Origin of the sequence: Hylemonella sp. W303a, from assembly GCF_046452315.1 — a bacterium.
Classification (GTDB): Bacteria; Pseudomonadota; Gammaproteobacteria; order Burkholderiales; family Burkholderiaceae_C; genus Hylemonella.
The window spans coordinates 169,851-282,769 of record NZ_JBKFDG010000006.1 but is presented as its reverse complement, the minus strand read 5'-3'; the positions used below and the strand labels follow the sequence as shown (position 1 = coordinate 282,769).

Annotated in this window: 105 protein-coding genes, 1 tRNA gene and 1 riboswitch (2 of these 107 cut by a window edge); of the genes, 61 read left to right on the top strand and 45 right to left on the bottom strand. The window is 65.4% G+C overall.

Annotation, left to right across the window (positions count from 1 at the left end; genetic code table 11):
- Positions 1-368 carry the end of a M20 family metallopeptidase gene (locus ACLBKS_RS13350; RefSeq protein ID WP_410193292.1) on the top strand. The gene continues 1,057 nt to the left of window position 1, outside the view, so the window shows 368 of its 1,425 coding nt (coding positions 1,058-1,425); its start codon lies beyond the left edge, outside the window; it ends in the stop codon at positions 366-368.
- Between the two features lie 22 nt (positions 369-390).
- Positions 391-1,389, top strand: a complete 999-nt coding sequence (locus ACLBKS_RS13345) for a Bug family tripartite tricarboxylate transporter substrate binding protein (RefSeq protein WP_410193291.1) — start codon at positions 391-393, stop codon at positions 1,387-1,389.
- A 79-nt stretch (positions 1,390-1,468) separates the two neighbouring features.
- On the opposite strand, the gene rho is transcribed toward ACLBKS_RS13345, so the two are convergent.
- Both rho and trxA read right to left on the bottom strand, forming a co-directional pair.
- Positions 1,469-2,734 carry a transcription termination factor Rho gene (rho, locus tag ACLBKS_RS13340; RefSeq protein ID WP_410193290.1) on the bottom strand — a complete coding sequence of 422 codons (1,266 nt, stop codon included), beginning with the start codon at positions 2,732-2,734 and terminating at the stop codon, positions 1,469-1,471.
- A gap of 268 nt (positions 2,735-3,002) precedes the next feature.
- The gene (gene trxA / locus ACLBKS_RS13335; RefSeq protein WP_410193289.1) at positions 3,003-3,338 is read right to left on the bottom strand and encodes a thioredoxin TrxA; all 336 of its coding nucleotides are present in this window, start codon (positions 3,336-3,338) and stop codon (positions 3,003-3,005) included.
- 130 nt (positions 3,339-3,468) lie between these two features.
- Between trxA and ACLBKS_RS13330 the strand changes: the two genes are divergently transcribed.
- From ACLBKS_RS13330 to ACLBKS_RS13305, 6 genes are all read left to right on the top strand, one after another.
- Positions 3,469-6,237, top strand: a complete 2,769-nt coding sequence (locus tag ACLBKS_RS13330) for a PD-(D/E)XK nuclease family protein (RefSeq protein ID WP_410193288.1) — start codon at positions 3,469-3,471, stop codon at positions 6,235-6,237.
- 9 nt (positions 6,238-6,246) lie between these two features.
- Positions 6,247-9,630 (top strand): UvrD-helicase domain-containing protein, encoded by a 3,384-nt coding sequence (locus tag ACLBKS_RS13325; protein WP_410193287.1) that lies wholly within the window; start codon positions 6,247-6,249, stop codon positions 9,628-9,630.
- A gap of 104 nt (positions 9,631-9,734) precedes the next feature.
- Positions 9,735-11,339, top strand: coding sequence for an alkaline phosphatase D family protein (locus ACLBKS_RS13320; RefSeq protein WP_410193286.1), 1,605 nt, complete (start codon positions 9,735-9,737; stop codon positions 11,337-11,339).
- 196 nt (positions 11,340-11,535) lie between these two features.
- The gene (locus tag ACLBKS_RS13315) at positions 11,536-12,705 is read left to right on the top strand and encodes a nucleotide sugar dehydrogenase (RefSeq protein WP_410193285.1); all 1,170 of its coding nucleotides are present in this window, start codon (positions 11,536-11,538) and stop codon (positions 12,703-12,705) included.
- A gap of 61 nt (positions 12,706-12,766) precedes the next feature.
- The gene (gene kdsA / locus ACLBKS_RS13310) at positions 12,767-13,612 is read left to right on the top strand and encodes a 3-deoxy-8-phosphooctulonate synthase (protein WP_410193284.1); all 846 of its coding nucleotides are present in this window, start codon (positions 12,767-12,769) and stop codon (positions 13,610-13,612) included.
- Between the two features lie 128 nt (positions 13,613-13,740).
- Positions 13,741-14,430, top strand: a complete 690-nt coding sequence (locus ACLBKS_RS13305) for a glutathione S-transferase family protein (protein ID WP_410193283.1) — start codon at positions 13,741-13,743, stop codon at positions 14,428-14,430.
- Positions 14,431-14,453: 23 nt separating this feature from the next.
- Here ACLBKS_RS13305 and ACLBKS_RS13300 read toward each other — a convergent pair whose 3' ends face one another.
- From ACLBKS_RS13300 to ACLBKS_RS13275, 6 genes are all read right to left on the bottom strand, one after another.
- A complete protein-coding gene (locus ACLBKS_RS13300; protein WP_410193282.1) occupies positions 14,454-14,828 on the bottom strand; it encodes a winged helix-turn-helix transcriptional regulator in 375 nt (124 codons plus the stop codon).
- A 159-nt stretch (positions 14,829-14,987) separates the two neighbouring features.
- Positions 14,988-15,533, bottom strand: a complete 546-nt coding sequence (locus ACLBKS_RS13295; RefSeq protein ID WP_410193281.1) for a MarR family winged helix-turn-helix transcriptional regulator — start codon at positions 15,531-15,533, stop codon at positions 14,988-14,990.
- 67 nt (positions 15,534-15,600) lie between these two features.
- Positions 15,601-16,587 (bottom strand): Bug family tripartite tricarboxylate transporter substrate binding protein, encoded by a 987-nt coding sequence (locus ACLBKS_RS13290; RefSeq protein ID WP_410193280.1) that lies wholly within the window; start codon positions 16,585-16,587, stop codon positions 15,601-15,603.
- A gap of 86 nt (positions 16,588-16,673) precedes the next feature.
- Positions 16,674-17,438 (bottom strand): SDR family NAD(P)-dependent oxidoreductase, encoded by a 765-nt coding sequence (locus ACLBKS_RS13285; protein ID WP_410193279.1) that lies wholly within the window; start codon positions 17,436-17,438, stop codon positions 16,674-16,676.
- 27 nt (positions 17,439-17,465) lie between these two features.
- Entirely contained in the window at positions 17,466-19,460 is a 1,995-nt protein-coding gene (locus ACLBKS_RS13280) for a feruloyl-CoA synthase (RefSeq protein ID WP_410193278.1), read from the bottom strand.
- Entirely contained in the window at positions 19,457-20,248 is a 792-nt protein-coding gene (locus ACLBKS_RS13275) for a crotonase/enoyl-CoA hydratase family protein (protein WP_410193277.1), read from the bottom strand. Before ACLBKS_RS13275 ends, ACLBKS_RS13280 begins: the two co-directional genes overlap by 4 nt.
- Positions 20,249-20,367: 119 nt before the next feature.
- Here ACLBKS_RS13275 and ACLBKS_RS13270 point away from each other — a divergent pair, with 119 nt between their 5' ends.
- From ACLBKS_RS13270 to ACLBKS_RS13235, 8 genes are all read left to right on the top strand, one after another.
- Positions 20,368-21,231 (top strand): amidohydrolase family protein, encoded by an 864-nt coding sequence (locus ACLBKS_RS13270; protein ID WP_410193276.1) that lies wholly within the window; start codon positions 20,368-20,370, stop codon positions 21,229-21,231.
- A 297-nt stretch (positions 21,232-21,528) separates the two neighbouring features.
- The gene (locus ACLBKS_RS13265) at positions 21,529-22,695 is read left to right on the top strand and encodes an ABC transporter substrate-binding protein (protein WP_410193275.1); all 1,167 of its coding nucleotides are present in this window, start codon (positions 21,529-21,531) and stop codon (positions 22,693-22,695) included.
- Positions 22,696-22,819: 124 nt separating this feature from the next.
- Positions 22,820-23,698 (top strand): branched-chain amino acid ABC transporter permease, encoded by an 879-nt coding sequence (locus ACLBKS_RS13260; protein WP_410193274.1) that lies wholly within the window; start codon positions 22,820-22,822, stop codon positions 23,696-23,698.
- Positions 23,695-24,660, top strand: coding sequence for a branched-chain amino acid ABC transporter permease (locus tag ACLBKS_RS13255; protein ID WP_410193273.1), 966 nt, complete (start codon positions 23,695-23,697; stop codon positions 24,658-24,660). Before ACLBKS_RS13260 ends, ACLBKS_RS13255 begins: the two co-directional genes overlap by 4 nt.
- Entirely contained in the window at positions 24,657-25,439 is a 783-nt protein-coding gene (locus tag ACLBKS_RS13250) for an ABC transporter ATP-binding protein (protein WP_410193272.1), read from the top strand. The genes ACLBKS_RS13255 and ACLBKS_RS13250 overlap by 4 nt, the downstream gene beginning before the upstream one ends.
- Complete coding sequence (locus tag ACLBKS_RS13245) at positions 25,436-26,140, top strand: ABC transporter ATP-binding protein (RefSeq protein WP_410193271.1); 705 nt, start codon at positions 25,436-25,438, stop codon at positions 26,138-26,140. The genes ACLBKS_RS13250 and ACLBKS_RS13245 overlap by 4 nt, the downstream gene beginning before the upstream one ends.
- A 57-nt stretch (positions 26,141-26,197) precedes the next feature.
- Positions 26,198-27,190, top strand: a complete 993-nt coding sequence (locus ACLBKS_RS13240) for a Bug family tripartite tricarboxylate transporter substrate binding protein (protein WP_410193270.1) — start codon at positions 26,198-26,200, stop codon at positions 27,188-27,190.
- A 188-nt stretch (positions 27,191-27,378) separates the two neighbouring features.
- On the top strand, positions 27,379-29,013 hold the full coding sequence (locus ACLBKS_RS13235; RefSeq protein ID WP_410193269.1) for a methyl-accepting chemotaxis protein: 1,635 nt from the start codon (positions 27,379-27,381) through the stop codon (positions 29,011-29,013).
- On the opposite strand, the gene ACLBKS_RS13230 is transcribed toward ACLBKS_RS13235, so the two are convergent.
- The 8 genes from ACLBKS_RS13230 to ACLBKS_RS13195 all read right to left on the bottom strand — a co-directional run bounded on the left by ACLBKS_RS13230 (position 29,000) and on the right by ACLBKS_RS13195 (position 37,573).
- On the bottom strand, positions 29,000-29,992 hold the full coding sequence (locus ACLBKS_RS13230; protein WP_410193268.1) for a Bug family tripartite tricarboxylate transporter substrate binding protein: 993 nt from the start codon (positions 29,990-29,992) through the stop codon (positions 29,000-29,002). The genes ACLBKS_RS13235 and ACLBKS_RS13230 overlap by 14 nt on opposite strands.
- Before the next feature lie 158 nt (positions 29,993-30,150).
- Positions 30,151-31,023, bottom strand: coding sequence for an ABC transporter permease (locus tag ACLBKS_RS13225; protein WP_410193267.1), 873 nt, complete (start codon positions 31,021-31,023; stop codon positions 30,151-30,153).
- 7 nt (positions 31,024-31,030) lie between these two features.
- The gene (locus tag ACLBKS_RS13220; RefSeq protein WP_410193266.1) at positions 31,031-31,900 is read right to left on the bottom strand and encodes an ABC transporter permease; all 870 of its coding nucleotides are present in this window, start codon (positions 31,898-31,900) and stop codon (positions 31,031-31,033) included.
- 21 nt (positions 31,901-31,921) lie between these two features.
- Positions 31,922-33,052 (bottom strand): ABC transporter ATP-binding protein, encoded by a 1,131-nt coding sequence (locus ACLBKS_RS13215; protein ID WP_410193265.1) that lies wholly within the window; start codon positions 33,050-33,052, stop codon positions 31,922-31,924.
- A 45-nt stretch (positions 33,053-33,097) separates the two neighbouring features.
- Positions 33,098-34,165: an extracellular solute-binding protein gene (locus ACLBKS_RS13210; protein ID WP_410193264.1), complete on the bottom strand. Its 1,068-nt coding sequence runs from the start codon at positions 34,163-34,165 to the stop codon at positions 33,098-33,100.
- A gap of 183 nt (positions 34,166-34,348) precedes the next feature.
- Complete coding sequence (locus tag ACLBKS_RS13205) at positions 34,349-35,539, bottom strand: PLP-dependent aminotransferase family protein (protein ID WP_410193263.1); 1,191 nt, start codon at positions 35,537-35,539, stop codon at positions 34,349-34,351.
- 44 nt (positions 35,540-35,583) lie between these two features.
- Positions 35,584-36,453 carry a shikimate dehydrogenase gene (locus ACLBKS_RS13200; RefSeq protein WP_410193262.1) on the bottom strand — a complete coding sequence of 290 codons (870 nt, stop codon included), beginning with the start codon at positions 36,451-36,453 and terminating at the stop codon, positions 35,584-35,586.
- A gap of 1 nt (position 36,454) precedes the next feature.
- Entirely contained in the window at positions 36,455-37,573 is a 1,119-nt protein-coding gene (locus ACLBKS_RS13195; protein WP_410193261.1) for a LysR substrate-binding domain-containing protein, read from the bottom strand.
- A gap of 176 nt (positions 37,574-37,749) precedes the next feature.
- Between ACLBKS_RS13195 and ACLBKS_RS13190 the strand changes: the two genes are divergently transcribed.
- The 8 genes from ACLBKS_RS13190 to ACLBKS_RS13155 all read left to right on the top strand — a co-directional run bounded on the left by ACLBKS_RS13190 (position 37,750) and on the right by ACLBKS_RS13155 (position 44,662).
- Positions 37,750-38,451: a substrate-binding domain-containing protein gene (locus ACLBKS_RS13190; RefSeq protein WP_410193260.1), complete on the top strand. Its 702-nt coding sequence runs from the start codon at positions 37,750-37,752 to the stop codon at positions 38,449-38,451.
- Between the two features lie 90 nt (positions 38,452-38,541).
- Positions 38,542-39,582, top strand: coding sequence for an amidohydrolase family protein (locus ACLBKS_RS13185; RefSeq protein WP_410193259.1), 1,041 nt, complete (start codon positions 38,542-38,544; stop codon positions 39,580-39,582).
- A 36-nt stretch (positions 39,583-39,618) separates the two neighbouring features.
- Positions 39,619-40,311 carry a 4-carboxy-4-hydroxy-2-oxoadipate aldolase/oxaloacetate decarboxylase gene (gene ligK, locus ACLBKS_RS13180; RefSeq protein WP_410193258.1) on the top strand — a complete coding sequence of 231 codons (693 nt, stop codon included), beginning with the start codon at positions 39,619-39,621 and terminating at the stop codon, positions 40,309-40,311.
- A 48-nt stretch (positions 40,312-40,359) separates the two neighbouring features.
- A complete protein-coding gene (locus tag ACLBKS_RS13175) occupies positions 40,360-41,268 on the top strand; it encodes an ABC transporter substrate-binding protein (RefSeq protein WP_410193257.1) in 909 nt (302 codons plus the stop codon).
- Between the two features lie 57 nt (positions 41,269-41,325).
- Positions 41,326-42,267: an amidohydrolase family protein gene (locus ACLBKS_RS13170; protein WP_410193256.1), complete on the top strand. Its 942-nt coding sequence runs from the start codon at positions 41,326-41,328 to the stop codon at positions 42,265-42,267.
- A gap of 67 nt (positions 42,268-42,334) precedes the next feature.
- The gene (gene ligA, locus ACLBKS_RS13165; protein WP_006298581.1) at positions 42,335-42,775 is read left to right on the top strand and encodes a protocatechuate 4,5-dioxygenase subunit alpha; all 441 of its coding nucleotides are present in this window, start codon (positions 42,335-42,337) and stop codon (positions 42,773-42,775) included.
- A 58-nt stretch (positions 42,776-42,833) separates the two neighbouring features.
- Positions 42,834-43,700 (top strand): class III extradiol dioxygenase subunit beta, encoded by an 867-nt coding sequence (locus ACLBKS_RS13160; protein ID WP_410193255.1) that lies wholly within the window; start codon positions 42,834-42,836, stop codon positions 43,698-43,700.
- A gap of 11 nt (positions 43,701-43,711) precedes the next feature.
- Positions 43,712-44,662: a Gfo/Idh/MocA family oxidoreductase gene (locus ACLBKS_RS13155; RefSeq protein WP_410193254.1), complete on the top strand. Its 951-nt coding sequence runs from the start codon at positions 43,712-43,714 to the stop codon at positions 44,660-44,662.
- 90 nt (positions 44,663-44,752) lie between these two features.
- Here ACLBKS_RS13155 and ACLBKS_RS13150 read toward each other — a convergent pair whose 3' ends face one another.
- Positions 44,753-45,826 carry an alkene reductase gene (locus ACLBKS_RS13150; protein WP_410193253.1) on the bottom strand — a complete coding sequence of 358 codons (1,074 nt, stop codon included), beginning with the start codon at positions 45,824-45,826 and terminating at the stop codon, positions 44,753-44,755.
- A 95-nt stretch (positions 45,827-45,921) separates the two neighbouring features.
- On the bottom strand, positions 45,922-46,317 hold the full coding sequence (locus ACLBKS_RS13145; RefSeq protein WP_410193252.1) for a winged helix-turn-helix transcriptional regulator: 396 nt from the start codon (positions 46,315-46,317) through the stop codon (positions 45,922-45,924).
- Positions 46,318-46,474: 157 nt separating this feature from the next.
- Here ACLBKS_RS13145 and ACLBKS_RS13140 point away from each other — a divergent pair, with 157 nt between their 5' ends.
- The 5 genes from ACLBKS_RS13140 (at position 46,475) to ACLBKS_RS13120 (ending at position 53,917) form a co-directional block, all read left to right on the top strand.
- Positions 46,475-47,329 carry an SDR family oxidoreductase gene (locus tag ACLBKS_RS13140; RefSeq protein WP_410193251.1) on the top strand — a complete coding sequence of 285 codons (855 nt, stop codon included), beginning with the start codon at positions 46,475-46,477 and terminating at the stop codon, positions 47,327-47,329.
- Positions 47,330-47,483: 154 nt separating this feature from the next.
- Complete coding sequence (locus ACLBKS_RS13135) at positions 47,484-49,019, top strand: hypothetical protein (RefSeq protein WP_410193250.1); 1,536 nt, start codon at positions 47,484-47,486, stop codon at positions 49,017-49,019.
- The gene (locus ACLBKS_RS13130; RefSeq protein ID WP_410193249.1) at positions 49,016-49,735 is read left to right on the top strand and encodes a hypothetical protein; all 720 of its coding nucleotides are present in this window, start codon (positions 49,016-49,018) and stop codon (positions 49,733-49,735) included. Before ACLBKS_RS13135 ends, ACLBKS_RS13130 begins: the two co-directional genes overlap by 4 nt.
- Complete coding sequence (locus ACLBKS_RS13125; RefSeq protein ID WP_410193248.1) at positions 49,735-52,551, top strand: ATP-binding protein; 2,817 nt, start codon at positions 49,735-49,737, stop codon at positions 52,549-52,551. The genes ACLBKS_RS13130 and ACLBKS_RS13125 overlap by 1 nt, the downstream gene beginning before the upstream one ends.
- Positions 52,552-52,909: 358 nt before the next feature.
- Positions 52,910-53,917: an aldo/keto reductase gene (locus tag ACLBKS_RS13120; protein ID WP_410193324.1), complete on the top strand. Its 1,008-nt coding sequence runs from the start codon at positions 52,910-52,912 to the stop codon at positions 53,915-53,917.
- A 10-nt stretch (positions 53,918-53,927) separates the two neighbouring features.
- Here the strand turns inward: ACLBKS_RS13120 and ACLBKS_RS13115 are convergent, their stop codons facing one another.
- Together ACLBKS_RS13115 and ACLBKS_RS13110 are read right to left on the bottom strand one after the other, a co-directional pair.
- Entirely contained in the window at positions 53,928-54,572 is a 645-nt protein-coding gene (locus ACLBKS_RS13115; protein WP_410193247.1) for an NAD(P)H-binding protein, read from the bottom strand.
- Positions 54,573-54,793: 221 nt separating this feature from the next.
- Positions 54,794-55,897: an IS481 family transposase gene (locus tag ACLBKS_RS13110; protein ID WP_410193245.1), complete on the bottom strand. Its 1,104-nt coding sequence runs from the start codon at positions 55,895-55,897 to the stop codon at positions 54,794-54,796.
- A gap of 737 nt (positions 55,898-56,634) precedes the next feature.
- Here ACLBKS_RS13110 and ACLBKS_RS13105 point away from each other — a divergent pair.
- The 5 genes from ACLBKS_RS13105 (at position 56,635) to ACLBKS_RS13085 (ending at position 61,817) form a co-directional block, all read left to right on the top strand.
- Positions 56,635-57,237 carry a hypothetical protein gene (locus ACLBKS_RS13105; RefSeq protein ID WP_410193246.1) on the top strand — a complete coding sequence of 201 codons (603 nt, stop codon included), beginning with the start codon at positions 56,635-56,637 and terminating at the stop codon, positions 57,235-57,237.
- A gap of 387 nt (positions 57,238-57,624) precedes the next feature.
- The gene (locus ACLBKS_RS13100) at positions 57,625-58,728 is read left to right on the top strand and encodes an IS481 family transposase (RefSeq protein ID WP_410193245.1); all 1,104 of its coding nucleotides are present in this window, start codon (positions 57,625-57,627) and stop codon (positions 58,726-58,728) included.
- Positions 58,729-58,761: 33 nt separating this feature from the next.
- Entirely contained in the window at positions 58,762-59,232 is a 471-nt protein-coding gene (locus ACLBKS_RS13095) for a VOC family protein (RefSeq protein ID WP_410193323.1), read from the top strand.
- Positions 59,229-59,699, top strand: coding sequence for a DM13 domain-containing protein (locus tag ACLBKS_RS13090; protein WP_410193244.1), 471 nt, complete (start codon positions 59,229-59,231; stop codon positions 59,697-59,699). Before ACLBKS_RS13095 ends, ACLBKS_RS13090 begins: the two co-directional genes overlap by 4 nt.
- Positions 59,700-59,948: 249 nt before the next feature.
- Positions 59,949-61,817, top strand: coding sequence for a methyl-accepting chemotaxis protein (locus ACLBKS_RS13085; protein ID WP_410193243.1), 1,869 nt, complete (start codon positions 59,949-59,951; stop codon positions 61,815-61,817).
- Here the strand turns inward: ACLBKS_RS13085 and ACLBKS_RS13080 are convergent.
- The gene (locus tag ACLBKS_RS13080) at positions 61,814-62,887 is read right to left on the bottom strand and encodes a LacI family DNA-binding transcriptional regulator (RefSeq protein ID WP_410193242.1); all 1,074 of its coding nucleotides are present in this window, start codon (positions 62,885-62,887) and stop codon (positions 61,814-61,816) included. The genes ACLBKS_RS13085 and ACLBKS_RS13080 overlap by 4 nt on opposite strands.
- A 217-nt stretch (positions 62,888-63,104) precedes the next feature.
- Here ACLBKS_RS13080 and ACLBKS_RS13075 point away from each other — a divergent pair, with 217 nt between their 5' ends.
- The 6 genes from ACLBKS_RS13075 to ACLBKS_RS13050 all read left to right on the top strand — a co-directional run bounded on the left by ACLBKS_RS13075 (position 63,105) and on the right by ACLBKS_RS13050 (position 70,237).
- On the top strand, positions 63,105-64,073 hold the full coding sequence (locus ACLBKS_RS13075) for a TRAP transporter substrate-binding protein (RefSeq protein WP_410193241.1): 969 nt from the start codon (positions 63,105-63,107) through the stop codon (positions 64,071-64,073).
- A gap of 126 nt (positions 64,074-64,199) precedes the next feature.
- On the top strand, positions 64,200-64,727 hold the full coding sequence (locus ACLBKS_RS13070; protein ID WP_410193240.1) for a TRAP transporter small permease: 528 nt from the start codon (positions 64,200-64,202) through the stop codon (positions 64,725-64,727).
- Positions 64,728-64,742: 15 nt separating this feature from the next.
- On the top strand, positions 64,743-66,050 hold the full coding sequence (locus tag ACLBKS_RS13065) for a TRAP transporter large permease (RefSeq protein WP_410193239.1): 1,308 nt from the start codon (positions 64,743-64,745) through the stop codon (positions 66,048-66,050).
- Between the two features lie 124 nt (positions 66,051-66,174).
- A complete protein-coding gene (locus tag ACLBKS_RS13060) occupies positions 66,175-68,583 on the top strand; it encodes a TIM-barrel domain-containing protein (protein ID WP_410193238.1) in 2,409 nt (802 codons plus the stop codon).
- Positions 68,584-68,758: 175 nt separating this feature from the next.
- Entirely contained in the window at positions 68,759-69,481 is a 723-nt protein-coding gene (locus ACLBKS_RS13055) for an alpha/beta fold hydrolase (RefSeq protein ID WP_410193237.1), read from the top strand.
- A gap of 138 nt (positions 69,482-69,619) precedes the next feature.
- Entirely contained in the window at positions 69,620-70,237 is a 618-nt protein-coding gene (locus ACLBKS_RS13050) for a LysE family translocator (RefSeq protein ID WP_410193236.1), read from the top strand.
- A 7-nt stretch (positions 70,238-70,244) separates the two neighbouring features.
- On the opposite strand, the gene ACLBKS_RS13045 is transcribed toward ACLBKS_RS13050, so the two are convergent.
- The 13 genes from ACLBKS_RS13045 to ribD form a co-directional block, all read right to left on the bottom strand.
- Positions 70,245-71,120 carry an AraC family transcriptional regulator gene (locus tag ACLBKS_RS13045; RefSeq protein WP_410193235.1) on the bottom strand — a complete coding sequence of 292 codons (876 nt, stop codon included), beginning with the start codon at positions 71,118-71,120 and terminating at the stop codon, positions 70,245-70,247.
- A gap of 38 nt (positions 71,121-71,158) precedes the next feature.
- On the bottom strand, positions 71,159-72,064 hold the full coding sequence (tolA, locus tag ACLBKS_RS13040; protein WP_410193234.1) for a cell envelope integrity protein TolA: 906 nt from the start codon (positions 72,062-72,064) through the stop codon (positions 71,159-71,161).
- 53 nt (positions 72,065-72,117) lie between these two features.
- The gene (locus ACLBKS_RS13035; RefSeq protein ID WP_410193233.1) at positions 72,118-72,561 is read right to left on the bottom strand and encodes an ExbD/TolR family protein; all 444 of its coding nucleotides are present in this window, start codon (positions 72,559-72,561) and stop codon (positions 72,118-72,120) included.
- A gap of 21 nt (positions 72,562-72,582) precedes the next feature.
- Entirely contained in the window at positions 72,583-73,278 is a 696-nt protein-coding gene (gene tolQ, locus ACLBKS_RS13030; RefSeq protein ID WP_410193232.1) for a protein TolQ, read from the bottom strand.
- Positions 73,279-73,305: 27 nt separating this feature from the next.
- Entirely contained in the window at positions 73,306-73,731 is a 426-nt protein-coding gene (gene ybgC / locus ACLBKS_RS13025; RefSeq protein WP_410193231.1) for a tol-pal system-associated acyl-CoA thioesterase, read from the bottom strand.
- A complete protein-coding gene (locus ACLBKS_RS13020) occupies positions 73,728-74,957 on the bottom strand; it encodes a pyridoxal phosphate-dependent aminotransferase (RefSeq protein WP_410193230.1) in 1,230 nt (409 codons plus the stop codon). The genes ybgC and ACLBKS_RS13020 overlap by 4 nt, the downstream gene beginning before the upstream one ends.
- 61 nt (positions 74,958-75,018) lie before the next feature.
- The gene (gene nusB, locus ACLBKS_RS13015; RefSeq protein WP_410193229.1) at positions 75,019-75,582 is read right to left on the bottom strand and encodes a transcription antitermination factor NusB; all 564 of its coding nucleotides are present in this window, start codon (positions 75,580-75,582) and stop codon (positions 75,019-75,021) included.
- On the bottom strand, positions 75,582-76,055 hold the full coding sequence (ribH, locus tag ACLBKS_RS13010) for a 6,7-dimethyl-8-ribityllumazine synthase (RefSeq protein ID WP_410193228.1): 474 nt from the start codon (positions 76,053-76,055) through the stop codon (positions 75,582-75,584). The genes nusB and ribH overlap by 1 nt, the downstream gene beginning before the upstream one ends.
- Positions 76,056-76,110: 55 nt before the next feature.
- Positions 76,111-77,229: a bifunctional 3,4-dihydroxy-2-butanone-4-phosphate synthase/GTP cyclohydrolase II gene (gene ribBA, locus ACLBKS_RS13005; protein ID WP_410193227.1), complete on the bottom strand. Its 1,119-nt coding sequence runs from the start codon at positions 77,227-77,229 to the stop codon at positions 76,111-76,113.
- Positions 77,226-77,873, bottom strand: coding sequence for a riboflavin synthase (locus ACLBKS_RS13000; protein ID WP_410193226.1), 648 nt, complete (start codon positions 77,871-77,873; stop codon positions 77,226-77,228). The genes ribBA and ACLBKS_RS13000 overlap by 4 nt, the downstream gene beginning before the upstream one ends.
- Before the next feature lie 85 nt (positions 77,874-77,958).
- The gene (locus tag ACLBKS_RS12995; protein ID WP_410193225.1) at positions 77,959-78,525 is read right to left on the bottom strand and encodes a DUF4256 domain-containing protein; all 567 of its coding nucleotides are present in this window, start codon (positions 78,523-78,525) and stop codon (positions 77,959-77,961) included.
- Positions 78,526-78,629: 104 nt separating this feature from the next.
- A complete protein-coding gene (gene mgrA / locus ACLBKS_RS12990) occupies positions 78,630-79,670 on the bottom strand; it encodes an L-glyceraldehyde 3-phosphate reductase (RefSeq protein WP_410193224.1) in 1,041 nt (346 codons plus the stop codon).
- A gap of 186 nt (positions 79,671-79,856) precedes the next feature.
- Positions 79,857-80,990, bottom strand: coding sequence for a bifunctional diaminohydroxyphosphoribosylaminopyrimidine deaminase/5-amino-6-(5-phosphoribosylamino)uracil reductase RibD (gene ribD / locus ACLBKS_RS12985; RefSeq protein ID WP_410193223.1), 1,134 nt, complete (start codon positions 80,988-80,990; stop codon positions 79,857-79,859).
- 190 nt (positions 80,991-81,180) lie between these two features.
- Here ribD and ACLBKS_RS12980 point away from each other — a divergent pair, with 190 nt between their 5' ends.
- From ACLBKS_RS12980 to ACLBKS_RS12960, 5 genes are all read left to right on the top strand, one after another.
- Positions 81,181-81,699 (top strand): GspH/FimT family pseudopilin, encoded by a 519-nt coding sequence (locus tag ACLBKS_RS12980; RefSeq protein WP_410193222.1) that lies wholly within the window; start codon positions 81,181-81,183, stop codon positions 81,697-81,699.
- 122 nt (positions 81,700-81,821) lie between these two features.
- Positions 81,822-82,424, top strand: a complete 603-nt coding sequence (locus ACLBKS_RS12975; protein ID WP_410193221.1) for a prepilin-type N-terminal cleavage/methylation domain-containing protein — start codon at positions 81,822-81,824, stop codon at positions 82,422-82,424.
- A complete protein-coding gene (locus ACLBKS_RS12970; protein ID WP_410193220.1) occupies positions 82,397-83,452 on the top strand; it encodes a PilW family protein in 1,056 nt (351 codons plus the stop codon). Before ACLBKS_RS12975 ends, ACLBKS_RS12970 begins: the two co-directional genes overlap by 28 nt.
- A 152-nt stretch (positions 83,453-83,604) precedes the next feature.
- The gene (locus ACLBKS_RS12965; protein ID WP_410193219.1) at positions 83,605-84,240 is read left to right on the top strand and encodes a hypothetical protein; all 636 of its coding nucleotides are present in this window, start codon (positions 83,605-83,607) and stop codon (positions 84,238-84,240) included.
- 50 nt (positions 84,241-84,290) lie between these two features.
- Positions 84,291-84,755 (top strand): type IV pilin protein, encoded by a 465-nt coding sequence (locus ACLBKS_RS12960; RefSeq protein WP_410193218.1) that lies wholly within the window; start codon positions 84,291-84,293, stop codon positions 84,753-84,755.
- Positions 84,756-84,797: 42 nt separating this feature from the next.
- On the opposite strand, the gene nrdR is transcribed toward ACLBKS_RS12960, so the two are convergent.
- The 3 genes from nrdR to ACLBKS_RS12945 all read right to left on the bottom strand — a co-directional run bounded on the left by nrdR (position 84,798) and on the right by ACLBKS_RS12945 (position 87,886).
- A complete protein-coding gene (gene nrdR, locus ACLBKS_RS12955; RefSeq protein ID WP_410193217.1) occupies positions 84,798-85,247 on the bottom strand; it encodes a transcriptional regulator NrdR in 450 nt (149 codons plus the stop codon).
- Between the two features lie 209 nt (positions 85,248-85,456).
- Positions 85,457-86,701: a serine hydroxymethyltransferase gene (glyA, locus tag ACLBKS_RS12950; RefSeq protein ID WP_410193216.1), complete on the bottom strand. Its 1,245-nt coding sequence runs from the start codon at positions 86,699-86,701 to the stop codon at positions 85,457-85,459.
- Between the two features lie 84 nt (positions 86,702-86,785).
- A riboswitch (ZMP/ZTP riboswitch) is annotated at positions 86,786-86,954 on the bottom strand.
- Positions 86,955-87,010: 56 nt separating this feature from the next.
- Entirely contained in the window at positions 87,011-87,886 is an 876-nt protein-coding gene (locus ACLBKS_RS12945) for a transglycosylase SLT domain-containing protein (RefSeq protein WP_410193215.1), read from the bottom strand.
- A 724-nt stretch (positions 87,887-88,610) separates the two neighbouring features.
- Here ACLBKS_RS12945 and ACLBKS_RS12940 point away from each other — a divergent pair.
- Positions 88,611-91,001, top strand: a complete 2,391-nt coding sequence (locus ACLBKS_RS12940) for a DUF349 domain-containing protein (RefSeq protein WP_410193214.1) — start codon at positions 88,611-88,613, stop codon at positions 90,999-91,001.
- 122 nt (positions 91,002-91,123) lie between these two features.
- Here ACLBKS_RS12940 and ACLBKS_RS12935 read toward each other — a convergent pair whose 3' ends face one another.
- Positions 91,124-91,297: a hypothetical protein gene (locus tag ACLBKS_RS12935; RefSeq protein ID WP_410193213.1), complete on the bottom strand. Its 174-nt coding sequence runs from the start codon at positions 91,295-91,297 to the stop codon at positions 91,124-91,126.
- Here ACLBKS_RS12935 and ACLBKS_RS12930 point away from each other — a divergent pair.
- A complete protein-coding gene (locus tag ACLBKS_RS12930) occupies positions 91,296-93,029 on the top strand; it encodes a GspE/PulE family protein (protein WP_410193212.1) in 1,734 nt (577 codons plus the stop codon). The genes ACLBKS_RS12935 and ACLBKS_RS12930 overlap by 2 nt on opposite strands.
- Before the next feature lie 50 nt (positions 93,030-93,079).
- Here ACLBKS_RS12930 and ACLBKS_RS12925 read toward each other — a convergent pair whose 3' ends face one another.
- Complete coding sequence (locus ACLBKS_RS12925; protein WP_410193211.1) at positions 93,080-94,309, bottom strand: MFS transporter; 1,230 nt, start codon at positions 94,307-94,309, stop codon at positions 93,080-93,082.
- A 96-nt stretch (positions 94,310-94,405) separates the two neighbouring features.
- Here ACLBKS_RS12925 and ACLBKS_RS12920 point away from each other — a divergent pair, with 96 nt between their 5' ends.
- Positions 94,406-95,371: a LysR family transcriptional regulator gene (locus tag ACLBKS_RS12920; RefSeq protein WP_410193210.1), complete on the top strand. Its 966-nt coding sequence runs from the start codon at positions 94,406-94,408 to the stop codon at positions 95,369-95,371.
- Positions 95,372-95,447: 76 nt separating this feature from the next.
- Here the strand turns inward: ACLBKS_RS12920 and ACLBKS_RS12915 are convergent, their stop codons facing one another.
- The 6 genes from ACLBKS_RS12915 to ACLBKS_RS12890 form a co-directional block, all read right to left on the bottom strand.
- The gene (locus tag ACLBKS_RS12915) at positions 95,448-96,278 is read right to left on the bottom strand and encodes a zinc-dependent peptidase (RefSeq protein ID WP_410193209.1); all 831 of its coding nucleotides are present in this window, start codon (positions 96,276-96,278) and stop codon (positions 95,448-95,450) included.
- A 1-nt stretch (position 96,279) separates the two neighbouring features.
- On the bottom strand, positions 96,280-97,194 hold the full coding sequence (locus ACLBKS_RS12910) for a UDP-2,3-diacylglucosamine diphosphatase (RefSeq protein WP_410193208.1): 915 nt from the start codon (positions 97,192-97,194) through the stop codon (positions 96,280-96,282).
- An 11-nt stretch (positions 97,195-97,205) separates the two neighbouring features.
- A complete protein-coding gene (locus tag ACLBKS_RS12905; RefSeq protein WP_410193207.1) occupies positions 97,206-97,712 on the bottom strand; it encodes a peptidylprolyl isomerase in 507 nt (168 codons plus the stop codon).
- Between the two features lie 146 nt (positions 97,713-97,858).
- Positions 97,859-99,160 (bottom strand): murein L,D-transpeptidase family protein, encoded by a 1,302-nt coding sequence (locus ACLBKS_RS12900; RefSeq protein WP_410193206.1) that lies wholly within the window; start codon positions 99,158-99,160, stop codon positions 97,859-97,861.
- Positions 99,161-99,191: 31 nt separating this feature from the next.
- Positions 99,192-100,460 carry a tetratricopeptide repeat protein gene (locus ACLBKS_RS12895; RefSeq protein WP_410193205.1) on the bottom strand — a complete coding sequence of 423 codons (1,269 nt, stop codon included), beginning with the start codon at positions 100,458-100,460 and terminating at the stop codon, positions 99,192-99,194.
- Between the two features lie 62 nt (positions 100,461-100,522).
- A complete protein-coding gene (locus tag ACLBKS_RS12890; protein ID WP_410193204.1) occupies positions 100,523-101,050 on the bottom strand; it encodes a tetratricopeptide repeat protein in 528 nt (175 codons plus the stop codon).
- A 239-nt stretch (positions 101,051-101,289) separates the two neighbouring features.
- Between ACLBKS_RS12890 and cysS the strand changes: the two genes are divergently transcribed.
- From cysS to ACLBKS_RS12825, 13 genes are all read left to right on the top strand, one after another.
- Complete coding sequence (cysS, locus tag ACLBKS_RS12885) at positions 101,290-102,702, top strand: cysteine--tRNA ligase (RefSeq protein ID WP_410193203.1); 1,413 nt, start codon at positions 101,290-101,292, stop codon at positions 102,700-102,702.
- Positions 102,699-103,430, top strand: a complete 732-nt coding sequence (locus ACLBKS_RS12880) for a DNA-3-methyladenine glycosylase family protein (RefSeq protein WP_410193202.1) — start codon at positions 102,699-102,701, stop codon at positions 103,428-103,430. The genes cysS and ACLBKS_RS12880 overlap by 4 nt, the downstream gene beginning before the upstream one ends.
- A 130-nt stretch (positions 103,431-103,560) precedes the next feature.
- Positions 103,561-104,535 (top strand): acetyl-CoA carboxylase carboxyltransferase subunit alpha, encoded by a 975-nt coding sequence (locus ACLBKS_RS12875; protein WP_006297936.1) that lies wholly within the window; start codon positions 103,561-103,563, stop codon positions 104,533-104,535.
- The gene (gene tilS / locus ACLBKS_RS12870; protein ID WP_410193201.1) at positions 104,501-105,544 is read left to right on the top strand and encodes a tRNA lysidine(34) synthetase TilS; all 1,044 of its coding nucleotides are present in this window, start codon (positions 104,501-104,503) and stop codon (positions 105,542-105,544) included. Before ACLBKS_RS12875 ends, tilS begins: the two co-directional genes overlap by 35 nt.
- 121 nt (positions 105,545-105,665) lie before the next feature.
- Positions 105,666-106,934: an aspartate kinase gene (locus tag ACLBKS_RS12865; RefSeq protein WP_410193200.1), complete on the top strand. Its 1,269-nt coding sequence runs from the start codon at positions 105,666-105,668 to the stop codon at positions 106,932-106,934.
- A gap of 94 nt (positions 106,935-107,028) precedes the next feature.
- A tRNA-Ser gene (locus tag ACLBKS_RS12860) sits at positions 107,029-107,122 on the top strand.
- 85 nt (positions 107,123-107,207) lie between these two features.
- Positions 107,208-107,813: a type I restriction endonuclease gene (locus tag ACLBKS_RS12855; RefSeq protein ID WP_410193199.1), complete on the top strand. Its 606-nt coding sequence runs from the start codon at positions 107,208-107,210 to the stop codon at positions 107,811-107,813.
- The gene (locus tag ACLBKS_RS12850; protein WP_410193198.1) at positions 107,813-108,715 is read left to right on the top strand and encodes a hypothetical protein; all 903 of its coding nucleotides are present in this window, start codon (positions 107,813-107,815) and stop codon (positions 108,713-108,715) included. Before ACLBKS_RS12855 ends, ACLBKS_RS12850 begins: the two co-directional genes overlap by 1 nt.
- Positions 108,716-108,720: 5 nt before the next feature.
- Positions 108,721-109,173 carry a hypothetical protein gene (locus ACLBKS_RS12845; RefSeq protein ID WP_410193197.1) on the top strand — a complete coding sequence of 151 codons (453 nt, stop codon included), beginning with the start codon at positions 108,721-108,723 and terminating at the stop codon, positions 109,171-109,173.
- A 267-nt stretch (positions 109,174-109,440) separates the two neighbouring features.
- Complete coding sequence (locus ACLBKS_RS12840; RefSeq protein WP_410193196.1) at positions 109,441-110,460, top strand: type IV toxin-antitoxin system AbiEi family antitoxin; 1,020 nt, start codon at positions 109,441-109,443, stop codon at positions 110,458-110,460.
- Positions 110,429-111,277, top strand: a complete 849-nt coding sequence (locus ACLBKS_RS12835) for a nucleotidyl transferase AbiEii/AbiGii toxin family protein (protein WP_410193195.1) — start codon at positions 110,429-110,431, stop codon at positions 111,275-111,277. Before ACLBKS_RS12840 ends, ACLBKS_RS12835 begins: the two co-directional genes overlap by 32 nt.
- 107 nt (positions 111,278-111,384) lie before the next feature.
- Positions 111,385-112,197, top strand: a complete 813-nt coding sequence (locus ACLBKS_RS12830; RefSeq protein ID WP_410193194.1) for a hypothetical protein — start codon at positions 111,385-111,387, stop codon at positions 112,195-112,197.
- A gap of 109 nt (positions 112,198-112,306) precedes the next feature.
- Positions 112,307-112,919 carry the 5' portion of a hypothetical protein gene (locus ACLBKS_RS12825; protein WP_410193193.1) on the top strand. The gene runs 71 nt beyond the window's last position, so the window shows 613 of its 684 coding nt (coding positions 1-613); the start codon lies at positions 112,307-112,309; its stop codon lies beyond the right edge, outside the window.

Below are 112,919 nucleotides of genomic sequence, written 5' to 3'. Positions count from 1 at the left end.
AACAGGGTTTTGGCCAGGTGGAGGTGTCCGTGTCGATCTCCGGCGCCGCCACGCGGCTGGACCCGTCCAATCCGTGGGTCGAATGGGCGCAGCGCTCGATCGAGCGCAGCTGTGGTCAACGCGCCGACGTCTTGCCCAACCTCGCTGGCTCCTTGCCCAACGATGTGTTTGCCGACCTGCTGGGCATGCCCACTTTGTGGGTGCCTCATTCCTACCCGGCCTGCGCTCAGCACGCGCCGGACGAGCACTTGCTCGCTCCCGTGGTCCGCGAAGGGCTGGCCCTGATGGCCGGCCTGTATTGGGACTTGGGAGAGCCCGCCGCCCCGTGGCGCGAAGGTGCCTTGGCATCCTCGCGCGCCCTTCTTTGATGTCATCTCCAGGAGAACCTTGATGTCTAACACCTCCTCATCGCCCCGACTGTCGCGTCGGACATTCCAGTTCGCGGCGCTGCTCGCCGCCCTCGGTGCCAGTCAGGCCAGTTGGGCCCAGAACTATCCGGTCAAGCCCGTGCGCTTGGTGGTTCCCTTCCCGCCCGGTGGCGGCACGGACATGGTGGCGCGCGCATTGGGGCAAAAGTTGTCCGAGCGGCTTGGGCAGCCGGTGGTGGTCGACAACCGTCCCGGTGCGGCAACCATCATTGGGACCGAGGCGGTCGTGAAGTCGGCGCCGGATGGCTACAGCATGTTGTTGTCGGGCTCGACCAGCTTCACGGTCAATCCGGCCTTGCGCGCCAATTTGCCCTACGACCCCGTGAAGGATCTGGCGCCCTTGGCCATCGTGGCGCGGGCTCCGCTCGCTCTGGTGGTGGCAGCCTCTGCGCCTTGGCGCAGCACCCGCGAGCTGGTCGCCGCTGCCCGCGCCAAGCCGCGCGACCTGCGCTACGCCACCTTTGGCTCGGGCTCCGGGCCGCATCTGGCCGGTGAACTGTTCGCCTTGGCGGCTGGCGTCGAACTGCAGGATGTGCCTTACAAGGGCAGCAGCCAGGCCACGCTGGCGGTGATGGCGGGGGAAATTGAAATTGGCATTGACACGGTGGCGACCATCGCTCCCCATGTGAAGTCCGGCAAGTTGCGCGTTCTGGGCATCGTGGGGGCCACGCGCTCATCGCTGTTGCCGGACGTCGCGACCTTGAGCGAGCAAGGTTGGCCCGAGGCCACTTTCGATGCTTGGTACGGTTTCGCCGTCCCGGTTCAGGTGCCTGCGCCGATCCAGCAGCGCCTTGTCAGCGACCTCCAAGCCGTGGCCGCCGATCCCGCATTGCAAGCGCAATTGCGCGCGCAGGGCATGGAGCCGGTCCAGCTGGGCCAGCAGGCATTCGCGGCACTGATGCAGACCGAAATCGCCCGCTATCGGAACCTGGCGCAACGCGCGCGCATCGTCGCCGAGTGAACCTCCAAGCCGATTGCTTGACATGAAAACGGCCGCGTGAGGCGGCCGTGACTGCGTGTGCGCGAGGCAGGTTCGGGGGTCAGCCGCCGCGGCGCATCATGTCGAAGAACTCGTTGTTGGTCTTCGTGGCGCGCATCTGCTTGAGCACCATTTCCATGGCTTCGATCTCGTCCATGTTGTAGAGGAACTGACGCAGGATGCGGGTCTTTTGCAGGATCTCTGGCTGCAGCAGCAGTTCCTCGCGGCGCGTTCCGCTGCGCGACAGCTGGATCGAGGGGAACACGCGTTTTTCGTACAAGCGGCGGTCCAGGTGGATTTCGCTGTTGCCCGTGCCTTTGAATTCTTCAAAGATCACTTCGTCCATGCGGCTGCCGGTGTCGACCAGCGCCGTGGCGATGATGGTCAGGCTGCCGCCTTCTTCCACATTGCGTGCGGCACCCAGGAAACGCTTGGGGCGCTGCAGGGCATTGGCGTCCACGCCGCCGGTCAGCACCTTGCCGGAGGACGGCACCACGTTGTTGTAGGCGCGGGCCAGGCGGGTGATGGAGTCCAGCAGGATCACCACGTCCTTTTTCAATTCCACCAGGCGCTTGGCGCGTTCAATCACCATCTCGGCCACGTGCACGTGGCGCGCGGCGGGTTCGTCGAAGGTCGAGGCGATGACTTCGCCCTGCACCGTGCGCTGCATCTCGGTCACTTCTTCCGGGCGCTCGTCCACCAGCAGCACCATCATGTGGCTGTCGGGGTAGTTGGCGCTGATGGCGTGGGCGATGTGCTGCATCATCACCGTCTTGCCGCTCTTGGGCGGCGCGACCAGCAGGGCGCGCTGGCCTTTGCCGATGGGGGCGATGATGTCGATGATGCGGCCCGTGATGTTCTCATCGCTCTTGAGGCCGTCGCGTTCCAGGCGCATCTGCTCCTTGGGGAACAGCGGCGTCAGGTTCTCGAACATCACCTTGTGCTTGTTCTGCTCCGGCGCCCCGCCATTGACCTTGTCCAGCTTGTTCAAGGCGAAATAACGCTCGCCGTCCTTGGGCGTGCGCACGTCGCCTTCGATCAGGTCACCCGTGTGCAGGTTGAAGCGCCGCACCTGGCTGGGGCTGATGTAAATGTCGTCCGTGCTCGCGGTGTAGCTCGAGTCAGGGCTGCGCAGGAAGCCAAAGCCATCGGGCAGGATTTCCAGCACGCCGTCGGCGTAAACCGTTTCGCCGGCCTTGGCGCGCTTTTTGATGATGGCGAACATCAGCTCTTGCTTGCGCATGCGGCCGGTGTTCTCGATTTCCAGCGCTTCGGCCTGTTGCAGCAGTTCGGAAACGTGCAAGGCCTTGAGTTCGTTGATGTGCATGGGGTCCCTCGGTAGGGAGTCGGTGGAAACTGGGGGGAGGGTGAACGGGGAGTTCTGGGCAGAGTCTGACGCGGGTGGACAGTCTGCCGGATTCTGACCGGCGGCCGTGCGGGCCATCGATGAGCGGGACTGATTATGACAGGAAAAAATGCGAGGCCCACGCACTTCGCAGACGCATTCGCTGACGCAAAAAAAAGACCGCGCTCCAAGGGATGGCGGTCTTTGTCGCGGACTGTCGGCCCGGGGGCCGGTTCCGGGCGCGGCAGACTCAGGCAGCGAGCTGCTGGTCGATGAAGGCGGTCAATTGGGCCTTGCTCATGGCGCCCACCTTTGTGGCGGCCAACTGCCCGTCCTTGAAGAGCATCAGCGTGGGGATGCCGCGAATGCCGAACTTGGCCGGAATGTCGCGGTTTTCATCCACGTTGAGCTTGGCAATCTGCAGCTTGCCTTGGTACGTGCCAGCCACTTCGTCCAGCACGGGCGCGATCATCTTGCAGGGACCACACCATTCGGCCCAGTAGTCCACCAGCACGGGCTGGCTGGCGTTCAGAACGTCAGCTTCAAAGGAAGCGTCGGAAACATGCTTGATGAGGTCGCTGGCCATGGAAAGCTCCTTGATGTGCTGTGTATGGCGATGGATGTGAAGTACGGGTCTGGCCTAGATGGGTCGTGCTGCCTCGATATCAAGGCGAGCGGGCGATGCGGCTACAGTGCGCGGGATTGTGACAGAAAGCATGAACCATCGTTGGCGGCGCTGGCTTGAGACCGTCGCCGAATCCTTGCGTGAGCGGCAGGTCCACCCCGCCCGCGCGGTCGTGTTGCTGCCGTACGCGCAACTGATGCCCGTGGCAGCCCGATTCTGGGGGGAATTGCACCCCGCAGGTTTCGCGCCGCGCTTCGAAACCACCCAAAACTGGGCCCAGGCCCTCGCCGGCGCAGCCGAAGCCCATGGCGGGTTTCCAGGCCCGGAAGGCGTGGATTTGCGCTTCAAGCCCGCGCTGGACTTGCTGACGGCGCATGTGCTGCTGGAGCAGGCGGGGCTGGGCGCTCGGGCCGCGGTGGCGGCGCCGATGTTGCTCGAAGCCGCTCAGCAATTGGCGCCGCTGGCGGCGGCGCAGCCACCTTCCCAGCGGGCCGCCTGGGGGCATCGTGCCGGGCAGGCCGCGCGCACGGGCCTCGACGAGGGGCTGGAGGACGAGGTGCTGCGGCTGGAAGCGGCGGTGGCCCAGATCGCCGTGGCTTGGGTGGTGAATTCTTCCTATGGCAGCGATGTGTTCTTTTCATCGCAGGCGCGGGCTTCGACCGACTGCCTGCTCGTGGTGCCAGGGCTGCAGCCAGACCCGTTGGTGGAAGGGCTGCGCACGGCGTGGGGCAGCGCTCTCGTGGTGCTGGAAGCTCCAGCCAGCCCTTCCCAATCTGCTCCCGGGTCTGACTCGGATACCCCTGCCGGCATGCTTGCCGTCCATGCCGCGATCGATGCCGCCGACGAGGCGCAACGTGCGGCCGCATGCATCCTGCGTCATCTGCAAGCCGGTCGTGCGCCTGTGGCCGTCGCCGTGATCGACCGGGCGCTCACGCGCAGAGTGCGGGCCATGCTGGCCCGCCACGGCGTCCAAATGCGTGACGAGACCGGCTGGAAGCTGTCCACCACCCGCGCAGGTGCGCAGGTCATGGGCGCACTGCGCGCATGCGCTCGGGACGCTGGGAGCGATGCCGTGCTGGACTGGCTCAAGCACGCGCCGGCCTGTGACGAGACGGCGCTGAGCGCTCTGGAGGCCGCCTTGCGTCGCCAGCCCCGGCGCTTGTGGCGACATGCCTCGGCGGGGCTGGTCGATGCGTCGACAGCTCAGTTCGAGGAAAGTGGCCTGCAGGTCCTGCTGCGCGACCTTGAGGCCTGGCGTGTCGCCTTGATGGGGGGGCGCAGTGCGCGCACTCTGCACGAGTGGTTGGAGGCCCTGCACGCCTTGCTGGGTCAGTGTGGAATCTGGGACACGCTGATCCGGGACGAGGCCGGGCTGGAGGTGTCCCGAGCCTTGCACTATGTGCTGGACGAAAACGGTCATGCCGCGCCGCAACTTCCTCCGCAGGCGCTTTGGGCGCGGCGCCGGTGGTCCTTGAGTGAGTTCACGGGCTGGGTGGACCGGGCCCTGGAGTCCGCGATTTTCAAGCCAGCCTACCCCTTGCGTGAACAGGCCGTGCTGCTGCCCTTGGCGCAGATGCTGGGGCGTGACTTCGGCGCCATCGTGCTGCCGGGATGCGACGAGCGCAGCCTGCCCGCCGCGCCAGACCCCACCGGACCGTGGACCGCTGCCCAACGTGCCGCGCTCGGCTTGCCCACGCGCGAGGTTCTGAGGGCTGCGCAGCAGGCCGCCTGGGACGAAGCCGTGTCGCGTGCCTGTCCCATCGATGTTTTGTGGCGTGGCAGTGACTCGGATGGCGAACCGCTGTTGCCCAGTGCCCTGGTGCAGCAGTTGGCGTGGCGTGCGCGAGAGAGGCTGCAATCCGGCGCGCCGAATGGCGGGGGAGGGAACGCGGTCGGTGCGTCCGGGACCAGCGATGCCACCCCTGCGGAGGCATCGGCGGTGGTGGCGGGATCGGTGCCCGATCCGCGTGTTCGCCGCGCGGTGGTGCCCGCACCGACTCCCAAGCCATCGCCTCGCTTGGTGCCAACGTGGTCCGATGCGCTGCGGCCCATGCGGATTTCGGCCAGCGCCTACCAGGACTTGCGTCATTGCCCTTACCGCTTCCACGCCCTGCGTCTCCTGGGGCTGCGTGAAACCGAGGAAATGGAAGGGGAACTCGACAAGCGCGACTTCGGCCTCTGGTTGCATGCGGTGCTGCAAACCTTCCATGCCCAGGACACCCCCGATGGCGGCGGCAGGGCAGACCGCGCGGCGCGATTGGATGCGGCAGCGCAAGCGGTCGCCCGCGAACAGCGCTTGGCCGATGATGAGTTTTTGCCCTACCAAGCCGCCTGGCCCCGGGTGCGCGATGGCTACCTCGATTGGCTGGCCGAGCACGAGGCCGAAGGCTGGCGCTTCGCGCTCGGCGAACATCCGGCCGAACAGGCGCTGGAGCTCGTGACGATCTTCGGTCGACTCGACCGGGTGGACCGGGCCTCGGGTGCCCTGATGGTGATGGACTACAAGACCGAGGCTGAGCAGACCACCCGCAACCGGGTGAAGGAGCCACTGGAAGACACGCAGCTGGCGTTTTACGCGGCCTTGCTGTCCGGGTCGGGGCAACGCGGTGAGGTGGCCCTGTCCTCGCAGACTTCGCTGTCCGGCCCTTTGCGAGCGGCTTATGTCAATGTCGGTGAGGGCGAGACGCGGCGGCATGAGCAGCCGGAGATCGCGCAGGCTCGCGCGGCTTTGCTGGAAGGCTTGGAGCACGATCTGACGCGCATCGCCCAAGGCGCGCCCTTGCCGCCGCTCGGTGAGGGCCCGGTGTGCGACACCTGCGCTGCGCGCGGCCTGTGCCGCAAGGATTTCTGGAGTGAATAGTCCCGTCCGATGGAAAACATGTCCGTGAAGATGCAAGCGGCGTACGAACACAACGGCCGCCTGGTCAGCCGCGAGGCCTTTTACGCCATCGCTTGCGATCCGAGCCGGCATGTGGCCGTGGAGGCCTGCGCGGGCGCGGGCAAGACCTGGATGCTGGTCTCGCGCATCCTGCGCGCCTTGCTGGGCGAGCGGGGCGACGACGGCGCCCAGGCGCATGAAATCCTGGCCATCACCTTCACCAAGAAGGCCGCGGGGGAAATGCGCCAACGCCTGATGGAGTGGCTGGCTGAATTCGCGCAGGCCAACGACGACCGCTTGCGTGAGGAGTTGCGCGCGCGTGGTGTCGATGCGGCGCGCCTGGACGCGCTGGTGACGCCCTTGCGCGGCCTGCATCTGCGCCTGATGCAGCAGGCGCGGGGCGTGCAGATCCGTACCTTCCACAGCTGGTTCGCCGCCTTGCTGCGCAACGCCCCGCTGGCGGTGTTGGAGGAACTGGGTCTGCCCGCGGCCTATGAATTGCTGGAGAAAGACGACGAGGCGAAAGCCCAGGTCTGGCGCCCCTTTCATGCACGTCTGCTGCGCGAGCATGAGAAGGGCGGAGAGGCCCTGGCGGACTACCAAGCCGCCGTCGCCGCGCATGGTCGCAGCCAGACCGAGAAGGCGCTGGAAGCCGCGCTCGACAAGCGCGTGGAATTCGCGCTGGCCGACGCCCAGCGTGACGCGCAGGGCGCCAGCGTGCTGGAGACCTCGGTGCCTCGTTTCGAGGTCCTGTATCCGGAACTCGCTGCGGCCGACGGCGCGCCGCCGCTGGATGCGCTGCTCAGGCCTGGCACCTTGAGCGACGTTGTGTGGGAGGCGGCGCGCTTGCTGGGCCAGGCGACGCAGCCCAGCTTCCGGGACAAGGGCTTGGCGCTTGAACAAGCCCTGACGGCTGCCGATCCGCAGGCTGTGCTGGAAGCCATGTTCACCGAAGGCGGCCGGGGTGCGCCGCGCAAGTTCAGCGACAAGGTGGCGGGCATCGAACGCATACGCGACATTCAGCAGGAGGTGCTGCGCGTGCTGCAAGCCCAGCAGCAACACGAGGCCTGGATGCACCAGCAACGCATGACCCGGTTGGCGCGAATGCTGCTGGAGGAATACGCAGCCTTGAAGCGCGAGCGCGGTTGGGTCGACATGAGCGACGTCGAGCGCGCGGCACTGCACTTGCTGGAGCGCTCCGAGTTGAGCGCCTGGCTGCAGCAGCGCCTGGACGCGCGCACGCGCCACCTCCTGATCGACGAGTTCCAGGACACCAACCCGCTGCAATGGCAGGCCTTGCATGCGTGGCTGTCGGGCTACGCGGGGGTGGGGGGAGGTGTCAGCGGAGCGGGGGGGGCTCCGCGCCTGTTCATCGTGGGCGATCCCAAGCAAAGCATCTACCGCTTTCGCCGCGCGGAGCCGCAGATCTTTCGGGCCGCGCAAAGTTTCGTGCAAGCCTTGGGCGGTGATCTCTTGGCCTGTGATCACACGCGTCGCAACGCCCCCGCCGTGCTCGCGCGGGTCAACGCCGCATTGGGTCAGGCTCAGTCGCAGGGGGAGTACGAGGGTTTTCGCGCGCACACCACGGAATCCACGCAGGCCGGGGACGCCTGGATGTTGCCGTCGATCGAGCGCCAAGCCCGCGACAAAAAGGAGGCAGTCACGGTCTGGCGCGACAGCCTGCTCGCGCCGCGCCTCACCCCCGAGGACACCCTGCGCGTGCAGGAGTGCCGTCAGGCCGCGCACTGGGTCGCGCAGCGCATCCAGGCCGGGATGTCTCCCAAGGACGTCATGGTGCTGGCCCGCAAACGTGATCGATTGGTGGCCATGCAAACCGAGCTGCTGGCTCTGGGCGTGCCGGCCACTCAGCCAGAGCAGGCGGATCTCGGCGCCGCGCCCGAGGTGCAGGACTTGACCGCTTTGCTGGACGTGCTGGTGTCGCCCGGTCATGATTTGTCACTGGCGCGGGTGCTGCGCTCTCCCTTGATGGGCTCTCGCTCGGGTCTGGATGACGCAGCATTGATGGAGATCGCAGCGCGGCAGCGCGGCGGCAAGCAGTCCTGGCTCAATCTGTTGCAAACCACGCCCGCCGAAGCCTGGTCTCATCGGGACTTGCGCGAGGTGGGTCCGCGCTTGCAACGCTGGCAGCAGTGGGTGCGGACCTTGCCACCGCACGATGCGCTGGACGCCATCTACGCCGACGGCGACGTGGTGGCTCGTTACGTTGCGGCCGCGCCGGCGCATCTGCGCGCGCGCGTTCACACCCATTTGCAGGCGCTGCTGGAAGCGGCCCTGCAGTTCGACGGCGGACGCTACGCCACGCCCTATGCCTTGGTGCGGGCCTTGCGGTCGGGCCGTTTGCCCGCTCCCGCGCAGCCCATGCCCGAAGGAGGCGCGGTGCGCCTGCTCACCGTGCACGGTGCCAAGGGGCTGGAGGCAGAGACCGTGCTGATCCTCGATACCGACACGCCGCCCCAGCGCGCACAGACCATGAGTGTGCTGCTGGACTGGCCTGGTGAGGCGCCGACACCCCGAAGCTTCGTCTTCCTGGCCAGCGAGAAAGAGGAGCGCCTGCCGCCCAGCGCGCGGGACGCTCACGCCCGAGAGCAATTTGCGCGCAGCCGCGAAGAGTTGAACATGCTCTACGTCGCGCTCACGCGCGCGCGCAGGCAATTGCTCATCTCCTCTGTCCGGCCCCATCAGCAGAACACCGAGGGCAAAAGCTGGTGGCAGCGCTTGTCGCCCGAGTGCCAGCCATGGGGGTCGCCCATCCTTCAGTCGCATGCCGAGGGCGACTCCCCTCGGCATGCGCCGGCCCTCCCCGCTGCGGCCTCGTCGTCTGACATCGTGCTGCAAGTGTTGCCCGACATCCGTTATGGCCCCGTGCCGACGCCTGAGCCGCCTTCGGAGAAAGAGGCCTTGGCCGCGCGCATCGGGTCGGCCATGCACCGCCTGTTGGAGTGGACCGATCTGGACGCGGAGGATTTCAGCGCGGCTCAGCTCGAGCGTGTCGGCGCCGAGCAGGGGCTGACGTCCAGGCAGGCCAGCCAGGCCGCTGACATGGCGCGTCGCATCTTGCACGGCGAAGCAGCGTGGGTCTGGCGCAGCACCGACGTCGCGTGGTGCGCCAACGAAGTGCCGGTGGTGATTGACGGACAGGCAAGACGCATCGACCGGCTGGTGCGCCATCGGGATGCCGCTTGGTGGGTGCTGGACTACAAGTCCGCGAGCTATGCCCTGGCCGAGGCGGTCACGCGGGCGCAGATGCTCGCGCAGTTGCGTGCTTATCGTGACGCCGTGCGCCTTGCCTGCGCTGGCGAAGCGGTGCATATCGCCTTGCTGGACGCGCAAGGCCGCTGGGAAACGCTGACGTGATGCCAGCCAGCACAAACACGCCCACACTGAACGAAACCTGGGCCTCGAAACCTTGGCCTGTACACACAAATTTCTCAAATGCGAACGCACCCTAGGACACCCGCATGACCACGCAGGCAATCGCATCACCCCAGCGTCGTGACCTCATCAAGGCCTTGGCCGGCTTGTCCGGCCTGGCCTTGCTTGCCCCGCAGGCCACGGCAAGGGCCCCCGTGGCTCGTATCCGGTTTCGCGAGGATCCCTTTGCAGCCGGCATCGCGAGCGGGTCGCCCTCGCCGGATGGTTTCGTGTTGTGGACCCGCTTGTTCGGCGACGAACTGGTCGAGGCGGGGCCAGTGCCCGTGCGCTGGGAAGTGTTCGAAGAGGGTGGCGAGCGTCGAATGATCGCCCGTGGCGAGGCCTGGGCCGAACCCGAGCTGGGCCATGCCGTGCACGTCGAGGTGGCTGGGTTGACTCCCGACCGCTGGTACGGCTACCGCTTCATGGTCGGAGGTACGGTCAGCGCTTCGGGGCGAGCGCGCACCTCGCCCGCGCCAGGTGCCGCGGTGGACCGCTTGCGCCTGGCCTTGGCCTCCTGCCAACGCTGGGAGTCCGGTCACTACGCGGCCTACCGGCACATGCACGCGGATTCTCCCGACCTGGTGGTCTTTGTCGGCGACTACATCTACGAGCGGGCCGGTGCATCGGCCGGTCCCGACGAGCCGCGTCACCATGACCTGCCTGAGGCCCGCACCCTGGCGAGTTACCGCGCGCGTTACGCCCTCTACAAGAGCGATCCCACCTTGCAGGCCATGCATGCCGCCTGTCCCTGGCTGGTGACCTGGGACGATCATGAGCTGGAGAACAACAATGGCGGCAGCTGGTCTGTCACAGACACGCACGACTTCGCCGCGCGCAGAGCGGCATCCTACCAAGCGTATTACGAGCACATGCCCTTGCGTGCCGACGTCATGCTCAAGGGTGTGCGCGGGCTGCTCGCTGGCGTGGGGGGCTTGCACATCCATCGTTATCACGATCATGGACGCCTAGCGCGGCTCTATCTGCTGGACAACCGGCAGTACCGCGACCGCCCTTTGTGCGGCAGGGAGCCCACGGCGGCCGAAGCCAAAGTGTGCCTGCGGGAGGAGCCCGCGTCGCGTCGTTCCATGCTGGGACGCGAGCAGGAGCAATGGTTGGAGGGCGCGCTGAGGGAGTCGCGTGGCGCAGGCACGGCCTGGAACCTGATCGCGCAGCAAACCCGTTTCACCCCCGTCAACTATGCCCAAGGCTTGGGCGTGGCCGCGGGCACCGATGGCTGGGATGGTTACCCGGGCGCGCGTCAAACGCTGATCGATGCCCTGTTGGCAAGCGAGGCGCGCAACCCCGTCATCCTTGGCGGGGACATTCACAGGAACTGGGTGGAACAAGTGCACAAGGATCCCTATGCCATCGATTCTCCGGTGGTGGCCGCAGAGTACTGTGGCACCAGCATCACCTCCACGGTGCGGGGTGCATCCCAAGAGGCGGACGCGAAGGCGCGCCGTGCGAACCCCCATTGTTTGTTGGTCAACTCGCTCAAGCGGGGCTATGGCCTGATGGATCTGTCACCTCAGAAGCTGGTGATGTCCCTGCGTGTCGTGGACGACGCTGCTCAAGTCAATTCCGGCGTCGACACCTTGGCCACCTTCGTCACCGAGGCGGGGCGCCCGGGCGTTCGGCCACTGGTTTGACGCTCAGACCATGGCTTGCGCCGCGTCCCCCGTGGGCAAGATCGTGCCATCAAGTCACAACATTTGCTGTCTAGAATGTTCCGCCAGGCACGCCATGCCGTGCATCGGCATGCTCCGCGCCGCCGAGCCGCCCGCCGTCATTCATCCGGCCGCGTTCAAACGCGGCCATCCACGCGACCATTGATTGGGATACATCTTGAAAATTGCCATCGCCGGGACAGGCTACGTCGGCCTGTCCAATGCCGTATTGCTGGCGCAGCAACATGAAGTCATTGCCTTGGACATCGATCCGGCCAAGGTTGACCAGATCAACCAACGCCGCTCGCCCATCGAAGACCGGGAGATCGAGGACTACCTGGCGAGCAAGCCCTTGAAGCTGCGCGCCACACTGGACAAACAAGCGGCTTACGGGCAGGCGGAGTACGTCGTCATCGCCACGCCCACGGACTACGACCCGGACACCAATTACTTCAACACCCGATCGGTCGAGGCGGTGGCGCGTGACGTGATGGCGATCAATCCGCGCGCCGTGATGGTCATCAAGTCCACCGTTCCCGTCGGCTACACCGAACAGCTCAAGCGCACGCTGGGGTCCGACAACATCATTTTTTCCCCCGAGTTCCTGCGCGAGGGCAAGGCGCTCTATGACAACCTGCACCCGAGCCGCATCGTGGTGGGTGAGCGTTCGACGCGCGGGCAGGTTTTCGCGGATTTGCTGCGCCAGTGCTCGCTCAAACCCGATGCCGCTGTGCTGCTCACCGAGAACACCGAGGCCGAGGCGATCAAGCTGTTCGCCAACACCTTTCTGGCGATGCGCGTGGCCTTCTTCAACGAGCTGGACACCTATGCGGCCGTGCACGGCCTCGACACCCGCCAGATCATCCAGGGTGTGGGCCTGGACCCGCGCATCGGTAACCACTACAACAACCCCAGCTTTGGTTACGGTGGCTATTGCTTGCCCAAGGACACCAAGCAGCTGTTGGCCAATTACCAGGATGTGCCGCAGAACCTGATCCGCGCCATCGTGGACGCCAACACCACGCGCAAGGACTTTGTGGCCGAAGAGATCCTGCGGCGCCAGCCGAAGGTGGTGGGCATCCACCGCCTGATCATGAAGGCCGGTAGTGACAACTTCCGCGCCAGCAGCATCCAGGGTGTGATGAAGCGACTCAAGGCCAAGGGCGTCGCGGTGGTGGTTTACGAGCCCGTGCTCAAGGAAGACAGTTTTTTCGGCTCGCGCGTCATCCGCGACCTGGCCGAATTCAAGCGGACTGCCGATGTGATCGTCGCCAACCGCCGCGTGTCCGAATTGGACGATGTGCCAGACAAGGTCTACACCCGCGATCTCTTTGGCGGTGATGCCTGAGATCCTGGTGGGTCCGTGGAACGTAAAATCCAGGGTTCCTGTTCACTCCTGAGACTCCTCCATGTCCGTGATCTCCATCCGCAACCTTTCTGTCGGCAACGCGCAACCCTTTGTCCTCTTCGGGGGCATCAACGTGCTGGAGTCGCGCGACCTGGCGTTGCGCGCGTGCGAGGAGTACGTGCGCGTCACGAGCAAGCTGGGCATTCCCTATGTCTTCAAGGCCAGTTTCGACAAGGCCAATCGCTCGTCGATCCATTCCTACCGCGGCCCCGGCTTGGACGAGGGTCTGCGCATCTTCGAAGACGTGAAAAAGAGCTTTGGCGTGCCCCTGATCACGGACGTGCATGAACCGCATCAGGCGCAGGCCGTCGCCCAGGTCGTGGACGTGCTGCAGTTGCCCGCGTTCCTGGCCCGTCAGACCGATTTGGTCGTGGCCCTCGCCAAGACGGGGCGGGTCATCAACATCAAGAAGCCGCAGTTCCTGAGCCCCTCACAGGTCGGCAACATCGTCGAGAAGTTCAAGGAAGCGGGCAACGACCAGCTCATCCTGTGCGATCGCGGCACCTGCTTCGGGTACGACAACCTGGTGGTGGACATGCTGGGTTTCGGCGTGATGAAGCAGGTCAGCGGTAACCTGCCCGTGATCTTCGATGCCACGCATGCGCTGCAGCAGCGCGCCCCAGGGGCGGCGGCCTCGGGTGGACGCCGCGAGCAACTGGTGGATCTGGCCCGCGCCGGCATGGCGGTGGGCCTGGCGGGTCTGTTTCTGGAGGCTCACCCCAATCCGGACAAGGCCCTGTGCGACGGCCCCAGCGCCTTGCCGCTGGACAAGCTGGAGTCCTTCCTGACCCAGATCAAGGCCTTGGATGATCTGGTGAAGTCCTTCGTGCCCCTGGACATTCGCTGACCACGTCGTGCGTGACGGCGGGGCACTCCCGCCGCCGCGTCCACCACGGCTTGGGCGCGCGGGTCGACCCCAAGCCGGGCGCACGATCCATCGATGGTCCAAGGTCTGATTTTTGAACGAGGTACGACATGCTCAAGCTTTACATCGGCAACAAGAACTACTCGTCCTGGTCCATGCGGCCTTGGGTGCTGCTGCGCCAGGCGGGCATCCCCTTCGAGGAAGTCAAGGTTCGTTTCGACTCCTTCGAGGCGGATTCCGAGTTCAAACGGACCATCGCGCGAGTGAATCCGGTGGGCAAGGTCCCGGTGCTCACGGATGGCGAACTGGTCATTTGGGATACGCTGGCCATTGTCGAGTACCTGGCGGAGACCTTTCCAGACAAACATCTGTGGCCACAAGACCGCGCGCGTCGCGCGCGCGCGCGCAGTGTCTGCGCCGAGATGCATGCCGGGTTCACGGCCTTGCGCACCCACTGCAGCATGAACATCGAGGCCGACCTGTCCGAGGCGGGCGCCCGCATCTGGCGCGAGCAACCCGCGGTGCAGTCGGACGTGCTGCGCATCACGCAGATGTGGCGCGAGCTATTGCGTGAGAGTGGTCGCGAGGAACTGCTTTTTGGCGATTTCTCGATTGCCGACGCCTACTTCGCGCCCGTGTGCACGCGCCTGAAGACTTACGCCTTGCCCGTGCCCGAGGACATCGCCGCCTACATCGCGCGAGTTCATGCCCTTGCGGGTGTACGGGCCTGGGTGGACGATGCCCTGGCCGAACGGGACTTCATCCCGTTCGATGAGCCTTATCGTCAAGCCCCCGCCTGAAGCTCGCCGGTATGGCGCGCTGATCAGCGCGGCTTGCCGCCGCGCCCCTGGCTTGCGGACCATTTCGGCGCATAGGCCGTCATTTCACCGAGTCGCCGTGCCAGCTCAATGCCGGTGGTGGTCAGCAGGTAGCCTTCGGTGTCGTGGTGCAGCAGTCCCGTCGCGCGCAGCTCCTTCAAGCGTGTGTTGAGCGTGTTGGGTGTGATGCCTCCCACGCTGTCTTGCAGCAACCGGAACGTCTGTGCGTGGCCGTCACGCAGGGCCCAGATCACCCGCATTGCGTAACGAGATTCCAGCAGCGCCAACAGCTGTCCGACGGCCGCGCTGTCCTTCGTGCCCATGTCCTTGGCACCGGACTTGCCGCCGGCACCGAGGGTGTTTTTCGCTGTGCCGGTCATGGGTAGAAATGCGCGGTGAAACAGGCAGGTGCCTGGGCGGTGCGGAGGGAGGCGCAATATAGCGCAGTTTTCCGCGTGCTACAACATTCATAGCTAAGGGAACACCGCAGGCGTGCGAAAAGCACGAAGCTGACCGAGTGGAACCACGCCGGGGTGGCGTCAGAGGTAGATTTTTTCCATCAGACGCAACAGCGTGCGGCGTTCGGCCGCGCTCAGCCGCGCGGTCACCTGGGCGTCGTTTTGACTGGCCGCTTGTTCGGCCTTGCGCGCGAGTTGGCGGCCCGCCGTTGTCAGGTGCAGGCCCAGGGCACGGCCATCACTCGGGTGGGGTCGGCGTTCGATGAGCCCACGTTTTTTCTCGTAGCGCTGCAGCATGCCAACCAGATTGGGGGGCTGGATGTTGAGCACACTGCAAAGCTGGCGCGACGTGATGCCGGGGTTGTGGTGGATCAGCGAGAGCACGGAGAACTCGACTGGGCGGAGTTCATAGGCGGCCATGCGCGGCAGGAAGCTGGCGATGGCCGCGAGCGAGACGCGCCGCGCGCTGTAGCCGACCAAGGTTTGCAGGAAGCCGGTGTCCACTTGATCCACCGCAGACGCTAGCTCCTTGGGCGTGACCATGCGCTTGCTGCGCGCATTCTCGCGAGTGGGGGCCCGCGTGGCGCGGCGGCTTGCGGTCGATGAAGCGCTGGAAGAGGACGACATCAGGACATCATGAATGAAGAACGCCCCGGCGGGCTGTGAAGCACGGCCGGGGCGCGAACCGACACGATCAGGATTCAGCGGTGAAGCCGACTTTCTTGACCAGGGGGCCCCAGCGCTTGAACTCCGATTCGAGCGAGGCACGCATGGCCTGCGGCGTGCTGCCCGCCGCGACCAAGCCGATGGCGGCCAGACCGTCGATCACGGCCTTGTCCTTCAGCGCGGCCTGGATGGCGGTGTTCGCGGCGTTGATCACGTTCGCGGGCGTCTTGGCCGGGGCAAAGAAGCCGAACCATTCCTCGGCCACGATCTCGGGATAACCCAGCTCGGCGAAGGTCGGTGCGTCGGGTTCAGCCACGCGCTTGGGTGCGGACACGGCCAGGATGCGCAGTCGGCCGCTCTTGGCGTGGGCCAGCGAATCACCGGTGGGCGTGACGCAAGCGGCGATTTGTCCACCGACCGTGTCGTTCACGGCTGGCAATGAGCCGCGGAAAGGCACGTGCTGGAAGGTGATGCCAGCATTGACACCGAACAGCGATCCGACGAAGTGCGGCATGGAGCCCGCGCCGGGAGATCCGAAGCTGGATTTCTCGGGGTTGGCCTTGGCCCAGGCGATGAAGTCGCTGAGCGTCTTGACGTTCTCGGGAACCATCGGGCCGATGGCCAGCGCGAAAACCATCTGAGCGCCGATGGAGATGGGCGCGAAATCCGCCATCGTGTAGTTCATCTTCGTGTACACGTGGGGGTAGATCGTGAGCGCCGAGGCTTGCGCCAGCGTCAGCACGGAGCCATCGGCGGGCGAGGTCTTGAGGGTTTCGAGCACGATACGCCCGCCCGCGCCGGGCTTGTTTTCCACCACCGGGTTGCTCTGCGCATAGGAGGTTCCGCCCAGTTTGTCGGCCACGCGACGCGCCAGGCTGTCGCCCGCGCTACCGGCCGGGAAGCCGTAATAGATCTTGGGCTGGGCCACCTGCGCGAACGCAGGCAGCCCTTGCAAGGCTGCCAAGGCGGCGCCGCCGCCCAGAGCCATATTGAAGTGACGTCGATTCAGGTTCATGGTTTGTCTCCTAATGTGAAGTTGTCGAGGGGCGGAAAAGGCTTCCGACGCCGGGCAGATGGTACTGCCCGTGCCCCGGGTCGGTTCTATCGTGGCGCCATCCGCAGCGCGCCGTCGAGACGGATGACTTCGCCGTTGAGGTGGCCGTTGGTCACGATGTGGCTGGCCAGCCGCGCGAACTCCTCGGGCTCGCCCAGGCGCTTGGGGAAGGGAATCGAGGCGGCAAGCGATTGCTGCACCTCCGCCGGCAGTTCCTTTACCAAGGGCGTGGCGAACAGGCCGGGCGCGATCGTGCAGACACGGATCGCATGTTGTGCCAAGTCCCGCGCCATGGGCAAGGTCATGCCCACGATGCCGCCCTTGGAGGCGCTGTAGGCTTGCTGGCCGATCTGGCCGTCGTAAGCGGCGATCGAGGCGGTGAACATCATCACGCCGCGTTCGCCGTCGTCGAGCAGGGGCAGCTTGGCGCAGGCGGCGGCAAAGAGGCGACTGACGTTGTAGCTGCCGATGAGGTTGATGTTCACCACGCGGGCGAACTCCTCCAGTGGCGCGGGGCTCCCGTCCTTGGCGACGATGCGCTTGGCCGTGCCGATGCCCGCGATGTTCATCAGGATGCGTGCCGGTCCGTGCGCGGCCTCGGCCTTGGCGATCGCCGCAGTCACGCTGTCTGGGCTGGTGATGTCGCAGACTTGGAAGAGGCCACCGATCTCGGCCGCCACCTTCGTTCCAGCGGTGGCGTTCACGTCAAGCACGGTCACCTTGGCGCCGAGCCGGGCCAGTTCGCGCGCGGTCGCTTCGCCGAGTCCCGAGGCACCGCCGGTCACGAGCGCGGCTTGTCCTTCAATCTTCATGGTTGTCTCCTGGGGTTGCGCGGATCGTCACTCGGGTTTGAGGATGCCGGGAGCCACGTCGTCGTGCAGGGCCTGCACCAGCGCGTCGCGGTGCTTGAGCACGGCGCGCTGGTTGATGGAACCCTTGTCGGTGACTTCCCCCTTGTCAATGGACGGCGGTTCGGCCAGCAGCAGCGCGCGCGCGATGCGGTTGGCGCTGCCGGTGGCGCCGCGCGCCAGTTCATTGATCACGGCCTGCATGCGCTGGCGCACGGGGGCGCTGGACAACACTTCGCTCATCGGCGCGTCCGGCCCCAGTCCACTGACCGTGCGGCACGCAGGCGAGGGGAAAATCAACGCGCCGACTTCCTTGCGATTCAGGCCGGTCAACACCACGTCCTGCACCAAGGGGGCGCCGGTCACGATGACCTTGGCCCGCAAGGGGCCCACGCTGACGAAGGTGCCCGTGGCGAGCTTGAAGTCTTCCGCGATGCGACCGTCGAACTTGAGGCCGCGGTGGATGTTGTTCTCGTCGATCCACAGCACGGCGTCACCGGTGCAAAGGTAACCTTCCTCGTCGAAGGCCTCGCGGGTGGCGGCTTCGGAGCGCCAGTAACCTGGCGTCACATTGGGTCCGCGGTAGCGCACTTCGATCTTGCCGTCCACTTCCACCAGCTTGAGCGTCATGCCGGGCACCGGCACGCCGATGTCACCGGCCTTCACGTCCGGGCTGTTGACGAACATCGCCGAGGGCGCGGATTCCGTCATGCCCAGGCCCGTGGCCATGACGATGCGCTCGCCGATCTCCGCCTCGGCCGTGGCATGCAGGCTGTCCCAGACCGGTTGGGCCAGGCCCGCGCCCGAGTAGAAGAACATCTTCACACGCGACAGCAGCGTCTTGCGCAGCGCGGCGTCTGTCTTCATGGCCTGGGCGATCATCTCGAAGCCTGTTGGCACGTTGAAGTACACGGTGGGCGCGATCTCGCGCAGGTTGCGCAAGGTCTCGGCAATGCCAGCCGCCGTGGGCTTGCCATCGTCGATGTACAGGGTGCCGCCATGCATCAGCGTCAGGCCCACGTTGTGGTTGCCGCCAAAGGTGTGGTTCCAGGGCAGCCAGTCCACGAAGATCGGCGCTTCCTCGGCCAGCGCGGGCAAGGAGAGGGTGATCTGCTGCAGGTTGGCGCACCACATGCGGTGCGTGTTGATCACCGGCTTGGGCATCTTGGTCGAGCCCGAGGTGAAGAGGAACTTGGCGATGGTGTCGGGGCGCACGGCGTGCATGGCCACGTCCACGGCGCCCTTGCCGCTGCTGCGCGGCACCGTGTCATGCAGAGATTGCAGCGTCTGGGTCTTGCGGCCTTCGATCCGACCTTGTGCCAGCACCACGGTGACGTTCTTGCCCACGGTGGCCTGGATGGCCTTGCCGTACCTAGCGCCGTCGGCGGCGAAGACCAGGCCCGGCGTCAGCGTGTCCATCACGTGGCGCAGCTTGTCGTAGTCTTGGCTCACCGTGGCGTAGGCGGGTGACACGGGGCAATACGGAATGCCTGCGTACAGACAGGCCAAGGACATCAGCGCGTGTTCCAGCGTGTTTTCGCTGAGGATGACCACGGGGCGCTCGGCGCTCAGGCCGAGGTCCAGCAGGGCCTGTCCGACGCGTCGAGCGCCGCCCAGGGCCTGGGCATAGCTGACGCGGATCCAATCCCCCGTCTTGCCATCGGGCAGCTGTTCGCGGCGCGCGAAGAAGGTGCGGTCGGGCGCGGCTTCGGCCCAATGCAACAGATGGTCGCTCAGGCGGCGGGCGTAGGGGCCCAGGGGCAGCTCGGCGTCGACATAACGCACGGCGCGGCCTTGCGCGTCCTGGCTTTCGCGCACTTTGACGCGGGTGACGCCAAAGCGCACGGGGCGGTATTTGGCCCCCACGCTCCCCGCTACGCGAGGTTCGCTGCCCCCGACCGCAGGCTTGCCCTGCGCTTCGCTCGGGGTGGGGCTTCGCTGGCCTTGGGACGGCTCGGCGGCGTTCAACTGGCTTGTGGTGCTCATGATTTTTTCACCTTCACGGCCTTGCCCTCGAGGAAGGCGCGTACGCGGGCCTTGGCCTCGGGCGCGCTCTGGGCGATGGCGGCCATCATGGCCTCGGTCAGGAAGCCTTGGTCCGCGGGCTGCTCAGCGATGCGGGGCAAGGCGTGGATCAGGGCGTAGTTGGTCAGCGGCGCGTTCTGCGCCACGCGAGCGGCCAGTTCCAGGGCTTTCTCGAAGGCTGTGCCTTGCGGAACCAAGTACTGGGCGAAACCCGCTTTCTCTCCATCGGCTGCGTTGTAGACGCGGCCGGTGAGCATCATGTCCGTCATGCGCGCCGCGCCGATCAGCCGCGGGATGCGCACCGCGCCGCCACCGCCGACGAAGATGCCGCGCGAGCCTTCGGGCAGCGCATAGAACGTGGTGTCGTCCGCCACGCGGATGTGGCAGGCAGAAGCCAACTCCAGGCCGCCTCCGACCACCGCGCCGTGCAGCGCGGCGATGACGGGCACGGGGCCGTACTGCACGCGCTCGAGCGCGGCGTGCCACATGCGCGAATGGTGCAGGCCTTCGCCCGCGTCGCGTTCCTTCAGTTCGGAGAGGTCCAGGCCCGCGCAGAAGTGCTCGCCTTCACCCGTGATGACGGCGGCGCGCACGCCGCCTTCGCCGGTGGGCAGGTTCTCAAAAAGGTCGCGCAAGGCGAGGATCAGGCCGTCATTGAGCGCGTTGCGCTTGACGGGTCGGGAAAGGCGGATCACGGCGATTTCGTCGTGATCGCCGCGTCGCTCAAGGTGCAGGTCAGGGTTCGTCATCTTGTGTTTCCAATGGGGATGAATTATTGTTATGAGAAATAACCAATTCAAGCTGCGGACCCCAAGCTTTCTTCGGTGTTTACCCGCGAATTTCCCCATTCCAAAACCAGGCTTTGCGCATGGACCACAAGAATCTGATCGCCATCGACATCCACACCCACGCTGAGGTGAGCTGCTGGAATCCTTTTGACAATTACGGCGAGGAGTACGACCGCGCCGCTGATAAGTACTTCCGCTCCAGTCGTAGGCCGACGATCGCGGAGACGGTCGCCTACTACCGAGAGAGAAAGATCGGCTTGGTGATGTTCACCGTGGACAGCGAGGCGCAGCTGGGCCGCCGTCGCATTCCCAACGAGGAGATCGCCGAGGCGGCCAAGGCCAACAGCGACATGATGATGTGCTTCGCCAGCATCGATCCGCACAAGGGCAAGATGGGCGCGCGTGAGGCCCGTCGCCTGATCGACGAACATGGCGTCAAGGGCTTCAAGTTCCATCCGACGGTGCAGGGCTACCACCCGTACGACAAGATGGCGTGGCCGATCTATGAAGTGATCGCCGAGTACAAGCTGCCGGCCATCTTCCATACCGGGCACAGCGGCATTGGCAGTGGCATGCGTTGCGGCGGCGGCCTGCGGCTGGAGTACAGCAATCCCATTCACCTCGACGACGTGGCGATTGACTTCCCCGACATGCAGATCGTGATGGCGCACCCTAGCTGGCCTTGGCAGGACGAGGCTTTGAGCGTCGCCATGCACAAGCCCAATGTTTGGATCGATCTCTCGGGCTGGAGCCCCAAGTACTTTCCAAAGCAGTTGGTCCAATACGCCAACACGCTGCTGAAAGACCGCATGCTGTTCGGCAGCGACTATCCGCTCATCACGCCCGAGCGCTGGATGAAGGATTTCGAGGAGGCGGGCTTCAAACCCGAGGTGATGCCTGGCATCCTGAAAGACAACGCGGTGCGCCTGCTGGGCCTCACTTGAGAGCAGGATGCACGCTGCCTAGGCGTGCCGGCTTCTGACGGTTGAATATCGGGTTTACCCTGAAATTTCCGCTCCCTCGCGCCCGCTCATGCGCGGGGTAAGATATTTCAAACCGTTATATCTAACAGTCTGTTTTTTGGCTTGCGGATGCAACGGTTTGCAGCGACAGTAGCGCACCTTTGCCCCGTTGTGCTCTTGCGTTTCCGCTGCCGGGACGTGTCCGCGCGGTCATGGTGAAGTGCCGCGCGCTTGCGCGATGGCGGCCATATTCAGACTTATTAAAAGGAGTCAACTCTCATGAAAAAACGATCCTTCCTGGGCGCTTCGGCCCTGGCCCTGGTGGCCGCGCTCGGCTCCACGGCCGTGCTCGCGCAGGACGTGTTCAAGGTCGGTCTGATCGTGCCCATGACTGGGCAGCAGGCCACCACCGGCAAGCAGATCGAAGCTGCCGTCAAGCTCTACATGGCGCAAAACGGCGACACCGTGGCGGGCAAGAAGATCCAGCTCATCGTCAAGGATGACACGAGCATTCCCGATGTGACCAAGCGCCTGGCCCAGGAACTCGTGGTCCAAGACAAGGTGGACGTGCTCGCGGGCATGGGCATCACGCCCTCGGCCTTCGCCACCGCGCCCATCGCCACGCAGAGCAAGACGCCGCTGGTCGTGATGGCCGCGGCCACTTCCAGCATCACGCTGTCCTCGCCCTTCATCGTGCGCACCAGCATGACCTTGCCGCAGACCTCGTCGCCGCTGGCTGACTGGGCCGCGAAGAATGGCATCAAGAAGGTCGTGACCCTGGTTTCGGACTATGGTCCTGGCATTGATGCCGAAAAGTTCTTCACCGCCCGCCTGACCGCTGCGGGTGGCACCGTGGTTGAGTCGATGCGCGCTCCCATGCGCAACCCCGACTTCGCGCCCTTCCTGCAAAAGGTGCGTGACCTCAAGCCCGATGCCCTGTTCGTTTTCGTGCCCTCGGGCGCGGGCGCCGCGGTCATGAAGCAGTTCCAAGAACGTGGCATGGACAAGGCGGGCATCAAGCTGATTGGCACGGGTGACCTCACGGACGACGACCAGCTCAACGGCATGGGCGACGTGGCCCTGGGCGTCGTGACGTCCATGCAGTACTCGGCCTACCATCCCTCTGCCAAGAACAAGGCCTTTGTTGCCGCGTTCAAGAAGGCCAATGGCTTCCGCCCGAACTTCTTCGCAGTCGGTGGGTATGACGGCATGCATGTGATCTACGAAGGTCTCAAGGCCACCAAGGGTCAGGGCGGTGAAGCCCTGGTCAATGCCATGAAGAACCTCAAGTGGGAAAGCCCGCGCGGCCCGGTGTCCCTGGACCCCGAAACGCGTGACATCGTTCAGAACATCTACCTGAGCAAGGTGGAGCGCAAGGACGGCGAGCTGTACAACGTGGAATTCGACGTCATCAAGGACGTGAAGGACCCGGGCAAGGCCAAGTAAGGCTGAGCACATGGGGCGCCCCTGCACAGGAAGGGGCGCCCATGTTTTTTCATTGGCATCTTTCTCCTCCTCCTGATTCCGGATTCGTGTTTCTCGGGTTCGCGCTTTTCGAGTCTGTGTCCCCATGCTGACCATACTTTTCGACGGCATTGCCTACGGCATGCTGCTCTTCATCCTGGCGGTCGGCCTGTCCGTCACCATGGGCTTGATGAATTTCATCAACTTGGCCCACGGCGCTTTCGCGATGGTCGGTGGTTACCTCACCGTCATCTTGATGCAGCGCCATGGCGTGCCCTTCCTGCTGTGCCTGCCGCTGGCCTTCCTTGGGTCCGCGCTGCTCGGTGCCGTGCTGGAGCGCACCCTGTACCGGCCGATGTACAGCAAGCCGCACCTGAATCAGGTGCTGTTCTCCATCGGTTTGACCTTCATGGCCGTCGCGGTCATGGACTACTTCTTCACATCCAGCCAACAGATCGTCCAATTGCCTGAGTGGCTCAAGGGGCGTACCGAGCTGGGTGATGGCACCGCATGGGCGCTTGGCATGGGGCATTACCGCCTTTTCATCATCGCGGCGTGCGTGGGCTTGACGATTGCGTTGCAGACCATCCTGAGTCGCACCCGTTTCGGCAGCCGCTTGCGTGCCTCGGTGGACGACCAGCGTGTCGCTGCGGGCCTGGGCATCAACGTCAACGCCGTCTTCCTGCTGACTTTTGCCGCGGGTTCCGGCCTGGCGGGATTGGGTGGTGCGCTCGGCGCCGAGATCCTGATCCTGGACCCGAGCTTCCCCCTGCGCTACATGGTTTATTTCTTGATCGTGGTCGCCGTGGGCGGCACCTCCTCGATCACCGGTCCGCTGCTCGCCGCCCTCTTGCTGGGCATCGCCGACGTGGCCGGTAAGTACTACATCCCGCGCTTTGGCGCGTTCATCGTGTATTTCCTGATGATCGTTATCTTGATCTGGCGCCCACAAGGCCTGTTCGTGCGCAAGGGGGGCAAAGCATGAACGCGACGTCTTCTCTCCATGAGCACGCGCGCTGGAAGCGCTGGGAGCCTGTCTTCTGGCTGCTGGCGCTGGCCTCACCCTGGTATCTGAGTGGTCATGCGCTGCTCATCAACGAAGTGGCCATCGTCGCCTTGTTCGCGGTGTCACTTGATCTGATCATGGGGTACGCCGGGGTCGTGTCGCTGGGCCACGCGGCCTTCTTCGGCATGGGCGCCTACGCTGCGGCCCTGTTCGCCAAGCACATCCATCCCGATCCCGTGCTGGGCCTCTTCTTTGGCATCGCCGCCTCCACGGTGCTTGGCGCGGTGGCTTCGTTGTCCATCATGCGTGGCACCAGCCTCACCTTGCTGATGGTGACCATGGGTGTTGCCTTGATCCTCATGGAGTTGGCCAACAAGCTCGACTGGCTGACCGGTGGCGCCGATGGCCTGCAAGGGGTGATCATGGGCCCCGTGCTGGGCCGCTTCGAATTCGATCTCTACGGTCAGGTGGCCGCTTGGTACTCCCTGACGGTGTTGTTCGTGTTCTTCTTGCTCTCGCGCCGTTTCGTGCATTCGCCCCTGGGCGGCACGCTGATGGCGCTGCGTGACAACCGGCTGCGCGCCATGGCGATCGGTGTTCCCGTGACGGCGCGCCTGGCCCTCATTTACACCATCGCCGCGGGCGTGGCGGGCGCAGCGGGGGCGCTGCTGGCGCAGACCACCAGCTTTGCCTCGGTCGAGGTTTTCGCGTTCGACCGCTCGGCCGACCTGGTGTTGCTGGTCGTGATCGGCGGCGCGGGCTGGCTGTATGGCGGCGTGATCGGCGCGGCCATCTTCAAGGTGTTGCAGGATTGGATTTCCTCGATCACCCCGCAGTACTGGACTTTCTGGATCGGCTTGTTCCTCGTCGTGCTGATGATGGTGGGTCGTGAGCGTGTGATCCGTCCTTGGACTTGGGTATCGCGGAGCAAGAAAAAATGAGTGCTTCCGACATCGTTCAAAAAGACGTCGTCCTGTCGGCCCAAGGCCTGGTCAAGCGCTTTGGCGGCATCACCGCGACGGGCAATGTGAGCCTGGACCTCCAGCGCGGCGCGCGCCATGCGCTGATCGGACCCAACGGGGCGGGCAAGACCACGCTGATCAACCTGCTGACCGGCGTGCTGGAGCCGACCGAGGGCCGCATTCTGTTGGAAGGTGAAGACATCACCCGTCTCGCGCCGCACCAGCGTGTGCGTCGCGGCATGGTGCGCACCTTCCAGATCAACCAGCTGTTCGACACGCTGACGCCCTTGCAGACCCTGGCGCTGACCGTCTCTCAGCACATGGGCTTGGGGGTGCGTTGGTGGCAGCCCCTGGGGCGCGACCCCAAGGTCGTCGAGCGTTGCGAAGTGCTGCTGGAGCAGTTCCGTCTGACCGAGGTGATGAACCAGCGCACGGATGTGCTGGCCTACGGCAAGCGCCGCTTGTTGGAGATCGCCATCGCGCTGGCCTGCGAGCCGCGCGTGCTGTTGTTGGACGAGCCCGTGGCGGGCGTGCCCGCAGGCGAGCGCGAGGAACTGTTGCAGACCGTCGCGGCCCTGCCCGCCGATGTGTCAGTTCTGCTGATCGAACACGATATGGACCTGGTTTTCAGTTTCGCCAAACGAATGACCGTTCTGGTCAACGGCACGGTGCTCACCGAGGGCAACCCGGATGAAATCGCCAACGACCCGCGCGTGAAAGAGGTTTACCTGGGTCATGCGGAAGGGAGTCACGCATGAGTGCGCTTCTCCAAGTCGAGAACCTCAGCGCCGGTTACGGCGAAGCCGTGGTGCTCAATGGCGTGTCCGTCACATTGGATCAGGGCAAGACGCTGGCGCTGTTGGGACGCAATGGCACCGGCAAGACCACGTTCATGAACACCCTGGCTGGCGCCACGCGCCAGCACGGCGGCAGCATCAACCTGGACGGCGTGGCCTTGCACAAGACGCCCTTGCACCTGCGCGCCGCCGCTGGCATCGGGTGGGTGCCGCAAGAGCGCAATATCTTCAAGTCGCTGACGGTCGATGAGAACCTGACGGCGGTGGCGCGGCACGGCGCCTGGACCCCGGCCCGCGTCTACGAACTCTTCCCCCGCTTGGCCGAACGCAAGACCAACCTGGGCTCCCAGCTCTCCGGCGGTGAGCAACAGATGCTGGCCGTGGGCCGGGCTCTGGTACTCAATCCCAAGCTCTTGCTGCTGGACGAGCCTTTGGAAGGCTTGGCGCCCATCATCGTGCAGGAACTGCTGCGCGCCATTGGCCGCATCACGCGCGAGGAGGGCCTGTCGGCCATCATCGTGGAGCAGCACCCGCAGGCCATCCTGGCCATTTCCGACCAAGCCGCCGTGCTGGACCGGGGCACGGTGGTGCATTCCGGCACCGCCCGCGCTTTGCTGGATCAGCCCGAACTGCTCGACAAATTGCTCGGCGTGGCGCGTTGAGGCGACCCCTTCGCCTCGCGGGCTTCAAAAATTCCAGTTTTCCCTAGGAGTCACAACATGAACCGATTGAACCGGAGATCCGCTCTCGCCCTGTTGGGCACCCCCTTGGTCGGCGGCCTGGCGACGCTGTCTTCGCCCCTGGCGCTGGCCCAGAGCTTTCCCAGCAAACCACTGCGCATCGTCGTGCCCTTTGGCGCGGGCGGCGTGGCCGATTTGACCGCGCGCATCGTGGCGCAGAAGCTCAATGAACTGCTGGGTCAGCCCGTGGTGATCGAGAACAAGCCAGGCGCGGGCGGCGTGGGTGCGTCCGACCAAGTGGCCAAGTCCGCGCCGGACGGTCACACACTGCTGCTGATGTCCAACGCGACCGCGGTCAGCGCCACGCTGTTCAAGAGCCTGCCCTATGACTCGGTGAAGGACTTCACCCCGGTCAGCACCTTGGGGCTGTTTGACATCGGCGTCGTTGTTGCCAGTGACTCCAAGTACAAAAACTTCGGGGAGCTGTTGGCGGACGCCAAGGCGAACCCGGGCAAGCTCAACATCGGCAGCATCAACATCGGCAGCACGCAAAACCTCTCTGCCGAGCTGTTCAAGTCGGTCGCGGGCATCGACGTGCAGATCGTGCCCTTCAACGGCACACCGGCCGTGGTCAACGCCTTGCGTGGCAAGCAGGTCGACGCGGCGGTCGAAATCCTCGCGCCTGTCATGGGGCAGATCAAAGGAGGCGCCCTGCGCGCCCTGGCCGTGACGAGCGAAAAGCGCTCCGCCGCATTGCCGGATGTGCAGACAACCAAGGAAGCCGGTTTGCCCGCCTACCTGTCCTCGTCGTGGAATGCGCTGGCGGTGCCTTCGGCCACGCCCAAGGCCGTGGTCACTCGTCTGCACAAGGAGATCCAAACCGCGCTCGCCGACCCCGAAGTCAGCAAGAAGCTGCGCGAACTCAATATCGAGCCGCGTGGCCAAACGCCCGAGCAAACCGCCGCCTTCCTCCAGTCTGAAATCAAGCGCTGGGGCGACGTGATCGTGAAGGCCAAGATCCCGCTGCAGTGAGTGCGCCCTCTGCGCGGTCTTCGTGTCCGCGCATGATGGATTGCAAGAAATAACAGCTGTTCGAGAGGACGGCTGTTTTTTTTATGCCTGCCACCAAAACGGTTTCTCGGTTGCCATGAGAATGCCGAGGCCAGCGGAACCCGAGCTGCTGTTTACGCGCAGCTCTACCTCACAACACAAGGAAAAACATGAACTGGTTTGAAAGGATGACGGTGCGTCAAAAATTGACGGCCGGCTTCGGCGCGATTCTCCTGATCCTGGTTTTCCTCACCATCGCAGGTCTGCGCGAGGTGGGTGTCATCAAGCAGGCCCTGGGAGAAAACTCCGAGAAAAATTCGTTGATCCAGCGTTACGCGATCAACTTCCGAGGCAGCGCACACGATCGCGCGATCGCCATACGCGACGTGGCAGCCTCCGTCAGCCCGGAGGAACTGCGGCGCGAGGTCGCTGAAATCGAACGCCTGACTGCGTTTTACGCCAAGTCGGCGGTGCCGCTGGATCAGATGCTCGCGCAGGACCGGTCCATCCACCCCGAGGTGCCCCGCCTGCTGTCGGCCATCAAGGCCACGGAGGCCCAGGTACTGCCCTTGATCACCAAGGTGATCCAGCTGCGCACCGAGGGGCGGCGTGAAGAGGCGCAGCAAATCGTGTGGCGCGATCTCAAACCATTGTTCGTTGAATGGCTGGCCCGCATCAACGCCTTGATCGATTTCGAGGAGAACTTGATCCAGCAGCGTTTGGCGCAGGCCGAAGGCACGGCGACCGGCTTTTCCACGCTCATGATCGCCTGGACGGTCGTGGCAGTGCTGCTGGGCGCGGCCGCGGCCGCGCTGATCTCGCGCGCGGTCACGCGTGCCCTGGGCGCCGAGCCCTGGCAGGTGAAGGCCGTGGCCGATGACATCCGCTCGGGCAATCTCGCCGCCGACATCGACACCCGCGGCGCGGACCAGGACAGCGTGATGGCCGCCATGAAATTCATGCGCGACGGTCTGTTGAAGGTGGTCTCCGGGGTGCGGGCCTCGGCGCAGCAGGTCGCGGTCGCCGCGGTTGAAATCGAGCGTGGCAACCAAGATCTGTCCGCGCGCACCGAAAGCCAAGCCAGCACCCTGGAGCAGACCGCCGCGTCAATGGAAGAGTTGGGCTCCACGGTGCGGCAAAACGCTGACAGCGCCCAGCAAGCCAACCAACTGGCCCAGAGCGCCAGCGCCGTGGCGATGCAGGGCGGCGAGGTGATGAACCAAGTGGTGGAGACCATGAAGGACATCAACCAAAGCGCGCGCAAGATCGCCGACATCATCAGCGTGATCGATGGCATTGCCTTCCAGACCAACATCCTGGCGCTGAACGCCGCCGTGGAAGCCGCGCGCGCGGGGGAACAAGGTCGTGGCTTCGCGGTGGTTGCGGGCGAAGTGCGCAGCTTGGCCGGACGCAGCGCCGAAGCGGCGCGTGAGATCAAGGCCTTGATCTCGGCCAGCGTGCAACGGGTAGAGCAAGGCGGCGCGCTGGTGGACCGCGCGGGCACGACCATGGACGAAGTCGTGGCCAGCATCCGTCGCGTGACCGACCTGATGGGGGAAATCAGCACCGCCAGCGCGGAGCAAAGCGCGGGCGTGTTGGAGGTCGGCGAAGCGATCAGCGGCATGGACCAGACCACGCAACAAAACGCCGCCTTGGTGGAGCAGATGACCTCGGCCGCCGTGGATCTGAAGAATCAGGCGCAGGGTCTGGTGCAAGCCGTCGCGGTCTTCAAGCTCTCACAAGACGGCTCGGGCACGCCCGCGCTGGGGCGTGCCGAACCGGCGGGGCGACTCAGCTTGGCTTGATGTCGGCGGCCTGAACCACCGGCTTCCAGCGCGCGAATTCCGCCCGGATGTGCGCGCCGAACTTCTCGGGCGTGGTGGGGGCCGCGATCGCGCCCTCTGTCTGAAGGCGTGTCTTGAGCTCGGGCGCGTTCAGCGCTTGGTTGACGTGGGTGTTGAGCTTGCGCACGATGTCCGCGGGCACACCGGTGGGCGCGACGATGCCATACCACTGGTCCGCCTCGAAGCCTGCGTAGCCGCTTTCCGCCACCGTCGGCACGTCCGGCAGGGCGTCCAGGCGCTGCCTGCTGGACACCGCGATCGCACGCAGCTGGCCGGACTTGAAGAAAGGGATCAGCGCGGGCGCGCCGGTGAAGATCACCTGGGTCTGACCGGCCACCAGGTCCTGCACGGCGGGTGCGGTGCCTTTGTAAGGCACATGGATCATGTCGGTCTTGGTCTGTAGCTTCAGGTATTCGGTCGTCAAGTGCGCCGCGCTGCCATTGCCGCCCGATCCGTAATTGATCTTGCCCGGGTTGGCCTGAACATAGGCGACCAGTTCCTTCAACGTCTTGGCGGGCACCGACGGATGCACCGCCAGCACGTTGACCACGTTCGCCACCCAGGCCACGGGGATGAAGTCCTTGAGCGGGTCGTAAGTCAGTTTGGGATAGATGTGCGGGTTGACCGCGAGCGTCCCGATGTGGCCCATGAACAGGTTGTAGCCGTCGGCCGTCGCGCGGGCGGCCTTGTCCGCGCCGAGCGAGCCGCCTGCTCCTCCGATGTTTTCAATGACCACCGATTGGCCCAAGGATTTCGTGAGTTCCTGCCCGATGGCACGGCCCAGGATGTCCGCGCTGCCCCCGGGCGTGAAGGGCACGATGAGGCGGATGGGTTTGTTGGGGTAGCTGGCCGCGCCTTGCGCTTGCGCGGCCGCGCTGCTTGCCAGCGCCAGGGTGCCAAGCACGGTCAGGGTGGCCTCGCGGCGATTCGGATGCTTCATGTCTTCTGTCTCCATTGTGGTTATGGTCTTCAGCCTGGGGCTGCGGTTGCGTGAGCCATCGAAGTGTAGAGGCGGCACGACGGTTGGGCAATCCGCGCGCACCGGTCAAGCGCTGGGCTGCGCCGCGTTCGCAGTCGGGGTCAGGGTTGTGGTCGGTTTCAGTGGCCGGAGGGGGCCTGCGCGCCCTTGCGCGCCAGCAACAGCAGGGCGAGCGCGGCCGAGGCCAGCATCAGCAGCAGGCTCACGGCGTTGAGCACCGGCGTGGCGCCCTCACGCATGCGGCCGTACATCAGCACCGTGAGCGGAGCGTCGGAGCCGACGAGCATCAAGGTGGTGTTGAAGTTCTCGAAAGACATCAGGAAGGCCATGGCTGCCGCGCCCGCCATGCTGGGCCACAGCCAGGGCAGGGTGATGGTGCGCAGCACCGTGAGGCGGCTCGCGCCCAGATCCAATGCAGCTTCCTCCAACGAGCGGTCGAAGCGGCGCAGGCGCGCAGCAATGGTCAAGGTGGCGATGGTCGCGATGTAGCAAAACTGCCCCAGGATGACCAGGGGCAGGCCGGGTCGCAGGAAGTCCAGCTCCACGCCCCAGACCGCGTCGGCGAAATTCGCCAAGCGGCTGGCGAAAGCCAGGATGGAGATACCCAGGATCACGCCCGGGATCACCAGCGGCGCCATGCTCAGCAGCGCGAGCGCGCGCTTGCCCGGAAAGTCAAAACGCTCCAGCAGGAAGGCATTGCAGGTGCCCACCCCCACCGACAGCAGCGTGACCCACAGCGCCACCCAGGCGCTGATGCCGATGCTGCCCAGCAGTTCCGCGTCGTGCAGCAAGCCGGTGCGACCCTCGCCCGCGCCATCCGACAGGAACCAATCCAGCGTGAAGCCCCGCCAAGGCGGCGTGGGGTAGTCGGCGTTGTTGAAAGCGAAGACCGCCACCACCGTCAGCGGCACGAAGAGAAAGAGGAAGAACACCGCCACAAAGGCCGCGAGTCCGTGGCGTTGCAGGGCAGGGCGGGGCAGGCTGGGGATCATGGGCGCTTCATGGCGTTTGCATCACGGCGCCCAGTCGTTGCCGCGTCAGGCGCAGTCCTGCCCACACCAGCAGGCTGGACAGCACCAGCAGCAGGAAACCGAAGGCCGCGCCCTGGTTCCAGTTGAAGCGCGTGATGAACTGGGTGTAAATCTGCTCGGTGAACCAGAGCGAGTTCTTGCCCCCCAGCAAGGTGGGCGTGAGGTAGTTGCCCAGGCAGAGCATGAACACCACGATGCAGCCCGAGGTCATGCCTGGTGCCGCGTGGGGGATCACGATGCGCCAGAGGATGCTGGCGTGGCTGCCGCCCAGGTCGTAGGCGGCCTCGATCAGGCTGTTGTCCAGGCTTTCCAGGCTGTTGACCAAGGGGATCACCATGAACAGCAGCGAAGCGTAGACCAGGCCCACGAGGATGGTGGCGTCGTGGTAGAGCAGCTCGACCGGCTGCGTGGCCAAGCCCGTGGCCTGCAGCAGGCTGGACACCACGCCGGTTTCACGCAGCAGCAGGAACCAACCCAGGGTGCGCACCATTTCGCTGACCCAGAAGGGGAGCAGGCACAGCACCAGCAAGGCCAACTTGGCGCGGCCTTGCGCGACCTTGGCGATGTGCCACGCGACGGGAAAGGCCAGCAGCAGGGTGAGCGCCGTCGCCATCAGGGAAATGACCGCCGTGCGCACGTAGGTGCGCCAATACAGCGGCTCATCGACGAAGGTGCGGTAGGGGTCCAGGCTGAAAGCGTATTCGCCCGGCCCCACCCGGGTCTGCAGGGACAAGAGCAGCAAATCAATGTGGGGCAGCACCACCAGAGCACCCAGCCACAGCAGCGCGGGTGTGAGCAGCAGGGCCAGCATCCAGCGGTGCGACGAGTTCGTTGCCATGACGCAGTCCGGGCGAAGTTGTCAGGCCGCGAAGCACCAGGCCTGCTCGGGCCGGTAGCTGAACAGCACGGCATCGCCCGCGCGCAGGTCTGCCAGGCGACCGGTGAGTGGCAGGGCGATGTTCAAGGTCTGGCCACTGGCGTCCTCGCGCACTTGCACCGTGGAATTGCCACCATCGAACAGCACGCTCTGCACCCGCGCCTGCCAGCGCAGGCCGTCGGGTGCGGACGTCAGTTCATGGGTGCTCCGGCCGATCTCGATCGCCTCGGGGCGCACGAAAATCTGGGCTGTGTGTTCCGCCGCCAGCTGAGCATCGCCCGCGCGACGCGCATGCAAGGCCATGCCCCCCGAGGTGCGCAAGGTGACCCGCTCACCCTCGATGCGCTCCACCCGGCCCTCGACGCGGTTATTGTGGCCGACGAAGCCCGCGACAAAGGCGCTGGCCGGTTCGTAATAGAGCTGCTGGGGGCGGCCCACTTGCTCGAAGCGGCCCTGGTTCATCACCGCCACCTGGTCCGACATCACCAAGGCTTCGGATTGGTCGTGCGTGATGTAGACGAACGTGGTGCCGACTTCGGCTTGCAAGTGCTTGAGCTCCACCTTCATGTGCTCGCGCAGCTTCATGTCCAGCGCGCCCAGGGGCTCGTCGAGCAAAAGCAGCGCGGGCTCCAGCACCAGGGCACGTGCAATCGCCACGCGCTGTTTTTGCCCACCGGAAAGTTGCTCGATGCGCTTGTCCTCGATACCGGGCAGGCCCACGCGCCGCAGCATGTCACGCACCTGGTCTCGCGCCACGGAACGTTGGACCTTGCGCGCGCCGCCCAGTTGGCTGAGACCGTAGGCGATGTTCTCGCCCACGCTCATCATCGGGAACAGCGCCAGGTGCTGGAACACCATGTTGACGGGCCGACGGTTCGGCGGCACGCCCACCATTGAGTGGCCCTTGATGCGGATGTCACCTGAATCGGGCGTGATGAAGCCCGCGACCATACGCAGCAGCGTCGTCTTGCCGCAACCCGAGGGGCCGAGGATCGAGAAGAAGGAGCCGCGCCGGACCGTCAGGCTCAAGTCCTCGACCGCCGTGTACGCGCCGTAGCGCTTGCCGACGGCGAGGAGTTCGAGATCGGATTCGCCGTCGTTCACCAAGCGCATATCCCTGAAAAGACTGTCATGCGGAACTTGCCAGCTGGCAGGGGCTTACTGCGCCGCTTTCACGCGGTCCAGCACGCGGCCTTCGATGTCCTCGATGCCCGCGGGAACGGCCGGGTACCACTTGATGTTTTTCAGCGCGGCCTCGGGGAAGCTCTCCGCGAACTGCTTCTTCAAGGTGTCGTTCATCCGCTGGTCCGCGCCCTTGCTGGCCGTGAAGTTGCCCGCAGAGCTGGCGACCTTGGCCGCGATCTCGGGGCGCAGGTTGAAATTGATCCAGGCATAGGCCGCCTCGTCATTGCGACCCTTGGCAGGAATCGCGTAGGTGTCCACCCAGCCCAGCGCACCGGACTTGGGCGCGATGAACTTGATCTCGGGCTGGGTCTTGTTCAGCCCCCAGCCGCCCGTGTCCCACATCATCGCGGTGGTCAACTCGCCCGAGCGCAGGCCGGCCAGCAGCTGGTCCTTGCCGTCCCAGTAGAACTTGACGTTCTTCTTGCAGTTGATCAGGGTCTGGCCCACTTCGTTCATCAGCGCCGCATAGGCCTTGGCATCGTTGTAGAGCGCGAAGGGGTTCTTGCCGCTGGCGAAGGCGAAGGCGATCAGCGTGGGGCGCTTGAGGCGCATGCTGACCTTGCCCGCGTTCTCGGGAGCGCAGAGGTCGGGGTAGTCGCTGGCCTTGGACAGCTTGGTGTTGACCACCAGGCCGTCCGTGCCCCAGATGTGCGGCAGGCCATAGACCTTGCCGTCGACCGTGGTGTTGGCCTGGGTGGCTTCCAGCATGGAAGGAATGAACAGTTCGCGCTTGATCTTGGACAGGTCCAGCGGCTTGTAGATGCGGAATTCGGTCTGTGGTCCAGCGATGCGGTCCTGGCTGGGTTGGGCCAGGTCAAAGCCCGCGCCCGCGGTGGCGCGCAACTTGGAAATCATCTCCTCGTTGTTGGAGAGCGTGATCTCGACCTTGATGCCGGTTTCCTTGGTGAACTGCTCCACCACGTCCTTGGGCGCGTAGTCGGCCCAGGTCAGCAGGCGCAGGGTTTTGTTCTGGGCGTGGGCCAGGCCGCTGGCGGTCAGGGCCAAGGCGGCCAGAGTGATGCAGGTGAGGGTGCGCTTCATGGCAGGCTCGCTTTCTCGCAAACAATCAAAAATGGCTGGGCGTGACAAATGCCGCGTTCGGGGCTGCCTCGCCCACGGGCGGGGCAGGCAAAACGGCGAGTCACATTACCACAGCATTTTTGATGCCCGTTGACGAAGCGCCTGAGCGCCGAACCCAGGCTGCCTGGGTTGACAGTGCCTTGTTCAGCCCAGGGCTTGACCGAAAACGCGGCCCAGCGCGGCGATGCCCTGCTCGATTTGCGCGGGCGGCACGGTCACGAAGCTCAGACGCAGGGTGTTGGCGTGGCGCGCGTCTGGCGTTGCGAAGAAGGGCGCGCCGGGTACATAGGCGACGCCGGCCTCGACCGCGCGGTCCAGCAGGGCGGTCGCGTCCAGCGCCGCGGGCAGTTCAACCCAGAAGAACATGCCCCCGACCGGTGCGTTCCAGCGGCAACCGATGCCTTGCAGGTGGCGCAGCAAGGCCGCTTGCATGGCGTCGCGCTGAGCTTTGTAGCGCGCGCGGATGGTGGGCACGTGCTCGGTCAGGAAGCCGTTCTTGATGACCTCGTGCACCACGCGCTGGTTGAAGCCGGGTGTGTGCAGGTCGGCCGCCTGCTTGGCTTGCAGCAGCTTGGGGTAGAGCGTCTTGGGCGCGACCACGTAACCCAGTCGCAGTCCGGGCGCCAGCACCTTCGAGAAGGAACCGAGGTAGATGGCACCGCCGTTCTCGCCAATGCCCAGTCGCGCGCTCAGCGGCGCGGGCGGCGGCGCGTCGAACCAGAGGTCGCCATAGGGGTTGTCCTCGACGATGGGCAGGCCGATCGCGGTCGCCTTCTCGGCGAGTTGCGCGCGGCGCTGCGCCGAAAGGCAACGTCCGCTCGGGTTCTGGAAGTTGGGCAGCAGGTACATGAAACGCGCGCCGCGCGCGGCCTCCAGCGCCTCGGGCAGCGGGCCTTCCTCATCGCCTTCGATGGCAGTGAAATCACACTCGAAGGGCGCGAAAGCCTGCAGCGCGCCGAGGTAGGTCGGCGATTCGACCGCCACCTTGCTGCCCGGGTCCACCAGCACCTTGCCCACCAAGTCCAACCCTTGCTGCGAACCGGTGGTGATCAGCACCTGCGCCGCGTCGACCGGCAGGCCCTGGGTGCCCAACTCGGCGGCCACCCACTCGCGCAGCGGGCCATAGCCCTCGCTGGCCGCGTACTGCAGCGCTTCACGCGGCGTGTCGCGCAGCACGCGGGCCGTGGCCTCGGCCATCGCGGCGACCGGGAAGGTTTCGGCCGCAGGCAGACCGCCCGCCAGCGAAATGATGCCCGGGCGTTCGGTGACTTTGAGGATTTCGCGGATGGTCGAGGGATTCAGTCGTGCGGCGCGGCGGGCCAGGGTCCAAGGCATCAGGTTCTCCGGGAGCGGTGGAAAGGAATCAACGGGTTGGTTGTTCAGAGTGTGGCCTCGACCGCGCGGCGCAGCGCGGGCGTGACCTCGGGCAACACACCAAACCAATGCTGGAAGGCGGCGCGGGCCTGGTACAGGAGCATACCGAGGCCGTTGACGGTGACATGCTGGCCGCCAGGCCGTGTTCTGGCGGCCGCGAGCAGCGGGGTTTCGAGCGGGGTGTAGATCACGTCGCACACCAGGGCGGTGCGGGGCAGGGCGTCGAGCCGGATCTCCAGCGCGTCCTGGCCCGTCATCCCCAGGCTGGTGGTGTTCACCAACTGCGTGCAACCGTCGAGCGCCGCATGGCGTTGCTCCCAGGGCCAGGCGTGCCAACGCGTGCGTGGGTAATGCGCGCCGAATTCCGCGGCCAGGGCCTGGGCTTTGTCCAGGCTGCGGTTGCAAATGCGAATCTCGGGCGCGCCTTGCTCGCCCAGCACCGCCAGCACCGCGCGAGCCGCGCCACCCGCGCCCAGCACGGCCACCGGGCCCGCGTGCGGGCCGCTGTCGGCGCGCCAACTCGGCTGCGCTTCGCGCAGGCTCTGCACATACCCCTCGGCGTCGGTGTTGTAGCCCAGCAGCTCGCCGTCCTTGACGACCAGGGTGTTGATGGCGCCGATGCGCGCGGCCAGCGGGTCGACGCGGTCCACCAGCGACAGCGCCGCCACCTTGTGCGGAATCGTCAGGTTGCAGCCCGCGAAGCCCAGGGCACGCAGGCCGCTCAGCGCCTCGGGCAGTTGGCCGGGTTGCACCGGCAGAAGGACGTAGTCGCCCTTGAGGCCATGCTCGCGGATCCAGTGGCCGTGGATGACCGGCGAGCGGGAGTGGCGCACAGGCCAGCCCATGACGCCAGCGAGGGTGTAGGTGGATTCCATGTCAAGCAGCAGGGGGGAGCAAAGAGGGCGCGGAGGCATGCGTTGAGAGGCCGGGCGCGGAGAGAGGGTCAGAGGAGAAGACCTCGGCCGTGATCTGTTGAATCAGCTCGATCATGGCCTGTTGGGTCAAGGTGGTGGTGCGACCCGTTGCCGTGGCGATCACCAAGCGGCTGAGCAAGGGGCTGGTTCGTTCCCGATTGTCCGAACGGCCTTGTCCCAAGCCGATCGGGCATGCGCGGTAGGCTTCAGGCCGGGTCGCGCTGGTCAGGGCGTGGCGCGGCAGCACGGCATACCCCATGCCGTCGGCCACCAGGTCGAGGATGGCGGCCACGCCGTCGATTTCCAGTGCGATGGTCGGCTTGCAGCCGATGTTGCCCATCTCGGCCTCGACCAGCATGCGCAGCGCGTTCGGGCGGCTGGGTATCACCAGGGGCAATGTGCTGACTTCTCGCAGGCTGATGGTCTCGCCGCGCAGTTCGAGCTTGCCGGATTGGAGTTTCTTCGCAGGGGCCGCGGCGCTGGCGCCTGTGGCAAGGCCCGCGCCAAAGCCTGTGCCCACCCCTGCACCTGCACCTGCGCCAGCATTGTGGGGTGTGGGACCGCCGGTGTTGGGCCCGATCAGCAGCAGCATGTCGTCCATCAGCGGCATGGCATCGAACTCCGGGCTGGGCGGCGGGTTGTAGAGCAAAGCCAGGTCCAGTCGCCCGGTCAGCAGGCCTTCCTGCATGGAGATGGTCAGTCCCTCGCTGATGGACAGCGCCGCCGCGGGCAGGCGCTTGCGGAAGGCGCGGGTCAGCGGCACGGTCAGCAGCCGCGCGATCGAGGGCGGCAGGCCCAAGGCCACGCGGCCCGCCAGCGCACCGTGGACCCGCCCCAGGTCTTCGCGTGCACGGTCCACCTGGTGCAGGATGCCTCGCCCATGGTCCAGCAACAACTTGCCCGCCTCGGTCAGCGTGACGCCGCGTCCATTGCGCAACAGCAGGTTCTGGCGCAGCTCGACTTCCAGCTGACGCACTTGGCGGCTCAGGGCCGGTTGGGCAATCCCCAGCACGCCCGAGGCGCGCGTGAAGCTGCCCAGCTCGGCCACACGCACGAAGTACTCAAGCTGCTTCAGGTCCATGCCGGGATGAAATTTTGCGGATAACGGACTGTCGATTATGCCGAACTGCGATACCTGCTAGTAACTGCTTTGCCTAGCCCAGGGCAGAGGGCAAGGCGACAATCCGCAGCATCCAATTTGGGCATACGGATTCACCTGGGGCCCGCGTGCGGGCACCATGAAGGTGCTGACAGACCATGAGTACAGAGATTCTGGGCATTTCCTCGATGGCGACGCGCCTGCTGCTGGCCGAGTTGACGACGGCCTACGAGTCCGCGTCTGGAACGCGCGTGCGCATCGAATCGGTGGGCGGCGTGGACGCCGCCAAGCGCGTCGCGGCGGGCGAGGCCTTTGACGTGGTCGTCCTGGCCAGCGACGCCATCGACAAGCTGATCGCCGCTGGCCATGCCCTGGCGGGCAGCCGCGTGGATTTGGTGCATTCCGGCGTGGCGATTGCCGTGCCCGTGGGAGCGGCCCAACCGGATGTGTCCAGCGAAGCGGCGGTGCGCGCGGCCGTGCTCGCCGCGAAAAGCATCAGTTACTCCACCGGCCCCAGCGGCGTGGCCTTGGCCAAGTTGTTCGAGCGCTGGGGCATTGCCGATGAGATTCAGAGCCGCATCGTCACGCCTGCGCCTGGCATCCCCGTGGGCAGCCTGGTGGCCAAGGGCGCTGACAACGGCGGCGTGGCGCTGGGCTTTCAGCAATTGAGCGAGCTGATCCACGTCGAGGGCATCCGCATCCTCGGTCCCTTGCCCGAGGCGATCCAGATCACCACCACTTTCAGCGGCGCGGTGTGCGCCACCAGCCGACAGCCCGAGGCCGTGCGCGAACTGCTGCGCTACCTGGCCGCGCCCCAGGCAGCTGACGCCAAACGGCGGCAGGGCATGGACCCGGCATGAACCGAAGGCAATCCGAATGACCGGGCCCTTCATTCCCTCGCCCTGGTCAGACGACACGCGAACGACACGAACAAGCACAACGGAGAACTTATGAAGCAACCCCTCATCATCGATTGCCACGGCCACTTCACCACCGCGCCCAAGGCGCTGGAGAACTGGCGCAACCAGCAGATCGCCAGCATCAAGGACCCGTCCCAGACCCCGAAGGTCGCGGACCTGAAGATCAGCGACGACGAGTTGCGCGAGGCCATCGAGACGAACCAGCTCAAGCTGATGAAGGAACGCGGCAGCGACCTGACCATCTTCAGCCCGCGCGCCAGCTTCATGGCGCACCACATCGGCGACTTCCAGGTCAGCAGCACCTGGGCGGCCATCTGCAACGAGTTGGTCTACCGCGTCACGCAGTTGTTCCCGCAGAACTTCATTGGCGCGGCCATGCTGCCGCAGTCGCCCGGCGTGGACCCCAAGACCTGCATCCCCGAACTGGAAAAGTGCGTCAAGCAATACGGCCAGGTCGGCATCAACCTCAACCCGGACCCGTCGGGTGGCCACTGGAACAGCCCGCCGCTGACCGATCGCCACTGGTACCCCATCTACGAAAAGATGGTGGAGTACGACATCCCGGCCATGATCCACGTCAGCACGAGCTGCAATGCCTGCTTCCACACCACGGGCGCGCATTACATCAACGCCGACACCACGGCCATCATGCAGCTGATCCAGGGTGACCTGTTCAAGGACTTCCCCACGCTGCGCTTCGTCATTCCGCATGGCGGCGGTGCCGCGCCCTACCATTGGGGCCGTTACCGTGGCCTGGCTCAGGAGATGAAGAAGCCCTTGCTGCAGGAGCATCTGCTCAAGAACATCTTCTTCGACACCTGCGTCTACCACCAGCCTGGCATCGACCTGCTCACCAAGGTGATTCCCGTCGACAACATCTTGTTCGCCAGCGAGATGATTGGCGCGGTGCGCGGCATCGACCCCGAGAGCGGCCACTATTACGACGACACCAAGCGCTACGTGCAAGCCACGCCCAACCTCAACGAGGAACAGCGCTTCAAGGTCTACGAAGGCAATGCGCGCCGTGTCTTTCCCCGCCTGGACAAGGCGCTGAAGCAGCAGGGCCGCTGACCCGACACGACGAACAAGACATACAAGGAGCACACCATGAGCGTCAACGCACCGCTGGGCATCGTCAAGCGCAACATCACGCGCGCCGATGCCGCCGCCACCGACCGACTGGCCCAATTCGGCGTGGCCACCGTTCACGAAGCCCAGGGCCGCATCGGCCTGATGCAGCCCTACATCCGCCCCATCTATCCGGGCGCGCAAATCTCGGGCACCGCCGTCACCGTGCTGCTGCATCCCGGTGACAACTGGATGCTGCACGTCGTGGCCGAGCAGATCAAGCCGGGCGACATCGTGGTCGCGGCCCTGTCCGCCCCCAACACCGACGGCTTTTTCGGCGACCTGTTGGCCACCAGCTTCAAGGCGCGCGGCGCCCGCGGCCTGATCATCGACGGCGGCTGCCGCGACATCAAGACGCTCAAGGAGATGGACTTCCCCGTCTGGAGCCGCGCCATCAGCGCCAAGGGCACCATCAAGGCGACCCTGGGTTCGGTGAACATCCCGGTGGTCTGCGCCGGCATGATCGTCAACCCCGGCGACGCCATCGTGGCCGATGACGACGGCGTGGTCGTCGTCAATGCCGCCGACGTGCCCAAGGTGGCCGACGCCGCCGCCGCGCGTGAATCCTTCGAGGGCGAGAAGCGCGCCAAGCTGGCCTCCGGTGTGCTCGGCCTGGACATGTACAAGTTCCGCGAGCCTCTGGAAAAGCTGGGCCTCAAGTACATCGACTGAAGCCTTCGCCTCCACCGCGCCGCCCACCGCATGCCAGGTCGTTTCGACATGTCCCTCGCATCACTGTGCTCGACAGCCTCGCCCTTGCGCGGGGGCTGGGCGCGCGTGCTGCCTTGCGGGCTGGCGTCGCTCGCGGCCGCGCTGCTGACGGCCTGCGCGCTGCCGCCTTCCCTGGTGTCAGCGCCGGAGCCTCCCGAGTCACTCGCCGCTGCCGCGCCCGCGGCACGCTCCGTGCTGGCCCCGACCGGCGTGTTGCGGGTGGGCGTGTACGCGGGCAGTCCGCTGTCGCTGCTGGAGCAGCCGGGCGATCCGGCTCGCAATGCCGGTCTCGCGCATGACCTGGGCCGCGTGATCGCCGGCTGGCTGGACGTGCCATTTGAACTGGTGCGCTTCGAACGCTTGGCCGACCTGATGATCGCCATGGGCCAGGGTGAGGTGGACTTCACCGTCACCTGGACCAGCGAGACCTACAGCCGCGAGGTGAACTACAGCTTGCCCTTGCTTGATCTGGAGCAGGGTTACCTCGCTGGCCCCGGCACGGCCTTGCGCACCGCGGCCGATCTGAACACCCTGGCCTCGCGCCAGGGCGGCGTCAAGTTGGGGGTGCTCAGTGGTTCGGGGGCGCAGGCGCCGTTGGCGCGCCGCCACCCGCAGATCGAAATCGTCTCGCTGGGCAGTTACACCGAGGCCTCGAACCGGCTCGCGGCCCGGCAGATCAACGCCTTCGCGGCGAGCAAGAGCGTGCTCTATCCCATGGCCGAGCGCCTGGGCGACGGCGCGCGGGTGCTCGATGGCCGCTGGGGACTGGAGACGGTGGCCATCGCCATCCCCAAGGGGCGGCAGGCGGGCATGTCCTACCTGAGCCGCTTCGTGCTGAGCGTTCGGCGCGAGGGCTATTTGCAAGCGGCGGTGCGCCGCGCCGACTTGCGCGGTGCCGTCGAGCCGGCCATCCGCTGAGTCCAGCGGCTGGCGGCAGTTATTCATCACATACACAGGACCAGGAAGAACAAGACCATGAGTGGATCACCGACAACAGGACCTTTCGAGAAAACCAAGGGCTGGCTGGATTGGCACTGCGGACCCAGCAAGCCGCGTTTCCAACTGCCGCCTGGCGCGGTGGACGCGCATTGCCACGTCTTCGGCCCCGGCGCGCAATTTCCCTACGCGCCCGAGCGCAAGTACACGCCTTGCGACGCGAGCAAGGATCAGCTGTTCGCGCTGCGTGACCACCTGGGTTTCGCGCGCAACGTGATCGTGCAGGCCACCTGCCATGGCGCCGACAACAGCGCCCTGGTGGACGCTTGCCTGGCCTCCAACGGCAAGGCCCGTGGCGTGGCCACGGTCAAGCGCAGCGTCACGGACGAGGAACTGCAGCGCCTGCATGCCGCAGGCGTGCGCGGCGTGCGCTTCAATTTCGTCAAGCGCCTGGTGGACTTCACGCCCAAGGACGAGCTGATGGAAATCGCCAGCCGCATCGCCAAGCTGGGCTGGCATGTGGTGATCTATTTCGAGGCCGTGGACCTGCCCGAGCTGTGGGACTTCTTCACGGCCTTGCCGACCACCGTGGTGGTGGACCACATGGGCCGCCCCGACGTGAGCAAGCCCGTCGACGGCCCGGAGTTCGCGCTCTTCCTGAAGTTCATGCGCGAGCACAAGAACGTCTGGAGCAAGGTCAGCTGCCCCGAGCGTCTCAGCGTCACCGGCCCCAGGGCGCTCCAAGGCGAATCGGGTCTGGAGAGTGGCGCCTACAAGGACGTGGTGCCCTTCGCCCGCCGCATCGTCGAGGAGTTTTCCGATCGCGTCCTCTGGGGCACCGACTGGCCGCATCCGAACCTCAAGGACCACATGCCCGACGACGGCCTGCTGGTGGACTTCATCCCCCAGATCGCGCGCACCGCGGAACTGCAGCGCAAGCTGCTGGTGGAGAACCCCATGCGCCTGTACTGGGCGGATTGAGGTTTGAGGCACATCAACACATCAGCCCGAGCGCGGACCTATCCTCGGGCACCACAGGAGAAGCACCATGCCACTCGATAAACCGTACCTGGACGTGCCGGGCACGACCATCTTCGACGCCGACCAGTCTCGCAAGGGCTACTGGCTCAACCAGTTCTGCATGTCGCTGATGAAGGCCGAGAACCGCGCGCGCTTCCTCGCCGACCAGCGCAAGTACGTCGATGAATGGCCGATGACTGAAGAGCAGAAACAGGCCGTGTTGGCCGCCGACCTGAACCGCGCTATCGCGCTCGGCGGCAACATCTATTTCCTCGCCAAGCTGGGCGCCACGCACGGCAAGAGCTTCCAGCAGATGGCGGGCAGCATGACCGGCATGACCGAGGAAGAGTACCGCGACATGATGATCAAGGGTGGCCGCTCCATCGAGGGCAACCGCTACGTGGGCGAAAACGGCAGCGCGCAGCCCCAGAACCAGCCGCAAGGGCACGGCACCGGGCGGCTGCTTTAAGCCGCCCGCTTCAGTTTTTCGCAAATTGCTCTGCGCCCCCGGCACAGGAGAAATCAACATGGCAAAGATCACCGCTTCCGTTTACACCTCGCACGTGCCCGCCATCGGCGCGGCGATGGACCTGGGCAAGACCCAGGAACCCTATTGGCAACCGCTGTTCGCGGGGTATGACTATTCCAAGCAATGGATGAAGGACAACACGCCGGATGTCGTGTTCCTGGTCTACAACGACCACGCCACGGCCTTCAGTCTGGAAATGATCCCGACCTTCGCCATCGGCACCGCCGCGCAGTACCAGCCGGCCGACGAGGGCTGGGGCGCGCGCCCCGTGCCGGTTGTGCAGGGCCACCCGGAACTGGCCTCGCACATCGCGCAGTCTGTGATCCAGCAGGACTTCGACCTCACCATCGTCAACAAGATGGACGTGGACCACGGCCTGACCGTGCCCCTGTCCCTCATGTGCGGCAACAAAGATCCCAAGACCGACAAGTGGCCCTTCAAGGTCATCCCCTTTGCGGTCAACGTGGTGCAGTACCCCGTGCCCTCGGGCCGCCGCTGCTTCCAGCTCGGCCAGGCCATCCGCAAGGCAGTCGAATCCTTCGACGAAAACCTGAATGTGCAGATCTGGGGCACGGGCGGCATGACTCACCAGTTGCAGGGTCCGCGCGCCGGCCTGATCAACAAGGACTGGGACAACGCCTGGCTGGACAAGCTGATTGACGACCCGGCGGCCACCGCCCAAGTGCCGCACATCGAGTACGTGCGCGAGGCGGGCAGCGAGGGCATCGAACTCGTGATGTGGCTGATCGCGCGTGGCGCCATGGCCGACGTGCACGGTGGTCCCAAGCCCAAGGTCAAGCACCGCTTCTACCACGTGCCTGCCTCCAACACGGCGGTGGGCCACATGATTCTTGAAAATAGCTAAAGGACCCTTTCATGACCATCAAAGTCGCGCTCGCCGGTGCCGGCGCTTTCGGCATCAAGCACCTGGACGGCATCAAGAACATCAAGGATGTCGAAGTCGTTTCCTTGATCAGCCGTGACCTGGACAAGACCAAGGAAGTGGCGGACAAGTACGGCATCAAGCACGTGACCACCGATCTGGCTGACAGCCTGAAGCTCAAGGAAGTCGACGCCGTCATCCTCTGCACACCCACGCAGATGCACGCCGCCCAGACCAAGGCCTGCCTGGAAGCCGGCAAGCACGTGCAGGTGGAAATTCCCCTGTGCGATGTGCTGAAGGAAGGCGAGGAAGTCGTCGCCCTGCAAAAGAAAAAGGGCCTGGTGGCCATGTGTGGCCACACGCGCCGCTTCAATCCCAGCCATCAGTTCGTGCACAAGAAGATCAAGGCGGGTGAATTCAACATCCAGCAGATGGATGTGCAGACCTATTTCTTCCGCCGCACCAACATGAACGCGCTGGGCCAGCCGCGCAGCTGGACCGACCACCTGCTGTGGCACCACGCCGCGCACACGGTCGATCTGTTCGCCTATCAAGCTGGCAGCCCCATCGTGAAGGCCAACGCCTTGCAGGGCCCGATCCATCCGACGCTGGGCATCGCCATGGACATGAGCATCCAGCTCAAGGCCGCCAACGGCGCGATCTGCACCTTGAGCCTGTCCTTCAACAACGACGGACCGCTGGGCACCTTTTTCCGCTACATCGGCGACACCGCGACCTACATCGCGCGCTACGACGACCTCTTCAACGGCAAGGACGAGAAGATCGACGTCAGCAAAGTGGATGTGTCGATGAACGGCATTGAGCTGCAGGACCGCGAATTCTTCGCCGCGATCCGCGAGGGCCGCGAGCCCAATGGCAGCGTGGCCCAGGTGCTGCCCTGCTACCAGGTGCTGCACCAGCTGGAGCGGCAGCTCCAGGCTTGAAGCTGAGCCGGCGGCTCGCGCCGCCGGTCAGTCCTTTGAGGGTGCGTGAGGTCGCTGAACCGGACCGGTCCATGAGACCGGTCCGCGCGCTCAAGCCAGCGCCGGATAGTCCGTGTAGCCCTTTGCGCCCGGCGTGTAGAAGGTGTTGGCGTCCGGCGCGTTGAGCGTGGCGCCTTGCTGGTAGCGCGCCACCAAGTCCGGGTTGGAGATGAAGGGGCGGCCATAGCCGATCAGGTCACCCGCGCCGTCTTTCAGCGCCTTTTCGCCCGTGGTCGCGTCAAAGCCCCCGGCGATGATGAAGGTGCCATCGAAGGCCGCGCGCAGCTTGGCCTTCAGGTCCGCAGGCACCTGGGGCGCGCCCATGGCCGAGTGGTCCAGCACGTGCAGGTAGGCGAGCTTGAGTGCCGAGAGTTCGCGCACCAGCGCGACGTATTGCGCATCCTGCTCCGGATAGTGGCCGGTGCCGTTGAACACGCCGTAGGGCGAGAGGCGGATGCCGACCTTGTCCGCGCCAATCGCGGCCACGCAGGCGCGCGCGATGTCCAGCGCGAAGCGGTTGCGCTTCTCGGCGCTGCCGCCGTAGGCGTCATTGCGCGTGTTGACGTTCGCGTTCAGGAACTGCTCGATCAGGTAACCGTTGGCGCCGTGCAATTCGATGCCATCAAAACCCGCCTCGACCGCAAGCTTGGCGGCGTTGACGTATTCAGCGATGGCGCGCTCGATGTCGGCTTGCGTCATGGCGCGCGGCTGGGTGTGCGGCTGCATGCCCTTGGCGTCGGTGTAGATCTCGCCCGGCAGCAGGGCGTCGGTCGGGCCCAGCACCTCGGCCCCGGCGGGCAGGTTCACCGCGGCGCCGACGCGGCCCGTGTGCATCAACTGCACGAAGATCTTGCCGCCCTTGGCGTGCACGGCACTGGTCACCTGCTTCCAGCCCGCCACCTGCGCGGCGTTGTACAGGCCGGGAATGCGCGTGTAGCCCAGTCCGTTGGGCGAGGGCGAGGTGCCCTCGGTGATGATCAAACCGGCGCTGGCACGCTGACCGTAGTACTCCGCCATCAGCGCATTGGGCGTGTTGCCCTCGCTGGCGCGGCTGCGGGTCATGGGCGACATGACCAAACGGTTCTTGAGCTTGAGGGCTCGGCCGGAATAGGTGTCAAACAGCATGGGGGTCTTTCTTCACGTGGGGGTGAGGCCAAGGGCTTAGGCGGGCGGAATGCCCGTCCACAAACCATGGTCAGCTGAGGGCGGGACTGGGGAATTCAAGCTGCGGCACGGTGGCCCAGGATGCGAGGCAGATTGCCCTCCACCCAATCGGTCAGATCGCGCACGTGCTGGCCGATCTCGTAACCCATGGGCGTGAGGCTGTAATCCACGCGAGGTGGCACCACCGGATGGGCATGGCGGCTGACGAAACCGTCCGATTCCAGGTCCTGCAGCGCTTGGGCCAGCATGCGCTCGCTCACGCCGCCGATGCGGCGGCGCAACTCGCTGAAACGCAGGGTGCCGTCCAGCAAGGCCACCAGCACCAGGCTGCCCCAGCGGCCCGTCACGTGGTTGAGGATTTGGCGCGAGGGACAGGCGGCGGCAAACACCTCGCCGCGCGGAATCTTGCCGTCCAATAGGGGCGGGAGGGTGGTGGGGGATTCATTGCTCATGGGTTTTCCTTCCAGGGCAGTTCGGGCTCGGAGCGGCCTTCGGGGTGCAAGGGGACCGGGGTCACGGTTCGACACTTACTTTTATGTGCGTACTTACTAAAAGTTCGTATTGTGCCTACTATCCAGGCCTTCCACCACCCCCACAAGGAGTTTGATCATGATCGCCGTCACTGGTGCTTCCGGCCAACTGGGCCGCCTCGTCGTTGAGGGCCTGCTGGCCACCCAGCCCGCCTCGTCCATCGTCGCCATCGTGCGCGACCCCTCCAAGGCCGCCGCCTGGGCCGCCCGCGGCGTCCAAGTCCGGCAAGCCGACTACACCCAACCCGCAGCCTTGCTCCAGGCCTTGAAGGGCGTGGACAAGCTGCTGTTGATTTCCTCCAGTGAAGTCGGCCAGCGCGTGGCCCAGCACCGCAACGTCATCGACGCCGCGCGCCAAGCAGGCGTCAAGCTGGTGGCCTACACAAGCATCCTGCGCGCGGACAGCTCGCCCCTGGGCCTGGCACGCGAGCATCGCGAGACGGAAGGGCTGCTGCGCTCCTCGGGCCTGCCGCACGTGTTGCTGCGCAATGGCTGGTACACCGAGAACTACACGGCCAGCGTCGCCGTTGCCGTGCAGCACGCCACGGTGCTGGGCAGCGCGGGCGCGGGCCGCTTCTCTCTCGCTTCGCGGGCCGACTACGCCGCCGCCGCCGTGGCCGTGCTGACCCAGGAAGGGCAAGCGGGCAGGGTGTACGAGCTGGCTGGCGACAACGCTTACAGCATGGCGGACTACGCCGCTGAAATCGCGCGTCAGTCCGGCAAGCCCGTCATCTACACCGATCTGCCCGAAGCCGCCTACGCCAAGGCGCTCGAGCAGGTTGGCCTGCCCGCGCCGGTCGCCGCCATGCTGGCCGAGTCCGACGTGGGCGCGTCCAAGGGCGCGCTGTTCGACGACGGTCGCGCGCTCAGCCGCCTGATTGGGCGCCCGACCACGCCGGTGGCCGAGAGCATCAAAGCCGCGCTGCGGGCCTGAGGGGGAGTGGGCGCAGGAAGGCCTGGCGGGCTTTCCTGCCCAGCTCTTGTCAGCGCCTGTGCCCTGTCTCCTCCAGTTCTCCATCCGCTCGGACAGTCCGGGTGGGACGCTGCCTCGGGAAGTGCCTCGCATCTATGGCCTAATCGCGGGCCAGATGCAAGCAGAAGACAGAATCCTCTCCGTTCCCGCGCCTCTGGTCCCGCCGTCCGCCGCCGTGCCGCACTCGCCTCAGCCCGAGGCCGATGACAGCGCGCCGGAATTGGAATCCTCCTTCGAATCCTTTTTCCGCGAGCCAGAGCTGGCGCAGCAGGCCCCTCTGGCTTGGGCCCTGACCCAGCGCCAGCCGCTGATCGACGCGGTGCGCGGCCTGCTGGGCGGGCCGCAGGCCGCCGCCCGTCTGCGCCTGTGGTGCTTCATGGAGCTGGCCAGCCAACCCCAAGGTCGCTTGCAGCGCGAGGACATCCAGCAGCTGTTCCACGTGCTCAAGCCCGAGGCGCTGGATGCGGCCCTGCGCCGCCTGCGCGAGCTGGGCCTGCTGGTCTGGGACACGGGCAGCCAGGACTACCGCCTCTCGTCGCTGGCGCAACAGGTGCAGGGTCTGCTCGCCCCGCTGACGCGCTCGGGCGACGCGGACGACGAGGAAATGGCCGCCTTGCTGGCCCAGGTGGCCGGTGCCCAGGCCTTGGGCCTGGCCGATGCCAGCCAGTTGCGCCACCTGCATGCGCAGCTCACCCGCTTGCACGATGAATTCGCCGAGGCCATCACCAGCGGCTCCGAAGCCCGCTTGCGTGCGGCTGCGCCGCGTTTTGAACGCGCCCTGGCCCTGGTGGCGCGCGCGGGCGAGGCGCTGACGGCCCTGATCCGTGGCGACGCACGCACGCCGGGCGTGACCGGCGAATCCGACGCAGCGACGCAGGACGTGGCCGACGCCCGCCTGGAGCGCGAGGCCCGCGCCTTGGGCCAGGCCCAGGCGCGCTTGCTGACCATGGCCAGCCAGTTCACGCGCGCCTTGCAGCAGGCCGACCGCCAGCGCGTCACCTTGGGCAGCACGGGCGTGACCAGCTCCGACGTGCGCGCTTGGCTGCAGGCGCAGTTGCAGCAGCATGGCCCGGCCTTCGGCCAGTTGCTCGAAGACGCGCTGGCCAGCACCGTGCGCCCCGTCTTCGTCAGCCCACACGACCTGCTGGACGTGACCGAAGCCGAATTCGAGCGTGACCGTCCCGACCCCGACCGGCCCCAGGGCTTGCCACCCGCCGTCGCCGCGCAGCCCGGCACCATGGAAACCTTGCGCATGCCCACCGAACTGGATGACTTCATCCAGAAGCTGGCCGCGTGGAACGAAACCGCCGCTCGCCCGCACGATCTGCAAGAAGCCGTGTTGGGCGACGCGAGCGCGGACGACCCGGGCGCGCAGGCAGGGGCGGGGGCGGGCAGTGCAGCCACCGGCCGTTACGCCCAGGCCGCCTACCGCATGCAACTGCTGCCGCTGCTGGGTGACGCGCAGGCGCGCACGCTCAAGGGCCAAACCGGCGACTTCGCGCGTTCGCCCTGGCGCGTGGCGCTCAGCCCGCAAACGCGCACCCTGTCCGCGCAGGAGGGCGGCCCGGTCGCCACCTTGAGCGAGGGACAGCTTTACCCCGAAAATACGCAGTTCCCCGAAACCGGCCCCGACGACACTCCCACCCCATGACCGTTCCCCTGGACGATGCCGCCGTGCTGGCGGCGCAGCTGCTGGCCCGGCGCTGGCTGCCGCGCCAGCATCCGCTGGTCAAGCGCGCCCTGATCGACGCCGAGCTGTGGCAGGCCGTGCAGGACCGCCTGGCCCAGGTGGGCTTGAGCCTGGTGGACAACCTGCACGCCGACCACGTGGCCGTGGCCCTGCGGCGCGAGGCGCAAAGCGCGGTCTTCGGCGAAGCGGGCCTGAACGCCAACAACAACGTGGACTTGCCGCGCGACGCCGTGTCCCTGCTGGTGGTGCTGTGGGCGCTGATCGTGTTGCCCAAGCGCGAGCGCCAGGCTGCCCGAGCGGGCAGCGAAGACGACGGCCAGAACGAGATGTTCCGCGCCGACAAGCCCCTGCCCACGGCCGCGCAAGTCAGCCCCGTGATTTCTTACAAGGCGCTGTTGGCCGACTTTGGCGAGCAGCTCGGCCGCAAGCTGCGCCTGGACACCAACCTCAAGCGCCTGGAAGCACAAGGCTTCATCACCCGCAAGGGCGACGACATCGCCGAAGGCCCGCTGCTGGACTTGCTGCTCGACTACGACACCCTGGCGCCGCGCGTGCTGGACGGCGTGGTGGGCGAAGTGCTGGCGCGCGCCAAGGCCAACACCCCCGACACGGCGGCATCGCCCACGTCCCCACCGACGTCTGCACAGGCCCCCGATCACCCGGAGGCCCAGGACTGATGTTTCACCTGCAAAGCCTCGAACTGCTGCACTGGGACTACTGCCAGCGCCTCACGCTGCCGCTGGACGGTGCCATCATCACCGTGGCCGGGCCCAATGGCTCGGGCAAGACCACGCTGCTCGACGCCATGCGCACCTTGCTGGGCCTGGAATGCTCGGGCGGGCGCAGCTACAAGACCTACGCGCGTCACGCCAAGGCCGATACCGCCTGGCTGCGCGCCACCGTGGACAACCAGCCGCGCAACCGCCAGGCCGCGAGTCGCCCCTTCGCGCGCAATCTGCTGTACACCGACCAGGTCACGCTGGTGTGCCGCATCGAACGCAACGGGGGTGACTGGCAGCGGCGTTACGCCATGGTCGAGGGCGACACGTCCATCGAAGAGCTGGCCCAGAAACCCGAGAAGGAATGGCTGGGCATCGAGCACTGGAAGAAGCGCCTCGAAGGCGCGGGCCTGTCGCGCGCCATCGCCCGCGTGCTGGCGCTGGAGCAAGGCCAGACCGACCGCCTCTGCGAGTACTCGCCCAAGGAGCTGCTGCGCCTGGTGTTCGACGTGTTCGGCGACCAGGAGGTGCTGGACCGCTACGAAGAAGCGCGCCAGCACCAGCGCCAACTGAGCGAGGAGGTCGAGGCCGCGCAGCGTGAACTCACGCACGGCCAGGCCCAGCTGGCTCAACTGGAGGCGCGCGCCAACCTGTACCGTCAGCACCAGGCCAAGCTGCGCGAGCGTGAACAGTTGGCCACCGAAATCATCCCCGTGCTGGCCTGGGCCGAGGAGCGCCAAGAACTCGCGGGCAAGCTGCGCGAGTTGCACCGCCAGCGCCTGCACCAGGCGGGCGAGGCGCGCCAGCGCGCGGATTACAAGCGCCGCTTGCTCGAAGCCTTGCAGGCGCAGCAGAGCGCCGAACAGCAGGTGGGCCTGCTCAAGACCCAGCGCGACGAAGCGCAAGCCACGCTGGACGAGGCCCGCGCCGCCGAGAAGCCGGTGGAGCAATTGCTCAAGCAAGCGACGGAGTTGCAAGAACTCGCCGCCGTCGAAGGCGATGCCGCGCAACTTGCGCAGCGCCTCGCGACACTCGAAGCCGACAAGGCCGCGCTGGCCGCCGACTGGCAGCAGGCCAAGGCCGACCGCGCCAAGGCCCAGGCCGCGTTGGACGCGCTGGAAGGCCAGCGCCTGGCCCCGCCCCCGCCCGAGGTGCAGCGCTTTCTGCGCGTGCTGCGCGGCGAAGGCATCGCCCACCATGTGCTGGCCGACGTGGTCGAAATCACCGACGAGCACTGGCGCGCCGCCGCCGAAGGCGTGCTGCGTGGCGCGCGTTGGGTGGTGGTGCTGGACCAGGCGCAAGACGAAGCCCGCGCCCTGGCCCTGGCCGAGCGCGAGCGTTACCGCCATTACCTCGTCGCGCAGGCCGAGGCCGCGCCGACGAAACCCGAGGCGCACAGCTTGTTGGCCGTGCTGCGCTTCTCCGCCCCCGTGCCCGCCTGGCTGATCAAGCAACTGGCGCAAATCCGTCGTGTGGACAGCACGGCCGAGGGGCTGAAGCTGGGCGCGGGCCCCGAATGGATCACGCCCGAAGCCTACTGGCGCGACGCGCGCGGCGGGCGCAGCGTCTGGGTGGACCCGTCGCAACACCAGTTCGGCGCGGCGGCGTTGACGGCGCGGCGCGCCTCCATCGAAGCGCGGCTGGCGCAGCTGGACGCCCAACTCACGCAGACCGCCCAGCGCCAGACCGACACCCAGCGCCAGCTGGACGCCGCCAAGGAAGCCAGCAAGGGCCACCGCGCCGCCGAGGAACTGGCGCGCCGTGGTGAAGAATTCACGCAAGCCCGCGAGCAACTGCCCGCGCTCAAGCAGGCGCGCGTGCAGGCCGCGCAGCGCTGGCAGACCCTGGACATGCAGCACGCCGCCGCCCTGCGCGAGCAGATGAACGCGCAAGGCCTGTACCGCGATACGCAGAACCGCTTGAGCGACAGCGAGCGCGCGGCAGAGAAATACGAGCGTGAATGGCGCGAGCGTCACGACGCGTTGCGCGAGCGCGCCGTGGCCTCACACGCCGCCCGCCGCCGCTTCCCCGCGCGCTGGATTGCCGCCGAATCGCTGGCCGATTTGCGACGGCGCTTCACCAACGCCACGCAGGCCCGCCTGCGCCGCGACGGCATCGAACGCGAGCTGGAACAAGGCCAGTGGGAAACCGACGCCACGGTGGAAGACAAGGTGGTGCTGATGCGCGCCACCGTCGCCGCCCAGCAGCATGAGCTGGACCAGCGCCGCGCCAGCAACGAAGCCGCCAGCGTGGCCGTGGGCAACGCGCGTGAACGCTACATCGACGTGTTGCGCGCCACCGTGCGCCGTTACCGCAAGAACATCGTGGACCTGGGCCAGCTCGCGGGCGTGGAAGTCAACGCCGATTTGCCGCACCTGGACAACGACGACATGGTGCTGCGCCAGGCCGAGCTGAAGGTCAGCTTCAACTTCGACGGCAAGGGCCAGATCGGCCTGAACGACGGCGAAGCCTCGGGCGGACAGCAGGTCATCAAGTCGCTCATCCTGCTGGTGGGCTTGCTGAAGGATGAGGAAAACAGCGCGGGCGGTTTCGTCTTCATCGACGAACCCTTCGCCCACCTGGACGTGCGCAACATCCAGCTGGTCGGCCACTTCCTCAAGTCCACCCGCGCCCAGTACGTGCTGACCACGCCCATCACGCACAACGTGGAAGTGTTCGAGCCGGCGGACATCACGTTGGTCACGTCGAAGAAGCCTGCGGGGGCGCGCTGGGCGCCGCCGATCGGGGTGTTGCAGCGCCGGGCGGCGGCTTAGTTTTTGGGCGTGATGTGGGCATGCCGGTATCTGGGCGATGCGGCGAGGCGGGGCACAGGGCCGTCCGCCTCATGAGATCGCTGCGCGATCAGAAATCGGCGGCGCGGCCCTGTGCCCCACCTCGCCGCGAGCGGCATCTTAGTTGCGCGGAACGAAAAATGCTTGCTCCGCACGTCCATCCGCACAGGCGGGCGGGGCGCTGGGGAGCCCGACGATTTCTGATCGCGCAGCGATCTCATGAGGAGGGTCCCCAGCGCCTCGCCCGCCTGGGAGCGCAAGCCTAAAAAGCCGAAGAAGACGCACTCGCCCAAGTACACCGTTAGATCTCAAGGAGCAGACCATGTCCTACCCCACCTCAATCCCGCAACGCCAACTCGGTCCCTTTCAAGTCTCCGCGCTCGCCTTCGGCTGCATGAACATCTGCCACGCCTACGGCGCCTCGCCCGCGCCCGAGGCGGCGGTGCGCTTGCTGCAGGAAGCGCTGGACGCGGGGTTCACGCATTTCGACACGGCGGCGCTCTACGGCTTTGGCGAGAGCGAGCGCCTGGTGGGCCGGGCGCTGAAATCGCGCCGCCATGAATTCGTGCTGGCCAGCAAGGGCGGCATGGCCGGGGTGACGGGCGAGGACGGCGTGACGCGCCGTGTGATCGACGGCCGCCCCGAAACCCTGCGCCGCAATTGCGAAGACAGCCTGCGCCGCCTCGGCATGGACGTGATCGACCTCTACTACCTGCACCGCTGGGACAAGAGCGTGCCCATCGAAGACAGCGTGGGCGAAATGTCCCGCCTGGTCGAACGTGGCCATGTGCGCAGCCTGGGCCTGTCGGAAGTGTCCGCGACCACGCTGCGCAAGGCCCACGCCGTGTTTCCCATCGCCGCGCTGCAGACCGAGTACTCGCTGTGGACGCGCAACCCCGAAATCGCCGTGCTCGACGCCTGCCGTGAACTGGGCACCACCTTCGTCGCCTTCAGCCCGCTGGGCCGGGGCTTCTTGGGCGGCAAGATCGCGGGCACGGACGTCGCGGCCTTCGACGCCAAGGACATCCGCCGCAGCATGCCGCGCTTCACGGCCGAGAACTACGCGGCCAACGAAAAGCTGCTGCCCGCTTACCAGTCCCTGGCGCGCGAAGCGGGTTGCACCCCCGCCCAACTCGCGCTGGCCTGGTTGCTACAGAAATCGGAGCACATCATCCCGCTCTTCGGCACCACGAGCCTGAGCCACACGCTGGAGAACCTGGGCGCCGCGCAGGTCAAGTTGAGCGCCGACCTCGTCGCACGGCTTGAAGCGCTGATCAACCAGAAAACCGTCGTGGGCAGCCGGTACAACGAGCAGAGCAACCGGGAAGTCGATACCGAGGTGTTCTGACAAGCCCAGCCTAGGGCTGCATCGCGCCCGACATCAACACTGTCTTGCCTTGCGCGGACGGCACGGCCTGCAGCAGTGCGCGGGCCACGGCTGCCGCTTCGATGGGCTGGTAGTTTGCCGGGATCAGCCAGCCCAGAACCTTCTGGACCCGAGTGGCCCACACCTCGCCCGACCGCACGCGCTGCCCCAGCGCCTGACGGTTGCCCAGCAGCATGGACGGGCGCGCGATCACCAAGACCTCGAAGGGCATGCGCGCCAGGGCGTCTTCCAACTCGCCCTTCACCCGGCTGTAGAAGATCCGGGAATTCGCATCCGCGCCCATGGCGCTGACCAGGCCCACCCGTTGGGCGCCCGCAGCCAAGGCCGCTTTCGCCACCGCCAGGTTGGCATCGAAATCCACCGCGCGAAAGGCCGCTTGACTGCCCGCGTCCTTGATCGTCGTGCCCAGTGCCAGGTACACCTCGTCCGCGCGCGGCAACGCAGGCAGCGCGGCGAAATCGACCACATGGCCCGTCAGCTTGGCGTGCTGCAGCGTGGGGGCTCGGCGGCCGAGGCTGTGCACGGCCGTGACGCTCGGGTCGGCCAGCAGGCCCGCGAGCAGTTCGCGGCCGACCAGACCGGTCGCGCCTGCGATGAGGATGGTTCGTTCATGCATGAGGCTTCATTTTTTGAGACTCGCTGTCAGATGCCCCCTATTCAGGGATAGGAGTCGAGCACAGAATTCTCTATATTCGTAAAAAAGATCGGTTCGACAAGCTTGGTAAGGAAAACCAGACCATGCTGGGGTGCACCGTCACGATGTCGCGCTTTCGGTAAGCGCGAATGCTGTTCTGGTTTAGTAATTCCCCGACACCGGGCCTCATGGACGAGGCGAGTTTAAGCGGTGGGGTTTGCGCTGCTGGAAGCCTCCTGTTCGGTGCTTGAGGGTTGTGGACTGGTTGTGCAGAAGTCCAGGCTCGGCAGCTTCTTTTTGCCGGTTGCGTCCTTGAGTGCCTGCGCCGGTGTCCTGCCCTGTACCCGGTAGCCCTGATGGGTACGCTGGGTGTTGTAGAACAGCATGAACGCATCCAGGTCGGCCTGTATCTCCTCGATGGCCGTGTACCACTTCTCCCGGCCCTTGACGCGGAAGTGCTCGTCCAGCAGCGTGCGGTTCATGCGCTCGACGAAGCCATTGGTGCGCGGGCTCCGGACCTTGGTGTTTCGGTGCTCGATGTCCTCCAGCGCCAGCAGCAGCTCGTAGGGGTGGCTCTCGGGCTTGCCGCAGAACTCGCGCCCGTTGTCCGTGAGGATGGCCTGCACCGGCACGCCCAAGGCGTCGTAGAAGGGCAGCACGCGCTCGTACAGCAGGTCACACGCCGTCACCGGCATCTTGGAGCTGTAGCACTTGGCGAACGCCAGGCTGCAGAACGTGTCGATCACCACCTGCACGTAGACCTTGCCCACGCCCTTGATCGTGCCCCAGTAGAAGGTGTCCTGGTTGAGCAGTTCGCCCGGGGCGCTGGACTCGACGTGGCGGGTACGGAACTCGGGGCTGTGGCGCTCCAGTAGCCGGATCTGGGCCTCGGTGAGGACGTAGGTGGTCTGCTCGCGCGCCGTCATCTCCAGGCGCATCAGGCGCTTGTAGCGCGTCTCCAGATCGGCGCGCAGCCACACGCCGCGCACGCCCGAGGGCGAGACGTTGACACCTTCGAGGCGCAGGTCGTTGGCGACGCGGGCGGCGCCATGGGTGGGGTACTTGAGGCAATGGTCCAGCACGGCCGCCTCGACCTCGGGGCTGACCCGGTTGGGGTGGGGGTTGCGGGTGCCGCGGCGCTGCTCCACCAGGGCGGCCACGCCACCGCTCTGGAAGGCCTTGCGCACCTCGTAGAAGGTGTCGCGGTGAAAGCCCATGATCTGGGCGGCCTTGGCGACGTTGCCGAGTTCCTCGGCCAGTTGCAGCAAGCTGAGCTTGCGTTTGATACTCTGTGTCTGAGCGGTCACGGATTCTTCTCCTGAATACGGAAAACTGTGGAAAGTTCATCGTACCCATGAGACCCGGGGCCGCTCACCCGCCTGTCAGCAGTCGGGTGAGCCAGTCACTCAATCTCGAGCAACTGTCGGAAAAATACTAAACACGTTCACGAATGCAGAGAAGAACCGTGGGTAGTCATATGTTGAAAGGAAAGAATATGCCAGGCTCACAGGATAAAAGGTCTAAACACGTGGAAGCGAACAAGGTAGTGCAAGGACTTAAGGGACGTTTACCCCAGCAGGGGGAGCAGCCGAGACCGGAACATGTTAGTGCCCTGAGAGCTACAGTGAATGCCAGACTTGTAGCGGATGCAACATCTTCAGCGGATCCTCGAATTCAGGCGAAACATAAACATTTCACTGGAACAATGGAGCATCGACTTCTTGAGGCAATGGCTGCACCTCCTGCACGTACCAGCCAACCCAAGACAAGTCCTCAGCCCGCGCAACAAGGACCTACTTGGGCAACTGCTCCAGTGCCTGGTCTTGGCCTTCAACCAAGTGAAGAGCAAAAGAGAGCAAGTCTTCAGAAGTTTCCTGAACTACCTTCATCACAGTGAGTACTATTCTGGCTTTGATGGTCATATTGAGGCGATATGGACAATATCATCCACGCCCTGCGAATAGGATCGAACATTCGATGTTCAACAGCTCTCGCTGAGATCGGCGAGAGGGTTAAAGCACAGTCTAGTTAGGACTCACAAGACATGACGCTTTCCCCAGACTCAGCATCCTGGATTACCACCCTAATACAGATAGGAATCCCATCGCTAGTTACGTTGGCATCGCTGTTTGTTACTTTCCGACTCGGAAGAGCATCGCACCAAAAAGATATAGCGATCGCGAATCTTGCTGCCGATTCGGAAAGACGGAAGATGACCAACGAGCGGAAGGCGAATCTGATTGCGGAAATTACTGCTGCACTTGCTGAGGTCGAGAACGCGCACAGCGCTTATTCCGGTCTATTTCGGAGATCCAAAATAAAAGACGTGTCGGCTCCCATTGAGCCGTCTCACGAGCTGCAAGCAGCATTTGGCTCGCTGTCTTCCGCAATAGATAAATGCTGTGGTGCGCGCACAGCTGTATACCTACTTGGCAATTCCAGCGTCAGCTCTTTGTTCGAACTTTATCTGCAAGACAACTTCGGATTTCAAGCGCAAGCAAATCCGATTCACAGCAACGCAAGTCCAATCGATTTAAACGACTCGTTTGTTGCGTTGAGTTCGCGCAGGATCAAGTTGCTTGGACTATTGAGCGATCTATACCTTGATAAAGCATCCACTGGACGCAATACCTATTCCTCTGTTTGAGGTGAGTTGCCCGTGTTTTGTAGACGCTTTAGCGTCTGATTTCTGACCTGCTTTTCATGAATTTCTTTCGCATGGTTTAACCGAGTAACACGCACGATCCTGTGCCGATCAATCGATGCTTTCATGTCAGCTAAAAAAACTTGCATACCCTTCTGATCCAAAGTTGCTCTGATCATTCAAGCCGAACAGACAGAGAACCACCATGCCCCCCATCCCCAAAAACACCCTCTGCCTCTGGTACGACCGCTGAACGTGTTTAGTATTTTTCCGACAGTTGCTCGAGATTGAGTGACTGGCTCACCCGACTGCTGACAGGCGGGTGAGCGGCCCCGGGTCTCATGGGTACGATGAACTTTCCACAGTTTTCCGTATTCAGGAGAAGAATCCGTGACCGCTCAGACACAGAGTATCAAACGCAAGCTCAGCTTGCTGCAACTGGCCGAGGAACTCGGCAACGTCGCCAAGGCCGCCCAGATCATGGGCTTTCACCGCGACACCTTCTACGAGGTGCGCAAGGCCTTCCAGAGCGGTGGCGTGGCCGCCCTGGTGGAGCAGCGCCGCGGCACCCGCAACCCCCACCCCAACCGGGTCAGCCCCGAGGTCGAGGCGGCCGTGCTGGACCATTGCCTCAAGTACCCCACCCATGGCGCCGCCCGCGTCGCCAACGACCTGCGCCTCGAAGGTGTCAACGTCTCGCCCTCGGGCGTGCGCGGCGTGTGGCTGCGCGCCGATCTGGAGACGCGCTACAAGCGCCTGATGCGCCTGGAGATGACGGCGCGCGAGCAGACCACCTACGTCCTCACCGAGGCCCAGATCCGGCTACTGGAGCGCCACAGCCCCGAGTTCCGTACCCGCCACGTCGAGTCCAGCGCCCCGGGCGAACTGCTCAACCAGGACACCTTCTACTGGGGCACGATCAAGGGCGTGGGCAAGGTCTACGTGCAGGTGGTGATCGACACGTTCTGCAGCCTGGCGTTCGCCAAGTGCTACAGCTCCAAGATGCCGGTGACGGCGTGTGACCTGCTGTACGAGCGCGTGCTGCCCTTCTACGACGCCTTGGGCGTGCCGGTGCAGGCCATCCTCACGGACAACGGGCGCGAGTTCTGCGGCAAGCCCGAGAGCCACCCCTACGAGCTGCTGCTGGCGCTGGAGGACATCGAGCACCGAAACACCAAGGTCCGGAGCCCGCGCACCAATGGCTTCGTCGAGCGCATGAACCGCACGCTGCTGGACGAGCACTTCCGCGTCAAGGGCCGGGAGAAGTGGTACACGGCCATCGAGGAGATACAGGCCGACCTGGATGCGTTCATGCTGTTCTACAACACCCAGCGTACCCATCAGGGCTACCGGGTACAGGGCAGGACACCGGCGCAGGCACTCAAGGACGCAACCGGCAAAAAGAAGCTGCCGAGCCTGGACTTCTGCACAACCAGTCCACAACCCTCAAGCACCGAACAGGAGGCTTCCAGCAGCGCAAACCCCACCGCTTAAACTCGCCTCGTCCATGAGGCCCGGTGTCGGGGAATTACTAAACCAGAACACGACCGCGATGCCGAGGCCGCAGCGCGTTTCTACGCCCAGACCTTCCCCAATTCTTCGGTCGGCGCGGTGCACCGCGCGCCAGGGGACTTTCCTTCGGGTCAGCAGGGGGACGTGCTGACGGTGGAGTTCACGGTGATGGGCATTCCCTGCCTGGGGCTGAATGGCGGGCCGGCGTTCCAGCCCAGCGAGGCGTTTTCTTTCCAGGTGGCCACGGAGGACCAGGCCGAGACGGACCGCTACTGGAACGCGATCGTGGGCAACGGCGGGCAGGAGAGTGAATGCGGCTGGTGCAAGGACCGTTGGGGCATTTCCTGGCAGATCACGCCGGTCGTGCTGACCCGGGCCTACACCAGCCCGGACCGTGCCGCCGCGCGTCGGGCCTTCAACGCCATGATGACGATGAAGAAGATCGACGTGGCCGCCATCGAGGCGGCGGTGCGGGGCGAGGCTTGAAGAAGTTCCTGCTGCTCCTGGCCTCGCACGGGCTGGTGCTCGCGCTCGGTTTTGCCCTGGGTATCTATGTGCTGCCCATTCTCGTGGCGCCCCCCGCGCCGACCAACGAGCAGGCGGCCTTGGCCGTGCAGCCCGCCGCTTTCCGCGGCCAGTTTCACCGTGACCTGAAGGACAGCGACCTGCTGCACTGGGGGGAAGGGGAGGTGGCTGTGGGGCGCGAGCGCATCGTGCTGCGGGGCCGGCTGGCGCCCGGGCCGGATTACAAGCTCTACCTCTCGCCCGAGTTCGTCGAGACCGAGGCGGAGTTCCTGCGCCTCAAGCCCCAGATGCAATACGTCGGGGACGTGCGTACCTTCGAGAACTTCGTGGTTCCCGTACCCGCGACGGTGGACGTGAGCCAGTACAAAGCCGTCATCGTCTGGTGCGAGACCTTCTCGCAGTTCATCACGGCGGCGAGCTACCAGTAGGCGAAGGCGATCGGTCGTTCGGTCTCGATCAACACAGGCAGTTGCTGCGGGGTGCTCACGGCTGCGGTCTGCTTGCTTCTGCCGATGAGCCAGCGCTTTCCCCTCTCGTCGGTGAGCGCCGTGCGCCCGTCTTTCCGATCATTTGAGCCACTTACGCAGGCCATATCGGGCCATCCAGCCTGCGAAGTTCATGGAAATCCCCTACAAGCTCTGGCACATTAATGGCAGACAAGCCACAAGGGGGTTTTCATGTTTCAAAAGTTGTCGATCAAGGCAGCGCTGCTGTTCGTGCTCGGGTTTTTCTTCGCGGCGTTGACGCTCTCCATTGCCTTTGGCTGGCAGGGTACGAACTCCGGTGCGCAGGCGGCCGAGAGCTTGGTCCGCTTCAGCAACACCATGCTGAAGATCAAGGACGCCCAAGCCCGCATGTGGGAAAACCGGGTGGCCCTGGCGGTGGCGCACCGCAATGTGTTGCGTGGCGACAAGCCGGAAAGCATCGCCTCGCAGTCCAAGCGGGGCGAAGCGGCTTTGGTGGACGCTGAAAAAATCTTGACGGCCGTGACCAACGAACTACCGCCCGAGTTGGCACAGAAGCGCGCCTTGGCCGAATCCATCTTGGCGAACCTGCGCAAGTTCAGCGCCATCGCCATCCGCAACGGCAACGAGTTGGCCAAGGGCAACGGCGACGATTACTCCGACCCGAAGGTGGTGGAGGAGCGCAATGGCTACGTCAGCGCCATGGACGCGCAAATTTCTGAGCTTTACAAGGAAACACAGAAGCAGAGCGAAGACTTGCAAGCCGCCATCACGGCCAAGCAGCAACTCGCGCCTTGGGTGGCGTTCGCCATGGTGCTGATCTCCGTGGTGTTGGTCATCGGCTGCTGGCTCTTCTTCAGCCGCAGCGTCTTGGACCCCTTGAACAAGACGGGCAGCTTGCTGGAGCAAGTCGCGCAAGGTGACTTGACGGTGCAGGCCGAGCTTGCCCGTGAGAACGAGATCGGCCGCTTGATGCAAGCCGTGTCGGCCATGCAGCGCGGCCTGGTGCGCATGGTGACCCAGGTGCGCCAAGGCGTGGAAGAGATCAACGTGGGCTCGCGTGAAATCGCCTTGGGCAACAACGATTTGAGCGGCCGCACGGAGCAGCAAGCCGCCTCGCTGGAGAAAACCGCGTCCAGCATGGAAGAGCTGTCGTCCACCGTGAAGCAAAACGCGGACAACGCGAGGCAGGCCAACCAGCTCGCGAGCAAAAGCATGGAAGTCGCGCAGCACGGCGGCAGCGTGGTGCAGCAGGTGGTGGAAACCATGCGCACGATTTCGGACAGCTCCAGCAAGATTTCGGAGATCGTGAATGTGATCGATGGCATCGCGTTCCAAACCAATATCCTGGCGCTGAACGCTGCGGTGGAAGCCGCGCGCGCGGGGGAGCAAGGGCGTGGCTTCGCTGTGGTGGCGGCGGAAGTGAGGGCCTTGGCCCAGCGCTCCGCCTCGGCGGCCAAGGAGATCAAGGAACTGATCACGGACTCCACCGGCAAGGTCAACGCCGGTTCAGAGCAGGTCGCCCGCGCAGGCGCGACCATGAAGGACATCGTGGAGTCGGTGCAGCGGGTCACCACCATCATGGCCGAGATATCGTTGGCATCGACCGAACAGGCCACCGGCATTGACGAGGTGAATCGCTCGATTGCCCAGATGGATCAGGCCACCCAGCAGAACGCGGCCTTGGTGGAGGAAGCCGCGGCAGCCGCGGCGTCGCTGGAACAGCAGGCGGGCAATTTGAACCAAGCGGTGGCGCAGTTCCGCTTGCCCCCGGGCGCCATGGATCACATGGCCACGGCCGCAACGAGAAAACCTGTGCCGCCCAAGACCGTGCCACCTGCGCCCCGTGCCGCTACCGCGCCCAGCGCACCGGCCACCGCTGCCCTCACGCACAAGAAATCCATCGCGTCCTCAGCCAGCGCTTCCTCGCCGAGCACGAGCAAAACGAGCGCGTCGAGCCCGAACCATGGCGCGAACCCCATCCCCAGCGTGATCGCGACCGCGAGCGCGGGCGCAACAGCGAGCAAGTCGATCCCGAAGCCCAGCACCTCGGGCAAGGAAGACGACTGGGAGACTTTCTAATACAGGCTGTTGCTGCGGGTGCTGACGGCGGCGGCCTGCTTGCGGCTGCCGATGCGTTTCAGTGATTCACGCAGCGCCAGCCGCCCGCTGAGCAGCACGTCGCGAAAGGGCAGGGCGGGCTTGCTGATGCGCAGTTGCAGCAGGCGCAGGGCTTCTTCCCCCAGTTCATCGCGCGGCACATGCACGGCGGCCAGCGGTACGTCGTGAAACTCCCCTGGGTTGAAGCCGTCCATGCTGAGCAGGGAGATGTCGCCCGGCACGTTCAGTCCCAGTTCGCGCAGCGCGGCGTGGGCGCCGGTGGCCAGGAAGTCACCCCCGACCAGGATGGCGCTGGGCAGCGCGTCGCTCGGCCGCTGGGCCAGCGCGGTGAGGATGGCCTCGTGCGCCTCGCTCGCCCCAAAGCCGGAGGTGGCCACCAGGCGCTGGCTTTGGTCAAAGTCGATGTGGTGGTGCGCGAAGGCCTCGCGTATGCCCGCCAGACGCCGCTCCATGGTCACGCGGCGCAGGCACATCAGCACCATGATGTCGCGGTGTCCATGCTCGATCAGCACGTTGGCGGAAAACTCACCGATCTGCTGGTGGTTCGGTGAAACACTGTCGAGCCGCATCTTGCGGTCGGCGCAGTTGATCAGCACGCAGGGCTTGCCGACGTCCGCCGCCACTTCGTGGATCAGTGGGTCGTCGATGCCGATGAGGACGGCGGCTTCACAGGCCGGGTCTCCGATGCGTTGGAGGAAGGCGGCGACATCGTTGTGTTCCTCTTCGAGGCTGCAGTAGCTGATGCGCACATCCTGCTGGCGCACGGCCTCGCGCAGCCCCTGGATCACCTTGTAATAAAAGATGTCGGTGCGCACATCGAAGGCGCGCGCCGGGGCGAACACAGTGAGCTGGTGAAACAGCGAGGGGCTGGAGGACAAACCCTCCAACACGCCTTGCTCGCGGGCGCAGGCCAGGACTTTGTGGCGGACTTCCGGGCTGGTGTTGGCCTTGCCCGCCAGCACGCGCGACACGGTGCTGACGGAGACGCCGGTCAACGAGGCGATTTCCCGGATCTTCAAACGAGCGGCCATCAGGAAAACCCTTAGTCACAGTTATGAAAATATTTTCACGAATGATAGTGACGGTTTTCTTGGAGCCGACTCGATGAACGGGGTTTTCTCTGAAATTTTTTGCAGAAAACTTCGTTGATGGTTCGTGCCGAAATTCGTATAACGAAATGGTCAACACGACAGGCGCCCCGGCAGTGATCGCTGGGGCGCCTTTTCTGCCATTCAAAGGAGACAAGGAATGAAAGCACGTTACGCAAGCCTCGTCGCGGGGCTGCTGCTGGCCCTCGGCCTCAACGCCCAAGCGGTCGAGAAAATGCGCCTGGGGCACAACCAGCCGGAAGACCATCCGGTGCACAAAGCGATGGTGCGGTTCGCTGAACTGACCAAGCAATACAGCAAGGGCGAAGTCGAGATCACGGTCTTCGCCAACGGCGTTCTCGGTTCCGAACGCGAGATGCTGGAGCAGGTGCAAAACGGCATCTTGCAAATCACCAAGGCCAGCGCCTCGCCGCTGGAGACCTTCTCGTCCGCCTACAAGGTGTTCAACCTCCCCTTCGTGTTCCGTGACAAGGACCACTTCTACAAGACCCTGGCCAGTCCCGTGGGTGAGGAACTTCTGGCGTCGTCGCGCAACCGCGGCTTCATCGGGCTGACGTATTACGACTCGGGTTCCCGCAGCTTCTACACCAAGCGCCCGATCAACACGCCCGACGATCTGCGTGGCCTGAAGATCCGCGTGCAGCAAAGCCCGACCACCATCGCCATGATCAAGGCGCTGGGCGCCACGCCCACCCCCATGGCCTACGGCGAGGTCTACACCGGGTTGCAAACCGGCGTGATCGACGGCGCGGAAAACAACGTCACCGCGCTGACCATCGGCCGCCACGGTGAAGTCACCAAGTTCTATTCGGAAACCGAACACCAGATGGTGCCCGACGTGCTGGTGATCTCCGCCATGAGCTGGGGCAAGCTGAGCCAGCCCTTGCAAGCCGCGATGAAGAAAGCGGCGCTCGAGTCCTTCGAGCTGCAAAAGCAGTTGTGGGGCGAGGCCGAGAAGGCTGAGCGTGTGAAGGCCGAGGCGCTGGGCGTGAAGTTCAGCCGTCCGTCCAAGGACGCCTTCGTGGCCAAGGTCAAACCCATGTTGGATACCGAGCGCCAGAACGCGGCAATCGCCAGCCTGCTCGACCGCATCGCGGCCGTGAAATAAACCTTTTCCGAGTGCGGCCGGTGCGCGGTGCGCGTCGGCCGCCTTTTCCTCGCGTGATGCAAGCCCGCCAGCTTGGGCTGGCGCCCCGATGCCACCGTCACGCCGAGCGTTTTTGACTGTATGACGATGAATCTGTTGTTTCGCATCAAGCGTGTGCTGGACCGCGGGCTGGAAGCCTTGCTGGTGCTGCTGTTCTTCATCCTGTCCGGCTGCGTGATCATCCAAGTGTTCACGCGCTACGTGATGGGTGACCCGGCCATCTTCACCGAGGAGGTCTCGCGCTACGCGATGATTTGGTTGAGCCTGCTGGGCGCGGCTTATGCGGCGGGCAAGATCGAACACATGGCCTACACCATGTTGCCCGACAGCCTGAGCGGCGCTCGTTTGCGTTGGCATGTGCGTTCGGTGGCCTTGATCGTGCTGGCGTTCGCGGCCTCGGTGATGTGCTATGGCGGCGGCTTGCTGGTGCTGCGCGCGCTGGAGTTCGAGCAACTCACCGCGACCTTGGAATGGCCCATGGGCTACATCTATCTCTGCATCCCGATCTCGGGGGCCCTCATCGTCTATTACCAAATCCTCATCTTGTTGGCGCCGGAGCACCTTCAGCCCCAGAACGCGGACGCCGCCGCGACCGCCGCGCACTTGGCGGATTGAATCTCCGAGCTTGTCATGACCGCAATCATCATCCTGACGATCGTCTTCACGATCCTGCTGCTCTGGGGCGTCCCCGTGAGCTTCGCGATCGGTGTGTCCACCCTGGTGGCGCTGTTCGCTTTTCTTCCCGATGCCACCCAAGCCCTGGTGGTGTCTGCCCAGCGCATGACCTCGAGCCTGGACAGTTTCACCCTGGTGGCGATTCCGCTCTTCATCCTTGCGGGCAACATCATGAACACCGGGGGCATCGCCCTGCGCCTGATCGACTTCGCGCGCGTGGTGGTGGGGCGCCTGCCGGGTTCCTTGGCCCACATCTCCTGCGTGGCCAATGCCTTGTTCGGTTCGATCTCCGGCTCGGCGGTGGCCAGCGCGGCGGCCGTGGGCTCCACGCTGACGCCGCAGCAGCGCGCCGCGGGCTACAACATGCCTTTCTGCGCGTCGGTCAACGCCATCAGCTCGCCGGCCGGTCTGCTGATTCCGCCTTCGGGCGCGCTGATCGTGTATTCGCTGATCTCGGGTGGCACGCCGGTCGATGTGCTGTTCGTGGCGGGCTACATCCCCGGCATCTTGATGGTGGCCATGGCCATGGTCTGGATCGCCGTGAAGGCCGCGAAGGGGGAGTTCCCGAAAGAGGTGTACCGCTACACCGCGAAGGAATCGCTCCAAATCTCCGTGCGGGCCATCCCGGCCCTGCTGCTGATCGTGATCGTGATGGGCGGCATCGTGGGCGGCATCTTCACCGCCACGGAAGCCGCGGGCATCGCGGCCCTCTACACCTTCATCCTCGGGCGCTTTTTCTACAAGACGCTGGACAACCGCGCTTTGATCAAGAGCACCCTGGACGCCGCCGTGGGCACGGCCATCGTGATGCTGATGGTGGGCGTATCGATGACCATGGCCTGGCTGCTGGCCTCCAGCGGTGCGGCCACGATGTTGTCCGAGGCGATCATCGGATTCTCCAGCAACCCCTACGTGCTGATGCTGTTGTTCAACGTGCTCTTGCTGCTGGTGGGCACCTTCCTCGACATCACGCCCGCGCTGCTGATCTTCACGCCGATCTTCCTGCCCGCGGCCATGGCGGTGGGCATCTCGCCCGTGCACTTCGGCATCATCATCGTCTACAACCTCTGCATTGGCATCACCACGCCGCCCGTGGGCAGCACCTTGTTCGTGTCCTCGCGCGTGGCCCAGGTGTCGCTGGCGCAAATGACGCGCCCCTTGATGCCCTTGTTCGCGCTGCAGGTCGTCGGCTTGTTGCTGGTGACCTTCATCCCCGCCTTGTCGACCTGGCTGCCCTCGGTGCTGCTCGGCAAGACAGGTTGACCCCGGGCGCCGCCGCCCAAGCCGATTCTGTTGTTTTCCCCCAGGGTTCCGTCGCGTGACGGGCCCAGGGCACACCGCGCCAGAGCCTGGCCCGGTGAGCCCGGTGTTGTCTGGAGTATGAGAAATGTCCGTGTCGAATCCCCCCGTTTTCGCGCTCAACCGCGTGGATGGCCATCACCTGCATCTGCAAAGCCAGGAGGGGCACCAGGCCCATGTCTTCGTGCTGGAAGACGACATCGTGCGCGTGATGGTGCTGCCGGCCGGCGCGCTGCGATTTCCCCGCACGTGGGCCATTGCACCGGGCGCCGATGACGTGCCGCGTGAGGGGCGGGATCGCTTTGACGTCTCGGGCTTCTCGCTGCCGAAGTACACGCTCCATCAGGACGAGCCTGGCGTGTTGTCGTTGACGACGGCGAGCATCCGTCTGCGCATTCGCTTGAGCGGTTTCCATTGCAATTGGGAGACCCGGGTCGAGGGCGTTTGGTGCCCCGTCGCGAGCGACCGTCCCACCCAGTCCTACAACTTTGGCTGGTGGGACGACAAGGTCTACCACTACCTCAAGCGCGAACCTGACGAAATGTATTTCGGACTGGGTGAGCGCGCGGGTGACGCCAACCGCATGGGGCAAAGTTACCGCATGTCCAATGTGGACCCCATGGGCTACAGCGCCCGCACGAGCGACCCGCTGTACAAGCACATCCCCTTCTACATCACCTGGAAGAAGAAGCCGGGCGTGGCCTTTGGTCTGTTCTACGACACGCTTTCTGAGTGCCGCTTCGACATGGGGCGGGAACTCGACAACTACCATGGCCACTACCGCTACTTCATGGCCGAGCATGGCGACCTGGATCTCTACTTCATCGCAGGCGCCGCGCCTGCCGACGTGACCCGGCGCTACACCTGGCTGACGGGCCGTCCGGTGTTCTCGCCCAAGTGGGGGCTGGGTTATTCGGGCTCCACCATGACGTACACCGACGCGCCCAATGCCCAGGAGCGCATGAACGAGTTCCTTGATGGCTGCCGCCAGCACGACATCCTGTGCGACTCCTTCCACCTTTCGTCTGGCTACACCTCGATCGGCGACAAGCGCTACGTCTTCAACTGGAACCGCGACAAATTTCCCGACCCGAAGGCGTTTGTTGAGCACTACCTCCAGCACGGTGTGAAACTCTGCGCCAACATCAAGCCCTGCCTGCTGCGCGACCACCCGCGCTACGCCGAGGCCGAGGCGGCTGGCTTGTTCGTGCGCGAGCCCGATGGTTCACCGGCTCAGGTTCAGTTTTGGGACGAAACCGGCGCTTACCTCGACTTCACCAACCCCGCGACCTACGCCTGGTGGCAAGCGCGCGTGACCGACGCCTTGCTGGACTACGGCATCGCCTCCACCTGGAACGACAACAACGAGTTCGAGATCTGGAGCGACAAGCCGCTGGCCCACGGCTTTGGCAACCCATGGCCCGCGACCCAGGCCCGCCCGCTGCAGACCCTGCTGATGATCAAGGCTTCGTTCGAGGCGCAGCGCGCGCATGCGCCTGGCCGACGGCCTTTCCTGATTTCACGCTCCGGGGCCGCGGGCATGCAGCGTTATGTGCAGACCTGGTCGGGTGACAACTACACCTCCTGGGAGACCCTGCGCTACAACATCCGCATGGCCATGGGCTTGGCGCTCAGTGGCGTGTCCAATACCGGCCATGACATCGGAGGTTTCGCGGGCCCCGCGCCGGAGCCGGAGCTTTTCCTGCGCTGGGTGCAGCACGGCATTTTCTTGCCCCGTTTTTCCATCCACTCCTGGAACGACGACAAGACCGTCAACGAGCCTTGGATGTACCCGCAGATCACGCCGCAGATCCGCGAGCTGATCCGTCTGCGTTATCGCTTGATGCCTTACCTCTATGACTTGTTGTGGCGCTCGCACCGCCACTACGAGCCCATGATCCGCCCCACGCTTCACGATTTTCCGCAGGACCCGCGCTGCTTCGAGGAGAACGACGACATGCTGCTCGGCGCTCAGCTGCTGGTGGCGTCCGTGGTCGAACCTGGCCAGCGTGAGCGCCAGGTCTATCTGCCCAAGGGAGCCTGCTGGGTGGACTACTGGAGCGGGGACCGCCACGAGGGGGGGCAAACCATCGTCTTGCCTGCGCCCTGGGACCGCCCGCCGCTGCTGGTGCGCGAGGGCAGCATTTTGCCGCTCAACCTGGCTGAACAGCATTTCGCGCAAGCCGCGGACCAGCGTGGCTTCGCGCTGTTTGTCGCCCCCGAGGGCGGGCAGCTGCGGTATGAGTGCTTTGAAGACGACGGAGAAAGCGCCGCCGTGCACGAAGGCCGTCATGGTGCGTGGCAAGTGGAAGTCAACGGTGATGGCCAGGCCTTGCGGGTCGAGGTGAGGGCAACAGGTTCCCGCCCACCCCAGGCAGACGACATCACGCTGCTTTTGCCAGCCCGGGATGTGCGCCGCCTGACAAGCCACACGGGCACGATCGTCGCTGACCAAGCAGGCGTGCAATGGCGTGAAGTGCGACTTCGCCTGAAGTGAGTTGCACCTTGGGTACAGCAGCTTGTTCAATGAGCGGCTGCACGACGCGTCGCATTTGAAGTTGGGTGGGCAAGCGACCTGGGTCCGAGCGGGTTGGCGTAGTTCCTGGGGCTAAACTTCATTCGGTACGCTGAGTCATCAGCGGGCTTACCCAACGCACCAACGAGAGACACGCATGACGGCTTCCTCCCTGCCCACCCTGATGCTCTTGCCCGGCCTGAACTGCGACGCCGCGGTCTGGGCACCGCAAGTGGCCGCACTCAAGAACCAAGCGAACTGCGTGGTGCCCGCCTGGGGCCTGCGTGACTCACTCACCGCCATGGCCGAGCAAGCCCTGGCCGAGGCGCCGACCGAGCGTTTCGCGCTGGCGGGGCACTCCATGGGCGGCCGGGTGGCGCTGGAGGTGATGCGCCTTGCGCCGCAGCGCGTGACCCACCTGGCCTTGCTGGACACGGGTACGCACCCGCTCGCAACGGGGGAGGCGGGCGAGAAGGAAAAGGCGGGTCGCATGGCCCTCTTGAAGATCGCGCGCGAGCAGGGCATGCGCACGATGGCGCGGGAATGGGCCAAGGGCATGGTGCACCCTGACCGCATCGGGTCGCCCTTGTTCGAGGAGGTGCTGGACATGTTCGACCGGGGCAGCGCGGCGCAGTACGCGGCGCAGATCAATGCGCTGCTCAACCGCCTCGACGCAACGCCCCTGCTGCCGAAGATCCAGTGCCCGACGCTGGTGCTCACGGGCCGTGAAGACAACTGGAGCGGCCCGGCCCAGCACGAAGCGATGGCGGCCGCCATCGCGGGTGCGACCTTGGTGATCGTTGAGCACAGCGGCCACATGACCACCATGGAACAGCCGCAAGCCGTGAACCGGGCTTTCGCGCACTGGTTGGCGGCCTGAGTCGTATCGCTCCCTTCCCGGTCGGGGGCTGGTCGCGCGACCCCCACCCCTGGTAAGCGCCGGGGCCGTGTCGGCTGGCCGCGCGAATCTGTATTTCGTGCAAGACCACAGCGCGGGTTGGGCGCTATCGTCGGCGGCATGAAGGAATTGAATGCACTCATGCTGCCCATGGCGGGTTTCGCGTTCGCCATGTCGGCCAGTCCCGGGCCGGTGAACATGGTGTCGGCCATGTCCGGTGCCCGTTTTGGCGCCTTGCGCAGTTTTCCCTACGTGCTGGGCGCGACCGTGGGTTTCGTTGGCATCCTCGCTGCGGTTGGCGCGGGCCTGGGTGTGTCGGTGGCGCGTTACCCGAACTTGGTTCGCCTCATGGCGCTCCTGGGCGCGGCCTACATGCTCTCCATGGCCTGGCGCATCGCGCGCGCCTCCATGCAGTCGGGCACACCCGCACACGACTTGGCCGCGCCGCCGACAGGATGGTCGGGCGCGGTAGCCCAGCTGATCAATCCCAAGGCCTGGATCGTTTCCGTCTCGGCGGTGTCCATTTTCGTCGCCACCCACACGGACTATGTGGCGGCCTTGTCGCTGTGCTGCGCGATCTTCTTCGTGATCTGCCTGCTGTCCTTGTGGTCCTGGAGCCTGATGGGTGCGTTGGTCGCCCGATGGGCGGGGGGCGTGCGGGTTTTCAACCTGGTCATGGCCGCGTTGCTGGCCCTTTCCATCGTCTACTTCCTGCTGGACCTGCTGCGCACGGGTTGAAGACGCGTCAATGGACGCGCAGCCGCCCGGGCGTGATGCCGGTGAATTTTTTGAAGGTTCGCGTGAAATGGGCCTGGTCATGGAAGCCCAATGCGTAACCGACGTCGGCGATGGCGAGCCCCTGGGCCAGCAGCCGCTTGGCCGCAGTGATGCGTCGCCCCATCCAGTACAGGTGCGGCGGCAGGCCCACGTGCCGCGTGAACACGTTGAGCAAGTAATTGGGCCGGAGGTTCACAAGCTGCCCCAGCGTGCGCAGGGTGACGTCGCCACCGCTGTCGTCGGCCATCCGGCCCTCACCCGCGCGCAGGGCCAGTTCGTCCAGGTAGTGCCGCACGCGACGCACCGCCTCGGGCTCGCGCCCTGCGGGGCGCACTGCGTTGCGGGCGTGGTGTTGCATCACCGTTTGCAGCATCTGTGTGAGCGCCGTGTCCACCGCCAGCTGCCAGCCCAGCGGGCGGGTGTGCTTGGGGTCACCGTGGAGCGCGGCGTGCACGATGCGCAGTGCCTGCCGCACCTGAAGACCATGGTCCCGCGCGGCGGAAAGATGGAACTTCTGCGGATGGGCCAGGCCCAGGATGTCTCGCATGGACGACTCGCCCACGTACAGCATCTTGTACTGGAGCGCGCCCTGCACGGCGTACCCGTCGTGCATTTCGTCCGGGTTGATGAGTGACAACATGCCGGCTGGCACCAGCTCCGTGCCGCCCCGGTACAAGTAACCGCCCACGCCCTGTTCGATGACGCCGATGGCGTAAGCATCATGCGCGTGCCGACCGAATGGGTGGCCTTGGAAGCTGGCGTCGAACAGCTCGACGTCCTGGTGCCAAGACAGCCGATGCAGGCGGTTGTCCGTGCTCAGTCTGGGGCTGTCGTCGTTCTGCATGGCGGCAAGATGGGCTCGACGCAAGCGCTTGCAGGCGCTCAGTCCCTGGGCCTGAAACTGATGATGAGTTCTGGCGGCACCTTGCCGTCGGTGTCCTTGGGCAGGATGGCCGTCTTGTCGATGGCGCGCAGCACGGCCTCGTCCCACAGGCGGTTACCGCTGCTCTTGGTGAGCGTGCGGCTCGTCACGGCACCGTCGGGCGAGGTCGTGACTTTCACTTCGGCGCTGATGTTGGTGTTGCTCAGGTTGTCCGGGAAGACGATGTTGGGCTTGATGCGCGCGCGAATGCGCCCGGCGTAAGTGGCCGAAGGCCCCGCCGTGCGCGTGGCCTGGCCCGCCGCGTTGGGTTGGGGCGTGGCCTCGGCCAAGCCCGCCATGCGGCGGATGTTTTCCTGACGCAGTTGCTCGCGCAGCTCGGCGGCCTCGCGCTCGCGGCGCTCGGCCTCTTCCTTGCGGCGTTTTTCCTCGGCCAGCTTGCGTTCGCGCTCCTTCTGCTCGCGCTGCTTTTGCTCGCGTTCCAAGCGGGCCTTGCGCTCCACCTCGGCCTTGCGCGCTTGCTCTTCGCGTTCGCGCTCCAGGTTGATCTCGGCTTCGCGCTGCGCCTGGGCCTGCGCGCTCGGCGGGGGCGGAGGCGGAGGCTCCACCGGTTCGGGCGTGGGCTCGGGTTTCGGTTCCGGTGGCGTGGGAGGCGGGGGTTCGGGCGGCGCGGGTTGAGCCACGGGCGCCATCTCCTGCGGCACGGCGGCCCATAGCTCGGCCTCCACGGCCAGCGAGGTGTCCCGTTTCCAACCCACGCCCCAGGTGAGCGCGGCCAACAGCAGCAGATGGACCAGCAGGGCGAGGCCCAGTGCCCGTTTGTCGATGCCATCGCGCGGCGCGCCGCCGTCGCCTCGACGAGGGGCGGGCTGCAGCGTGCTGGCTTGGAAGGCGGAGGGTTCGTTCACGCGGTCTCGGAGGAAGTCGTATGAAAAAGTCGCGGGAGATGGCGCGTCACGCCTCAGCGAGCCGTTTGCACCGACAGGCCCACGCGTTGCACACCCGCGCGTTGCAGGGTGTCCATGACCTGGACCACGGCCTCGTACTTCACGCTCTTGTCCGCGCTGATCACGACGGCACTGCCCCCGGCCGCACCGGTGTCCGCCCCAGGTGCCTCACGCTGGGCGTTCAGCACATTGGCGGCCAGCTCGTCCAGACGCACGGTGCGGGTGTCGTCGCGAATGCGCAGGCGCAAGGATTCGTCCTTGTTGACGATGACCTCGATCACCTGGGTGGGCGCGGGCGCGGCCCGGCTCACGCTGGGCAAGGCCACCACGCTGGGCGTGATGAGCGGGGCCGTCACCATGAAGATGATGAGCAGCACCAACATCACGTCGATGAAGGGCACCATGTTGATTTCATTGATGGTGCGCCGTCCGCGACCGCGGTGAGCTACGCCGGGCATGGTCGATGTCCTTCCTGGTGGTCAGCGCGCTTGCGCCGTGGCCTGCTGGCCGCTGATGTTGCGTTGCAGGATGTTGGAGAACTCCTCGATGAAGGTCTCCACCGCGTTGGCCACGCGGTCGATGTCGCGCGCGAAGCGGTTGTAAGCCACCACCGCCGGAATGGCGGCGAACAGGCCAATGGCCGTGGCCACCAGGGCCTCGGCGATGCCGGGCGCCACGGTGGCCAGCGTCACTTGCTGCATGGAGGCCAGGCCGGTGAAGGCGTGCATGATGCCCCAGACCGTGCCGAACAGGCCGATGTAGGGCGAGACAGAGCCCACCGTGGCGAGGAAGGACAGATTGCTTTCGACCGAGTCCATCTCGCGCTGCATGCTGGCGCGCATGGCGCGGCGCGCGCCGTCAAGCAGGGCGGAGTTGTCGGTCACGCGGCGCTCGCGCAGCTTCTGGTACTCACGCAGGCCAGCGACGAAGATGCGCTCCATCGGACCGCTGTCGCTTTTCTGCGCGGCCTGGGCGTACAGGGTGTTGAGGTTGGCGCCGGACCAGAAATCCTGCTCAAATTTCTCGTTGCTGGCGCGCACCTTCTTCAGGCCGAAGTGCTTGCTGAAGATGGCGGCCCAGCTGGCGATGGAACCGCACAGCAGGATCAGCATGACGACCTGCACGACCCAGCTGGCGTGCAGCACGAGTTGGATGATGGAGAAGTCTTGGCTCATGGTTTCAGGGGCTTCCTACGTTGTGTTTCATCGCGGCTGAATGTGCAGGGCGTGCAGCACGGCATCGGGCATGCGCCCTGGGCGCAGCGTCAGCGCGTCCACCCAGGCGATGTGCACCTTGCCGTCGCACACCAACTGCGCGCCCAGCGTGGCGGCTTGCGTGATTGTGAGGGATGCGCGGCCGGTGGCCGTCAACTCGGCACTGACCGCAAGGACATCGTCCAGCCGGGCGGGCCGGTGGTAGCGGACCTCTGCCGCGGTGACGACGAACATGCCGCCGGTCTGTTCACGCAAGGCGGCTTGGTCGACGCCCAGCGAACGCAGCCATTCGGTGCGCGCGCGTTCGAAGAACTTCAGGTAATTGGCGTAAAACACGATGCCACCCGCGTCCGTGTCTTCCCAGTACACGCGCACGGGCCAGGTGAAGGTGGCTGGGCTCGTGCGCTCGCTCATCCCAGCAATTGGCGCAGGCGCGCCACGGCTTCCTGCAACTGAGGCAGTGCGTTGGCGGTGGAAAAGCGGATGTAGCGGCCGGTGTCGGCCTGGCCGAAGTCGCGTCCCGGCGCCACGGCCAGGTGGGAGCGCTCCATCAGGGCGAAGCTCAGGTCCCAGCTGTCCTTCACATTGAGCTTGCGGCAGGCGTGTGTGCAATCGGCCCAAGCGTAGAAAGCACCATCGGGCATCACCGGCACGGTCAGGCCCAAGGCGTTCAGTTCGGGAATGAAATAGTCGCGCCGGGCCTTGAACTCGGCACGGCGGCGCTCGTACTCGGTCAGGCTCGCGGGCTCGAAGCAAGCGAGGGCCGCGTGCTGTGCGATGGTGCTGGGGCAGATGTAGAGGTTCTGCGCCAACCGTTCCACCACGGAAACCAGTGCTTGAGGCACCACCAGCCAGCCCAGGCGCCACCCCGTCATGTTGAAGTACTTGCTGAAGCTGTTGATGGAAATGATGTTCTCACCCAGCGCGCCGCCGTCCGAGTCCTGCAGGCCCAGCGCGCTTTGGCCGTAACGTTCGTCGTGGCTCAGGCCCAGGTAGATTTCGTCCAGCAGGGTGATGCCATCGCGGTCGCGCACGACCTCGGCGATGCGGCGCAATTCCGACGGATCGATGGAGGTGCCCGTGGGGTTGGAAGGCGAGGCCAGCAAAACACCCCGTGTTTTCAAGGAGCCCCCGCGCCCGCCGTCGTTCCAGTGCGTGCGCACCTGCTCGGCGCTGAGCTGGAAGCGTTCCGCAGGGCCACTGGGGATCAGCTTCGCCACGCCATCGGCCGCCTGCACGAACTGCCGGTTGCAGGGGTAGCTTGGGTCCGGCATCAAAATCTCGTCGCCCGCCTCGATCAGCGCCAGGCAGGCCAGTTGCAGCGCGGCCGAAGCGCCGGCCGTGACCACGATGCGTCCCGGCGCGATGTTCAAGCCAAAGCGCTGCGCATACCAGTCGCTGATGCGTTCACGCAGGGCGGGCAGCCCCGTGGCGTCGGTGTACTGGCTGCGGCCATCGCGGATGGCCCGTTCGGCGGCCTCGCGCACCAACGGCGGCGCGGTGTAGTCCGGCTCGCCGATGTTGAGGTAGATCATGGGCTCGCGGCCCGCCGCAGCGGTGCGCGCCAGAGAGGTCGCGGCCTTGGCCACCTCCATCACGTAGAAGGGCGCGATCTTGCGGGCGCGTTCGGCGATTCTCATTCGGGGTGGGGCGGTTCAGCGTGCCATGCGGCCGGGGTTCATCGGGCCTTGCAGCATGGGTTCAGCGGGCTTTGCCCGCGGCCTTATCCGCCGCGACCTCGGCCGCGCGCAGCGTGGGCGCCAGGCCGTTGAGCACGGCATTGACGTACTTGTGGCCGTCGGTGCCACCGAAGGACTTGGTGAGTTCAATGTATTCGTTGAGCACCACGCGCCAGGGCACGTCCACGCAGTGCTGGAACTCGTAGGCGCCCATCCACATGATGGCGCGCTCGATGGGCGAAATCTCGGCCAGCTTGCGGTCCAGCAGAGGCAGGATGAGCTGGTCCAACGCCTCGGCCTCGGCCACGCAGCCGTGCAGCAGCGCGTCGTAGTGGGCGGCGTCGGCCTTGTGGAAGCCGGTCAGGTCGCGCGTGAAGGCGTCGATGTCGGCGGTGGGGTTGCGGCCCACCAGGTGCTGGTAAAGCGCCTGCAAAGCGAACTCGCGCGAGCGGCTGCGGCCCGACAAGGCGCGGCTCGGCTTGTGCGCGGCCTTGCCCGGGGCGCGGCTCGCCGTGGGCTCCGCGGTTTTCGCGGCGTCGGCTTCGGTACTGGCCGCTGGGGTGGGCTTGGCGTCGGGTTCGTTCATCAGAGGTTGTTCAGCAGGTTGGCCATTTCCACGGCGGTGCGGGCCGCGTCACGGCCTTTTTCGCTCTGGCGGGCGACGGCTTGCGCCATGTTTTCGACCGTGAGGATGGCATTGGCGATGGGGGTCTGGTAGTCCAGCGCGATGCGGGTGACGCCGGCGCCGGATTCATTGGCCACCAGTTCGAAGTGGTAGGTCTCGCCTCGGATGATGCAGCCCAGCGCGATCAGCGCGTCGTAATGCGTTTTCTCGGCCAGGGCTTGCAGGGCGCTCGGCACTTCCAGCGCGCCGGGGACGACGAAATGGTCGATGTTGCGTTCCTGCACGCCCAGTGCCAGCAGCTCGGCACGGCAAGCGGCGGCCAGGGCGTCGGTCACGTCCTGGTTGAAGCGGGCTTGCACGATGCCGATGGCGAGGTCGCTGCCGTCGAGGCGGGCATCGCCCGCTTGGAGTTGTCCTTGATTGGCTCCGAACATGGAGAGATTTCCTTCGATGGGAGAGTGTGAGGGCGTTGAGTGAAGGCGCGTGGGCTCAGGGCGAGATGTGCTCAACGATTTCCAGGCCGTAGCCGACCACGCTGGGCAGGCGGCGGGACTGGCCGAGCAGCCGCATGCGTTGGACGCGATGGTCGCGCAGGATTTGCGCACCGACACCGTAGGTGCGCAGATCCACCGTGCTGCGGGGCGCTGGGGCGCTGCCGGTGAATTGCGCCAGCAAGTGGTTGGCGCTTTCGCCGCAGTTGAGCAGCACCACGATGCCGCGCCCTTCGCGCGCGACCCGCGCCAGGCTGGCGTCCAGACTCCAGGAGTGCCGTGCGCGGCCCACCTCCAGCGCGTCCAGCAGCGACAGCGGCTCGTGCACGCGGGTCAGCACCGGGTCTTGTTCCGCCCGGCCGGGGTCGTCCAGGCCGAGGGTGAGCGCCAAGTGCAGGCTCTTGCTGGGTTTGTCGCGGTAGGCGTGAGCGGTGAACTCGCCGTAGGCGGTCTTGAGCGGGCGACTCGCGACTTTCTCGATCAGCGACTCCGTGCGGCTGCGGTACTCGATCAGGTCGGCAATGGTGCCGATCTTCAGACCGTGCTCGGCCGCGAACAACTGCAGGTCCGGCAGGCGGGCCATGGTGCCGTCATCTTTCATGACTTCGCAAATCACGGAGGCCGGTGAGCAACCCGCCATGGCGGCGAGATCGCAACCGGCCTCGGTGTGGCCGGCGCGCATCAGCACGCCACCGTCCACCGCCTGCAACGGGAAGATGTGGCCGGGCTGCACCAGGTCCTCGGGCTTGGCGTCGCGAGCCACGGCCGCTTGCACTGTCCGGGCGCGGTCCGCCGCCGAAATGCCGGTGCTAACGCCCGTGGCCGCTTCGATGCTGACCGTGAAGGCCGTGCCGTGCTGCGCGCCGTTGCGCGCGGCCATGGGCGGCAGTCGCAAATGCTCGCAGCGCTCGCGTGTCAGCGTGAGGCAGATCAGCCCGCGCGCATGTTTGGCCATGAAGTTGATGGCCTCGGCGGTGATGTGGTCGGCGGCGATGACGATGTCGCCCTCGTTCTCGCGGTCTTCCTCGTCGACGAGGATGACCATGCGGCCGGCGCGCATCTCGGCCACGATGTCCTCGACGGGCGAGATGGGAACCGGCGGTAGCTTGGTGTTCATGAGTTTGCTTTCAACATGCGCTCGACGTAGCGGGCGACGGTGTCGATTTCCAGATTCACGCCCGAGCCGGCCTTGAGCAGGCCCAGGGAAGTGTTTTGCACGGTGTGCGGGATGAGGTTGATGCTGATCTCGCAGCCGCCGCCGGAGGTCGCGGGCTGGTCCACGACCTGGTTCACCGTCAGGCTCACGCCGTTGACGGTGATGGAGCCCTTGTAGGCCAGGTAGCGGGCGAGTTCACGGGGGATGCGGATGCGCAGTTCCCAGCTCTCACCGACCTGGGCGAAGTGGCTGACCGTGCCCACGCCGTCCACATGGCCCGAGACGATGTGCCCGCCCAAGCGGTCGCCCGCGCGCAGGGCTTTTTCAAGGTTGACGGTCTGGCCTTCGGCCAGGCCGGTGGTCTTGGCCAGGGATTCGGCGGAAATGTCGATGGTGAACTGCCGATGCGCCGTGTCCAGCGTCGTGACCGTCATGCAGGCGCCGTTGAGCGCGATGCTGTCGCCCAGGCCCACGTCGTCCAGATAGTCAGGGGGGGAGGTTTCGGGCGGACAGGCGATGGTCAGGCGCTTGCCGTGCTGCAAAGAACTGCCGAGGTCGTGGCTGGCGACGATGCGCCCCACGCCGGTGATGATGCCGGTGAACATAGGGGCGCTATTTTCGCAGAATGCGCCGAGGTAGGCGCCGGGCGGGGTTTTGGCGCGGCCACTGCTGTCTTCGGTGCGGTTGGGTTCAAACCCGCAGCACGCCTCGGAACCCGCGCGCCGCGTAATAGGACTGCGCGCCGTTGTGGTAGGTGAAGACCGTGTCGTAGCGGCGGTCGCAGAACAACGCGCCGCCGAGTTGGCGGATGCTGTCAGGCGTCTGCACCCAGCTGGACGTCTTCAGGTCGAATTCACCCAGCGTCTGCAATTCGCGGTACTGCGCTTCCGTCAGCAGCTCGATGCCCATCGCAGCGGCCATGTCGACGGCAGTGTCCGCGGGCGGGGCATTGCCCTTGCGGGCTTCCAGCCCCGCGCGGTCAAAGCAGACGCTGCGCCGGCCCGTGGGGCTCTCGGCGGCGCAGTCGAAGAAGATGAATTCGCCAGTCCGCTGGTCGCGGCCCACCACGTCCGGCTCGCCGCCGGTTTGCTCCATCTCGGCCAGGGACCTCAGTTTGTCCGGCTGCGACTCCAGACGTTGCTGCACCTCGGCCCAGGCCAGACCGGGGTGGCGTTGCGTGTTGTTTTCGAAGCGGGACTGCAGCGTCTGGAGCAAGGTCTTGCGCTGGGGTGCGGTGAGGGCAGCGGTATGGGGCATGGTCTTTGAACTCCAGGTTGTGCGGCGTGGATCGGCGCGGGGGGCATGGGGTGGCAGGCTCAAAGGCTTGGGCGACACCCTGCCTGACCGAGGCGCCGCCGTGCTCAGCGCTGGCCGATACTCGACGACACCTTCCAAAGGTCCACCCCGCCGTCGCGCGCATGCGGTTCGATCGCGGCGAGTTCCTCCGGGCTGAAGGTCAGGTGCTTCACGGCGTCCAGAGAGTCGTCCAGCTGCTCCACGGTGCGCGCGCCGATCAGGGCCGAGCTGACGCGCGCGTCGCGCAAGACCCACGCAATCGCCATCTGCGCCAGGGTCTGCCCGCGCCGGGTCGCGATGCCGTTGAGTGCGCGGATGTGCTGCAGGTTCTCCTCGCTCAACATGCCTTGTTTGAAGGAGCCGCCACGGGTGGCGCGTGCGTCCTCGGGCACGCCCTGGAGGTACTTGCTGGTGAGCAGGCCTTGGGCCAGCGGCGAGAAGGCAATGCAACCGACGCCGAGTTGTTCCAGGGTGTCGAGCAGGCCCTGCTCAATGCTGCGGTTGAGCATGGAGTAGTTGGGCTGGTGGATGAGGAGTGGCACTTTCTCGGCGGCCAGGATCTGCGCAGCCTCGCGGGTGAGTTCGGGCGAGTACGAGGAAATGCCCACGTACAGCGCCTTGCCCTGACGGTGCAGTTGCACCAGCGCCCCCATGGTTTCCTCCAGCGGCGTGTTGGGGTCCACGCGGTGCGAGTAGAAGATGTCCACGTAGTCCAAGCCCATGCGCTTGAGACTCTGGTCGCAGCTGGCGACGAGGTGCTTGCGCGTGCCGGTGGGGCCACCGTAGGGGCCAGGCCACATGGCCCAGCCGGCCTTGGTCGAGATGATCAGCTCATCGCGGTGCGGCGCGAAGTCGGCGGCGAACCAGCGCCCGAAGTTCTCTTCCGCCGAGCCAGCGGGCGGGCCGTAGTTGTTCGCGAGATCGAAATGGGTCACGCCTCGGTCGAAGGCTCGTCGCAGGACAGCGCGACCCGTCTCGAAGCGATCAACGCCGCCGAAGTTCTGCCACAGGCCCAGCGAAATCGCGGGCAGCACCAGGCCACTGCGGCCGACGCGGCGGTAGGGCATGCGGCCGTCGTAATGGGAGGGATCGGCGACAAAGGTCATGAAGGCTTCCTGGCACGGGATGGGGTGGGAGGAGGGACCGGATGGTAGCGGTGCGAGAGGGCGCTGTGTAGAGGGCCGATGCCGAGGCCGAGGCCCGTGATAGGGGTCGTTATAGAGGGTGGTATTCAGGGCGGCATAGAGGGGCGCACAGGGTTGGCCCGACGTACGGGGTGCGAGGGGGGTGACTCAGAAGCGGTCGCGCCCTGGCAGTCGCGCCAGCACACGCAGGTCGGGGCCCACCTGGGTGATCTCCCGATAGTCCAGCGTCACGGCGTCAGTCAGCGTGGTCAAGGGCCCGATTCGTGCCATGCCCCGCCCCGCGCCCAGCAGCTTGGGGGCGAGGTAGACCAGCAGTTCATCCACCAGGCCCTCACGCAACAGGGAACCGTTGAGTTGATGGCCGGCTTCGATGTGCAGCTCGTTGATTTCTCGCTGTGTGGCCAAGTCGCGCAACAGCGCGGCCAAGTCCACCTTGCCTTGTGGGTTCGGCAACTGCACCACGGTGGCGCCGCGCGCTGCCAGGGCCGCTTGCCGTCCTGCGTCGGCCACGGCGCCATAGATCAGCAGGGGCTGGGCCTCGCGGCCTGGGGCGGTGTCCCGACGGGGTTCGAACAAGGCCGCATCGAGCGGCGTTTCCAAGCGGCTGTCGACCACCACGAGGCGAGGTTGTCGGGGCGTCTCGACCAGGCGCACGTCCAGGCGCGGGTTGTCCTCTCGCACGGTGCCCATGCCGGTGAGGAGGGCGCAGGCGCGCGCGCGCCAGGCGTGGCCATCGGTTCGGGCCTCGGGGCTGGTGATCCATTGGCTCACACCATTCGACAAAGCAGTCTGGCCGTCCAGCGAGGCGGCGATCTTCATACGCACCCAAGGCAGACCGCGCACCATGCGGCTGAAGAATCCGAGATTGAGTTCGCGCGATGCGGCCGCGCCGGGGCCGACCTCCACCGCCACGCCAGCCGCTCGCAGACGCGCGAACCCGAGACCCGCGACCTTGGGATTGGGATCTTCGATGGAGGCGACGACCTTGCCAATGCCCGCCGCCGCCAGCGCCTCGCAGCAGGGGCCGGTTCGGCCTTGGTGCGCGCAGGGTTCCAGCGTCACGTAGGCGGTGGCGCCGCGCACATCGTGGCCGCGGGCTTGCGCGTCACGCAAGGCCATCACCTCCGCGTGGGGACCGCCCGCGCGCTGGGTGTGGCCTTCGCCCAGCAACTGGCCATCCGTACCCACGATGACGCAGCCCACTCGGGGGTTGGGCGAGGTGAGGTAAAGGCCCTGTTCGGCCAGGGCGAGCGCGCGATGCATGGGGGCGGGCAGGGTCATGGCGGCGAGTCTAAAGCCACGACCTCAACGGCGGCCTGGTGGCCCCGTCAATTTCCTGAAGTGCTCGGGTGCGCATCTTTGAGATATGGCTTTTTCCCCCGTGTACCGGCTTTGCGCCTCGCGACGGCGCGGATAGTCTGTCGACATGTTCATGCCGTGCTGTCGTCTTGCCTCTCGTGCTCGTTTCCGCGTGCAAGGCTTCACCCTCGTGGAGTTGATGCTGGCCCTTGCGATCGGTGCGCTGCTGGCCAGTTTGGCGGCACCTGCTTACCAGCGCTTCCTGTTGCAGCGGGGCGTGCAGGCTGCCGTGGACGCCCTGGTGGGTGATTTGCGCTACGCGCGCTCGGAAGCCCTGATGCGCTCCGCGCGAGTGAGCGTCTGCAGTTCCCGCGACGGCGCGGCCTGTCTGACCACGCCGGACTGGGCAGCGGGATGGATCGTGTTCGCCGATGCCAATGGCGACGGCGTGGTGGACGCCGCGGATCGGGTGCTGAGGGTGCAAGAGGCACCGCCTTACTTGGCATCCCTCAGCACCTCGGCCCTGCGAGCCGCATTGATCTACGAAGCCACGGGTTGGGCCAGGGCCGCGGGACGAACCTTCACGTTCACGCCGCTGTCGTCGGTCGCGGGTTCCGGGGTGCGCATCGTCTGTGTCTCCAACCAAGGACGCGCTGGGGCCCGCGCACCGGGAACCACCAAATGCAGTTGAAAAGCGAAGCCCTCCGCCACATGTCGTTCAAACCGTTCAGGCGTCCGAGCACCGGGGTTTGCGCCCACGTACCCCTTCGCGGGTTTGGTGCAGCACCGGCCCGCTGGCGTGAGTTCGCCCCTGTGCCCTCTAGGCAAGGCGGCGCTACGTTGGTGGAAGTGCTGGTGGCTGTGGCCTTGCTCTCGGTCGCGCTGTATGCCCTGGTGGCCGCGCATGCGGCCGCCTTGCGTTACAGCCAGATGAGCCGCTACCGCGCCACCGCCTTGTTCTTGGCCGCTGACATGGGCGAGCGTCTGCGAGCCAATCTGGGGCGGATGGCGTCGGAGCCCGCGGGCGAAGGCGGTAGCGAGGCCGCGCCCATGCCAGCGACCGGGTTCAGAGCTGGGCACTACGACTACGCACAGGCATTTCAACGCCAGCAGCTTGCGGTGATCGAGCCGGCCGACGCTTGCACCGCGGGCGCAGGCGCTTGCACTGCCGCCCAGATCGCCGCGGTGGACCTCGCGCAGTGGCGCCAGGCCGTGCGGCGGCTCTTGCCTACGGGAGCCGTGTACACAAGGCGTGACGCGGCGCGAGCGGTCATGGACCTGTGGGTGGCTTGGCGTGAATCATCGAGCAGCGCAGTCCAAGGGAGCCAGGAACTGCCGGGCCCCCCAGGCGCCTGCCCCGAGGGCTTGGGTGCCGACCTGGGCGTGCGATGCGTGCACCTGCGGATCGGTTTGTGACGGGGAGCATGTACATGATGGATGCACGTCGAACCACGCCTTGGGACGAAAAGAACATTCTTCGCCGAAGTCCATGGGGATGCGCACCTCGTCATCGCCGCGCGAGTCGTGCGATGTGCGGGATGGGCTGGAGTGACGGGCGTGTTGGAGGAGGGTTCACCTTGCTGGAGCTGATGGTGGCCTTGTCCATCGGCATGGTGGTGGTGGGTGCGGCCTTGACCACGTATGTGATGACCGGTCGCACCGGTCGCTTGCAAATCACGCTGGCGGAGATGAACGAAAGTGCTCAGATTGGCTTGACCCTGTTGACGCGCGAACTTCAGCAGGCGGGGTATGCGCGACCCACGGGGGTGGTGCTCGCGGCCTCGGGCGCGGCGCCTGCGCGGCTGGCACGCACCGGGGTGGAACAGCCGGTCTTTGGCTGTTCCCACGGTCTGAAGGACAGCAGCCATCGCAGCCAGAGCGCGCCCTGGGACGCAACCGTCTGTGCCGGGGCAGCGGGGCCGCGTGACGATGTGCTGGAAATCAGCTACGAAGCCGACGTGGTCAACAGCTCGCCCACGTCCAGCGGTGTCCCGTCAGACTGCATCGGCAGCGGCCTATCCGCTCGCACGCAGTCGCTCGGAGCGGACACGGGACTGATGGTTAGCTACTACCCGACGCGCAATCGCTACTACGTGAGCACAGGCAGTTCGGGGCGCTCCGAGCTGTACTGCGCCAGCGCCCAGGGCGCGCCAGGCCAGCCTTTGGTGGACCACGTTGAAGCCCTGCGCTTTTGGTATGGCGAGGCCGATGCCACCGAGCCTAGGCGGGTGGTGCGCTACGTCGGCGCAGAGTCCGTGAGTGACTGGAGTCTGGTGATCAGTGTGCGACTGTGTTTGTTGATGCGTGGCAGGGAAGCCGTGCTGGGCGAGGACGATGCCTTGGATTACCTGGATTGCGAGGGGGCACGCGTCCAGGCTGCCGACAGGCATCCGCGTCGCGCCTACTTCACGACCGCAGCCTTGCGCGGAAGGACGGCATGGTGAGGAGACGCATGCAATCCGCCCGAGTGGGCTGCCCATGTCGACCTCCACGTCGACGCCGATGCGCGCGCACGCGCGAGGGCCTAGGCTCGCGGGCGCAGGCGCGCGCGCGGCATCGTGTTGCATGCGGGCCGTGGCCACGACGTGAGCGCGGGGTGACCTTGCTGGTGGTGATGGTGCTCTTGGTGATCCTGGGCGTGTCGTCTGGGGCTGTGCTGCGCGACGCCGTGTCCGCCGAGCGCTTCGCGAACAATCTGCGGCAGCAGCAGTGGGCCCATCAGCAGGCCGAGCTCGCCTTGCGTCACTGCGAGAGCGAATTGCGCAAACCCGACGGCAGCGAACCTGGCTTGCCGCCCGGCCTGGTTCTGCGTGATCCGGTTCTGGCCGAGTCCCGCCTCGCGCGCACTGAGTGGGAGGCACTGCCTGCTTGGCGACAAAGTGCGAATTGGACCGGCATCGCGGGCCTGTCCATGGCACGCGTGACGCTGTCTCACGATCAAGCGGGCGTGCCCGTGGAGGGGCTGCAACCAGGACGGCCGCCCGAATGCCTGGTGGAACTGCAGGTCTTGGCCGATGGCGCGCGGGTCCACGTGATCACTGCCAGAGGATTCAGTCCGGCGTACCCTGTCAGCTCAGGCGTGGTCCCGAATGCTGCATCGGTGGGTGGCGCGGTGGTTTGGGTGCAATCCATCGTGCTGTTGGGCACCGCGACTTCGGCGGCGCATGCAGACGGCCAGCGACCGATGCTCGATCGCCTCTGGCGCCGCATCCTTCTGCCGCCCGTGCCCTGATGGCAAGGTGGACGAGGCGCAATGGGCATGGCTTGCACACGGGAGTTGGCATGAGGTCCTTCAACCAACGCGATGCATGGGGGGAGGCCATCGGATCGCGTGGGTACACCTTGATCGAACTGATGGCTGTCGTGCTGATCGTGGCTCTGATGGCCGCAATCGCATACCCTGCGTACACCGACCATGTGCGCCGTGCCCATCGCGCCGAGGCGCGCGCGGCCTTGCAAGACGCCCAGCAGTACATGGAGCGTTACCACGCTGTGTACAACCGATACACCACGCAAACCGACGAAGCGCCGGTGTTGCCTCTGCGCCTACGCACCGTGCCCGAGGGGGCGCCGCCAGAGACAGCGCGTTACCGATTGAGCGTCAGCGAGGCGCAGGCAGAAGGCTACACGCTCAGGGCCGAGCCAGCGCCAGGATGGGATGAATCTTGCGGCAGCTTGACCCTGACGCACACAGGAGTGAAGGGACGAACGGGAACGGCACTGCCGGTGCCGGACTGCTGGCGCTGAGCACGGGCGGGCCTCGGTGCGACCGGCTCCGGGGCTAGGGTTTCAGCGCCGGAATTCCTCGACCAGGGTCTTGAACTCGTCAATGTCTTCGAAGCTGCGGTACACGCTGGCGAAGCGCACGTACGCAACCTTGTCGAGTTTCTTCAGCTCGCGCATCACCAACTCGCCGATGCGCGCGGACGGCACTTCGCGCAGGCCCAGGTTGAGCAGCTTTTCCTCGATGCGCTCAATGGCGCCGTCGATCTGTTCCGTGCTGACTGGCCGCTTGCGCAAGGCCAGTTGCAAAGACGCCATCAGCTTGCCGCGCTCGTACTCGATGCGCCGACCGTCCTTCTTGACGACCGTGGGAAAACTGACTTCCGGTCGTTCATAGGTGGTGAAGCGCTTTTCGCAGTGCCCACACTGGCGACGTCGGCGAATGAAATCCCCGTCCTCCGAGATCCGGGTCTCGACGACCTGGGTCTCGGGGTGGCCGCAGAAAGGGCATTTCATGGTGTGTGCCGTTGAACTGAGGTTTTATGCGCGCGCACCCGTGGAGCCGGCTTTGCCGGGCCACTGGGTGCGTCCCCCCTGCCACCGAAGGATGGCGTTCAGGGGGCTGAGGGTTGCGGCTCCAAGCCTGCCTGCGCAGGCTTGGACAACCCAAAGGACCATTGCCTCTGGCAATTGGTGCTGGGGCGCGTAGCGCCTCAGGGGGGTGTTCATTTGTACACGGGGAATCTCGCGGTCAGCGCGTTGACCTTGGCGCGCACCGCCGCGATGTTGGCTTCGTCGCGCGGCTTGTCCAGCACGTCCGCGACCAAGTTGGCCGTGATGCGCGCTTCTTCGTCCTTGAAGCCGCGCGTGGTCATGGCCGGTGTGCCGATGCGAACGCCGCTGGTCACCATCGGTTTTTCCGGGTCGTTGGGGATGGCGTTCTTGTTGATGGTCATGTGGGCGGCTCCCAGCACGGCCTCGGCTTCCTTGCCCGTGATGCCCTTGGCGCGCAGGTCCACCAGCATCACGTGGCTTTGCGTGCCGCCGCTGACGATGCGCAGGCCGCGTTGGGTCAGCGTCTCGGCCACGATCTGGGCGTTCTTCACCACCTGTTGCTGGTAGGCCTTGAAGGCTGGCTCCAGCGCTTCCTTGAAGGCCACGGCCTTGGCGGCGATCACGTGCATCAGCGGGCCGCCTTGCAGCCCGGGGAAGATCGCGCTGTTGATGGCCTTTTCATGTTCGGCCTTCATCAGGATGAAGCCGCCACGCGGGCCGCGCAGGCTCTTGTGCGTGGTGCTGGTCACCACGTCGGCGTGCGGCACCGGATTCGGATAGACGCCCGCGGCGATCAGACCCGCGTAGTGCGCCATGTCCACCATGAAGATCGCGCCGACTTCCTTCGCGATCTTCGCGAAGCGCGCGAAGTCGATGTGCAGGCTGTAGGCGGAGGCGCCCGCGATGATGAGTTTGGGCTTGTGGGCGCGCGCCTTGGCTTCCATGGCCTCGTAGTCGATGGCTTCCTGCGCGTTCAGACCGTAGCTGACCACGTTGAACCACTTGCCCGACATATTGAGCGGCATGCCGTGCGTCAGGTGGCCGCCCTCGGCCAGGCTCATGCCCATGATGGTGTCGCCGGGCTTGAGGAACGCCAGGAACACGGCCTCGTTGGCCGAGGCGCCGCAATGCGGCTGCACATTGGCGGCGTTGGCGCCGAAGATCCGCTTCACGCGATCGATGGCCAGCTGTTCGGCCACGTCAACGAACTCGCAACCTCCGTAATAGCGCTTGCCGGGGTAGCCTTCGGCGTACTTGTTGGTCAGCTGCGTGCCCTGGGCCCACATCACGGCGGGCGAGGCGTAGTTTTCGCTGGCGATCAGCTCGATGTGCTCTTCCTGGCGCTTGTTTTCGGCCTGGATGGCGGCAAAGAGTTCGGGGTCGGCTTGTTCGACAAGAATGTTGCGGTTGTACATGGCGTGCAAGTGTGCAGTTGGAGCGGGTGGTGACGCGGGCCTGTGCCGCAGGCGGGTACGCCCTGAGGGACGCATTGCAAGCGGAAAGGCTGCCCAGGCGCACGGCAAAACGCGACAGCTTGAATTGAGCCCGGGGGCCTGACATCATGCCGCGCGGCACGCTCCCCGGTGGTGGCCCACGTCAGCCACGCCAGCCGGTGAAGAAGCGGTGTTTTCCCGGGCGGCGGGCCTATCGCCAGTCGCGTGCCTGCCTAGTGTAGCCCAGCGCGGGTCCCGGGCCAGAGACCTGGGACATGGGGTCATTGCTGCTCAGTTGTTGAGCAGGGCGACCGTTTGCTTGACGCCCGCGGCCGCAGCGCCCGAGGCGCTGGCATGCGTTGCCGACTCCGGCCGGGCCGGGGCGGCCGGCATGGTGATTTGCATGGTGCGGGCGCGCACGGGCGGCTTGGGCACATCGGGCACGTGCTGAGCCTGGCGTGCGACCAGCGTCAGCAAATGGTGTTCGCTCAGTACCTTGGTCACATAACCACCATCGCTGGGCAGATTGGCCGCGCCCACGTAGCGGCGCAGGCCTCCTTCCACGGAGCCCGCGCGCATGATGTATTCGCGCAGCACACGTGCACCCACGTGCAGATTCGTCAGTGGATCGAAGGCCGCGAGCTGGCCGCCGAAGGGTTCGTATTTCTCGCCGTGGAGATGGGTCATGACCTGCATCAGTCCCTGCGCGCCCACGGGGCTTTGCGCGAAAGGATTGAAGCCGGATTCAATGGCCATCACCGACAAGAGCAGCAGAGGGTCCAACTTGTAGTTGTGCCCGATCTGATAGGCCTCCAGCACCAAGGCCGAGAGCGGCTGCGGCGCGATGCGGTAACGGCGGCTCAGCCAGTCCGTCACAGCGGCTTGCTGGGCGCTCAGGTTCTGCAGGTCGGTGGCGGTGGCTCGACCCACCGTGACCAGCGGGCTGGGTTCGTCCAAGGGCTCGCCAAACTGGCGCGTCTGTAGCCAGTCCATCAGGTGTTCTTCCCCGGCCTTGCGCAAACCGGAATGTGCGGCCAAGGCCAGCAGCACCAGGAGCACGCCCAGCCCAAACAGGGCGAACCCGTTGTGAGCCAGGGAATAAAAGAATTGGACAAGGCGGCGCGGCATCTTCCGCAAGCTGTCGCCCATGTCTTCAAGCGCTGTCATAGCAATCCTCTTCTCGCGCGGCTTGAACCGTGAGCCGACGCCCTGTCATGACCGGGTCCGCGTCGCGCGCGGTTCCTGGTGCTAGGGAGTCGGGCTGGTCTAAGCCACGTCTGGGTTGGTACGCCATCGGTCACACGAGCATCCATCACATGCCCGCGCTGGTGGTCCGATGTAGCCGGTTTCGGCAGCGGAGCCCCGGGGTGTTTCCTCAGCCATGTTGGGAGGCGGGAATCTGAAACCTCGGGGTGCGGGGCCGCGCGGTGGCGCCCCGTCAGTGCAACGAATTGTAATGGGGAGGGTATGTTTTTCTATCCATATACGGTCACTATGGCCTGGATAGCGGCCATGTGAAGGGCATGTCGATTTCTTGAAAAATCATTAGAGATCATGACTTTGCCAAGGGTTTTAGAGGTTTTTGATCAGGCTTTAAGGGATGTGTAACGTTTCGGTTAAAGGCCCAAAACTGTGGGTTTGACGCGACTCGCGGCCCAAAACCCCTCAAGTTGAGTGCCTAGATGCCGAGCCCCTGGCAGGGTGAGCGCGGCCTACATGCCGCCTAGCCAACGTGTTTCCACCAACGCGTTCCCACAAGCGCATGCGGAAGTTCCGCCGGTTTCGCTGGGCTGACGACGCTTTGCGCGAGCAAACCAGGGCCCGGGCGGCGACAATCAGGGTTCTGAGAAAACCTGCGAGGCAGGTTTTTGTTTTTTCGACTTCATCTGATATGTCATCTACCTCTGCCCCTCAGGATCCCCAGGCCAGCCAATCCTGGATCGACAAGGCCCAAGCTTTGCTGGATTCGCCCCAACTGAACCTGGCCGATGCCCAGGCCTGGCCTCGTGATGCCGCCAAGGCGGGCGCCCCCCTGAGCCGTGAACCGCTGGCTGCGCTCCGTAGCCGTCTGGCTGAGCGGGTCCAGGCCATCGAGGACTTGCAACACCGCGCGCAGGTGGAGCGTGAGGCAGCGGTGCTGCTGGTCCAGCGCATCGAATCCCTGTCGACCAAGCCCTGGCGCGAAGCGCAGGCCGGCTCTGAAAGCCTAGGCGCTGACGTGGCGCGCTGGCAGGCCGAGGCGGGCGCCTTGTTCCAGGCCAAGGAATGGCCCAGCGTTGCGCAGGGTGCGGAGGCCGGTGGCGCTCCGGCGGGCGCTGGCGCACGCATCGCGGCCCAACTCGAAGCCTCGCGCGCGCAGCTGGGGCTGGTTTGGGAGGCTTTTGGAGCGGCCTTGGCCCAGGCTCGCGTGGCGGCGGAGGACACCAGCGCGCCCTTGCCCCAGGTACCTGTTTGGGCAGAAGAGCTGAAGCAGGCCCGGGGCGAGGGGGCCAGCGGCGGCGCAGGCGGTGCTGCACCGTCTGCCCCCACCGTGGTGGCTGCGCCCTCGTCCGCCGCACAAGCCCGCCAGAACGACCCGGCACGCCTGGAGTTGATCAACAAGGCCGAAGCCCTGCTGCAAGGCGAGGGCGGCGCCGCTTTGGCGGGTCGCAAGCTGCAGGAAGCGCTGCGCGACTTGCGCGAGCAGTGGAAGAAGCTGGATCTCAGCGTTGGCGCACCGCATCCGCTGTTGTGGAAGCGCTTTGACGAAGCCTGCAGCGCGGCCCACAAAGTGGTTCAGGTTTGGCTGGACAAACTCAAGGCAGAAAGCGCTGAACACAAGGCCAAGCGCTTGGCCCTGATTGACGAGCTCAAGCAGTGGGTGGCCGCGCACGGCGTCGCGCAAGCCAGCGACGCGCCGGTCGCCGAGGACACCAAGACCGATTGGAAAGCCTACAACCGCGAACTCCACCAGTTCGGTGAGCGCTGGCGTGAGGCCGGGCACCTGAGCGAAAAGACGTTCGCCGAATTGCTGTCCCGCTGGAAAGCCGTGTGGGACGCTGCCCATGCGCCGCTGGCGAGGGCTCAAAAGGCGGGCTTGCAACGTCGGCAGGCTCTGGTGGAGGAAGCCAAGCAATTGAGCGCTGCCCACGCTGCTGGCGCGCCCTTGCGCATCGACGACGTGAAAGCCCTGCAGCAGCGCTGGCAGGTGGAGGCGCAGGCCATGCCCCTGGATCGCCGACAGGAACAAAAGCTGTGGGAGGCCTTCCGCAAACCCATCGACGACGCTTTTGCCTTGGACGCGGAACGACGGCCTGCTCGGCGAGGCGAACGCGGTGATCGTCCCTCTCGTGGACCCGGTGAAGGCCCAGGCGAGCGCTCCGCGCCGCGTCAGGCTGTCAACCCGGAGTCCATGACCCCTTATGACCGCGCGGTGTACGAGGCCGCGCAGGCCTTGCACGCGGCCAGCGCCAGCGGCGATGCCCAGGCCATCCATGCCGCCATGTCCGCTCTGGAAGCGGCGCGCCGGGCCGATCCCAAGGCGGTTGCGATGGCCTCGACGGCCTCCACAAGCGCGGCGGCTGATAGCGCAAAGGATGCGACCGCGAGCGCAGCCGCAGGCGATGGGGCCCAGGACACACCGGCCCCGGCACCCGCCGCGCCACGCAAACCGGTGGTGGCGGTGCGCGGAGATGACCGCCCAGGCATGCGCAAGTCCGAGCCCGCGGCGCCTCTTGGACGAGGCGAACGCGGTGGCAGGCCGGGGGCGACTCAGGGCCGCGACGAGCGGGGACGCGGGCCGCGCGACGCCGCGCGCGGCGGACCGGGGTCGAGCACGATGCAGCCGCGTCTGGGTGACGCCGCCTTCCGCGCTCAACGCGACGCGCTGGAACACGCGCAAGCGGCGTTGAAGAAACTGGCCGTGCAGGCTCACGGCGAGGCGCTGACGAAAGTGCTGGACGCTTGGTCGCAGCGCAGCGCGGAGCAACTGCCCAGCGCCCAGGAATTGGGCCGTGCCGTCAGCTCCGGCACGCGCGCGCTCTGGAGCCAGGCGCTGGCCTCGGCCGCGCAAGGCGATGGGGCCGAGACCCTGCTGCGGCTTGAGATGGCCGCAGAGGTGCCGACGCCCGCCGACCATCTGCCGGCGCGCCGTGCCCTGCAACTGCAGTTGCTGACCCGCCGCAATGATCCGCCTCCCGCCCAAACCTGGGGGCAGGACGTTGCCCGCGTGTTGGCCACGCCGCACACGCCCGATGCCGCACGTCGCCTGCAGCAAGCTCTCAAAGCCTTGTTGCGCGGCTGAAATCGGAAGCTTGGCGCTGCGCCTTCCGTGAATCCATAGTCTGAGGCGCCGCGCCTGCGACCGCTGCTAACCTCCTTCGCGTGTTCAACACGTCCCACGCGCAAGGAGGCAGGATGGATCAGTCACGGGAGCCGCCGCCGGATCACCGGTTCGACCTGCAAGAGCTCTTGCGAGAACTGGCCGGGCAGGAGAAACCGGCCACGTTGGCCTTCGTGCGCAGCGATTCCTTCGAACCGCCGCCGTCCGATCAGGGGCCCGTCGTCGGTTCCCCGGGCGCGGTTCAGGGCAATGACCATGGCTAGGTCCTCCTTCGTGCAAGGCCTGGTCGAGGCCGGCATCGCGAACGACAAGGAGGCCGATGGTCTGCAGCTGATGTTCGGTGCGCGGCACCTTGAGCTGTCCACCCACCTTCACAGCGCGCTCGAATCACCGGGACTCAAAGCCCGCTTGGCGCAACGCTACGCGGCCAGCATCGACAAGGAGGCCGTGTTGCTGGACCGGGCCGGGGTGCAGCCCGAGGCCCTGGCCTGCATCAGCGCGGAAGCCTCACGCCGTTTGCAGTGCCTGCCCTTGCAACTCACCCAGCGCACGCTGAGGGTGGCCCTGGCGCGGCCCGAGGATCTTGGCGTGGTGGCCGAAGTCGAGCGCGCCGTCGCCGCTGGGCCATCGGCAAGTTCCGTGGACACCGTGCAGGCGGATTTCGCCTTCACGCAGGACATCGAGAACGGCATTGAAGTTCACTACACCGACCGTGCGGGCCTGGTCACTTTGGCACGCAAGATCAGTCAGGAGCTCGGCCGCCCTCCGCGCGGGGCCATCGCGTCGTCGCCGGCGATGGGGGCATCGAACCCCGTGGCATCCGCCTCGGTGTCGGGCGCGGGAGAGCTGGTGCGCGGTTTGCTGCTCTACAGCCTGAAGCACCGCGCGAGCGACCTCCACCTTCAGCCCATGGCGAACGCCCTGGCCTTGCGCTTTCGCATCGATGGCTTGCTGCAGACCCGGCTGGTGCTGGACAAAGACCTGCTCGCGCCCCTGCTTTCGCACTTGAAGCTGATTGCGAGTCTGGATTTCGCTGAGAAAAGGCGGCCTCAAGATGGCCGCGTCAGCTTGGTTCAAAAAGGACGCAGCCACGATTTCCGCCTCTCCATCGTGCCCAGCGTGTTTGGAGAGAAGGCCGTCTTGCGCGCGGTGGGTTCGTCCGACCAGCGCGTCACACCCATCGACGAACTTGGGTTTTCGTCGCGCAACCAGGATTTGCTGGAGCAGCTGATCCAGCGCCCGCACGGCGTCTTGCTCGTGACCGGGCCCACGGGCTCGGGCAAGACCACCACGCTCTACGCGGCGCTGGCGCGACTGCACAAGCCCGAGGTCAACATCGTCACGGTGGAGGACCCGGTGGAACTGCGGATTGATGGCGTCACCCAGATCCAGACCCACGCAGCCATCGGTCTGGATTTCGCGCAGGTGCTGCGCGCCGTCTTGCGGCAGGACCCAGAGGTGTTGCTGATCGGCGAGATCCGTGATCTGGAGACCGCGCGCATCGCCACCCAGGCAGCCCTTACCGGCCATTTGGTCATGGCGACCCTGCACACCAACAGTGCCGCGCAGGCCGTCACCCGATTGGTCGATATGGGGGTGCCACCCTTCCTGGTGGCACCCTCCGTCATCGGCGTGCTCGCCCAGCGCTTGGTGCGTCGCATCTGCCCGCATTGCAAGGAGCGCTATGAACCGAGCGCCGACGTTCTGGACCGGATCTTCCACAACCGGGGTGACGCGCGGGTCCATTTCTGCCGCGGACGAGGGTGCCGACGTTGCCATGGCAGCGGGTATGCCGGGCGCATGGGTATCCATGAAGTTTTTATGCTGACGGACCTCATCCGCGATCTGATCTCGCGGCAGCAGTCTCTGATGGAGATCCAGCGCGCGGCACGCCAGGGCGGTTTCCGTTCGATGCGCCACGATGGCCTGCTCAAAGTGCTGCAAGGGCTGACGACCCTGGAGGAAGTGGACAAGGCGACGGTTGGGTGAGGCCGTCGCCGGGGTTCCGCTTTGCATGCCCGGCGCGCAGGGCAGGACTGTCAGTCGTTGTGCTTCAGCGTGCGCGCATGCCTCGGCGCTCTCAGACGCAGGACGCAGGCGCCCATTGCGGCGATCACCGCCAGGGCGGTCACGCCGGTCCAGCCAGCCTGAGCCAGCAAGGCATTGCCGAGCGCCGCCCCCATCGACATGCCGACAAAGGTGGAGGACAGCAGCACGGCGTTGAGCCGGCTGCGCGCGGTGGGGTCCAGGCTGTAGACGATGGTCTGGTGCGCGATCAGCGAGACCTGGATGCCGAGGTCGAAACCCACGGTGCTGGCGGCGATCAGCCACAGTGCGTGGTGCGGCGACAGCGCGGGCAGGAAGAACATCGCCGCGAACGACAGGGCAGTGAGCGCCGCGCCCGCGAGGCTGACACGGGCCGGGCCGTGCCGATCGGCATAACGCCCCGCCAGCGGCGCGGCCAGGGCTCCGGCCGCGCCTGCCAGGCCGAAGGCCCCTGCCGCGCTGGTGCCCAGGTGGTAAGGCGCGCCATGCAGCATGACCGCCATGGTGGACCAGAAGGCGCTGAAGGCCACCGACAGCAAGCCCTGGGCCAGCGCCGCGCGGCGCAGTTCCGGGTACTGCCGCCACAGCTGCAGCAGCGAACCGATGAGCTGGCCATAGGGGAGGCGGGACGTGGGCGCGAAGGGCGGCAGTGCACGCCACAGGGTCAGGCCCAGCAGCAACACGGCGGCCGCGGCCGCGGCGAACACGGTACGCCACCCGAAGTGTTCGGCCACGAAACCACTGATCACACGCGACAGAAGAATGCCCAGGAGCAGACCGGTCATCACTGTGCCGACGACACGGCCGCGTCGCTCCTCGGGCGCGAGCGTGGCCGCGGCGGGCACGATGTCCTGCGCCAGCGTGGCCACCAGGCCCAGCGCCAGGCTGGCCACCAGCAGCACGCCCAGCGTGGGCGAGAGGGCGGAGAGCAGCAAGGCGGCACCCAGCAGGCCGGCCTTGACCGCGATGACGCGTCGCCGGTCGTAGCGATCCCCCAGGGGCGCCAGCAGCAGGATGCCCAGGGCGTAACCGAACTGCGTCAGGGTGGGGACCCAGCCGACCGCTTCGGCCGAGGTCTGCAAATCCGTGCCCAGGACGCCGAGCAGGGGCTGGCTGTAGTAGATGGACGCTGCCGCCAGACCGGCACCCAGGGCCAGCAGGAACACTCGGTCCGAGGAGAGGCTGTCGTTCCTTTTTTCATACGTTTCTTGAATGGTATTCATCGGGATTTCCCAGTTTTTTTCGGAGTGACCTGATTTTTTCTCAATGAAACGAGCTTGGTTATGGCTTTCCAAGAAGATTGGTTATACGATTTATGCATGAATATCGAGGCCAATTCGCTGCCACCCGGCACCGACCGGATGCTGCTGATCGAAACCTTTGTGCGCATCGTTGAGGCTGGCAGCCTGTCGGCGGCGGCTGACCAACTCGGAAGCACGCAACCCACGATCAGCCGACGCCTGCAGGCCCTGGAGCGCACCATGGGCGTGCGCTTGCTGCAGCGCACCACCCACGCCATGCGCCTGACCGAGGATGGCCAACGTTGCTATGCACGTGCCAAGGACCTGATCTCCAGCTGGCACGCCTTCGAGAGCGAGACGCGCGGCGCGGGAGAAGAACCGGCGGGCACGCTGCGCGTGGTTGCGCCGCATGCCTTCGGGCAACAGCAGCTGGTGGCGCCCCTGGCGGACTACCTGCGGCGTTACCCCAAGATGCGGGTCGAGTGGCTGCTGCATGACCGCATGCCCGACTTCATCGCCGAGGGCGTGGATTGCGCCATTCGGGTCGGGGGTGTGCAGGACCCTTCGGTGGTGGCCCTGCCGATGGGCGAGGTGCCTCGCATCGTGGTGGGCGCACCGTCCCTGTTCGAAGCTGCCTTGCCCACCCATCCGGCCGAACTGACGCGCCTGCCCTGGCTGGCCTTGCGCACCTTCTATCGCAACGACATCAGCCTCACGCGCTTGGGTCCAGACGAGGTGGCGCGCATTGACATCCAGCCGCGTCTGTCCACTGACGGCCTGTACGCCTTGCGCAGCGCCGCCGTGGAAGGGCTGGGACTGGCGGTCGCTTCGGCGTGGGCCGTGCAGGAGGATCTGCGGGCAGGCCGGCTCGTGCACGTTGTGCCGCAGTGGCAGGCCGATCCGCTGCCGGTGCATCTGGTCTACCCACAGGCGCGCCTGCATCCTGCTCGCCTGCGCAGTTTCATCGACATCATGCGGGTCAGCGGGCCTGCCGCGCTCCATCGGCTGCAGGGCAGCCCGGTGGGTGATGGGGCCACGGCGTGAACGCCAGCAGCCCAACAGCCGTGGGAGTGCCTCAGGATTGAGGCGTTCGCGCTCGGGAAATTGGTGTGAACAGTCCCTAGGCCCCGGGGCGGTAGAAGGCGTCGAACAGCGCCAGCAGCGTGGGGTGTTCCCGCGTAAAACGGGCCCGGTTGACGAAATACGCCTCGCTGGCCACCGCGAAGAACTCGGAGATGTGTTCCGCGCCATAGGGGTCCAGCCAGGTCTCGGCCGCGCCAAAACGGTCGGCCCGGATGCAGGCTTCCTTGAAGTCGTCGTAGGCCGCTTCCAGCGTGTCTTGCCAATGCTGGCGGGCGGCGCGTGGCGCCAGGCCCATGAATCCAGAAGGCAGGGGTGGGCAGCCGTCCGCCACGCCGTCGCGCAGGTCCAGCTTGTGCACGAACTCGTGGATCACCACGTTGTAGCCTTGCGCGATGGCCTCGGCATCGGAGGCGGTGCGCACGTCCTGCCAGCTCACCATGACCGGGCCCTCGGGCATGGCTTCTCCGGCCAGCTCTTCTTCGTATTCATGGACCACGCCGTTTTCGTCCACCACCGTTCGGGGGGCCAACACTTCCTCGGGCTGCACGACGATGGTGACGAAGTCGTCGTACCAGCGCAAGGGCAGACTCCCTGTGCCAAAGCCCAGCACGGGCAGGCAGGCTTGAGCGGCGATCTGCACGGCCATGGCATCGGTGATGTTCAGGCCGTTCGCGCCATGGAACTCTTTGTCTTCCAGGAAGAGAGCGCACAGTTCGCGCAGTCGGGCGCGTTCTGATTGCGTGCGATCGTCCAGCCAGGGACAGGCTGCCAGGGCGTTCTGCCACAGAGCGTCGGGAATGGTGCGACGGGGGCGGCGTTGGGCCGACGAGCTGAGGAGGCGCCTCAGCAGAGAGCCCAGCCAGCCCATCTCAGCTGGCGCGCGTGGTTGTGCCCATGGCCTCGGCCAGCGTCAGACGTCTGACCCGCGCCGCGCTGCCGGCATGGGCCAGACTCAGACGCATGACCTCGGCGCGCGGCGCGCCCGGGCCATCCAAGTGCCAGTCACTCAGCACATGGCGGGTGCTCGAGACGGCACCGCTGGGGCGGGTCCCTTCGTCAAGCCGATGGTCGGCCGGGCGGTGCGTGTGTCCATGGATCAGGTTCGTGCAGCGCGCGGCCTGCAACCAGGCGCGCGTGAGAGCCGGGTCGGCATCGGCATAGGTCTCGCTGAAGTCGTTGCCAGCGGCGGCGCTCGCCTGTCTGCGGGCCTCGCTCTGGGCGCGGAGGTTGCGTGCGAAGGCACGGCGTTGGGCCAGAGGTTGCGCCAGAAAGTTTCGCTGCCATTCGGCGGTACGCACCTGCGCGCGAAACGCCTGGTATTCACGGTCGTCCAGGCAAAGGGCATCGCCATGGCTGAGTAGCCAGCGCGACGGCTTGCCGTGCGCGACGCCGAAGACGAGCGCGCTGGGATCGGCCAGCAAGGTCATGCCCGCGCGCCTCGCGGCCTCATGCCCAAGCATGAAATCGCGGTTGCCATGCAGAAAGTACAGGGCGTGGTTGGAGCTCGCGGCGAGCAAGGCCGCGATGCAGTCGCGCTCGAAAGCGGACTCCGCGGCGCTGGCCGCATCTGTTCCTGGATCATCCAACGCATCGTCCCCGACCCAGACTTCGAACACATCGCCCAGCAGGAAGATGGCGTCTGCAGGCGTGCTCGCCAGGTAGCGTTTCCAGGCCTCCACGGTCCGGGGCTCGCTGCCGTGCAGGTGGAGGTCGGAAATGAAGTCGACAAGCCGCCAGCTCGCGGGCGCGGCGACTTCAGCGACGAAGGTCTGGAACGAGTTCACTTAGGGGCAGATCACAAGGCGGTGGCTTTTTCGATCACCACGTCTTCCTTGGGCACGTCACCATGGAAGCCGCGGGTGCCCGTCTTGACGGCGGCGATCTTGTCCACCACGTCCTGGCCTGCGATCACCTTGCCGAAGACAGCGTAGCCCCAGCCCTGGCCCGAGGGCGCCTTGTGGTTGAGGAATTCGTTGTTCGCGACGTTGATGAAGAACTGAGCGGTCGCCGAATGCGGGTCGTTCGTGCGGGCCATGGCGATGGTGTATTTGTCGTTCTTCAGGCCGTTGCTGGCTTCGTTCTCGATCGGCGGCTCGGTCGGCTTCTGGTTCATGCCCGGAGCGAAACCGCCACCTTGGATCATGAAGCCGGGAATGACGCGATGGAAAACCGTGCCGCTGTAATGACCACTCTTCACATAGTCCAGAAAGTTCTCGACGGTCTTGGGCGCTTTCTCGGCGTCGAGTTCAAGCTTGATGACGCCGTAGCCGGTGATGGTGAGTTCGACTTGAGGGTGGCTCATGGAGGTCTTTCCTTTGGTTTTGTTGATGGTGCTGGCGGGCTTGGCTGCCGCGCTCTGGGCGTGAGCGGATTGAAGAGTGGGCCCCAGAGCGAGTCCCAAGGTGCAGAACAGGGTGGATAGGTGGCGCAGTGCCACGCGACGAGACTTCATCCGAGGGTTCCTTCAAAAATGATTTTCCATTCCTGGCCTTGGCGGCTCCAGTACTGGCGCTTGACCTGGCCTTTGGCGACGCCGGGGCGGGTGTCTTGGCTGTTGGGCGCGGAGGCTTCCTCGAAGGTGACGATCATGGTGTCGTCCTCGTCCGTCCAGCGCAGGTAGGAAAGATTTTGCAGTTCGATCGCGCGGCCTTCGTCGCGCGCCAGCTCGACGCGCAGCACCAGCTCCCACTCCCGCAGCGTGCGGCCACGGAAACCTGTGAAGTCCTCGGCGTAGAAACGCAGCATTTGTTGAAGGTCGCCGCTGGTCCTGGCCTGCCGCCAAGCCACCAGCACGGATTCGAAGGACTGGCGCTCGGCTTGCAGTTGCGTGGGTTGCGCCCATTCCAGGCGCGAGGCGATCACCACCGGTGTCGTGCTCGGGGCCACGGTGCGCAGCACGTATTCCAGGTCCGGGTCGGACAGCACCACGCAGCCGTTGGTGGCCAGGGGCGCGCGCGCGAACTGGTTGGGAGGCGTGCCGTGCAGCCAAATGCCGCTGCCTGTCTTGCCACGCCGCCGGTCCAGGATGTTGGGGTAATTGATGGGCAGAGCGCCTGCCCCATAAAAGTTTGGCAAGGAGCGCTTGTCCAGCCGATGCAGCGTGAAGTACACCCCCAGGGGGGTGCGGGCGTCGCCCTCGGTGGTTTTTTCGATGCCGTACTTGCCAACTGACACGTAGTAGTCAGCGATCAGGCGCATCCTTGCGCCCTCGTTCGGCAAAGCTTGGTTCTCGAACAGGTACAGGCGAGCACGCGAGGCGTCGACCGCGATCGCATGCCGCACATTGGGTGCCAGCGCGAGGAATTGCGTGGGAACGGCACCCGTCGGGGGGCGCTCGCGCAGCGCAGCCAGACGGACCTCGGATTCATGTCGCAACTCGGCCAAGGTCTGCGCGCCGACGCCCGTGGTCAGCAGCGCGGGGGCATTGCCCAGGCCGTTGAGCGCGCGGGCCTGGGCCAACAGCAGGTCTCCGTACACCAATTGGGCGAGCTGAAAATTCGGGTGGTCCTGAGAGAGCCGTCGCGCGGCCTCGCGCGCCTCGCTCAACTGGCCGGTGCCAACAAGACGGTAAATATCGACCAGCCGGGCCTCGGGCGACAGTTTGGAGCCCGCGGAGGTCAGCACCGGGCTCGGGGAGATCGCGGCCACGGTCTGGGCTTGCACGCGTCCTTGCTGGGTCGTGCAAAGGCCGAGCACGGCCAGCGCCAGCACGGCAACGCGGGGCAGAGTGAAGAAGACGGCTCGCTTCATGACGTTCCTTGCACGCGGTGGGGCGGGGGTGTCAATTGCCCGCGCTTTCCTTGACGATCAGCCAGCGGTCGGCCGTGCGCGTCAGCTCCAGAGTCTTCCCATTGACGACGGCCAGTGTGTCCGCCTTGTAGTCTTGCAGAAATTTGGCGGTCGCGCGTGAACCATTCACGGTGATCTGCAGGCTCTGTACTTCGACGCTGATGCGTCTTTTGCTGACAATCCGATCGCGCCGGCTCTGTTCCCAGACGGGGCGGCTTTGCGAGCCGGTGTCGAAGTTGCTTGCGTAGGCCGCCAGGTAGCGCGTCATGTCGCGGTCCGACCAGGCTTGAGCCCAGGCACGCACGGCCTGGGCGACGGCCGCTTCTTCGGCCGAGGAGGCGCTGGCTGCTGTGCTGGGCAAGGGTGGGGGGGCCGGGGGCGCGGTTGGGGCTGGCGCGGGCTGCGTTTCCCGGGGTGCCACTGGCGCAGGCCTGAGGACCGGGGCCTGCGTGACGGGATTCGGCGCGATGGTCGGCGCCGAGGGAGTGGGCGAGCTCGGGGCGGCGGAGGACGTGGGGGCTTGCGTGGCGGTCGATGCCGCGGGCGCAGCCTGCGGCGGCGCAGGCGGGGGCGCCGAGGCCACCACCACGGGCGGGGCCGTCACCGGCGTCGCCGCCGGCAGCGGCGCGGAGGCGGCCGGCAACTCCCGCACTTCACGCAACAAGGCCAGTTGCATGGGCTGCTGGAGTGACTGCTTCAAGGCTTCGTTGGCCGCTTGTTGCTGAGGGCTTGGCTTGGCATTGGGCACGGCGCCCTCGGCGTCGATCAGCAGGGCGCGGCTGTAGGCCAGGCTGGCCAGGCGTGCGTAGACCGCGCCCAAGTTGTCGTAGGCCGCGGCGTAGCTGGGGTGCGTGTGCAGGGCTTTTTCCAGTGCCACGCGAGCCTGCTCGAATTGGCCCAGCGCGGCGTGGACGGCGGCCAGGTTGTTCCAGGCTTCGGGCAAGTTGGGGTGCTCGACACTCAACTGCGTGAAGGTGGCCAGCGCTTCCCGCAGCTGGCCGGTTTCGCGCTGGATTACTCCCTTGTAAAGCTGAAGCTGTGCGTCCTTGGGGCGGGCTTGCAGTTGCTGCTCGACGGCGCCGCGCGCTTGTGACCATTGTCCAGCGGCCATCAGGGCCGGAATGTCAACGCCGCTGGCGCGAGCGGCGGGCGTTCCCATGGCGCAGCTCAGGGCCAGCACCGAGATCATCAGGGCACGGTGCACGCGCCGGGGCAGCTGGCCGGTGTGATCGGCGCTGTCTTGGCGAAGTCCGTGGTTCATGGCGTGGACGTGGCGGCTGGAAGGCATGGCAAGGCAGCGTTGGTGTTGTTCGTGTTGATCTTTTAGGGGCACTGCATGCCGAGGGCCTGGACGCGCGAACGCAGTTTGGCATTGCGCGGATTGCTCTTCAAGGCCTGGCAATACGCCTGCTGTGCCAGATGCAGCTGCAGGTCGCCCAGGTTCTCGAGCGCGGTCGCGTAATCGGGTCGGGCGCGGATCGCGCGCTCCAGTGAGAGGCGGGCCTGATCGTAGTCGCCCTGGGCGGCATAGAGCGAGGCCAAAGCGTTGTGAGGCTCGGGCAGCTCGGGATACTCCGTGGTCAACCGCAGAAACGTCTCAAGGGCCGCCTCGGGTTTGCCGCTGCCCCGTTGAACCAAGCCCAGCAGGTAGCGCATTTGGGGGTCGCGCGGCTTGCCCTGCAGGTAGCGCTCAGCCTGAGCTTGTGCTTCGGCGTAACGGCCAGCCTGCAATTTCTGGTTGACCTCGTCGTACGCTTCGGCGCGTGCGGGCACGGACGCTGTCAACAGCGCCAGGCCCATGAACAGGCCGATCAAGGGAAGCCGGAGGGCGCGGACGGCGGAATGCGGCACAGAATGCAGGGAAAACACGAAGTTGGATGGCTCGAGGAGGGCGGCAGTCGGGGGCGGTGCCATCGCAATTCACGGGCCGGGCCTGGGAATTCCTGCGCTGTGCCGCCACGCCGGGGCTTTATACTGCCTGCAATTGTAGTGCCGCGCTCACGCGGCACCCTCGTTCACCCTCTGCTTGAGCCGGCACGCCTTCACGAAGTTCATTCGCGAAGTGGAGCGCCGGTTTTTTTGATTGCCACATGACTCTCCGCATCTACAACACGCTGTCGCGTGCGCTGGAGCCTTTTGTCTCCTTGGAACCTGGCCATGTCCGCATGTATGTCTGCGGCATGACCGTCTATGACCTGTGTCATCTGGGCCATGCACGCGCCATGGTCGCTTTCGACGTGGTGCAGCGCTGGCTCAAGGCCAGCGGTTGGCGCGTGACCTACGTGCGCAACATCACCGACATCGACGACAAGATCATCCAGCGCGCGCTCAAGAATGGCGAAACCATCCGTGGCCTGACCGACCGCATGATCACGGCGCTGCACCAGGACGCGGACGCCCTGGGCATTGAGCGGCCCACGCACGAACCCCGGGCCATGGACTATGTGCCGCAGATGCTCGACCTGATCGGTCAACTGGAGCGCCAGGGTCTCGCTTACCGCGTGTCCGCAGGCGGGGATGTCAACTATTCCGTGCGCAAGTTTCCGGGCTACGGCAAGCTGTCGGGCAAGTCTTTGGACGAACTTCGCGCCGGTGAGCGGGTGGCCGTGCTCGATGGCAAGCAGGACCCGCTGGACTTCGTGCTGTGGAAGTCCGCGAAGGCGGACGAGCCCGCCGAAGCCAAGTGGGATGGCCCTTATGGCCTGGGTCGCCCTGGCTGGCACATCGAATGCTCGGCCATGAGTTGCGCCCTGCTGGGCGAGAGCTTTGACATCCACGGCGGTGGGGCGGATCTTCAGTTCCCCCACCATGAAAACGAAATCGCCCAGAGCGAAGGTGCCAAGTTCGGCACGCCCCAGCAAGGCCAAGCCATGGCGCGCTACTGGATGCACAACGGCTTCGTGCGCGTGGACAACGAAAAAATGTCCAAGAGCCTGGGCAACTTCTTCACCATCCGCGAAGTGCTGGAGAAGTATGACGCCCAGACCGTGCGCTTCTTCATCCTGCGCGCGCACTACCGCAGCCCGCTCAACTACAGCGACGCGCACCTGGATGACGCGCGCAGCGCCTTGAAGCGGCTCTACACCGCCTTGCAAGCCACCCCCCCCACGCCCATGGTGCCGCAGACGGTGGACTGGTCGGAGGGCCACGCCGCCCGCTTCAAGGCCGCGATGGACGAGGACTTCGGTACGCCCGAGGCGGTGGCCGTGCTGTTCGACCTGGCCAGCGAGGTCAACAAGACCGGCTCGGCCCGCCTGGCGGCGCTGTTGAAGGCGCTTGGCGGCTGCCTGGGGCTGCTGCAGGAGGACCCGGCCGCGTTTCTGCAGTCCGGCGCCAGCGCCACGCTGGATGCCAGCGCCATCGAAAGCCTGATCGCCCAGCGCGCCGCCGCCAAGGGCGCGAAGAACTACGCCGAGGCCGATCGCATCCGCCAGGAACTTCTGGCGCAAGGCATCGTGCTCAAAGATTCGCCCGCCGGAACGACCTGGGAGGTGGCGGCATGAGCGCCGCGCCCAAGGCCAAGCAGACCGACGAGCCGGACGCCCCCAACAAATCCGCCTCGGCCTTCGCGTCTTCGGTGGCGGCCACCACGGGCTCTGAGGCGGTGCAGATCGCCACGCCGGTCTATTGGGACGAGGCCTGCAAGCACCTGATGAAAAAGGACCGGGTGATGAAGCGCATCATTCCCCAGCATGGTGGAGCCTGCCTGGAAACCCGGGGCGACGCTTTCGTCACGCTGGCGCGCAGCATCGTGGGCCAGCAGATCTCGGTCAAGGCCGCACAGTCCGTGTGGGAACGCTTCGCGGCGCTGCCCCGGCGCATGACGCCCGGCAATGTACTCAAGCTGAAGGTGGACGACATGCGTGCCGCAGGGTTGTCGGCCCGCAAAGTGGAATACCTGGTCGACTTGGCGCTGCATTTCGACAGCGGTGCCATCCGTGTCGCGGACTGGAAGGCAATGGACGACGAAGCCATCATTGCCGAGCTGGTGGGCATCCGGGGCATCGGCCGCTGGACGGCGGAGATGTTCCTGATTTTTCACCTGATGCGACCGAACGTCTTGCCCTTGGACGATATCGGATTGCTCAACGGTATCAGTCGTAACTATTTCTCGGGTGAGGCGGTCAGCCGCAGTGACGCCCGGGAGGTGGCCGCAGCCTGGGCCCCGTTCTGCAGCGTGGCGACTTGGTATATTTGGCGCTCTCTCGACCCCCTGCCCGTGGCGTACTGACGGACTGCCGTCACCGAGCCCGGGGTGGGTCGATGACTGACAACAACCCGAACCGGAAATCGAAACGAAAGCGCGTGCGGCCTGTCCCGGTGGCTGTGGCTGACGCGTCCGTTCTTATTGGAGGTCACAGATGGCCAAGAAAACATTCCTCGACTTCGAGCAACCGATCGCCGAACTCGAAGCCAAGATCGAAGAGCTGCGCTACGTGCAGACCGAATCCGCCGTGGACATCAGCGCGGAAATCGAGCAGCTCGGCAAGAAGAGCCTGCAGCTCACCAAGGACGTGTACAGCGACCTCAACGCCTGGCAGGTCACCAAGATCGCGCGCCACCCCGAGCGTCCCTACACGCTGGATTACGTGAACGAGATCTTCACCGACTTCGTGGAGATGCACGGCGACCGCCATTTCGCGGACGACCTCTCCATCGTCGGCGGCCTGGCCCGCTTCAACGGCACGCCCTGCATGGTGCTGGGCCAGCAGAAGGGCCGCGACACCAAGGAGCGCGGCCTGCGCAACTTCGGCATGAGCAAGCCCGAGGGCTACCGCAAGGCCCTGCGCCTGATGAAGACGGCCGAGAAATTCGGCCTGCCGGTCTTCACCTTCGTCGACACGCCCGGCGCCTACCCCGGCATCGACGCCGAGGAGCGCGGCCAGTCCGAGGCCATCGGTCGCAACATCTTCGAAATGGCGCAGCTGGAAGTGCCCATCATCACCACCATCATTGGCGAGGGTGGTTCTGGTGGTGCGCTGGCCATCTCCGTGGCCGACCAGGTGCTGATGCTGCAGTACTCCGTCTACTCCGTCATCAGCCCCGAAGGTTGCGCCTCCATCCTCTGGAAAACCGCCGAGCGCGCCGAGGAAGCCGCCGAAGCCCTGGGCATCACCGCGCACCGTTTGAAGGCCCTGGGCTTGGTGGACAAGATCGTCAACGAGCCGGTGGGCGGCGCGCACCGTGACACCAAGCAGATGGCGTCCTTCCTCAAGCGGGCGCTGGTCGAGTCCTACCGCCAGGTGGCCGACCTCAAGGTCAAGGAACTGCTGGACCGCCGTTACGAGCGCCTGCAGAGCTATGGCCGCTACACCGACACCAAGAGCGCCAAGTAATCCTTCCAGCGCGGCGCCCGCCTTCACGCGGGCCATCGCGCGGTTCCAGCCCGGCCTGCCCCTGGCCGTGGCTTTCAGCGGCGGGGCCGATTCCACCGCCTTGCTGCGCGCTTGCGCCGAACGCTGGCCGGGCCAAGTGCAGGCCCTGCACGTGCACCACGGCTTGCAGGCCGCAGCCGACGGCTTCGAGGCGCAGGTGCGCGCCACCTGTGAACAGCTGAATATTCCCTTGCACGCACGGCGCGTGGACGCGCGCCACACCGCCGGTCAGAGTCCGGAAGACGCTGCCCGCGGCGCCCGCTACGCGGCTCTCAGCGAAGCCGCGCTGTCGGCTGGTGTGAGCGATGTCGCCCTGGCCCAGCACGCTGACGACCAGGTGGAGACCTTGCTGCTGGCCCTCTCGCGAGGTGCTGGCCTGCCAGGGTTGGCCTCGATGCCCGACACCTGGGCGCGTGGTGGGCTGCGTTGGCACCGCCCCTTGCTGGAAGTGCCCGGCGCCGAACTGCGCGCCTGGTTGCAAGCGCGCGGTCTCAGGGCGGGTGAGGGCTGGGTCGAGGACCCGAGCAACGCCGACGAGCGCTACACCCGCAACCGCATCCGTGCCCGCCTGCTGCCGGTGTTGGGCGAGGTGTTCCCTCAGTTCCGCGCCACCTTCGCGCGCAGCGCCGCTCACGCAGCTCAGGCTCAGCGCTTGCTGGATGAACTGGCCGCGCAGGACGCGGCTGCGACCGGCGTGGGCCTCGGCCCCGAACAAGGACCGCGCATCGCCGCGCTGCGCGCCCTGAGCCGTGATCGGCAGGCCAATCTGCTGCGCCACTGGTTGCGTCGGGTGCATGCGCTGGCCCGGCCCGAGGGGGGCTCCGCGAACGCCAGCGCAGCCCAGCTGGAAGAACTGCTGGACCAGATCGCCGCTTGCGTCACCCGGGGCCACCACATCGAGCTCAAGGTGGGCGCAGGGAGGGTGGAGCGTCGAGGCGAAATCCTGGCTTGGTACAATCCCGCCGCTTGACCCTCTTTGAGTGCGTCCCTTGCCTTCGTGCAGGCGCGGCGCCAGGGCAGGCCGGACACCCCTCTCAACACTTCTTGACGAACACGGGCTGTTGCGTTTCGCGGCGGCCCATTCTTTTTCAATGGCACTGATCGTTCACAAATACGGCGGCACGTCCATGGGCTCGACCGAGCGCATCCGCAACGTCGCCAAGCGTGTCGCCAAATGGGCGCGCGCCGGTCATCAGATGGTTGTGGTGCCCAGCGCCATGAGCGGCGAGACCAACCGCCTGCTCGGCCTGGCCAAGGAACTGGCGCCCGCCAAGACCAATGACGCCTACGGTCGTGAGCTCGATATGCTGGCCGCCACCGGCGAGCAGGCGTCGTCCGCGCTGCTGGCCATCGCGCTGCAAGCCGAAGGCTTGCAGGCCGTGAGCTACGCGGGCTGGCAGGTGCCCATCAAGACCGACAGCGCCTACACCAAGGCCCGCATCGAAAGCATCGACGACCAGCGCGTGCGCGCCGATCTGGCCGCGGGCAAGGTGGTCATCATCACCGGCTTCCAGGGCATCGACAGCCTGGGCCACATCACCACGCTGGGCCGGGGCGGCAGCGACACCTCGGCCGTGGCCGTGGCCGCCGCGCTGAAGGCCGCGGAGTGCCTGATCTACACCGACGTGGACGGCGTCTACACCACCGACCCGCGCATCGTGCCCGAGGCGCGCCGCCTGCACACCGTGAGCTTCGAGGAGATGCTGGAGATGGCCTCCATGGGCTCCAAGGTGCTGCAAATCCGCTCGGTCGAGTTCGCGGGCAAGTACAAGGTGCCGCTGCGCGTGCTCTCCAGCTTCACCCCCTGGGACATCGACCTCAACGAAGAAGCCAAGTCCGGCACGTTGATCACTTTCGAGGAAGACGAACACATGGAACAAGCCGTTGTTTCCGGCATCGCGTTCAACCGCGACGAAGCCAAGATCTCCATCCTGGGCGTGCCCGACAAGCCTGGTATCGCGTACCAGATCCTGGGCGCCGTGGCCGACGCCAACGTCGAGGTGGACGTCATCATCCAGAACATCGCCAAGGACGGCAAGACGGACTTCAGCTTCACCGTCAACCGCAACGACTACGCCAAGACCATCGACCTGCTCAAGGACAAGGTGCTGCCCACGCTGGGCGCCGCTGAAGTGCAGGGCGACACCAAGATCTGCAAGGTCAGCATTGTGGGCATCGGCATGCGCAGCCACGTGGGCATCGCCAGCAAGATGTTCCGCTCGCTGAGCGAGGAAGGCATCAACATCCAGATGATCTCCACCAGCGAAATCAAGACCTCCGTCGTGATCGACGAGAAGTACATGGAACTGGCCGTGCGCGCCTTGCACAAGGCCTTCGATCTGGACCAAGCCGCGGCCTGAGTCGCGGGCGCAAAACCGGCTGAACCCGCCGCTTGCCAGCCCGGTTTTTTGCCGGATCAGGCGGTGATTCATGCCATAATCCCGCCCATCCTTTGGAGACGTGACCGAGAGGCCGAAGGTGCTCCCCTGCTAAGGGAGTATGTGAGCTAAAACTTGCATCGAGGGTTCGAATCCCTCCGTCTCCGCCAAGAACAAGCCCCGCCTCGTGCGGGGCTTCGTTTTTTCCGAGGCCTGGTTTCATGCCCCTCTAGAATGCCCGCCCAGGGACACCGCATGACGCCAGAACAGAAAGCCAGGCTACGCATCGACGAACTGCTCGCGCAAGCGGGCTGGTTGGTCTGCAACCTGGCGGATGCCGACATCCATGCCGATCCTGGGCAGGTCAAGGGCGTCGCCATCCGCGAATTTCCCCTCAACGCTGGTTACGGCTACGCGGACTACCTGCTGTACGTGAACGGCAAGGCCTGCGGCGTGATCGAGGCCAAAAAAGAGGGGGCGACGCTGACGGGCGTGGAATTGCAATCCGCCCGCTACGCCCAGGGCTTGCCGCCTTCGTTGCCCGCCTGGCACCGCCCCTTGCCATTTCGCTTCGAATCCACCGGCGTCGAAACCCATTTCACCAACGGGCTCGACCCTCAGCCGCGCGCCCGCGGCATTTTTGCCTTTTACCGACCGGAACTGCTCGCGCTATGGTTGAGCTATCTGCCGGCGTCGGGGGCTGCAAACGCCGCGCAAGACGCGCTAGGCCCTTTTCTTGCCCACCGCAGCACATGCCACCGCTTGCTGAGCACACCAGCATCGTCGCCGAAATCTCCGATGTGTGCAGGCATTGTGGCAGGCGATATTGAGCAAGCAATTTCGTATTTAGGGAGCGAATAGTGACTAAGCAAGCGAAGTTCTATCTTGGGCGGGTGCGCAAGCGTGGTGAATTGACTGCGGAGAAAATTACTGAAGCCATCCGTGAGCCGGCGACGATTGAGTATCGAGGGACTCGCTACAGCTTTATCGACTTTCAAACTTTCGGTGCGCCAGGACAAGAAACAGGTTTTTACGCAAAGATCGCCAAATATCGGCCACTTGGCGCAGTGGAGGTGGTCAGAGAGGATCAGCATGCATCAGCTGCGGCGGCGGTGCCTTATTTGATCGATGTTGCCAGTCCATTTGTTTACTTGCCAGGTTTTAGCGGCTTGGCATATCGTCATATTTCGAACGCTTTTCCGAGTGAACAGTTTGAAAAAGTATTTAAAGATCTGGTGGAGGCCAAGTTTCAAAAATTCTTTGTCGGTTGCGATGTTGAGCCAATTGCAGACCTCCGGACCTTTGTTACCCGGTTATCTGGCTTGAGTGTGATCACGGAATTGCAAGCGTCTATTTTTCCGCCCAATCCATTGTTTGGCCCCTGCTGGAAGTCGCTCAGTGAATACCTGCGAAAGCGTAAGCTCACAGAGGCGGTGATCAAAGAGGAGGCACCTCAAGGGATTGAAACAAGGCTGCCTGACATAGCAACGGCTGTTCTCGCCGAGTTGCCACCCGCCGATCTGCTCGAATTTATGGAGCCCTTGTTGGATGGATTAGGCGATGCGGCATTACTTATGGCGGCGGACGGCTATGGGCGTGCGAAGGTAAAGGGCTTGGAAAATGGCCGGCCGGTCATTATTCGGACCAGTGAAAATCAGAAGAGCTTCTTATTTGAAGGTGACCCTGAGCCTGCACGGCTTTTTGATCATGCTTTTGAAGCATTCAAAAAAATTAACGACGAGCGCGGTTTGGAGCATCCATGAGGCGGATGTTGGATTTCCTTCGACTTGTGTTTGTTTCACCAGAATTGGTGCTGGCCCTTCTCCCGATTGCCATTTATACGTACATACCAGATTGGGCTGACCTGTTGTTGGCGCCGATGAGCGACGGCTTGGGGTGGGGGCTATCAGCCGCAGGGTTATCGTTCGCCATGCTTGCGTTCAGTTACAAGGAAAGTTTTGAGTTGCTTTCTTTGAGCGGTGGAAAGAAGGTGCTGATTGACTGGCCCGACTATCCAAAACTAAAGATGCGCATTCTGGTTGCGTTCGCATGGTGTTTACTTGGCGCAGTCGCCTGTGTCTGTGCGACCTGGATGGTCGCAAAGAGTTTGCAACCATTGTTCGGGGTCACTCTCATGATTAGCGGGTTGCTGGCTGCTGCTGCATCTACAGCAACTATTGCACTAGCGAGATTTTCTTTGCGCGAGTTGTTGGGGGAGTGAGTATTTTTCTTGCTGTTCTTGCTTATCTTCCCGATTCACGCAGGACTTCCCTTAATTTGTATCAATCTGCTGGGGATGATGCGCAAGGAGGCTTGGGCCTTCTGATCGCGCGGTGCGGAGGCATTCTCGTCAGCGAGCGTTTCCAGACTTCGTGTGCAGCTTGTTCAAATTCGCTGCCTTTCCACGGAAAATGGACAAACAAATGACTTGTACAAAAGCCAGTTCTTGTTCAAAATAATTACACGTTCATAAAAATTGAACAAGACCATGAAAGCCGATCCGCCCATCCCCCTGCCCGAGCGTGCCGCGCAGGCCCTGGCCGCCCTGGGCGTGCCCGCGCAGTGCCGCGCCGCGCCGGCGGGCGCCTGCACATTGCGCCTGGGCCCCAAGGGGCAATGGACGGAATACCGGGCGGTGGCCGCGCCGGCCCTGGCGCGTGCCACCTTGGGGGCGGCGCTGATGCAGGCGCGCCAGGCGGCGCAGCAGACGGGCCAGCCCACCGTGCTGCTGGCTGAACACGTCACGCCGCCCTTGGCCGATGACCTGCGGGCCCAAGGCCAGCCCTTTGCCGACGCCGCAGGCAATGCCTGGCTGCCGGCGCCACTGGTGTTGATCACCGGTCGCAAGCCGCTGAGCAAGCCCGTGCTGCCCGCCACTGGCCGGGCCGACACCCCGGCCGGGCTGAAAGTCCTGTTTGCCCTGTTGTGCCAGCCCGAGCTGGCCGACGCGACGCATCGCGCGATTGCCGCCGCTGCGGGCGTGGCGCTGGGGGGCGTTCCGGCCGTGTTGCAGGATCTGCACCAGCAGGGAAATCTGCCCATGCTGGGCCAACGCCGCCGCCTGGATGCCACGCGGTTGTTGCTGGACCGCTGGGCACAAACCTACGCGCGCCGCTTGCGCCCCAAGACCTTGAAGGCGCTGTACACCACGCCCCTGTTCGACACCTGGGCCGAGTGGGGGCTGACGCCCGCCGAGGGCCTGTGGGGAGGGGAACCGGCGGCTGGGCTGTTGACTAACTACCTGCGCCCCGGTGCGCTCACCCTCTACACCCCCCGCCTGCCACCGCAGTTCATGGCCAGGCAGCGCATGAGCAACGTCACCGGGCCGGTGACGGAACGCGTGGTGGAGTGGCGCATGCCGTTCTGGGGTGAGTTACCGCCGGGGCCACGGCCGGACATCGTGCCGCCGGTGCTGGTCTATGCCGATCTCTTGGCCACGGGTGACGGGCGCTGCATCGAAACAGCCGAGCTGCTGTATGAGCAATACCTTGCTGCAACTTTCCCCTAAGCCGGCGCTGCGCCTGCATGCGCGCGTGGTGGCGGATGTGCAGAAGGTCGCTTCACCGCTGGGCGTGCGCCTGATGATGACGGGCGCCTTTGCGCGCGATCTGCACCTGCACCATGCCTGGGGTGTGCCGGTGCGGCGCGAAACGCACGATGTGGACTTCGCGCTCGCGGTGCCCGACTGGCCGGCGTTTCAAACGCTGCGTGCGGCACTGCTGGCCTCGGGCCAGTTCATCGAAGCGTCCGGTGTCTTGCATCGCCTGCGGCACAGCCAGGGCTTGCCCATTGACCTGGTGCCGTTTGGCGCGATCGAGACCGCGCAGCGGCAGATCGTCTGGCCGCCGGCTGGCGACGTGGTGATGGATGTGTTTGGTTTTCAGGAGGCTTGGGCCACGGCGGTGAACGTGGCCTTGCCGGACGATGTGCAGGCGGTCGTGGTGTCGTTGCCCGCGCTGGCCTGGCTCAAGATGGTGTGCTGGCAGGACCGGCACCGCCGTTCACCCGGCAAAGATGCACAAGACCTGCAATTGATCCTGAACCACTACCTGGATGCCGGCAATGAACCCCGCTTGTGGGAGGAGTTCGTGGCCTGGACGCTGCAAGACGGGTTTGACTACACGCTGACCGCCGCCCGCATGCTGGGGCGAGACATGCGCCACCAATTGAATGCCGAGGCGCGGGCGCGCATCGCCGCCATCGTGGCGCGACAAACCGATGCCGACCGCCCGGACCTGCTACCGAATGAGATGAACCCCCGCAACCCTCAGCAGGCCGTGGCGCAATTGCGCTCCTTGCTGCAGGGCCTGAATACCGAAGACTGATATGAACACCTCCACCCTGTTCCAGAAACTCTGGAACTACTGCAACGTGCTGCGCGACGACGGCATGAGTCATGGCGAGGGGGTGGAGCAGTTGGGGCTGAGAAGCTGTGCTTGACTTCGAACTCTTCATCGGCATCGACTACTCGGGCGCCGAAACGTCTACCTCGCCGCTCAAGGGCCTGCAGGTTGCAGCGGCCCGGACGGATGGGGCGCCGCCTGTCTTGTGGACGGGTCCCAGACAGTCCAACAACGGGCGACCGGTGAACTGGAGCCGGCGCGAGATTGCCGAGCGCTTGCTGGAGGAGGTGCGCAGGGGCACGCGCTTTCTGGCGGGCATCGACCATGGTTTTTCATTTCCCCTGAGCTACTTCGCCCGCTATGGGCTGAGCACTTGGCCGGATTTCCTGGCGGACTTTGTGCACCACTGGCCCACGCACCGGGACTATGTGTATGTGGACTTCGTGCGCGACGGTAACCTGTACCGCAGGGGCGAATCGCCGCCGCCGGGGTCTCGCACGGGTGATTCGGACGAGCTGCGGTTGACGGAGCGCTGGACGAGTTCGGCCAAGAGCGTTTTTCTGTTCGATGTACAGGGCTCGGTGGCCAAGTCCACCCATGCCGGTTTGCCCTGGCTGCATTGGTTGCGTGAGCAGGCTGGAGACCGTCTGCACGTCTGGCCGTTTGACGGCTGGGCCATACCGCCCGGCAAGGCGGTGCTGGCAGAGGTCTACCCATCGCTGTTTCGCCACCGCTACGACCGGGAGGGGCGCACGGCAGACCAACAAGATGCCTATGCCACGGCGCGCTGGATGCAGGAGATGCAGGCGCGCGGCGCATTGCCGGGCTACTTCGAGCCGCCGCTGACGCTGGCGGAGCGCTCGGTGGCTGCGCTGGAGGGGTGGATTCTGGGGGTGGGGTGAAGAGGGCCAGGGCGGTTGCGAAAATGAGCGACCATGCCCCCGCCGTGCTTGCGTGCCGGCTGGATTTGATTTACATTCAACATTCGCAAATCGCGAATGTTGAATGTAAATGCAGCTCAAACCTCAAGACTTCCTGGTGGCCCTCAAGCTCGTTGCTTGGGGTGATCAGCGCTGGACGTATGCGCGGCTGGCGCAGGAGCTGGGGCTGAGCGCTTCTGAGGCGCACGCCTGCGTCAAGAGGGGCTTGCAGGCGGGGCTGCTGGCGCAAAACTACCAGGCATTGGACGCCACAACGGCCGGCCTCGCCGTGCAGGAGCCAACAGCCATCTACCGTGTTGCCCGGCAAAAGCGCTCGCGTGTCGCGGCTACAAGTAGCCAAGTTGCGCAGGGCACACCGGCCATGGCTGACAACCCGGTACGCCCCCATTCAAAGCAGTTGGCGGAGTTTGCACTGCACGGTGCCAGGTACGCCTTTGCTGCAGACAAGACGCCTTCGACCATAGGCGTGCCTACCAGCCACAGTGCACCTGCCTTTGCGGGTGTATTTGCGCCGGGCTCGGAGGACTACGTATGGCCGCACCCCAATGGCACGGTGCGGGGCATTGGGGTAGAGCCATTGCACCCCAGCGTGCCCTTTGCCGCCATGCAGGACGCGAGGCTCTACGAAATGCTGGCCTTGTTTGATGCCATTCGCGTAGGCCGCGCCCGCGAGCGCGGCATGG

Coding starts and splice junctions, on each gene's coding strand:
- ACLBKS_RS13250 (WP_410193272.1), top strand. CDS start 24,657: ATGAGTGCTTCCGACATCGTTCAAAAAGACGTCGTCCTGTCGGCCCAA.
- ACLBKS_RS13130 (WP_410193249.1), top strand. CDS start 49,016: ATGACCGTTCCCCTGGACGATGCCGCCGTGCTGGCGGCGCAGCTGCTG.
- ACLBKS_RS13205 (WP_410193263.1), bottom strand. CDS start 35,539: ATGCCTTGGACCCTGGCCCGCCGCGCCGCACGACTGAATCCCTCGACC.
- ACLBKS_RS13000 (WP_410193226.1), bottom strand. CDS start 77,873: ATGTTCACCGGCATCATCACCGGCGTGGGGCGCATCGTCGCCAGCCAC.
- ACLBKS_RS13230 (WP_410193268.1), bottom strand. CDS start 29,992: ATGAAGCATCCGAATCGCCGCGAGGCCACCCTGACCGTGCTTGGCACC.
- ACLBKS_RS13115 (WP_410193247.1), bottom strand. CDS start 54,572: ATGCATGAACGAACCATCCTCATCGCAGGCGCGACCGGTCTGGTCGGC.
- ACLBKS_RS13055 (WP_410193237.1), top strand. CDS start 68,759: ATGACGGCTTCCTCCCTGCCCACCCTGATGCTCTTGCCCGGCCTGAAC.
- trxA (WP_410193289.1), bottom strand. CDS start 3,338: ATGGCCAGCGACCTCATCAAGCATGTTTCCGACGCTTCCTTTGAAGCT.
- ACLBKS_RS13215 (WP_410193265.1), bottom strand. CDS start 33,052: ATGCGCTTGGTGAACGACGGCGAATCCGATCTCGAACTCCTCGCCGTC.
- ACLBKS_RS13050 (WP_410193236.1), top strand. CDS start 69,620: ATGAAGGAATTGAATGCACTCATGCTGCCCATGGCGGGTTTCGCGTTC.
- ACLBKS_RS13200 (WP_410193262.1), bottom strand. CDS start 36,453: ATGGAATCCACCTACACCCTCGCTGGCGTCATGGGCTGGCCTGTGCGC.
- ACLBKS_RS12835 (WP_410193195.1), top strand. CDS start 110,429: ATGAGCAATACCTTGCTGCAACTTTCCCCTAAGCCGGCGCTGCGCCTG.
- rho (WP_410193290.1), bottom strand. CDS start 2,734: ATGCACATCAACGAACTCAAGGCCTTGCACGTTTCCGAACTGCTGCAA.
- ybgC (WP_410193231.1), bottom strand. CDS start 73,731: ATGAGCGAGCGCACGAGCCCAGCCACCTTCACCTGGCCCGTGCGCGTG.
- ACLBKS_RS12880 (WP_410193202.1), top strand. CDS start 102,699: ATGAGCGCCGCGCCCAAGGCCAAGCAGACCGACGAGCCGGACGCCCCC.
- ACLBKS_RS12925 (WP_410193211.1), bottom strand. CDS start 94,309: ATGAATACCATTCAAGAAACGTATGAAAAAAGGAACGACAGCCTCTCC.
- ACLBKS_RS13125 (WP_410193248.1), top strand. CDS start 49,735: ATGTTTCACCTGCAAAGCCTCGAACTGCTGCACTGGGACTACTGCCAG.
- cysS (WP_410193203.1), top strand. CDS start 101,290: ATGACTCTCCGCATCTACAACACGCTGTCGCGTGCGCTGGAGCCTTTT.
- ACLBKS_RS13270 (WP_410193276.1), top strand. CDS start 20,368: ATGGACCACAAGAATCTGATCGCCATCGACATCCACACCCACGCTGAG.
- ACLBKS_RS12945 (WP_410193215.1), bottom strand. CDS start 87,886: ATGACAGCGCTTGAAGACATGGGCGACAGCTTGCGGAAGATGCCGCGC.
- ACLBKS_RS13105 (WP_410193246.1), top strand. CDS start 56,635: ATGACGCTTTCCCCAGACTCAGCATCCTGGATTACCACCCTAATACAG.
- ACLBKS_RS13285 (WP_410193279.1), bottom strand. CDS start 17,438: ATGAAGATTGAAGGACAAGCCGCGCTCGTGACCGGCGGTGCCTCGGGA.
- ACLBKS_RS13085 (WP_410193243.1), top strand. CDS start 59,949: ATGTTTCAAAAGTTGTCGATCAAGGCAGCGCTGCTGTTCGTGCTCGGG.
- ACLBKS_RS13225 (WP_410193267.1), bottom strand. CDS start 31,023: ATGATCCCCAGCCTGCCCCGCCCTGCCCTGCAACGCCACGGACTCGCG.
- ACLBKS_RS12960 (WP_410193218.1), top strand. CDS start 84,291: ATGAGGTCCTTCAACCAACGCGATGCATGGGGGGAGGCCATCGGATCG.
- ACLBKS_RS12845 (WP_410193197.1), top strand. CDS start 108,721: ATGTTGGATTTCCTTCGACTTGTGTTTGTTTCACCAGAATTGGTGCTG.
- ACLBKS_RS13150 (WP_410193253.1), bottom strand. CDS start 45,826: ATGCTGTTTGACACCTATTCCGGCCGAGCCCTCAAGCTCAAGAACCGT.
- ACLBKS_RS12930 (WP_410193212.1), top strand. CDS start 91,296: ATGGCTAGGTCCTCCTTCGTGCAAGGCCTGGTCGAGGCCGGCATCGCG.
- tilS (WP_410193201.1), top strand. CDS start 104,501: ATGGCCGCTACACCGACACCAAGAGCGCCAAGTAATCCTTCCAGCGCG.
- ACLBKS_RS12875 (WP_006297936.1), top strand. CDS start 103,561: ATGGCCAAGAAAACATTCCTCGACTTCGAGCAACCGATCGCCGAACTC.
- ACLBKS_RS13175 (WP_410193257.1), top strand. CDS start 40,360: ATGTCCCTCGCATCACTGTGCTCGACAGCCTCGCCCTTGCGCGGGGGC.
- ACLBKS_RS13160 (WP_410193255.1), top strand. CDS start 42,834: ATGGCAAAGATCACCGCTTCCGTTTACACCTCGCACGTGCCCGCCATC.
- ligA (WP_006298581.1), top strand. CDS start 42,335: ATGCCACTCGATAAACCGTACCTGGACGTGCCGGGCACGACCATCTTC.
- nusB (WP_410193229.1), bottom strand. CDS start 75,582: ATGAACGAACCCGACGCCAAGCCCACCCCAGCGGCCAGTACCGAAGCC.
- ACLBKS_RS13065 (WP_410193239.1), top strand. CDS start 64,743: ATGACCGCAATCATCATCCTGACGATCGTCTTCACGATCCTGCTGCTC.
- ACLBKS_RS13245 (WP_410193271.1), top strand. CDS start 25,436: ATGAGTGCGCTTCTCCAAGTCGAGAACCTCAGCGCCGGTTACGGCGAA.
- ACLBKS_RS12905 (WP_410193207.1), bottom strand. CDS start 97,712: ATGAGCCACCCTCAAGTCGAACTCACCATCACCGGCTACGGCGTCATC.
- ACLBKS_RS13330 (WP_410193288.1), top strand. CDS start 3,469: ATGAACCATCGTTGGCGGCGCTGGCTTGAGACCGTCGCCGAATCCTTG.
- ACLBKS_RS13060 (WP_410193238.1), top strand. CDS start 66,175: ATGTCCGTGTCGAATCCCCCCGTTTTCGCGCTCAACCGCGTGGATGGC.
- mgrA (WP_410193224.1), bottom strand. CDS start 79,670: ATGACCTTTGTCGCCGATCCCTCCCATTACGACGGCCGCATGCCCTAC.
- ACLBKS_RS13210 (WP_410193264.1), bottom strand. CDS start 34,165: ATGAAGCGCACCCTCACCTGCATCACTCTGGCCGCCTTGGCCCTGACC.
- ACLBKS_RS12855 (WP_410193199.1), top strand. CDS start 107,208: ATGACGCCAGAACAGAAAGCCAGGCTACGCATCGACGAACTGCTCGCG.
- ACLBKS_RS13190 (WP_410193260.1), top strand. CDS start 37,750: ATGAGTACAGAGATTCTGGGCATTTCCTCGATGGCGACGCGCCTGCTG.
- tolQ (WP_410193232.1), bottom strand. CDS start 73,278: ATGAGCCAAGACTTCTCCATCATCCAACTCGTGCTGCACGCCAGCTGG.
- ACLBKS_RS13195 (WP_410193261.1), bottom strand. CDS start 37,573: ATGGACCTGAAGCAGCTTGAGTACTTCGTGCGTGTGGCCGAGCTGGGC.
- ACLBKS_RS12940 (WP_410193214.1), top strand. CDS start 88,611: ATGTCATCTACCTCTGCCCCTCAGGATCCCCAGGCCAGCCAATCCTGG.
- ACLBKS_RS12915 (WP_410193209.1), bottom strand. CDS start 96,278: ATGGGCTGGCTGGGCTCTCTGCTGAGGCGCCTCCTCAGCTCGTCGGCC.
- ACLBKS_RS13325 (WP_410193287.1), top strand. CDS start 6,247: ATGGAAAACATGTCCGTGAAGATGCAAGCGGCGTACGAACACAACGGC.
- ACLBKS_RS13275 (WP_410193277.1), bottom strand. CDS start 20,248: ATGACGAACCCTGACCTGCACCTTGAGCGACGCGGCGATCACGACGAA.
- ACLBKS_RS13155 (WP_410193254.1), top strand. CDS start 43,712: ATGACCATCAAAGTCGCGCTCGCCGGTGCCGGCGCTTTCGGCATCAAG.
- ACLBKS_RS13280 (WP_410193278.1), bottom strand. CDS start 19,460: ATGAGCACCACAAGCCAGTTGAACGCCGCCGAGCCGTCCCAAGGCCAG.
- ribBA (WP_410193227.1), bottom strand. CDS start 77,229: ATGAACACCAAGCTACCGCCGGTTCCCATCTCGCCCGTCGAGGACATC.
- ACLBKS_RS13140 (WP_410193251.1), top strand. CDS start 46,475: ATGATCGCCGTCACTGGTGCTTCCGGCCAACTGGGCCGCCTCGTCGTT.
- ACLBKS_RS12895 (WP_410193205.1), bottom strand. CDS start 100,460: ATGAACCACGGACTTCGCCAAGACAGCGCCGATCACACCGGCCAGCTG.
- ACLBKS_RS13135 (WP_410193250.1), top strand. CDS start 47,484: ATGCAAGCAGAAGACAGAATCCTCTCCGTTCCCGCGCCTCTGGTCCCG.
- ACLBKS_RS12995 (WP_410193225.1), bottom strand. CDS start 78,525: ATGCCCCATACCGCTGCCCTCACCGCACCCCAGCGCAAGACCTTGCTC.
- ribD (WP_410193223.1), bottom strand. CDS start 80,990: ATGACCCTGCCCGCCCCCATGCATCGCGCGCTCGCCCTGGCCGAACAG.
- ligK (WP_410193258.1), top strand. CDS start 39,619: ATGAGCGTCAACGCACCGCTGGGCATCGTCAAGCGCAACATCACGCGC.
- ACLBKS_RS13255 (WP_410193273.1), top strand. CDS start 23,695: ATGAACGCGACGTCTTCTCTCCATGAGCACGCGCGCTGGAAGCGCTGG.
- ACLBKS_RS13265 (WP_410193275.1), top strand. CDS start 21,529: ATGAAAAAACGATCCTTCCTGGGCGCTTCGGCCCTGGCCCTGGTGGCC.
- ACLBKS_RS13170 (WP_410193256.1), top strand. CDS start 41,326: ATGAGTGGATCACCGACAACAGGACCTTTCGAGAAAACCAAGGGCTGG.
- ACLBKS_RS13260 (WP_410193274.1), top strand. CDS start 22,820: ATGCTGACCATACTTTTCGACGGCATTGCCTACGGCATGCTGCTCTTC.
- ACLBKS_RS13145 (WP_410193252.1), bottom strand. CDS start 46,317: ATGAGCAATGAATCCCCCACCACCCTCCCGCCCCTATTGGACGGCAAG.
- ACLBKS_RS12900 (WP_410193206.1), bottom strand. CDS start 99,160: ATGAAGCGAGCCGTCTTCTTCACTCTGCCCCGCGTTGCCGTGCTGGCG.
- ACLBKS_RS13220 (WP_410193266.1), bottom strand. CDS start 31,900: ATGGCAACGAACTCGTCGCACCGCTGGATGCTGGCCCTGCTGCTCACA.
- ACLBKS_RS12840 (WP_410193196.1), top strand. CDS start 109,441: ATGAAAGCCGATCCGCCCATCCCCCTGCCCGAGCGTGCCGCGCAGGCC.
- ACLBKS_RS13320 (WP_410193286.1), top strand. CDS start 9,735: ATGACCACGCAGGCAATCGCATCACCCCAGCGTCGTGACCTCATCAAG.
- ribH (WP_410193228.1), bottom strand. CDS start 76,055: ATGTTCGGAGCCAATCAAGGACAACTCCAAGCGGGCGATGCCCGCCTC.
- ACLBKS_RS13235 (WP_410193269.1), top strand. CDS start 27,379: ATGAACTGGTTTGAAAGGATGACGGTGCGTCAAAAATTGACGGCCGGC.
- nrdR (WP_410193217.1), bottom strand. CDS start 85,247: ATGAAATGCCCTTTCTGCGGCCACCCCGAGACCCAGGTCGTCGAGACC.
- ACLBKS_RS13075 (WP_410193241.1), top strand. CDS start 63,105: ATGAAAGCACGTTACGCAAGCCTCGTCGCGGGGCTGCTGCTGGCCCTC.
- ACLBKS_RS13035 (WP_410193233.1), bottom strand. CDS start 72,561: ATGCCCGGCGTAGCTCACCGCGGTCGCGGACGGCGCACCATCAATGAA.
- ACLBKS_RS12865 (WP_410193200.1), top strand. CDS start 105,666: ATGGCACTGATCGTTCACAAATACGGCGGCACGTCCATGGGCTCGACC.
- ACLBKS_RS12920 (WP_410193210.1), top strand. CDS start 94,406: ATGAATATCGAGGCCAATTCGCTGCCACCCGGCACCGACCGGATGCTG.
- ACLBKS_RS13295 (WP_410193281.1), bottom strand. CDS start 15,533: ATGTCGTCCTCTTCCAGCGCTTCATCGACCGCAAGCCGCCGCGCCACG.
- ACLBKS_RS13305 (WP_410193283.1), top strand. CDS start 13,741: ATGCTCAAGCTTTACATCGGCAACAAGAACTACTCGTCCTGGTCCATG.
- ACLBKS_RS13300 (WP_410193282.1), bottom strand. CDS start 14,828: ATGACCGGCACAGCGAAAAACACCCTCGGTGCCGGCGGCAAGTCCGGT.
- ACLBKS_RS13290 (WP_410193280.1), bottom strand. CDS start 16,587: ATGAACCTGAATCGACGTCACTTCAATATGGCTCTGGGCGGCGGCGCC.
- glyA (WP_410193216.1), bottom strand. CDS start 86,701: ATGTACAACCGCAACATTCTTGTCGAACAAGCCGACCCCGAACTCTTT.
- ACLBKS_RS13345 (WP_410193291.1), top strand. CDS start 391: ATGTCTAACACCTCCTCATCGCCCCGACTGTCGCGTCGGACATTCCAG.
- ACLBKS_RS13020 (WP_410193230.1), bottom strand. CDS start 74,957: ATGAGAATCGCCGAACGCGCCCGCAAGATCGCGCCCTTCTACGTGATG.
- ACLBKS_RS13045 (WP_410193235.1), bottom strand. CDS start 71,120: ATGCAGAACGACGACAGCCCCAGACTGAGCACGGACAACCGCCTGCAT.
- ACLBKS_RS13080 (WP_410193242.1), bottom strand. CDS start 62,887: ATGGCCGCTCGTTTGAAGATCCGGGAAATCGCCTCGTTGACCGGCGTC.
- ACLBKS_RS13185 (WP_410193259.1), top strand. CDS start 38,542: ATGAAGCAACCCCTCATCATCGATTGCCACGGCCACTTCACCACCGCG.
- ACLBKS_RS13070 (WP_410193240.1), top strand. CDS start 64,200: ATGAATCTGTTGTTTCGCATCAAGCGTGTGCTGGACCGCGGGCTGGAA.
- ACLBKS_RS13240 (WP_410193270.1), top strand. CDS start 26,198: ATGAACCGATTGAACCGGAGATCCGCTCTCGCCCTGTTGGGCACCCCC.
- ACLBKS_RS12935 (WP_410193213.1), bottom strand. CDS start 91,297: ATGGTCATTGCCCTGAACCGCGCCCGGGGAACCGACGACGGGCCCCTG.
- ACLBKS_RS12970 (WP_410193220.1), top strand. CDS start 82,397: ATGCGTGCACCTGCGGATCGGTTTGTGACGGGGAGCATGTACATGATG.
- kdsA (WP_410193284.1), top strand. CDS start 12,767: ATGTCCGTGATCTCCATCCGCAACCTTTCTGTCGGCAACGCGCAACCC.